The sequence below is a fragment of the Niastella vici genome, assembly GCF_002077945.1.
GTDB classification, from domain to species: Bacteria; Bacteroidota; Bacteroidia; order Chitinophagales; family Chitinophagaceae; genus Niastella; species Niastella vici.
On sequence record NZ_LVYD01000057.1, the window covers coordinates 1 to 115343 of the forward strand.

General features: G+C 45.3%; 98 protein-coding genes, 1 tRNA gene, 1 other RNA gene and 1 riboswitch (1 of these 101 running past the window's edge). Of the genes, 34 read left to right on the top strand and 66 right to left on the bottom strand.

All coding sequences use genetic code 11. The annotated features are described in order from the left end of the window. Positions 1-84: 84 nt before the first annotated feature. A complete protein-coding gene (locus tag A3860_RS23580; RefSeq protein ID WP_081150816.1) occupies positions 85-1137 on the bottom strand; it encodes a hypothetical protein in 1053 nt (350 codons plus the stop codon). A 308-nt stretch (positions 1138-1445) separates the two neighbouring features. Here A3860_RS23580 and A3860_RS23585 point away from each other — a divergent pair, with 308 nt between their 5' ends. Then, positions 1446-1877 (top strand): DoxX family protein, encoded by a 432-nt coding sequence (locus A3860_RS23585; RefSeq protein ID WP_081150610.1) that lies wholly within the window; start codon positions 1446-1448, stop codon positions 1875-1877. Positions 1878-1990: 113 nt separating this feature from the next. Here the strand turns inward: A3860_RS23585 and queD are convergent, their stop codons facing one another. Further along, on the bottom strand, positions 1991-2347 hold the full coding sequence (gene queD / locus A3860_RS23590; RefSeq protein WP_081150612.1) for a 6-carboxytetrahydropterin synthase QueD: 357 nt from the start codon (positions 2345-2347) through the stop codon (positions 1991-1993). A 542-nt stretch (positions 2348-2889) separates the two neighbouring features. Further along, entirely contained in the window at positions 2890-3747 is an 858-nt protein-coding gene (locus A3860_RS23600; RefSeq protein WP_081150616.1) for a DUF4382 domain-containing protein, read from the bottom strand. A gap of 396 nt (positions 3748-4143) precedes the next feature. On the opposite strand from A3860_RS23600, the gene A3860_RS23605 reads away from it, so the two are divergent. The 4 genes from A3860_RS23605 (at position 4144) to A3860_RS23620 (ending at position 6019) form a co-directional block, all read left to right on the top strand. Then, a complete protein-coding gene (locus A3860_RS23605) occupies positions 4144-4467 on the top strand; it encodes a carboxypeptidase-like regulatory domain-containing protein (RefSeq protein ID WP_081150618.1) in 324 nt (107 codons plus the stop codon). A gap of 30 nt (positions 4468-4497) precedes the next feature. Then, positions 4498-5721: a sterol desaturase family protein gene (locus A3860_RS23610; RefSeq protein ID WP_081150620.1), complete on the top strand. Its 1224-nt coding sequence runs from the start codon at positions 4498-4500 to the stop codon at positions 5719-5721. Between the two features lie 12 nt (positions 5722-5733). Beyond that, positions 5734-5804: transfer RNA gene (locus A3860_RS23615), tRNA-Cys, on the top strand. An 11-nt stretch (positions 5805-5815) separates the two neighbouring features. Next, complete coding sequence (locus tag A3860_RS23620; RefSeq protein ID WP_081150622.1) at positions 5816-6019, top strand: hypothetical protein; 204 nt, start codon at positions 5816-5818, stop codon at positions 6017-6019. Between the two features lie 665 nt (positions 6020-6684). Here the strand turns inward: A3860_RS23620 and A3860_RS23625 are convergent. Together A3860_RS23625 and clpB are read right to left on the bottom strand one after the other, a co-directional pair. Next, positions 6685-7242, bottom strand: a complete 558-nt coding sequence (locus tag A3860_RS23625; RefSeq protein WP_081150624.1) for a DsbA family protein — start codon at positions 7240-7242, stop codon at positions 6685-6687. A 306-nt stretch (positions 7243-7548) separates the two neighbouring features. Beyond that, positions 7549-10161: an ATP-dependent chaperone ClpB gene (gene clpB, locus A3860_RS23630; protein WP_081150626.1), complete on the bottom strand. Its 2613-nt coding sequence runs from the start codon at positions 10159-10161 to the stop codon at positions 7549-7551. A gap of 176 nt (positions 10162-10337) precedes the next feature. On the opposite strand from clpB, the gene A3860_RS23635 reads away from it, so the two are divergent. The 3 genes from A3860_RS23635 to A3860_RS23645 all read left to right on the top strand — a co-directional run bounded on the left by A3860_RS23635 (position 10338) and on the right by A3860_RS23645 (position 12951). Next, complete coding sequence (locus A3860_RS23635) at positions 10338-11390, top strand: serine hydrolase domain-containing protein (protein WP_081150628.1); 1053 nt, start codon at positions 10338-10340, stop codon at positions 11388-11390. Positions 11391-11827: 437 nt separating this feature from the next. Then, complete coding sequence (locus tag A3860_RS23640; protein WP_081150630.1) at positions 11828-12121, top strand: hypothetical protein; 294 nt, start codon at positions 11828-11830, stop codon at positions 12119-12121. A 248-nt stretch (positions 12122-12369) separates the two neighbouring features. After that, entirely contained in the window at positions 12370-12951 is a 582-nt protein-coding gene (locus tag A3860_RS23645) for a CAP domain-containing protein (protein WP_081150632.1), read from the top strand. A 62-nt stretch (positions 12952-13013) separates the two neighbouring features. On the opposite strand, the gene A3860_RS23650 is transcribed toward A3860_RS23645, so the two are convergent. From A3860_RS23650 to A3860_RS23660, 3 genes are all read right to left on the bottom strand, one after another. Further along, positions 13014-14639 (bottom strand): sodium:solute symporter, encoded by a 1626-nt coding sequence (locus A3860_RS23650; RefSeq protein ID WP_081150634.1) that lies wholly within the window; start codon positions 14637-14639, stop codon positions 13014-13016. 292 nt (positions 14640-14931) lie between these two features. After that, positions 14932-16260 (bottom strand): xylose isomerase, encoded by a 1329-nt coding sequence (gene xylA / locus A3860_RS23655; protein ID WP_081150636.1) that lies wholly within the window; start codon positions 16258-16260, stop codon positions 14932-14934. A 33-nt stretch (positions 16261-16293) separates the two neighbouring features. Continuing rightward, complete coding sequence (locus tag A3860_RS23660) at positions 16294-17775, bottom strand: xylulokinase (protein ID WP_081150638.1); 1482 nt, start codon at positions 17773-17775, stop codon at positions 16294-16296. Positions 17776-18033: 258 nt separating this feature from the next. On the opposite strand from A3860_RS23660, the gene A3860_RS23665 reads away from it, so the two are divergent. The 3 genes from A3860_RS23665 to queG are packed head-to-tail and all read left to right on the top strand — an operon-like array spanning position 18034 to position 20246. Next, on the top strand, positions 18034-18927 hold the full coding sequence (locus A3860_RS23665) for an AraC family transcriptional regulator (RefSeq protein ID WP_081150640.1): 894 nt from the start codon (positions 18034-18036) through the stop codon (positions 18925-18927). A 14-nt stretch (positions 18928-18941) separates the two neighbouring features. Then, the gene (locus A3860_RS23670) at positions 18942-19286 is read left to right on the top strand and encodes a hypothetical protein (protein ID WP_081150642.1); all 345 of its coding nucleotides are present in this window, start codon (positions 18942-18944) and stop codon (positions 19284-19286) included. A 27-nt stretch (positions 19287-19313) separates the two neighbouring features. Beyond that, positions 19314-20246, top strand: coding sequence for a tRNA epoxyqueuosine(34) reductase QueG (gene queG / locus A3860_RS23675; protein ID WP_081150644.1), 933 nt, complete (start codon positions 19314-19316; stop codon positions 20244-20246). A 1-nt stretch (position 20247) separates the two neighbouring features. Here queG and A3860_RS23680 read toward each other — a convergent pair whose 3' ends face one another. The 4 genes from A3860_RS23680 to A3860_RS23695 all read right to left on the bottom strand — a co-directional run bounded on the left by A3860_RS23680 (position 20248) and on the right by A3860_RS23695 (position 24402). Further along, a complete protein-coding gene (locus tag A3860_RS23680) occupies positions 20248-20841 on the bottom strand; it encodes a hypothetical protein (RefSeq protein ID WP_143774237.1) in 594 nt (197 codons plus the stop codon). A gap of 9 nt (positions 20842-20850) precedes the next feature. Next, the gene (locus A3860_RS23685; protein ID WP_081150648.1) at positions 20851-22116 is read right to left on the bottom strand and encodes an LVIVD repeat-containing protein; all 1266 of its coding nucleotides are present in this window, start codon (positions 22114-22116) and stop codon (positions 20851-20853) included. Between the two features lie 74 nt (positions 22117-22190). Beyond that, complete coding sequence (locus tag A3860_RS23690) at positions 22191-23855, bottom strand: outer membrane beta-barrel protein (protein WP_081150650.1); 1665 nt, start codon at positions 23853-23855, stop codon at positions 22191-22193. Continuing rightward, entirely contained in the window at positions 23842-24402 is a 561-nt protein-coding gene (locus A3860_RS23695) for an RNA polymerase sigma factor (protein WP_081150653.1), read from the bottom strand. The genes A3860_RS23690 and A3860_RS23695 overlap by 14 nt, the downstream gene beginning before the upstream one ends. Before the next feature lie 285 nt (positions 24403-24687). Between A3860_RS23695 and bioA the strand changes: the two genes are divergently transcribed. Next, positions 24688-25959: an adenosylmethionine--8-amino-7-oxononanoate transaminase gene (bioA, locus tag A3860_RS23700; protein WP_081150656.1), complete on the top strand. Its 1272-nt coding sequence runs from the start codon at positions 24688-24690 to the stop codon at positions 25957-25959. A gap of 25 nt (positions 25960-25984) precedes the next feature. Here bioA and A3860_RS23705 read toward each other — a convergent pair whose 3' ends face one another. The 9 genes from A3860_RS23705 to sppA all read right to left on the bottom strand — a co-directional run bounded on the left by A3860_RS23705 (position 25985) and on the right by sppA (position 37689). Beyond that, on the bottom strand, positions 25985-27346 hold the full coding sequence (locus A3860_RS23705; RefSeq protein WP_081150658.1) for a voltage-gated chloride channel family protein: 1362 nt from the start codon (positions 27344-27346) through the stop codon (positions 25985-25987). Positions 27347-27384: 38 nt separating this feature from the next. Then, positions 27385-27458: riboswitch (Fluoride riboswitch) on the bottom strand. Between the two features lie 77 nt (positions 27459-27535). Beyond that, positions 27536-27970, bottom strand: coding sequence for a GNAT family N-acetyltransferase (locus A3860_RS23710; RefSeq protein WP_081150660.1), 435 nt, complete (start codon positions 27968-27970; stop codon positions 27536-27538). Between the two features lie 9 nt (positions 27971-27979). Then, a complete protein-coding gene (locus A3860_RS23715) occupies positions 27980-28252 on the bottom strand; it encodes a SemiSWEET family sugar transporter (protein WP_245843604.1) in 273 nt (90 codons plus the stop codon). Between the two features lie 124 nt (positions 28253-28376). Beyond that, positions 28377-29684, bottom strand: a complete 1308-nt coding sequence (locus A3860_RS23720; RefSeq protein ID WP_081150662.1) for a RagB/SusD family nutrient uptake outer membrane protein — start codon at positions 29682-29684, stop codon at positions 28377-28379. A gap of 18 nt (positions 29685-29702) precedes the next feature. Continuing rightward, positions 29703-32837, bottom strand: a complete 3135-nt coding sequence (locus A3860_RS23725; protein WP_081150664.1) for a SusC/RagA family TonB-linked outer membrane protein — start codon at positions 32835-32837, stop codon at positions 29703-29705. 662 nt (positions 32838-33499) lie between these two features. After that, the gene (locus A3860_RS23730; RefSeq protein WP_081150666.1) at positions 33500-34009 is read right to left on the bottom strand and encodes a DUF2911 domain-containing protein; all 510 of its coding nucleotides are present in this window, start codon (positions 34007-34009) and stop codon (positions 33500-33502) included. Between the two features lie 33 nt (positions 34010-34042). After that, complete coding sequence (locus A3860_RS23735) at positions 34043-34537, bottom strand: SRPBCC family protein (RefSeq protein WP_081150668.1); 495 nt, start codon at positions 34535-34537, stop codon at positions 34043-34045. 107 nt (positions 34538-34644) lie between these two features. Then, complete coding sequence (locus A3860_RS23740) at positions 34645-35739, bottom strand: ABC transporter permease (RefSeq protein ID WP_081150670.1); 1095 nt, start codon at positions 35737-35739, stop codon at positions 34645-34647. Positions 35740-35934: 195 nt separating this feature from the next. After that, positions 35935-37689: a signal peptide peptidase SppA gene (sppA, locus tag A3860_RS23745; protein ID WP_081150672.1), complete on the bottom strand. Its 1755-nt coding sequence runs from the start codon at positions 37687-37689 to the stop codon at positions 35935-35937. Positions 37690-37748: 59 nt separating this feature from the next. Here sppA and folK point away from each other — a divergent pair, with 59 nt between their 5' ends. After that, positions 37749-38237: a 2-amino-4-hydroxy-6-hydroxymethyldihydropteridine diphosphokinase gene (gene folK, locus A3860_RS23750; RefSeq protein ID WP_245843605.1), complete on the top strand. Its 489-nt coding sequence runs from the start codon at positions 37749-37751 to the stop codon at positions 38235-38237. 36 nt (positions 38238-38273) lie between these two features. Next, positions 38274-38918, top strand: coding sequence for a deoxynucleoside kinase (locus A3860_RS23755; RefSeq protein WP_245843606.1), 645 nt, complete (start codon positions 38274-38276; stop codon positions 38916-38918). A gap of 3 nt (positions 38919-38921) precedes the next feature. Here the strand turns inward: A3860_RS23755 and A3860_RS23760 are convergent, their stop codons facing one another. Beyond that, positions 38922-39551 (bottom strand): hypothetical protein, encoded by a 630-nt coding sequence (locus tag A3860_RS23760; RefSeq protein ID WP_081150676.1) that lies wholly within the window; start codon positions 39549-39551, stop codon positions 38922-38924. 108 nt (positions 39552-39659) lie between these two features. Next, positions 39660-40532: a cysteine synthase CysM gene (gene cysM / locus A3860_RS23765; RefSeq protein ID WP_081150678.1), complete on the bottom strand. Its 873-nt coding sequence runs from the start codon at positions 40530-40532 to the stop codon at positions 39660-39662. Positions 40533-40867: 335 nt separating this feature from the next. On the opposite strand from cysM, the gene A3860_RS23770 reads away from it, so the two are divergent. Next, positions 40868-42124 (top strand): MFS transporter, encoded by a 1257-nt coding sequence (locus tag A3860_RS23770; RefSeq protein WP_081150680.1) that lies wholly within the window; start codon positions 40868-40870, stop codon positions 42122-42124. Positions 42125-42294: 170 nt separating this feature from the next. Here A3860_RS23770 and A3860_RS23775 read toward each other — a convergent pair whose 3' ends face one another. The 3 genes from A3860_RS23775 to A3860_RS23785 all read right to left on the bottom strand — a co-directional run bounded on the left by A3860_RS23775 (position 42295) and on the right by A3860_RS23785 (position 45458). Beyond that, on the bottom strand, positions 42295-42576 hold the full coding sequence (locus A3860_RS23775) for a DUF4242 domain-containing protein (protein WP_081150682.1): 282 nt from the start codon (positions 42574-42576) through the stop codon (positions 42295-42297). A gap of 67 nt (positions 42577-42643) precedes the next feature. Then, positions 42644-44875 (bottom strand): cation:proton antiporter domain-containing protein, encoded by a 2232-nt coding sequence (locus A3860_RS23780; protein ID WP_081150685.1) that lies wholly within the window; start codon positions 44873-44875, stop codon positions 42644-42646. Positions 44876-44942: 67 nt separating this feature from the next. Beyond that, complete coding sequence (locus A3860_RS23785; protein ID WP_081150687.1) at positions 44943-45458, bottom strand: YkgJ family cysteine cluster protein; 516 nt, start codon at positions 45456-45458, stop codon at positions 44943-44945. Between the two features lie 77 nt (positions 45459-45535). Between A3860_RS23785 and A3860_RS23790 the strand changes: the two genes are divergently transcribed. From A3860_RS23790 to gcvP, 3 genes are all read left to right on the top strand, one after another. Next, entirely contained in the window at positions 45536-46465 is a 930-nt protein-coding gene (locus tag A3860_RS23790) for a sterol desaturase family protein (protein WP_081150689.1), read from the top strand. A 65-nt stretch (positions 46466-46530) separates the two neighbouring features. After that, entirely contained in the window at positions 46531-47469 is a 939-nt protein-coding gene (locus A3860_RS23795; protein ID WP_081150691.1) for a sterol desaturase family protein, read from the top strand. Between the two features lie 269 nt (positions 47470-47738). Continuing rightward, entirely contained in the window at positions 47739-50654 is a 2916-nt protein-coding gene (gene gcvP / locus A3860_RS23800; protein ID WP_081150693.1) for an aminomethyl-transferring glycine dehydrogenase, read from the top strand. Positions 50655-50737: 83 nt separating this feature from the next. Here the strand turns inward: gcvP and A3860_RS23805 are convergent, their stop codons facing one another. Next, a complete protein-coding gene (locus A3860_RS23805) occupies positions 50738-51196 on the bottom strand; it encodes a hypothetical protein (protein ID WP_081150695.1) in 459 nt (152 codons plus the stop codon). 357 nt (positions 51197-51553) lie between these two features. Continuing rightward, positions 51554-52189 (bottom strand): fasciclin domain-containing protein, encoded by a 636-nt coding sequence (locus A3860_RS23810; RefSeq protein ID WP_081150697.1) that lies wholly within the window; start codon positions 52187-52189, stop codon positions 51554-51556. A gap of 267 nt (positions 52190-52456) precedes the next feature. Between A3860_RS23810 and A3860_RS23820 the strand changes: the two genes are divergently transcribed. Continuing rightward, complete coding sequence (locus A3860_RS23820; protein WP_143774238.1) at positions 52457-53011, top strand: nuclear transport factor 2 family protein; 555 nt, start codon at positions 52457-52459, stop codon at positions 53009-53011. A 142-nt stretch (positions 53012-53153) separates the two neighbouring features. Here A3860_RS23820 and A3860_RS23825 read toward each other — a convergent pair whose 3' ends face one another. After that, entirely contained in the window at positions 53154-53576 is a 423-nt protein-coding gene (locus A3860_RS23825) for a hypothetical protein (RefSeq protein WP_081150703.1), read from the bottom strand. A gap of 204 nt (positions 53577-53780) precedes the next feature. Between A3860_RS23825 and A3860_RS23830 the strand changes: the two genes are divergently transcribed. Continuing rightward, positions 53781-54164 carry a hypothetical protein gene (locus A3860_RS23830; RefSeq protein ID WP_081150705.1) on the top strand — a complete coding sequence of 128 codons (384 nt, stop codon included), beginning with the start codon at positions 53781-53783 and terminating at the stop codon, positions 54162-54164. Between the two features lie 266 nt (positions 54165-54430). Here A3860_RS23830 and A3860_RS23835 read toward each other — a convergent pair whose 3' ends face one another. The 3 genes from A3860_RS23835 to A3860_RS23845 form a co-directional block, all read right to left on the bottom strand. Continuing rightward, positions 54431-55399: a dihydrodipicolinate synthase family protein gene (locus A3860_RS23835; RefSeq protein ID WP_081150707.1), complete on the bottom strand. Its 969-nt coding sequence runs from the start codon at positions 55397-55399 to the stop codon at positions 54431-54433. A 212-nt stretch (positions 55400-55611) separates the two neighbouring features. After that, positions 55612-57138, bottom strand: a complete 1527-nt coding sequence (locus A3860_RS23840) for a sodium:solute symporter (protein WP_081150709.1) — start codon at positions 57136-57138, stop codon at positions 55612-55614. A 122-nt stretch (positions 57139-57260) separates the two neighbouring features. After that, positions 57261-59183 carry a class I SAM-dependent methyltransferase gene (locus tag A3860_RS23845; protein WP_081150711.1) on the bottom strand — a complete coding sequence of 641 codons (1923 nt, stop codon included), beginning with the start codon at positions 59181-59183 and terminating at the stop codon, positions 57261-57263. 303 nt (positions 59184-59486) lie between these two features. On the opposite strand from A3860_RS23845, the gene A3860_RS23850 reads away from it, so the two are divergent. Continuing rightward, entirely contained in the window at positions 59487-59927 is a 441-nt protein-coding gene (locus A3860_RS23850; protein ID WP_081150713.1) for a hypothetical protein, read from the top strand. A 330-nt stretch (positions 59928-60257) separates the two neighbouring features. Continuing rightward, on the top strand, positions 60258-60851 hold the full coding sequence (locus tag A3860_RS23855; protein WP_158085338.1) for a porin family protein: 594 nt from the start codon (positions 60258-60260) through the stop codon (positions 60849-60851). Between the two features lie 204 nt (positions 60852-61055). On the opposite strand, the gene A3860_RS23860 is transcribed toward A3860_RS23855, so the two are convergent. The 13 genes from A3860_RS23860 to A3860_RS23920 all read right to left on the bottom strand — a co-directional run bounded on the left by A3860_RS23860 (position 61056) and on the right by A3860_RS23920 (position 73620). Further along, complete coding sequence (locus tag A3860_RS23860; RefSeq protein WP_081150717.1) at positions 61056-61466, bottom strand: OB-fold protein; 411 nt, start codon at positions 61464-61466, stop codon at positions 61056-61058. Between the two features lie 337 nt (positions 61467-61803). Further along, positions 61804-62241, bottom strand: an RNA gene (rnpB, locus tag A3860_RS23865) — RNase P RNA component class A. 89 nt (positions 62242-62330) lie between these two features. Continuing rightward, positions 62331-63362, bottom strand: coding sequence for a Smr/MutS family protein (locus A3860_RS23870; protein ID WP_081150719.1), 1032 nt, complete (start codon positions 63360-63362; stop codon positions 62331-62333). A gap of 251 nt (positions 63363-63613) precedes the next feature. Beyond that, positions 63614-64252 carry an HD domain-containing protein gene (locus tag A3860_RS23875; RefSeq protein ID WP_081150721.1) on the bottom strand — a complete coding sequence of 213 codons (639 nt, stop codon included), beginning with the start codon at positions 64250-64252 and terminating at the stop codon, positions 63614-63616. After that, a complete protein-coding gene (locus A3860_RS23880; protein ID WP_081150723.1) occupies positions 64236-66014 on the bottom strand; it encodes an APC family permease in 1779 nt (592 codons plus the stop codon). The genes A3860_RS23875 and A3860_RS23880 overlap by 17 nt, the downstream gene beginning before the upstream one ends. 190 nt (positions 66015-66204) lie before the next feature. After that, positions 66205-67170, bottom strand: coding sequence for a polyprenyl synthetase family protein (locus A3860_RS23885; protein WP_081150725.1), 966 nt, complete (start codon positions 67168-67170; stop codon positions 66205-66207). 57 nt (positions 67171-67227) lie between these two features. Beyond that, positions 67228-67581, bottom strand: a complete 354-nt coding sequence (locus A3860_RS23890; protein ID WP_216823497.1) for a four helix bundle protein — start codon at positions 67579-67581, stop codon at positions 67228-67230. A gap of 136 nt (positions 67582-67717) precedes the next feature. Continuing rightward, entirely contained in the window at positions 67718-69778 is a 2061-nt protein-coding gene (rnr, locus tag A3860_RS23895) for a ribonuclease R (RefSeq protein ID WP_081150729.1), read from the bottom strand. Positions 69779-69787: 9 nt separating this feature from the next. After that, a complete protein-coding gene (gene lpxK, locus A3860_RS23900; RefSeq protein ID WP_081150731.1) occupies positions 69788-70864 on the bottom strand; it encodes a tetraacyldisaccharide 4'-kinase in 1077 nt (358 codons plus the stop codon). Then, entirely contained in the window at positions 70854-71423 is a 570-nt protein-coding gene (locus tag A3860_RS23905) for a 5-formyltetrahydrofolate cyclo-ligase (RefSeq protein ID WP_081150733.1), read from the bottom strand. The genes lpxK and A3860_RS23905 overlap by 11 nt, the downstream gene beginning before the upstream one ends. After that, the gene (bioD, locus tag A3860_RS23910; RefSeq protein WP_081150735.1) at positions 71420-72049 is read right to left on the bottom strand and encodes a dethiobiotin synthase; all 630 of its coding nucleotides are present in this window, start codon (positions 72047-72049) and stop codon (positions 71420-71422) included. Before bioD ends, A3860_RS23905 begins: the two co-directional genes overlap by 4 nt. A 174-nt stretch (positions 72050-72223) precedes the next feature. After that, the gene (locus tag A3860_RS23915; protein ID WP_081150737.1) at positions 72224-72778 is read right to left on the bottom strand and encodes an RsmD family RNA methyltransferase; all 555 of its coding nucleotides are present in this window, start codon (positions 72776-72778) and stop codon (positions 72224-72226) included. Next, entirely contained in the window at positions 72769-73620 is an 852-nt protein-coding gene (locus A3860_RS23920) for a DUF3822 family protein (protein WP_081150739.1), read from the bottom strand. The genes A3860_RS23915 and A3860_RS23920 overlap by 10 nt, the downstream gene beginning before the upstream one ends. A gap of 132 nt (positions 73621-73752) precedes the next feature. Here A3860_RS23920 and A3860_RS23925 point away from each other — a divergent pair, with 132 nt between their 5' ends. Continuing rightward, the gene (locus tag A3860_RS23925) at positions 73753-75144 is read left to right on the top strand and encodes an MATE family efflux transporter (protein WP_081150741.1); all 1392 of its coding nucleotides are present in this window, start codon (positions 73753-73755) and stop codon (positions 75142-75144) included. Here A3860_RS23925 and A3860_RS23930 read toward each other — a convergent pair whose 3' ends face one another. The 5 genes from A3860_RS23930 to A3860_RS23950 all read right to left on the bottom strand — a co-directional run bounded on the left by A3860_RS23930 (position 75145) and on the right by A3860_RS23950 (position 79344). Next, positions 75145-75879, bottom strand: a complete 735-nt coding sequence (locus A3860_RS23930) for a hypothetical protein (RefSeq protein ID WP_143774239.1) — start codon at positions 75877-75879, stop codon at positions 75145-75147. It lies immediately after the preceding gene. Positions 75880-75901: 22 nt separating this feature from the next. Beyond that, positions 75902-76261, bottom strand: a complete 360-nt coding sequence (locus A3860_RS23935) for a dihydroneopterin aldolase (RefSeq protein ID WP_158085339.1) — start codon at positions 76259-76261, stop codon at positions 75902-75904. A gap of 140 nt (positions 76262-76401) precedes the next feature. Beyond that, positions 76402-77340 carry a thioredoxin-disulfide reductase gene (gene trxB, locus A3860_RS23940; RefSeq protein WP_081150747.1) on the bottom strand — a complete coding sequence of 313 codons (939 nt, stop codon included), beginning with the start codon at positions 77338-77340 and terminating at the stop codon, positions 76402-76404. 128 nt (positions 77341-77468) lie between these two features. Further along, positions 77469-78359, bottom strand: coding sequence for a DUF4249 family protein (locus tag A3860_RS23945; RefSeq protein WP_081150749.1), 891 nt, complete (start codon positions 78357-78359; stop codon positions 77469-77471). A gap of 127 nt (positions 78360-78486) precedes the next feature. Next, complete coding sequence (locus tag A3860_RS23950; protein WP_014217201.1) at positions 78487-79344, bottom strand: sigma-70 family RNA polymerase sigma factor; 858 nt, start codon at positions 79342-79344, stop codon at positions 78487-78489. A gap of 424 nt (positions 79345-79768) precedes the next feature. Between A3860_RS23950 and A3860_RS23955 the strand changes: the two genes are divergently transcribed. From A3860_RS23955 to A3860_RS23965, 3 genes are all read left to right on the top strand, one after another. Beyond that, positions 79769-80140, top strand: coding sequence for a BlaI/MecI/CopY family transcriptional regulator (locus tag A3860_RS23955; protein WP_081150751.1), 372 nt, complete (start codon positions 79769-79771; stop codon positions 80138-80140). Further along, the gene (locus tag A3860_RS23960) at positions 80137-82239 is read left to right on the top strand and encodes an N-acetylmuramoyl-L-alanine amidase (protein ID WP_081150753.1); all 2103 of its coding nucleotides are present in this window, start codon (positions 80137-80139) and stop codon (positions 82237-82239) included. Before A3860_RS23955 ends, A3860_RS23960 begins: the two co-directional genes overlap by 4 nt. A gap of 169 nt (positions 82240-82408) precedes the next feature. Further along, positions 82409-83158 (top strand): DeoR/GlpR family DNA-binding transcription regulator, encoded by a 750-nt coding sequence (locus tag A3860_RS23965; protein WP_081150755.1) that lies wholly within the window; start codon positions 82409-82411, stop codon positions 83156-83158. On the opposite strand, the gene A3860_RS23970 is transcribed toward A3860_RS23965, so the two are convergent. Beyond that, positions 83155-84318: an AIR synthase related protein gene (locus A3860_RS23970; protein ID WP_081150757.1), complete on the bottom strand. Its 1164-nt coding sequence runs from the start codon at positions 84316-84318 to the stop codon at positions 83155-83157. The genes A3860_RS23965 and A3860_RS23970 overlap by 4 nt on opposite strands. Positions 84319-84557: 239 nt before the next feature. Here A3860_RS23970 and A3860_RS23975 point away from each other — a divergent pair, with 239 nt between their 5' ends. After that, positions 84558-85505 (top strand): bifunctional riboflavin kinase/FAD synthetase, encoded by a 948-nt coding sequence (locus tag A3860_RS23975; protein ID WP_081150759.1) that lies wholly within the window; start codon positions 84558-84560, stop codon positions 85503-85505. A 135-nt stretch (positions 85506-85640) separates the two neighbouring features. Here the strand turns inward: A3860_RS23975 and holA are convergent, their stop codons facing one another. After that, positions 85641-86639, bottom strand: coding sequence for a DNA polymerase III subunit delta (holA, locus tag A3860_RS23980; protein WP_081150761.1), 999 nt, complete (start codon positions 86637-86639; stop codon positions 85641-85643). Positions 86640-86889: 250 nt separating this feature from the next. Between holA and A3860_RS23990 the strand changes: the two genes are divergently transcribed. Beyond that, positions 86890-87867 (top strand): coiled-coil domain-containing protein, encoded by a 978-nt coding sequence (locus A3860_RS23990; RefSeq protein WP_081150765.1) that lies wholly within the window; start codon positions 86890-86892, stop codon positions 87865-87867. Between the two features lie 172 nt (positions 87868-88039). Here the strand turns inward: A3860_RS23990 and A3860_RS23995 are convergent, their stop codons facing one another. From A3860_RS23995 to A3860_RS24035, 9 genes are all read right to left on the bottom strand, one after another. Next, a complete protein-coding gene (locus A3860_RS23995) occupies positions 88040-91546 on the bottom strand; it encodes a hypothetical protein (RefSeq protein WP_245843607.1) in 3507 nt (1168 codons plus the stop codon). A gap of 147 nt (positions 91547-91693) precedes the next feature. Then, positions 91694-91894 carry a hypothetical protein gene (locus A3860_RS41690; RefSeq protein ID WP_216823498.1) on the bottom strand — a complete coding sequence of 67 codons (201 nt, stop codon included), beginning with the start codon at positions 91892-91894 and terminating at the stop codon, positions 91694-91696. A 57-nt stretch (positions 91895-91951) separates the two neighbouring features. Then, positions 91952-92668 carry a class I SAM-dependent methyltransferase gene (locus A3860_RS24005; protein ID WP_081150771.1) on the bottom strand — a complete coding sequence of 239 codons (717 nt, stop codon included), beginning with the start codon at positions 92666-92668 and terminating at the stop codon, positions 91952-91954. Positions 92669-92858: 190 nt separating this feature from the next. Then, complete coding sequence (locus A3860_RS24010; protein WP_081150773.1) at positions 92859-94481, bottom strand: ABC-F family ATP-binding cassette domain-containing protein; 1623 nt, start codon at positions 94479-94481, stop codon at positions 92859-92861. 108 nt (positions 94482-94589) lie between these two features. Then, a complete protein-coding gene (locus A3860_RS24015) occupies positions 94590-95999 on the bottom strand; it encodes a hypothetical protein (RefSeq protein ID WP_143774241.1) in 1410 nt (469 codons plus the stop codon). A 254-nt stretch (positions 96000-96253) separates the two neighbouring features. Next, positions 96254-97765, bottom strand: a complete 1512-nt coding sequence (locus A3860_RS24020; protein ID WP_081150777.1) for a glucosyltransferase domain-containing protein — start codon at positions 97763-97765, stop codon at positions 96254-96256. Between the two features lie 162 nt (positions 97766-97927). After that, the gene (locus A3860_RS24025; protein ID WP_081150779.1) at positions 97928-98695 is read right to left on the bottom strand and encodes a succinate dehydrogenase/fumarate reductase iron-sulfur subunit; all 768 of its coding nucleotides are present in this window, start codon (positions 98693-98695) and stop codon (positions 97928-97930) included. Positions 98696-98725: 30 nt separating this feature from the next. After that, positions 98726-100732, bottom strand: coding sequence for a fumarate reductase/succinate dehydrogenase flavoprotein subunit (locus tag A3860_RS24030; protein WP_081150781.1), 2007 nt, complete (start codon positions 100730-100732; stop codon positions 98726-98728). Positions 100733-100785: 53 nt separating this feature from the next. After that, complete coding sequence (locus tag A3860_RS24035) at positions 100786-101514, bottom strand: succinate dehydrogenase cytochrome b subunit (protein ID WP_081150783.1); 729 nt, start codon at positions 101512-101514, stop codon at positions 100786-100788. Positions 101515-101981: 467 nt separating this feature from the next. Between A3860_RS24035 and accD the strand changes: the two genes are divergently transcribed. The 3 genes from accD (at position 101982) to A3860_RS24050 (ending at position 104915) form a co-directional block, all read left to right on the top strand. Next, positions 101982-102893 carry an acetyl-CoA carboxylase, carboxyltransferase subunit beta gene (gene accD / locus A3860_RS24040; RefSeq protein ID WP_081150785.1) on the top strand — a complete coding sequence of 304 codons (912 nt, stop codon included), beginning with the start codon at positions 101982-101984 and terminating at the stop codon, positions 102891-102893. A 103-nt stretch (positions 102894-102996) separates the two neighbouring features. Then, positions 102997-103434, top strand: a complete 438-nt coding sequence (smpB, locus tag A3860_RS24045) for an SsrA-binding protein SmpB (protein WP_081150787.1) — start codon at positions 102997-102999, stop codon at positions 103432-103434. A 497-nt stretch (positions 103435-103931) separates the two neighbouring features. Beyond that, complete coding sequence (locus tag A3860_RS24050; protein WP_081150789.1) at positions 103932-104915, top strand: hypothetical protein; 984 nt, start codon at positions 103932-103934, stop codon at positions 104913-104915. A 75-nt stretch (positions 104916-104990) separates the two neighbouring features. On the opposite strand, the gene A3860_RS24055 is transcribed toward A3860_RS24050, so the two are convergent. From A3860_RS24055 to A3860_RS24070, 4 genes are read right to left on the bottom strand one after another with little or no spacing between them, the layout of a single operon-like run. Further along, complete coding sequence (locus A3860_RS24055; RefSeq protein ID WP_081150791.1) at positions 104991-107516, bottom strand: DNA gyrase/topoisomerase IV subunit A; 2526 nt, start codon at positions 107514-107516, stop codon at positions 104991-104993. 1 nt (position 107517) lies between these two features. Beyond that, positions 107518-107898 (bottom strand): DUF4260 domain-containing protein, encoded by a 381-nt coding sequence (locus A3860_RS24060; protein ID WP_081150794.1) that lies wholly within the window; start codon positions 107896-107898, stop codon positions 107518-107520. A gap of 8 nt (positions 107899-107906) precedes the next feature. Then, on the bottom strand, positions 107907-108752 hold the full coding sequence (locus A3860_RS24065) for a DUF1835 domain-containing protein (protein ID WP_081150797.1): 846 nt from the start codon (positions 108750-108752) through the stop codon (positions 107907-107909). Positions 108753-108781: 29 nt separating this feature from the next. Beyond that, complete coding sequence (locus A3860_RS24070) at positions 108782-110689, bottom strand: DNA topoisomerase IV subunit B (protein WP_081150800.1); 1908 nt, start codon at positions 110687-110689, stop codon at positions 108782-108784. 684 nt (positions 110690-111373) lie between these two features. On the opposite strand from A3860_RS24070, the gene A3860_RS24075 reads away from it, so the two are divergent. Beyond that, positions 111374-112570, top strand: a complete 1197-nt coding sequence (locus tag A3860_RS24075) for an ATP-binding cassette domain-containing protein (protein ID WP_245843608.1) — start codon at positions 111374-111376, stop codon at positions 112568-112570. A 120-nt stretch (positions 112571-112690) separates the two neighbouring features. Here A3860_RS24075 and A3860_RS24080 read toward each other — a convergent pair whose 3' ends face one another. Continuing rightward, a complete protein-coding gene (locus A3860_RS24080; protein WP_143774242.1) occupies positions 112691-114832 on the bottom strand; it encodes a M43 family zinc metalloprotease in 2142 nt (713 codons plus the stop codon). Between the two features lie 111 nt (positions 114833-114943). Between A3860_RS24080 and A3860_RS41230 the strand changes: the two genes are divergently transcribed. Both A3860_RS41230 and A3860_RS24090 read left to right on the top strand, forming a co-directional pair. Continuing rightward, the gene (locus tag A3860_RS41230) at positions 114944-115099 is read left to right on the top strand and encodes a hypothetical protein (protein ID WP_158085340.1); all 156 of its coding nucleotides are present in this window, start codon (positions 114944-114946) and stop codon (positions 115097-115099) included. 135 nt (positions 115100-115234) lie between these two features. Next, a protein-coding gene (locus A3860_RS24090) for a peptidase associated/transthyretin-like domain-containing protein (RefSeq protein ID WP_081150804.1) crosses the window boundary here: on the top strand, positions 115235-115343 show its start. Its footprint extends 209 nt past the window's final position; 109 of the gene's 318 nt are visible here — the first part of the coding sequence; it begins with the start codon at positions 115235-115237; its stop codon lies off the right edge, out of view.

Genomic DNA, 115343 nt, shown 5'->3' on the forward strand with positions numbered 1-115343 from the left:
AGTTTGCGCCCGTGCCGGGCGCACCAAAATAAAAAATGGCCCCCGACTTCAGTTGGGGGCCATTTTTTATTCATAATAACTTTCTTACTGATACTGAATATAGATCGGTTGCGGTTTTAATTTCAGCACTTCAGCCGGCGTTAACACATGGCTTTTTGCTTCGCGCAGATCGTTCTTATAAAACAGTTTGAAACCGGTGAACTGTACCGGCTCTTTGTAAACGAACTGTTTGTAGGTGTTGAATTTACGAGCCTGGTGTCCCCAGCCATCCATATCCATAACGATCTGAACTTCAGGCTGTAATTTGATCTGCTTATAGTTTGTCACCATACCCTGTGTAAAGCGGTGCACCACCAGGATCTTGGGCGGCAGGTTATTGGCCTTTACCAGTTTGGTGAGGTAGTTGGATGTCCAGTTAATGTCGGTGGCATCCATGGTGCCGATCACCGTACCTGGCTTTTTACCCGTTTTCATGGAGAATTCGGGGTCAATACCCAAATGCACATTCGGCATCTTCAGGTATTTTTCCAGCATAGGGATCTCTTCTTCCAGTGTACTTAAAGCAACCTGTACATCAATGAATACCAACGCATTCATTTTTTTGGCCATATTGATGGCCTTGTCGATCTGTGCAGGCCCCATACGCAGGCGGTATTTGCCAGCGTCGCCGGGACTGCCCTGTGCTGTTACTGCGATATAATGAATAGCAGGGATCACTTCCATGGAAGTATCGGCCGCCTGCCATTTTTTTATTTCTCCTTTTAATTTTTCAATGACCACATCCTCGGAATATTCACCCAGTACGCCCATTTTCTTTGAATAGAAATTTCCATAATAGGCTACAATGCGTTTAAATGGCAATAGAGCGCCTGCGTTTGGATAAGCCCCTTTTACCGGCCATTTGCCAGAAGAGTCGCCATTGGCGTTCTGTTGCAGTTTAGCAAGAAATAAAGCGGTATCCAGTGGTGGCAATGAAGGTCTTGTAGCGTCGGTATCATTTTTTGCCGCGATCTTCCCACTATCTCCGGGCAGGCCTGTTTGTCCTTTGGCGACACCAGGTTTACACATACTGAATGATAAAGTGGAAGCGGAGAGTACGAATAATGCGCCTGTCCAGATTAGGGCAGATTTCTTCATGGTTTTTGATTTTTTAACAGAAGGCCTTGGCCGTTTGGGTGAATTCATAAGTTGCACTACGGAAGGGGTAAAGATCGGGTAATTTGCTAACAACGCATTACATGTGAATATATTTTAGCAGCCATGTGATTTAGCAAGTCTTTCACAGTATATAAATTAATGTTATGACCGGCCTGTTATGGTTAAAACAGGTGTAACTTTATAGAACGTTAATAAGCTTAGGCAAAGGCCGGGGCAGTTACTGGGTCAACCAGTTAATAGGTTAACGGTTTACCCATTAGCATTTTTCAAATTTTAAATGTTATGCCATGGGTACGCTTCAACAAATTCAGCAGTGGAGCCTTACACACCATCCCCGTTGGCTCATTGTGTTGCGGGTAGCATTAGGGATCTGTCTCTTTTTTAAAGGCATCTTCTTTTTGGTAAATACGGCTACGTTGGAAGAACTGGTAAAAGGCAGCCTGGTTGCCAACCGCTCCGACTGGCTGGTAATTTTTATAACCTGGTCGCACCTGCTGGGAGGTTTTCTGATGATCATTGGCCTGCTCACCCGGTGGGCCGCATTGCTGAATATTCCCATTTTGATGGGCGCCATTATTTTCATCAATACACAGCGGGATGCTTTTGGTGCTTTTGAGCTGCCATTTGCATTTATCGTATTGCTGTTGCTGATATTTTTCCTGATCGAAGGAGGCGGGCCCATTTCGCTCGACAACTTTTTCAGCAAGCACGAGGCGTGAGGCACGAAGTATGAAGTACGAGGTATGAAGTAAGAAGAACCAGAATATTCCGGCCTTTGTCATACTTCTTACTTCCTATTTCTTACTTCATATTGTTGCGACATCAACACGTTCTATTCACCCTCATAGATGACACCCGAGGTAGGCGTTTCATGCAACTCAATGCGGTGCATGGCGGGCAGCGATGGCTTCAGTTGGTCCCAAATCCATACAGCGATCAGTTCGCAGGTAGGGTTTTGCAAACCGGGCAGATCGTTCATTAATTTATGATCGAGCTGGGTTACCACCGGTTTGATGATCTTTTTAAGTTCTGCGAAATCAATGATCCAACCCAGTTGAGGATCGGGTTTGCCTTTCAGCCAAACGCGCAAACGGTAGGTATGACCATGAATGTTTTTACACTTATGCCCATCTGGCACATTAGGTAAAAAATGGGCTGAATCAAAGGTAAATTCTTTATAAAGCAGCATAAGGCCCGCAAAGTTAGGAAAGAATTGGGAGAAGCCACTGAGGAGGATCAGCCTGCCCGGAATTTGCGGTCAGCCAGGTTCTGCCCCGCCCCTCTGGGCCTACATTTATTATTTGCCCTGGACCTCTTACCTATGGGCCCGCATACACAATTCACCATGGGCCTCTCACTTCTGGGCCAACTTTCATTATTTGCCATGAACCTCTTATCTCTGGGCCCATATTCATTATTCGCCATGAACGTCTTACCTCTGGGCCCGCATTCACCATTCACCATGGGCCGCTCACTTCTGGGCCAACTTTCATTATTTGCCATGAACCTCTTATCTCTGGGCCCATATTCATTATTCGCCATGAACCTCTTACCTCTGGGCCCACATTCACAATTCACCATGGGCCGCTCACATTCATCATTCGCTATGATCTTCCCACTTCTGGGCCCGCATTCATCCTGGACTTCTCGCCTTTGGGGCCCATATTTGCCCATAAAAAAAACCCCGGCAAACAAAGTTGCCAGGGTTTGTATGGGTTTTTCGTGTTTAACTTATTTATGCAGGGTAATTGTGCCAAGATCTGTTTCCTTGCCTACAGTTACCGATACATTGCTGATGGTTGTATCCTTGTAACCATTGCCGGCATTTACGAATACAGAATAAGTGCCTGAATTGAGCCCGCGTACTTTGAACTGGCCATCGCGCCATGGGAAGGCATAAGCCGTATCGGTTGCATTGTAAACAGAGATGATCGGATAGGCATCATTTGGCTTAACGATACCTTTCACCGCACCCGATTCTTTAATAATGAAAGCCTTGATAAACGGCGCCAGGTAGAACGCGCCATCGCGCAGGCGAACAATTGACCGGCCACAATCAAAATCAAGCCACAGCCTGTAGTGACCGCTCTGGAAATTGTCCCACTCATTACCAAACAATCTGATAGTGATGGTAGTTTGGTTATTCAGCAGGTTCAGCGGATAAGAAACGCTATCCTTTACAATTGAGTTGTTGGTTCCAAGCGTAATAACAATTTTTCGGATAGTGCCGTCTGTTACAATACCGCTACCCAGCAGGGTATCGATACCATTACGCAATGACAGCAGATCATATACACCGGGTTTTACCGCCAGTGAATCCCAAACAAAGCATTTCTTGGTGCTGTCCCAATTGTCCTGGCGTCTGCGGCTTCTGTCACAGGTATCAACCAATACCTTTACTGATTTAATATCGATCAGCACTTTGTCGAAAAAATCAGTTGGTCCGTCAGTAAGATAAAGGTTCAAACTTTGCTTACCTGAAGGCACAGATGAATTGTCGGAAGATTTTTCTTTAGAGCAGGCAAAAAAAATGATTGCTCCCACGGCAACAACCATTACATACTTAAACAGGTTTCCCATTGATTTCATACTTGCGTATTTAGTTGTGTTTAATCAAAAACATTTCACGAAAACTTTAACAATTTTCATGCCTGTGTATTGAAAACAAACAACTTTAAATGTTGTTAACGACCCAACGCAATCATCCTATATACGTACACGCAGTTTCACTGATAAAATTCACCCCGTTTCACTAAAAATTAACTACAACCCCATTAAACCTTCTGTAAAACGGGCAGTCTAACCCTTTTGCAATAAGCCCTGTTTTTATACTTTTTTAGTCCACCTTTTTTGTAGACTTAATAATTTGCTGTATCATTGTGATGAATTACACCACCATGCAACTATACTATTCAAAAGCCCGATGTTGATAAGGTATTAGCAGGCAGCTATACCATTTTCTTCAACTATTAAAAATATTGTCGCATGAATCGCACTCATCGCAACAGCTGGCTGATTGCGTTGCCAGCCTTTATTTTGCATACATCAGAAATATATCCTGAACGCCCGCATACAATAACAGGAGCGGTCAGGAACAGCGCCACCGATAAGTATATAGAGAATGTATATATCTATATTACATCGGGCGAAGAAGAAGCGTTATCGAACAATAAAGGGGCTTTTACCATTTCAACCTGGCAGGACCTTCCGGTAACACTTGTAATTGAACATCCAGTATATAAACAAAAGAAGATCCGCATTACCGATGCATCACAATATCAACTTATAAAACTCGACCCAAAACAATAAAGTAATTATCCGCACCAATCTTTACCGGTTATGAAATTGAATCTGCTTGCACTGGCAGTCCCTTTTTTTGTAGTGTTCATGGCGCTTGAATTTTTCATTGCCCGGCAGAAAAAAAAGCCCGTTTTTAATCTGCATCATTCTATTGCAAACATCAGCGTAGGAATTGCAGAGCGGCTGCTGGATGTATGGGTAACGGGGTTGTTCTTTTTCATTTATGACTGGTTGCAGAAAAAGTTCGGGTTATTCACTATTAAACCGGGCATATTGTTGTGGATCGTGTTGCTGCTGTGCACCGATTTTCTCTGGTACTGGTACCACCGGCTGGCGCATGTGATCAACCTGTTCTGGGCCGTGCATGTAGTGCATCACCAAAGTGAAGATTTCAATTATACGGTATCGGCCCGTATCACCGTATTCCAGGCTTTTGTACGCACCGGGTTCTGGGCGGTACTGCCACTACTGGGTTTTCCGGCATCTATGATCACCAGTATTTTGCTGGTGCACGGGCTGTACCCTTTCTTTATACATACCCAGCTGATAGGCAAACTGGGTATTCTGGAATACATGCTGGTAACGCCTTCGCACCATCGCGTTCACCATGCCAGCAACGAAAAGTACCTCGATAAAAATTATGGCGATGTGTTCATTATCTGGGATAAACTGTTCGGTACTTTTCAAAAGGAAGAAGATGGAGTTGCTATAAAATATGGATTAACGCATCCGCTGAAAAGCTATAGTTTTTTATGGCAGCATTTTCACTTCATTGCGGAACTGCTGCTGGCTGCCCGCAAAACACCGGGCTTTGGGAATAAAGTGAAACTGATTTTCGGTAAACCCGATCTGCTTGACCCCCAATTTCGCGAACAGGCCGAAGCAAGGCTGCTGGTACGCAAGAATGATATCCCGGTCAATAAGCCCCTGAACCGTTACGTAATATGGCAGATCGCACTGAGCATTGTATTACTGTTTGTGTTCATTCTATTTGACAGCTATCTGCCCCTGCATCAACAGGTACTGATCACTATTGCCTTATTGCTTACGCTGATCAATTGCGGGGCCATCATGGAACAAAAGCAATGGGTGGTACATCTTGAATTTTTGCGACTGCTGACCGTTACCATCGGGGTTATGATCGCATATTCATCCTGGCGGTATAACCTGTTGCTGATACCGGCGGCAGCTATCCTGTTCACCTGGTATTTTGAAGATATAAGAACCTGGTACCTGCGATGGGTTTATTGGCGCGACAATTAAAATAAGTTCACGAGTTACGTGGCCGAGTGGCGAGGCAGAGGCCGGCAAACCCTCCTACGGTGGTTCGACTCCACCCGTAACTGCTGTTTTTCATATGGCAAGCAATCATTCATTCATTCAGGGCGGTGTTTCTACACTGCCTTCTTTCTTTTTAGGCATAAAAAAAGCTCCCTGGCGGGGGAGCATCTATGAACAGGCAATCGTTATAATTTTAATTGATAACCAAAGTTTCTTTTTTCTATTGAAAATAACAAGCGTTAGCAGGTATAAAGGCGCCAAAGAGGCCTCTCAAACGTAATATTAAAATTAAATACATGTATGTGTTTTAAATAGGCAATCGATTGTTTAAGCCTCAAAACGCCAGTTCGAACAATAAATTATTCACATTATTTATTTTCACCCCTATTATTTCGAAAATTTTATTGCTTTTTAGTAAGGATTCTTAAAATCAAGAACCCTGAAAAAATATTTTAATTTTTTTTTTAAAATTATGCCCCGACATGGCGTTTTTGGGGTCCTTCGGCTCCGTTCAGGGTGCTTAGGGGGTAAAAGGGGATCAGGCTGGGGGTGGGCGCCAGTTACATGCTACATTGATGGAAAGCTGGCGCAGATGGTTGCGTAATGGTAGCCGCATTGTCAGAAACTGGCAGCCTGATGGCCGGGGTACTATACCGGTATTTTCCAGAGAACCTACAGGGACCCTAGTACGCGCCAGACAATACCCAGAGCATATCCCTACCATCTCCAGGCAATAACTCTACAGCCTGTCTACATATATCGCCCATCCGGGTGCATCCAGCACCATTTCTCGCGCACCCTTCGCTCACAAAAAAAGGTGTTGTAAAAACAACACCTCTGTTAGACTTTAAAACCATCGGCCTTTCGGCCCTTCGATCCTTCGACTCCGCTCAGTACCGGCTTCACAAAAGACCGCCAACATAAGAACAATCCCGCTCCCAACACTTAGGCCCTTTTACGTTTTGCACTATGGCACTCTTCCTCAATGGCCTTTGCCAGTTCGGGTTGGCTAAGCCTTCCATGATACTCGCGGTCGTTAATGAACAAGGTAGGTACCGACCGAACGCCTTTGTCAAGCGCTTCCAGCAAATCGGTCCTTACCGTCCAGCCGTACTTACTTTCAACCAGGTCGGGCAAAAAATTCTTGCTGATGACACCAGCTTCCCGGGCATACTCCCGTAAACTAATGCTGCCCAGGCGGCGATTATGCGCATACAACAGGTTATGCATTTCCCAGAACTTGCCTTCCTGGGCGGCGGCAACAGCCGCTTCTGCCGCTTTATGTGCATGCTGGTGTATCTGGGTCATCGGGAAATGACGGAAATTGAACCTGATCTTCTTCCCATGCGATTCGAGCAGCTTTACAATTACCCGGTGCACTTTGGCACATTCATCACTCTCGTAATCGCCATATAAAACCAGGCTCACCGGCGCTCCAGCGTCGCCGGTCCAAATCCCTTTTGTAGAAATGATCTCCTTGTTCTTGTCATTTTTTATTGGCATACGTACTCCTCTTTACTACTGCTTTTTAAAAACTGTAACGAATTGATTAAAAAAGGGCCGCTCTACTGGTAGCAGAGTGGCCCTGGTTCAAAAACTATCTTTAACCAACCTTTTGATCTTTCATATAAAGCCTGTCAGATCTTCCCCAAAATCCAATGCCCCGTAATTTCGATCTGACAGGCTTTTTGCTCACATGTTTTCTCTCACTCACTATTAAATTAATAACATACTACTGTCAATATGGTTTTTGAGCTACCGTAGTTTTCATTCTTTTAACGAATTATTGCATACTTCAACCGGGGTAGCTTATTTCACTTTTTCCGGCGCTTCATTCCTGAACACCACTACCCCATCAAATACGTCGACCATTACCGGCGTTGATCTATCGATATCGGCCGCCAGGATCTTTTTACTCAGCGGATTCACGATCTCCTTCTGGATCAGCCGTTTCAACGGCCGGGCGCCAAACTGTATATCGAATCCCTGCTCGGCCAGGTATTCCAGGGCATAATTGCTGAACCGAAGGTCGATGCCATTGGCTTCCACCTGCTTTTTGAGGTGGTTCAACTGTATTTGCACAATACCCACAATATCCTTTTTCAGCAATGGCTGGAACATGATCACTTCATCGACCCTGTTCAGGAATTCGGGCCTGATGGTTTGCCGCAGCAGGTTCATCACTTCTACTTTAGCCCGCTCAGTAGCCTTCTCCACATCCTGTTCTTTTACATCTTCAAACGCCTCCTGAATAAGATGGCTACCAATATTGCTGGTCATAATGATGATGGTGTTCTTGAAATTCACCACCCGGCCTTTGGCATCGGTGAGGCGGCCATCATCAAGTACCTGCAACAATACATTCCATACATCGGGATGCGCTTTTTCTATTTCATCGAGCAGCACCACACTATATGGTTTACGTCGAACTGCTTCGGTAAGTTGCCCGCCTTCTTCATACCCCACATAACCCGGAGGCGCACCAACCAAACGGCTTACGGTATGCTTTTCCTGGTATTCGCTCATATCAATACGGGTCATCATACTTTCATCATCAAAAAGGTAATCGGCGAGGGCCTTTGCCAGCTCGGTTTTACCCACACCGGTAGTTCCCAGAAAAATAAATGAACCGATCGGCTTTCTGGGATCATGCAATCCCGCCCTGCTTCTGCGAATAGCATCAGCTACGGCTGTGATCGCTTCATCCTGTCCTACCACCCGCTCGTGCAGCTTTTCTTCGAGGTTCAACAATTTCTCCTTATCACTCTGCAACATGCGGCTCACAGGAATACCGGTAGATTTTGCTATTGTTTCGGCAATATCTTCTGCATCCACTTCTTCTTTCATCAACCGTTTGTTCTCACTGATGGCATTCAGCTGCTTTGAATACTCGTTGATCAATTGTTCCTGTTCTTTTATCTTGCCATAGCGTATTTCAGCAACCATGCCATAATCGCCATTCCTTTCTGCCTGTTCGGCCTGTATCTTCAGCTGCTCTACCTTTGCCTTTGCTTCCTGCACTTTATCAACCAGGTCTTTTTCTTCCTGCCATTTTGCTTTCAATGTATCGCGTTCAACACTCAGGTTGGCGATCTCGGTATTCAATGCCCTGAGTTTATCTTCATCATTCTCCCGTTTAATAGCCTCGCGTTCAATCTCCAGCTGACGTATTTGCCGTATCAGATTATCCAGCTCTTCGGGCATTGAATTCATCTCGAGCCGCAATTTTGCCGCAGCCTCATCAATGAGGTCAATGGCTTTATCGGGCAGGAACCGGTCGGTTATATACCGCGACGATAATTCCACCGCCGCAATAATGGCTTCATCTTTAATACGCACATGGTGGTGCGTTTCGTAACGGTCTTTCAAACCACGCAGAATTGATATTGCATCCTCAACCGATGGTTCATCTATCATTACTTTCTGGAACCTGCGTTCAAGGGCTTTATCTTTTTCAAAGAATTTCTGGTATTCATTTAAGGTAGTGGCACCAATGGCCCGCAGCTCACCACGCGCCAGCGCGGGTTTCAGAATGTTCGCGGCATCCATGGCGCCTTCGCCGCCACCGGCCCCTACCAGGGTATGGATCTCATCAATAAATAACACGATCTCGCCATTGCTATCGGTTACTTCCTTCACTACGCCTTTCAGCCTTTCCTCAAACTCCCCTTTATACTTTGCGCCGGCGATCAGTTGTCCCATATCCAGCGCATATATAACTTTTGACTTCAGGTTCTCGGGTACGTCGCCATTTACAATACGGTGCGCAATACCTTCGGCAATAGCCGTTTTACCTACGCCCGGCTCCCCTACCAGTATCGGGTTGTTCTTGGTACGGCGGCTCAAGATGTGCAGCGTTCTGCGGATCTCTTCATCGCGGCCAATTACCGGGTCCAACTTGCCGCGGCGGGCCAGGTCGTTCAGGTTGCGGGCATATTTATTCAGGGCATTGAACTGGGTTTCCTGGGTTTGCGACTGTACGGTTCCACCCTTACGTAACTCCTTAATGGCGGCCACCAGGCCTTTTTCACTTAAACCGGCCTCTTTCAGTAAACGTGCGGTAGAATCATTGCCCTGTACAACGGCCAGCAGCAAGTGTTCGGGGGTAATGAACTCATCACCGAACTCTTTGAGGGTGGCGCCGGCTCTGAGGATCACGTTGTTCGTTTCCCGGCTAACCATTTGCGCCGCATCGCCACTGGTTTTGGGCAGTTTATTAATTGACTCCTGTAATTTGTTCTCCAGGAGATTCAGGGTCACATTATTTTTCTTTAATAAATATTCAACCGGCGAATCTTCCTGGTCGAGCAAAGCCTTTAACACATGCTCCGTTTCAATATTGGGGCTTTGTGAATTAAACGCCAATTGTTGCGCCTGTTGAAACGCCTCCGCTGCCTTAATGGTAAAATTTCCTAAGTTCATATGTTTAATGTGATAATTAGATAATTGAATGCAGTTCCGGTAATTTCGAAGGGGTTTCACCAACCCTTTCTTTTTACTGAACGTACAAAGATCAAACCCGGTTCAACCCGGGGTATCTTTTTCAAATTGTTTTATTTTACCTGCAAATCATAATCCAGGCCAAAATTCATGCATTTATGTCATTAAAAACCAGTCCCTTCTGCCTCAGTTGCAGTTTTTTAACCGTACTCCTGTTATTCTTTCAGTTGTCCTATTCCCAAACCGATTTCAGCCAGTTGGATGCCATGTTGCAGAAAAACCAGAAACTGCTGGGTAACGATGTGGTAGCCCTGGTATATAAAGATGGGAAGATCATTCATTCCAAAGAGTTGGGTGAGTTCAATGCCAAAACCCAGGCGCCCATTGCCAGTTGCAGCAAATGGTTAACAGCCGCGCTGGTAATGATGTTTGTTGATGAAGGTAAACTGAAACTCGATGACCAGATTGGCAAATACCTGCCCATTATGAATAGTTACATGAAGGGTTATGTAACCATTCGCCAATGCCTGGCCCATACCACCGGTATTGAAAATGATAAAGGCAGTTTGCTGAAGATCCTGCAACGCAGCAAATACGCAACACTGGAAGAAGAGGTGAATGCTATTGCCGCTAAAGAGATCTCTAACAATCCGGGTAAGGAATTCCATTACGGCTCCTTTGGCCCCAACATAGTCGGACGGATACTGGAAGTGATCAGTAAAAAATCTTTCGAGCGGTTGATCGTAGAGAAGTTATTCAGACCGCTTAAAATGCGCTCAACCACTTTTGCGAATGATAATGGCAATGGGCCCAACCCTGCAGGCGGAGCCCGCAGTACCGCCAATGACTATATGAACTTTTTATCGATGATCCTTAACAAGGGTATGTTTGAAGGCAAACAGATCCTGAGCGCCAAAGCCATTGAAGAAATGCAAACACCGCAGTTCACCAACCTGCCGGTGAAATACACGCCGAAAGTGGCCGAGGGCCTGCATTATGGTTTGGGAGAATGGATACAGGAAGAAGACGCCAGCGGAAAAAGCACCGTGGTAAGCTGCCCGGGATTGTTTGGCACCTGGCCCTATGTTGACAAGTGCCGCAATTATGCTGCGATCCTGTTTGTGAAGACCTTACTGGGCGAACAAAAAAAGGAGATCATGATGCAGTTCAAGAGCGCCGTTGATGATGTTGTAGGCGGCGGCTGTAAGTAAGCCCAGCCCTGAAAGGGGGAGTTATTACAATAAAAGAAGCTTCAATGAATAAGGAATATCACATTATTCATTGAAGCTTTTGTTATAAAAAAAGGGCATCCCGGAACCCACCGGAACGCCCATGTTCATCATCAGTCCTTATTCGTTATGCAATACCCAGCTCTTTATCGTTGAAGTATCATCTGTTTCTTTATGCTGCCCGAAAAATAATCACAATTAGTTGCCCCCGGGAGTGAGCTGACATTACAAATATTCCAAATACGCAAAATCACTTAATTCAGGTAGGAATTTATTCGGGCCGGTAAGTAGCTTTCACTTAGGCGCCTGCGTTGACGAACCGTGTCGCCGGTGCGCATACCCACTGACGCACCCGCCGGAAACCATAAACCAACCGGCCCGGTTCTTGCTTATATTTTTTTAACCAAACTTCTATACTTATGAAAACAGGAACCGTACTAACCGTGCTTTCCATTCCACTATTGATCTGCTGCACTACATTAAGCCCTGATCATATAAAAGACCACCAGTGGTTATACGGAGGCGGGTACCGCATTGGCGATAAACTGCAGTTTGATAACAAGACCTTTAGTTTTCACGGTGATACCATTCTGAAAAGCGACCTGCCCGTTGCGGTTGTGGTAATGACCTCGGGCGATCTGTTAGGGAGCAATAATGATATTACCATTCAATCACTTGCCACGGGCGAAGAAGGGTTGTACCATGAGAAATAGTTATTGAGTTTATTAGTTCGTAAGTTCATCAGTTAATCCCTGACAAGCGAACCAATAACTTAATAACATAATAACTCAAGAACCGGTAACCGATTCCAGTTCAATATCCTATCGCTATTAACAACCACTATTGTTAAATCCATGTATCCCCCTGTTCCGGGTATTGCAAAACCGGCCGGATATCCTTATATTTAGTAGAGCAGATATATTCCGTAATTCCGTAATTCCGTAATCAAGACCGTACTCTTATGAAAGTTATTTCCTACATGGTTCCCGTGGTAATGCTTTTATTGTCATTCCTGTACAATAACAACCCATTTATAGTTAAAGAGGAAGCGCAGCAGGCTTTCCTGTTGTTGAATACCATAAGAAGCAATCCCGATCAGTATTATAAGGAGCTACACCTCAACGCCCAATTAAAGATCACCAAAACGCCTTTGCGCTGGAACGATACCCTGGCCAGGGTGGCCGAAGCCAAAGCGCTTGATATGGCCAAACGCAACTACTTTAACCATGTGAGCCCCGAAGGCGTTGGCATCAACTATCTCGTAAACCAAAGCGGTTATACGCTGAATACCGACTGGCTAAAAGATAAAAAGGAGAATTTCTTTGAATCGCTGGGATCGGGTCATGATTCAGGCGTTGAAGCTGTTAAATCATTGATCATCGATAATGGAGATGCAGCCAAAGGCCACCGCGATCATTTACTGGGTATTGGCGAATGGGACGCCTCCCTGGCCGATATCGGCATCGGCTTTGTAAAATGCGATGGCGAAGGCGGTAAATACCAGTCATACACCTGTATCATCATCGCCAAACACAACTGGTAATAAAAAAGCCATCCGCCCGCAGACGAATGGCCTCACACTATGTTTCGTTAAATAAACACAAGTTATTTCGCAATTCCCAATGGCGAGAAGTACATAAAGGCGGCAATAATAAACACCAACACCACGAACGTCAATATCACATCTTTCCGGTTCCAGCTTGCGCGCGAAGCTTTTTTATCCTCGGCCACTGTAGTAGCAAACGTCAACCCTTTTATGTTTGCTTCGTCGGGCTTTTCTGAAGCCAGGCTCACTACGATCATCAGCACTATCGAGAATACGAATAAGGCAATACAGAAATATAAGAAGTTCATGGTGGCAAAATCGTACAATACGCCTGAAAGCTGGCCTTTCAATATTTCAAATGTCAGCTTCAGTATACCAATTATAAAGCCCACTACCATCGCGGTAAAGGCGCCTTTTGCATTGATGCGTTTTGAAAAAACACCCAGCAAAAATGCGGCTGCAATAGGCGGCGCCAGATACGATTGTACGCTTTGCAAATAACCATACAATCCTGCCGAGATATTTTTCATCAACGGAATCCATATCATGCCCAGCAGCACCACAATACCGGTGGCAATACGGCCAACCCGCACCAGTTCGTGGTTACTGGCATGCGGTTTTACTTTCTGGTAAATATCCATGGTGAATAAGGTTGAACAGGCATTATATACAGAAGCCAGCGAGCTCATTAATGCAGCCAGCAAACCACCGGCCAGCAGCCCCCTGAGCCCCACAGGCATGATCTCTTTTACCAGTGTGGGAAATGCCGTATCGGTATCGTTCAACACTAATTTACCCTGCTGATGCAACACGAAGGCAATTAAACCGGGGATCATGAATATAAAGAAAGGAAGCAGCTTTAAATAGGCGGCAAAAATAGTTCCTCTTCTCGCCTCTTTCTCATTGCGGGCAGCCAAACAACGTTGCACAATATGCTGGTCGGTGCACCAGTACCATAACCCCACAATGGGCGAGGCAAACAAGATACCGGCCCAGGGAAAATCAGGGTCAGATAGCGGATGAAACATATTTAATTTTTCCTTGGGCAATGAACTCATCAACGTTCCCCAGCCCCCTACTTTATCGAGGCCAATAAACAACAGCACAGCAGAACCCAATAACAACACGATGGCCTGAATGGCTTCGGTATACATTACCGCATGCAAGCCACCGAAGATCGTATACACGCCGGTGACTACAACCAGGATGATGGCGCCCGTCCAGAAGTCGATACCCAACAGGGAATTAAATACCAGGGCGCCTGCATAAATGGTTACAGCTGCCTTGGCAATAACATAGCTTATAAGCTGAATGATGGATAATAACCATCTTGCTTTTGCATTGAAACGCTTTTCGAGGAACTCGGGCATGGTATACACCATGCTGCGCATATAGAAAGGCACAAATACCCAGCCCAACGTAAGGATGATCCAGGAATGCAATTCATAATGCCCCATCACTACCCCGGTGTTGGCGGCGGTGCCGGCCAAACCCACAATATGTTCAGACCCTACGTTTGAGGCCAGAATGGAGGCGCCGATCACAAACCAGCCCAGGTTACGGTTAGCCAAAAAATAATCAGACGGTGAGTCTTTTGCTTTTTTAATTGACCAGATGGAGACGGCTGCGATCACAGCCATGTACAGGCCTATGAATAGCCAATCGATTGGACCAAGAAAATGCATATGGCAAGTTTTAGTTTAGTGTTTGTAACAATCGTTTTGCAAGGTTTAATCAATGGATGATGGATAAATGGAGTGTCCTTAAAATGAAGTAGGAAGTAAGAAGTAATTTCTGATTTTGAGATTTAGAGATCTTGTGATTTGCTCCGGTTTGAACTTTCCGATAAATCTCAAAATCTCTAAATCCCGAAATCTCTAAATTCTTTACTTCCAACTTCCTACCTCTTACTTCTTACCTCCTGCCTCTTATTCTTTTCTCCTCTATGTTTCATTTATCTCTTAACTCAGCTATCTACTAGATATACTGATTGATAATATTCTCCAGCCACTCCTGCTTACCGCTGGTTTGTTTGGGTTCGCCGTTCGAGAGCGCAAACTCGCGCAGGTCTTCCAGCTTCAATAAACCGGTTTCAAACTCTTTTCCTTTACCGCTGTCGAAAGAAGCATAACGGTCTTTGCGGAATTTCAGGTAAGGCGATTTCTGCATTATTTTATCGGCGATCACCAGTGCACGGGCAAAAGTGTCCATACCGCCGATATGTGCCATAAAGATATCTTCGAGGTCAGTTGAGTTACGGCGTGTTTTGGCATCGAAGTTCACGCCACCACCTGCAAAGCCACCGCCTTCGAGAATGATGAGCATGCTTTCAACCAGCTCATTCAGATCGATGGGGAACTGGTCGGTATCCCAGCCGTTCTGGTCATCACCGCGGTTGGCATCGATGCTGCCCAGCATACCTGCATCGGCAGCCACCTGTAATTCGTGCTGGAAGGTATGTCCGGCCAGTGTAGCGTGGTTTACTTCAATATTCAGTTTAAAGTCTTTATCGAGCCCGTAATGGCGTAAGAAACCGATCACGGTAGCGCTGTCATAATCGTATTGGTGCTTGGTAGGCTCACAGGGTTTGGGTTCAATAAAGAACACGCCTTTAAAGCCTTGTTTGCGGGCATAATCACGGGCCATGGTCAGGAACTGGGCCAGGTGATCGAGCTCGCGTTTCATATTGGTGTTCAGCAGGCTCATATAACCTTCGCGGCCGCCCCAGAACACATAATTTTCACCACCCAGTGCAATGGTAGCATCCAGTGCATTTTTAACCTGCGTGCCGGCATAGGCTACAGCAGCAAAATCGGGGTTGGTAGAGGCGCCGTTCATATAACGGGGGTTCGAGAACACGTTAGCGGTTCCCCACAACAACTTTACACCGCTGGCACTTTGTTTTTGTTTGGCGTAATCAACGATGGTTTGCAGGCGGCTTTCATATTCCTTTAAGTTAGCGCCTTCATCAACCAGGTCAATATCGTGAAAGCAATAGTAAGGAACACCCAGTTTGGTAATGAACTCAAACGCGGCATCCATTTTATCTTTTGCGCGTTGTACGGCATCGCCGGCCGCATCCCAGGCAAAATGTTTTGTACCGGGGCCAAACGGATCGGCGCCGGTGTTGCAGAACGTGTGCCAGTAGCAAACAGCAAAACGTAAATGCTCTTTCATGGTTTTGCCAGCTACTACCTTGTTTTCATCATACCATTTAAAGGCCAGTGGGTTATCGCTCTCCACGCCTTCATACTTAATGGAACCAATACCTTTAAAGAATTCCTTGTCGCCAGTAATGATTTTCATATGCGTTGTTTGTTATTTACTTGAGATTATTTTCTATTTATCCAGCACATTATCCAATAGCTCCTTCCATTCTTCATACACAGCCTTGTACTCTTTCTTCTTCGTGGGCTCAATGACTGTGAGTGGTTTTGCCTGGGTGAATGCTTCTTTCGGTGTTTTATATACGCCTGCGCCAATACCTGCACCAATTGCGGCGCCTACACTGCCATCGCAGTTGTATAATTCAACAGGAACGTGGGTGGTGTTCACAAACGCTTCTATAAACAGCTCGCTGAGGAACAGGTTGGCCTTACCGGCCCTTATCACCTGCGGGTTCATGCCATTCTCACGCATAATATCCAGTCCGTACCGGAATGCGCAGGCAATGCCTTCCTGGGCTGCGCGGAATAAATGCGCCTGAGAATGCAGGTTCAGATCAATATGATGAAAATGCACGCCAATGATCTGGTTATTCAACATGCGCTCGGCGCCATTCCCAAAAGGTAATACCCGTAATCCATCAGCGCCAACAGGCACTTTGGCTGCCTCACTGTTCATTTGCGAATAGCTGATGGCCGGCGTGAAAATATTTTTTACCCAGCGGTTCAATATGCCGGTGCCGTTTATACATAACAGCACGCCCAACCGCTTTTCATCATTGGTATAATTAACATGCGCAAACGTGTTCACGCGTGATTCGGGATCGCAGGTAAGTTCATCGCTTACGCCATAAATAACGCCCGATGTTCCGGCTGTGGCGGCTACTTCGCCCGGTTCCAGCACATTCAGCGATAATGCATTATTAGGCTGGTCGCCTGCTTTATAAGTTACCGGTATGCCAGCGGGTAACGACAGCGCTGTAGCCACGCTTTCTTTCAGGCGGCCATGGTCACTGAATACATCCTGCACAGCGGGGATCAGCTTTTCATCAAAATCAAAATATTCCATCACATCTTTGCTGATGCGGTCTTTTTTGAAATCCCAGAAAATGCCTTCCGACAAAGCTGAGATGCTGGTAGTGATCTCGCCCGTCATTTTCATGGCAATGAAATCACCGGGCAGCATGATCTTTACAGCCTTTTTATAAGTATCAGGCTCTTCATTCTTTACCCACGCCAGTTTCGACGCGGTAAAGTTTCCGGGAGAATTCAACAAATGACCCAAACTGGTCTTTTTGCCAATAGCTTTAAATGCTTTATCGCCAATTTCAACGGCCCGGCTATCGCACCATATAATAGAATTACGTAAAGACTGTTGGTTTGCATCAACCATTACCAATCCGTGCATCTGGTACGAAATACCGATGGCGCCAATATCAGCCGGGTTATAGGCCTTGCTGGCATGGGCCTTTTGAATAGCCTGCTGAACATGTTCCCACCACATTTCGGGCGATTGTTCGGCCCAACCGGGTTGAGGCGATATAATGGGCGACTCTGATTCGGGAAATTGGGCAGAAGCTTTGCACTGTTGTGTTTGGGCGTCTACTACGGATACTTTAATAGAGGACGTGCCTACATCAATTCCAAGAAGTAGCATATGGCAGCTGAATTACAGTATTCTAAGGTTGAGAAATGTGATTTGCAGATTCAGAAAAGGCAGCAAGCTTCGAGATGTCTGATTCTACACCCTACACCTGCTGCCCTGTTAACCAAAAACCTTTATCGAAGACTCGAAATTATCAGAAATTACTAATATAGCCTACCACTTTATTTTCGAAAACCTAAACTATTTTAATATAATCGAGATGTTATATGTTTATTTTTGCTTAATATAGTGTTCTTTTCACCCGCAGTCATGAAACCAATAGTTGAAAAATTACCGCTTTCGCAAAATACTTCTTTTGTGGCGCGTACCTACCGCACGCCGCATTTTGAAGTGCCCTGGCATCAACACATTGAATATGAGCTCATCCTGTTCCTTGAAGGGGAAGGCACCGCCTTTATCGGTAATTATATAGGCGAGTTCAGGACCGACGATGTGTTCTTTTTGGGCAGCAACCTGCCCCATACCTTTCAGAAAGCCCATAAAGACCTGGTCACCGCCGCCGTGGTGGTTCAGTTCACCGATGACTTCTGGGGACCCGGTTTTATGCAATTGCCCGAAAGCAAAAGCATTCTCAAACTGTTTACCGTGGCCATGCAGGGGTTGAATGTACAGGGCGCTGCGCGGCAGCAATTAAAGTCGCTGTTAATTGAGCTGGAACATTTACAGGGATTTGCGCGCATTATAAGGTTGTGCGAATGTTTACAGTTGATAGCCACCACCCATGAATACGAAACGGTGAGTACACAGGAAGTAAAGACCTTTCATGCAAAGAACAAGGACCGCATCGACAGAATATTCCAGTTTACCATTGATAATTTTCAGGAACCCATTGCCCTCAACGATGTTGCTTCAACAGCCGGAATGAGCGTGCCTGCTTTTTGCAGTTATTTTAAAAAATGTACGAAGAAGACCTATGTCGATTTTTTGAATGAAGTGCGTATTGGTCATGCCTGCAAACTGCTCATCGATACGCAAAAAACGGTATTGGAGATCAGCTATGAAAGTGGTTTCAATACCCTGGCAAACTTCAACAAACAGTTCCTGAAACTGAAACAGCTTACCCCATCGGGTTTCCGCAAAAATTTCCGTATACAGGAACAGTCCTCATATTCAACCGATGAATACCGCACACTAAATCAATAATCCTCTTTTTAAAGATGTACGAACACAAAAAACAACCACTGGCGCCCAGGAAAGTGTTCTATCAAAGGATCTTAAAAAATTTGATAGTGGCCCTTTTTATCATGGCTCTTTGTTTGTTGATAGGTGTTGTAGGATTTCACAGTACCTGCGCAAACATTCGCTGGCTCGATGCTTTTCATAACTCAGCCATGCTGTTATCAGGTATGGGCCCGGTATTACCCAATTTATGCGATACAGGCATTTGGTTCTCCTCGTTCTATGCTTTGTTCAGCGGGGTGGTTTTTATTACCAATATAGGCGTGATACTGGCGCCGGCCATTCACCGGTTCTTTCATAAATTGCACCTCGAAGCCAAATAGCCATCAGCATATCAACCATTTTTAAATTTGTCGAACACTTCATACCATACCCAACAAATAAAGAGTTTTGTGCGCGAGCTGGGGTTCGATTTTTGCGGCATAGCCCGGGCACAGCAACTGGATGAGGAAGCCCGGCGCCTTGAGCAATGGCTGAAGAAAGGATTACATGGCAATATGCAGTACATGGAAAATTATTTCGACCTGCGCATCGATCCTTCCAAACTGGTACCCGGCGCAAAATCGGTGATCACCGTATTACTGAATTATTTTCCGCAACAATCTCAGCAGGCGGGCACGCCCAAAATTTCAAAATATGCCTGGGGAAAAGATTACCATGAAGTGATCAAAAAGAAGCTGCATGCCCTGCTGGCCCTCATTAATGAGCATATTGGCGAAGTACAGGGACGCGGTTTCGTTGACTCAGCACCGGTGCTCGAACGCAGCTGGGCGCACCGCAGCGGCCTGGGCTGGATCGGGAAGAACGGCAACCTGATAACCCGGCAACAGGGTTCCTTCTTCTTTATTGCCACCCTCATCGTTGATCTTGAACTGGAATACGATGACCCTATCGCAAAGGATTATTGCGGCAGTTGCCGCCGCTGTATTGAAGCCTGCCCTACCGGCGCCATTTCGGAAGGCAAAGTGATCAACGGCAGCCAGTGCATCTCCTATTATACCATTGAATTAAAAGACCTGTTGCTGCCCGATGATAAAAAGGGACAATTTGCCGACTGGATGTTCGGCTGTGACGTATGCCAGGATGTTTGTCCCTGGAACCGCTTTTCCCAACCCACGCGCGAAGCGGGGTTTGCTCCCATACCCGAGATCCTGAATTTCACTACCAAAGAATGGGAATCACTGACCGAAGAAGCGTTCAAACAAATATTCAGGCATTCCCCGCTGAAGCGGGCTAAATACCAGGGCATACAACGCAACGTAAAATTCCTTCAACACAAATAGCTTAAAACTGAAACCCCAGTTTTACCGTTAGCCGGTGGAAATATTTTTTGTAGTTATAATAAAGTTCACCGCAGGTTGGGCCTGTACAACCACTGCCTGGATTTATGACTTTATAGGATCCCTCTTTATAACTATAACCGGTGCTAAATACCCAGTGCACCTTTGAATGAAAACCAAAAGCATACCCAACGCCCCCATCGCCATAAAAACTATTACTATACTCGTTCTGCGTCCAGGCATTTATTTTTTCGTTTCTTTTAACAGGTAAATGAACGCCTGCATCTACGTACAGGAACAAGGCACCGGGGTTATCTAATATATTCTTTCGAATATCTACAAACAACGGAATGCCCGGCCGGTAATAGAAATCAAGCCCCGCTCCCAGACCGGCAAACCAGGTCTTATATCGTATACCATTAATGATCTGGGCCTGAAAATAACCGCCCCGGCTACCATGCAATATACCACCCTGAATAATAGCGCTGAAAGAACAGGAACAGCCTTTTTTTGCCGGCTGCTCCTGTTTTGCTTCCTGTGCACTGGTTACAATCACACATGAGATAAGAACAACTAAAAGAAGAAGGAATTTTTGCATAAGGGATGATTATTCCAAACCTATTTTGCTGAGTAACCTGATGTCGATCTTTGAATAATCATACTGGTACAGCCCATCTTTCGCCACTACCAACGCCCTCGAGTTTGTAGCGATCACATCATAACTTTCCATACCGGTTATCCGTTTTATCAATTTCGCATTATTTACATCTGCCGCATCATACACTTTAATACCATCTTTGCCATCACAGATAAATAATTTATTTCCATCTTTTCCCAAACCATGCGGGTTGGTCATGCCGTAGCTTTTTATTAAAACTGGTTTTAAAACATTAGAAACATCAATTACATCCAACTGGTTGGTAAACCCATTACAGGTAGTACCGGAACGCAGGGTTACAAAGGCGGTGTTACCATCTGCAATCACAGGATCACAACTGCGCGCATGCGCGAACTGGGCCTGTTGCACCGGGTTGCCGGGGGTTGATACATCATAGATGTACATACCGTTAGTTGACCCAATGAACAATTTATCTTTGAACGGATAGATGGTCTCAATATTCCAGTTACCGATGTTAGCTTGTTTTACCAGGTGAGGGTCCTGTGGAACCGAAATATCAAAGGCATACAGTTCACTGTTAGACACAGTGTACATATAATTGTTCATGAGGGTGAACCGGGCCATGGAACCGCCTGTACCCGTCTTGGTGCTGTTTGATTGTGCGGCATTGGCCACTGCCAGATAATCGAAATACATAGGACCGTTATAACGTTGATCAGGATCATAGTCGATAGTAGATTCGTGCCTCGTCCAGCCTACGACCACTTTTATAGAATCAGTATTGGCCGGCCTGCTGTTACCTCTATAATTGTAATATGGATTTCGATAAGGGAACATGTTATCGAAAAACTTTTTGGCAGTGACTGCCAGGGGGTTACTGATATTTAAAACTACCAGGTCACTGTACGAATCGGCATAAAGGGTATTATCTTTTACCGCCAGGTCAACGTTGCCGGGAACGGGAATAAAGGCGATGTTCTTTGGCGCTGTAGGCGAACTGTTATCAATAATATGGATGCCTTCATTTGTTTCGCTCAGGAAAATGTAATTTCCGAATATGTATATTTTGCCGGGGTTCTTCAAACCCCTGGCTGCACTGCTTACCATTTCGGCCCGCACTTCGGTAAGTGATTTGTAATTGGGCGTATACCAGATATTTGTTTGGGTGGCTTTTTCTTTATCGCAGTTAGTTAAAAGAAAAGACAGCATTACAGTCACCATTAACTGTAGTGTCAATGCAGGATGCTGTTTCATGAGTTTAGCGTTTTGTTAACTGACAAACCAGCTGAAACAAGCGTTGCCTCATCAAGGTAATTTGCAGAAAACTTTTATAACCTGCCCAAAGACATTTTTACGCTGATACCCGTTGACCACAGGTATTGCCCGGTTGATACTTCTTTTTTAACCAGTCCATTGAGTGAATAACGCAGGGTAGGACCAATCCAGATCGGATGTTTGCTTCGTTGTAGTAAGCCAACACTTAACCCGGTTAAAAAATTGAACTGGGTTTTATTGAAAAGATCGTCATTCTGATAGTAAACGCCTTTTATCCCTTCGTAATGCAACGCATTCACTGTAAGCAGGCGCGCATAGGATACACCGCCTTCAAATACAATTGGTGGTAATCTTCTTCCCTTATTCACCTGCCAGTTGACGGTCAGCGGAATTTCTATGTAATGAAAACGATACCTGTAAGTTTGACTGTAAAAGGTGCTTTGGTAGTTACTGCCATTAACGCCTGAACCTTCGTAGCCGGGGATCTTATAATACTGCCGAACCGTATCAACCATAGAAGTACCCATATTCACAACGATGGGCGCATCTACCTTTTGCCCTACCTGGGTATTCACGCTCATATAAGAATACTCAAGGCCAAGCGATAATTTTAGCCGGGGCGATAATGTGCGTTGCACAAAAACACCGGCTGAAAAAGAAAAATCGGCCTGAATGGGTGATGCAGTTTTTTTAGATGCCGCCGCTGAAGTACTGGACCCCTGATAATTGATGAATGCTGAACTGTTGGTGCCGGGAACATCACTTCGGGCCGACAGATCTTCGGCCAGGTATTTATCTTTACCCAGCAATCCCCGCAATTGAAACAGTTTGTTTTCAGAAATGCGCGAATAGCCCGCATCGGTTACCACACCCCAATGCCACAAAGATGGCCGGTTGCGTTGAATGGGCGTGGCAGTAGCGGTGTGGGAGCCTGCTGAATCGGGCGCCAGTAACAACGATTGAGTGTTAAAAGGTGTTACTGCAGCTTTGTTGGTGACAATGGACCTTTCCGCCTCAATTGCCTTTGCAGGCACGGTGGCGGTCAATTCATGTTGCTCCTGTTGAGCAGCCTCAGTGGTTGCCATAAGCGGTTGCTGAACGTTTTCGCTATGGTTAACAGCCACTGGTTGTACTGCATCTCTTTTTCTGTTCCCACTTTTTTTATGGGTATTCACCTTGTTAGGCCTGCTTACAAACGATCCCATTTCAAGATCGTAGGCAGTCTGTGGCTTGTGAACAGCCTTTTTATTATGGAACCCGATTGTTTCTTTCCTGTTAGTGGCGTTTGTTGAGGTAACAGCAATGGCCGGTTGTTGATCAGTTGGTACAGCGGTTACAGAAGCAGCCTTTGTTTCCTGTGTTTGCGGTAATGACCGGGTAGCCGCATTGCCGGAAGCTGGCAGATTGTTTTGGGAAGCAGGTTGTATAGGGGTTGTTGTTTGAGTAGAATTGGTCGATGATTCAGCAATGGTTTGGTTTGATAATACAGGAACAGCCTGAGCAATCGTAGCCGGTTGATTATTGGTATAACGATAGAGAAGATAAGCGCTTGTAGTTAAGAATATAAAGATGCCGGGTATCCACAGCCACAAAAAGCGGCGGCGGCGTTTATCCTGGCGGATATTTTTTTCCACCTCCATCCATACGGTATCAGAAGGCCGCAACTTCAGCTCCTCCAGCTTCTGATGTACCTGTTTCTCAAATTCATGGTCGGACATACGATTCCTTTTTTGTTTCTACGGTCGTTTTTTTTAACCAGCTAATCAATAGTGCTCTCGCACGGGCATATTGTGACCGGGAAGTTCCCTCGTTAATACCAAGCAATTTTCCGATTTCAACATGAGAAAAACCCTCAACGGCGTGCAGGTTAAATACAGTCTGATAACCCGCCGGTAATTGGCGGATCAGTTCAGCCAGGTCCTTGGCCTGCAATGTCACTTCGGGGTTATCATCTGACACGGGGTGCAGGCTCGTTTCAGTAAAGGATAGATCTGTTTGGTACCGGCTGTTCTTTTTAAGATAATTCAATGCTGTATTCACCATTATCCGGCGGATCCATCCGCCCAGCTCGCCTTCGAATTTAAACTGGTGCAGGTTACGAAAAATTTTAATAAATCCTTCCTGCAAAACATCCTCTGCATCGGCAACAGACTTGGTATAACGATAACAAACGCCCAACATACTCTCAGCAAAATGCTCGTAGAGCTGTCGTTGGGCTTCCGGCAGCCCCTTTAAACAATCTTTTACCAGCCTGTTATAATCCATTTCTTGATAGAGGTTGACAGCTACAGCAGGTAAACCGTTGCACAATTTTCAAAAACTATTAAAAAACAGAAAATATGGTGATTTTTAAATATAAGATAGCGAATGGTGAGTGGCCGGTGGTTAGTCGCCAGTTACCGGTTTTCGGTTCCCGGGCCTTTAATTACAGAATGCCCGCCTGAAATCAGCCTGTTATTAATTTGAGCCCGGCATCTGGTACTTGTAACCGGCAACTGATCTAAGAACTTAGAACTAAAAAACCAATGAACACTTACCTTTGCCCCCTTTATGGCAGCATCACTTACAGAAAGAGATAAACAGGTAGTGTGGCATCCCTATACCCCGCAAAAGGCTATGCCCGAACCCATTCCGGTTGTAAAAGGTGAAGGGGTGTATATTATAGATGAGAACGGAAAAACCTATATCGATGCCATCAGCAGCTGGTGGGTAACCATTCATGGCCATGCCAATGCCTATATCGCCGAAAAAATATACGAACAGGCCAAAACACTGGAACAGGTAATTTTCGCCGGGTTCACCCATGAACCGGCTGTTCGCCTGGCCGAACGCCTGCTTGAAATACTGCCCGGCGAATTCAGTAAAATATTCTACTCAGATAATGGTTCCACCGCTGTTGAAGTGGGGGTAAAAATGGCCCTGCAATACTGGTGGAATAAGGGCGATAAAAAAAGGAACAAGATCCTGGCGCTCAACCGTTCTTATCATGGCGATACGTTTGGAACCATGAGCCTCAGCGATCGCAGCGTGTTCACGCTCGCCTTCCAGGACAAACTCTTTGAAGTGATCTTTATTGATCCGCCTGTGCCCGGGGCTCCTTTGTACAACGGTTCCTGGGATGAGTTGGCCTGTATCATTTACGAACCCCTGTTGCAGGGAGCCGGAGGCATGAACATGTACGATGCCGGCGAATTGAACAGCCTTTTGCAACAATGCCATGCCCACGATGTAATTTGTGTGGCCGATGAAGTGATGACGGGTTTTGGCAGAACCGGAAAACTGTTTGCCAGCGAATACATGGAAGAAAAGCCGGATATCATTTGCCTTTCGAAAGGATTAACCGGCGGTACTATGGCGCTCGGCGTTACTGCCTGCACGGCAAAAATACATAGTGCGTTTGTTGATGAGGACCGGAAAAAAACCTTCTTTCACGGACATTCCTTCACCGCCAACCCCCTTGCCTGCACGGCAGCGCTCGCCAGTCTGGACCTGTTGCTGAAAAGGGATTGTCAGTTGCAAATTGACAGCATTGCCCAACAGCATAAACAATTCATTCAACAGTTAGGCGCCGATGCCCGGTTCGCAAAAAATGTAAAGAACCTTCGTTCAATAGGCACTATTATGGCTTTTGAAATTGAATCGGGCCGCGATGGGTATTTGAATAATATCGGTTTGGAATTTACGCGCAAAGCCCTGGAACAGGGTGTATACCTGCGGCCATTGGGTAATACCGTATATATTATGCCGCCATATTGCATAACGAAGGAACAATTGCAACAGGTGTATGCAGCTATTGATCAGGTGCTGGTAGCGGTTATATGAGTAGAACAGTTTACAATAGGGAGGTTCATCTCCATTTTCGTTTGGCAATTCTTTTTTCGCGTATTTGTTTTAGCGTTTCTTCTTTATGGGGTGCATCACCGGTTATTTTGGCAACCATAACCCGTTGTGCCGGATAAATGCCAGAATGACCACTGAAATAGTAAGCGGTAAAACAGGCAATGGCATAATATAGAATATTGCCTCCGCCAAATAATTCAACCCCCATTAATGTACAGGCTACAGGTGTATTGGTAGCCCCGGCAAAAACGGCAATAAAACCCAAACCGGCAAACAGATCAACCGGTGCGCCAAACAGAACGGCCAGCGTATTTCCTAAAGTGGCGCCAATAAAAAAGAGTGGTGTCACTTCTCCGCCTTTGAATCCCATTCCAAGGGTAATAGCCGTAAACAGCATTTTCAACAACCAGCTCCAGGTAGAGGCGCCACCTGAATGAAAAGCAGAAACAATACTTACACTGCCGGCATTTTTTCCATGTACGCCCAACCCTGTATAATCGGTAGTACCGGTTAAATAACAAAGTGCTATGATCAATAAACCACCAATTACCGGTATAAGCCATTTCATCCCGCTGCGCGGGATGAACCGATTGGCGTAATTTTTAATCGTATGCATTAGCCCGGCAAACATATAACTCGCCAAACCAAAACAAAGGCCCGCTATAATAACTTTTACGATCAATAATACATCAACATGCAGAAAAGAAAGCAGGTCGTTGGCAGAACCGGAAAAAAGAATTTGATAGTGAGTATGATGAATACCCCAGGCAGCAGTAGTGATATCGGCAAAAACGGCGGCAATAAGGCAGGGAATAAGTGCACCGTACCGCATTTCTCCGATGGCCAGCACTTCCAGCGCAAAAACAGCGCCGGTAACCGGGGTGCCAAATACAGCTCCAAAACCTGCGGCCACCCCTGTCATTAGCAGTATCCGCAGATCCTGTTCATTTAATTTGAACCATCGCCCAAATAAATTGGCAATGCTGCCACCCATTTGAACCGCTGTACCTTCCCGCCCGGCCGACCCGCCAAATAAATGGGTGACCACCGTAGTAAATAAAACCAATGGGGCCATTCGTGCGGGCACCCCACCGCCAGGCTGATGAATTTCCTCTATAATGAGGTTATTTCCTGCATCGGAATTTTTACCGAGGTATTTGTACAGTAAGTAGATCGGAATACCCGCCAGCGGCAATAAGAATAACAACCATTCATGCTGCCACCTGATTTGGGTCACTTTTTCAAGCAGCCAAAGGAATAAAGCCACGAGTGAACCAACCGTAAGCGAAATGGGAATTACGAGTAATGTCCATTTAACTAAATGAGAAACAATAGATATCTGCTCAAAAGAATAGAAGAATTTTTTCATTGCCTACAAACAATTAATAACTGAATAAATAAACCAGTCTATTTGTAGGCGCCATCAGTCGCGAGTTGAATCGGGACGGTTCAAATAGGAAGACACCATTTCCTTTGCGATGTAAAATAAGAAGGCTTTTTACTAATTGCCAAAAATTATTTTATCCGCATTTGCCGGGAAAAAAGGTGCAGGAGGTTGTTAAACACCCCAATCCTCAGCTGTTAATTCGAACCGCAGTTCGCCATTTGGCTGCACCCCGGCCTCCTTCCAGCCAAACGACCGGTAAAAGGTCGCAGCCCGGGTATCGGGTGCTGTACTTAACCAAATGGTTTCATTGGTATTGCTGTAATACCAGTCGAGCAGTAAAATAAGTAATTCCCGGCCTATGCCCTGCCCTTCGTAGCCAGGCTGCACAAACAGGGCCCATACATTATTTTTTACCAGGTCGCCAATGGCAAAGCCTACCACCTGACCATCGATCTCGCAAACCCAGCCTTTGCCGCGTTCTGATAAAAAATCAACATAATCCTGCTGAGTCACCAGGGCCGGATTGGATAAAACATTTTCTTTCACCGCCAGCCGCACTGCTGACATTTGTGGTATATCGGTTATTAGGGCTTCTCTGAATTGCATGTATTGATTTTATCTACGTCTTCTTTTTCCAAAAGACTTGATCTTTAATGTAAATATTATGCCTGATAAACTGGCTGTTATTCCGTTGGCCAACATCAAAGGCGTATCGTGAATATACAAACCATAAATGAACCAACAGATAGTTCCTGCAAAAAGCATTGAAAAAGTAACAATTGACAGGTCCTTCGTCGATCGTGTTTTAATGGTCTTATATGCCTGTGGAATATAAGCGCCAGTGGTCAACAAAGCTGCAACCATTCCAATAGTGGAAATATTTATCATAGGTGCGCAAAAATATTCATTAATTGCCAGTAAACCCAGCTCATACAGAAACAGAAAAAATAAAAAACCCCGCCGTAAAAACAGCGGGGTTGTTCATCTTAAAACGAAACTGTTGTATGACTAATTAAAAAGTTGGATCAACGGGGGTATTGGTGTTATTATCCCTTTCAATGAACGGATACGGGAAGAAGTTACGCTTACGCTCACCGTTTGGCCGGCTAAACCGGCGCATATCAGCCAGTTTTAAACCCGACAGATACAATTCAATGCAACGATGCCGGTATATTTGGTCGAGTAGCTGGGCCTGTGTATACGGACCAGGATCAGCCGGCAGGTCGGCCCCTACACCAAAGGGATCATTGGCCGGTTTTTTCGTAATGATCTTGTTCAGCTCAACCAGCGCATTCACCAGGTCGGGAGTACTCATACGCGCATAGGCTTCGGCTTTGATCAGCGTCATTTCACCGGGCAAATAAACAGGGAACGATGAATTCAAAGCTGCACCAAAACCATTTATGCGAAACCGCGGTGCAACAGTAGCATTGATTGCGATATAAAAAGGCTCCCGCTTATCGGCCAGGTTGGGTTCAAGTGCAACCGGTAAACCCATGGTAGAATCTATTGGCTGATACACATTGTTGGTAGAAGTAGCCGTTTCAAATATGGGATTCAGGGTAACTGCATCAAAATTAAATGTCGACTTTTTGGTAAGATCAACGGCATTGGCTTCTGACAGCGCCTGCGCATAATTACCTGCGTTCAGGGAATACCGTGCTTTTAATGCATGCAGGGTATTCACGATATCAATACCTGCCGGCACATTTGATACAAATGAAGCGCTGATGGGTGTTGCATTTACAACAGCCAGCGCATTATTCAACACGGCAATGGCCCTGTTGAATCCTTCGGCACTTGTTACAAAGCCAACATTGAGGCCAATTGAGTCAGGAACATTATCCCAATAGGAAGCCATATTGCCCAGCGCCAGTGCTTTAAAAATGCTGGCATAGGCAATTAATCCGCTGGCATAACCCTGATCGGCTAAATTGGGCGCATTTTTAATTACATTATTGGCATCATAAATTATCTTATTGCTGCTTGTCCAGAAACTGGCCAATATGGTATTGGTTCCGTCAACGGAGTTTCCGCCAAGGTATAACTGGTATTCAGCAGTATTACCCTGGTTAATGATATTAAGCAACCTGGTTACAAAGCCATCTGCCGTTACCTGGTTGTATAATGAACCTGCCCGGCCGGCAGTATATACGCGGTGAAGGCCGGTAACCACACCTGTTAATCCCCTGGCAGTCGTCAGCGCTGCATTCTGTGGCACTTTGGTTGGATCTGTATAATCCTTTTTACAGGATGTAGTTTGTATAAGTACTGCTAACAATAAAAAGTATGGTACTCGTTTTATATTGTATAATTTCATAAAATCTGATTTGAGGTGTTAAAATTTGGCGGCTACATTCAAACTGAAAGTGCGCGGAATGGGTACAGCGCCAAAATCAATACCACGTAACACCGTACTTTGCCCCGCGGCATTTACCTCGGGATCGTATCCTTTGTAATTATCCCAGGAGATCAGGTTGCGTCCACTGGCGCTAACCGTTAGATCATTGAAAAATTTCAACTTGCCAAAGTTATAGCTCAAACTCACTTCACGCAGCTTTACAAACGATCCATCGTCTATACGCCATTGCTCAATCTGGTATACACTGTTGATATACCCACGGGGCACCTGGCCCAGGTCTTCCTGTTGGGCTACTTTACCATTGCCAACACCCTGCCTTGTTCTAAAATCGGCATTGAACACATCTACTCCCTGAACAGCATCCAACTGCACACGAAGGCCAAACTTTTTATAGCTCACTTCGTTTACCAGCGAAGCGGTATAATCAGGATTCGGGTTACCAATGATCTTTCTTAATGTAGTACCGGTTGGCAACCCATTGGCATCACGTTGCGTGGTATACTCCATGGGCGATTTCTGGGTTCCCTTTTCAATTTGCGGAAAACCGGCGGGGTTCTTGACCTGGTTACCACTGCCATCAACGGCAAAGAAGGTACCGTAAAATACGCCTATCGGTTGGCCTTCCAGGATGGCCACCGGAGCGCCGGCGTTGGTACTTAATAAAGTGAGGGCCTGCCCTATTTTTACCGCTTTATTCCTGTTATGGTTGAAAATGCCGGTAACATCCCAGCGTATATCCTTATTTTTCACCGGCGTGCCGGTCAGTACAATTTCAAAACCTTTATTTTCCAGCGAACCCAGGTTATTCAGATAGCTGGAGAAGCCATTTGTAGGTGCCGTTACCCGGCTTATCAGCAAATCGCTTACTTTCTTTATATAGTAGTTGAATTGCAGTCCCAGCCTGTTATTCATAAATGCCAGATCGGTACCCAATTCCAGCTCATTTTGCCGTTCGGGTTTTATATCCGGGTTTACCAGCTGGCTGCTTGAATAGATCGCTGTTCTTCCAATAAATGCATTGGTGCTATAGGAATTAAAACGGGCATAAGGTCCTATACCGGTAAGGTTGCCCGATTCACCATAAGCGATACGAAGCTTGGCCAGGTTCCACCATTTTGATAGAGGCTGCTTATTCCAGAACTCCGATTCAGACAATACATAACTTCCACTTGCCTTTACATATACCTGGTTACGTTGATCCTTTCCAAAAACCGATGAACCGTCCATTCGCACTGCACCGGTTACAAACAACTGATTTTTGAATTTAAAATTCTGTTGCAGATATACACCGGAAACCGACAATTCACTTCTGTCATCTACTCCCGGCAAAATGGTGCTGGCGCCATTGGCTGTTTCAACAAACGGAGCCAATCCCCTGCCCTGCAATAATGAATAGCCGTTCTTTTCATATTGTTGCGAAAAACCAGCCTGCGTAGTAGAACCGAGGTCGCCGGTAATATTAAACTGGTAAGTACCATTCACTTCATTGTTTATCTGGAAGAAGTTATTGGTACCCGTACTGGCATATCCATTGAGTGTAGGATCCAAAGAAAGGCCACCACCCCAGAAAGCAGTATTTACGTTATAAGTAAATGGAGGCATTACCGTGGTACCCCGCTGGCTATAGTTATCGATACCCAGGGTATAATCGAAGGTCAACCCTTTAACCGGCTTTAGTTTAAACGAAGTGCTGGCTATAAGCCGGTTGGTTTCCTGGCGTTGTTTAAAATCTTCAATCACTGATACCGGGTTAACACGGCCACGTTCCCCAACAGCCATTAAGTTCCCAATACCATCGCGTTGCCAGATGTTATGAAAATTGCCCAGAATGGTAACGGAGTTCATAGGTGAAAAGAAGGAGTTGCCATCGGGTTTTTCATTGGCGGTGCTATTAACATAGTTGAGCCCAACGCTAAAACTCGCCCATTTGTTAAATTCATGGTCAAGGTTGGTACGGAAACTGAAACGCCTGAAATCGGTATTCTTAATAATTCCCTGATTAAAGAAATAGGAAGCCGAGGTATAATATTTGGTTTTATCTTTTCCACCGGCTACCGATACGTTGTTATCGGTTCCCAAACCTGTATGGAAAATATAATCCTGGTAATCGTAGCGGGTTACAGGCGTTGTATTGGTGGGTAACTGTGGAGGCGTACCAACAGCAGTGATAATATCCTGTGTAAGTGCGCCCGCTCCATCAGGCGGCCCGCCAAATTTTACCGGCGCCTCGTTAACATCGAGCTTTTTACGCAGGTGGCTAACCATAAAGCTGGTTGAAAAGTTAACAACGGGTGCTCCCGTGCTTCCCCGTTTGGTGAATATCTGGATAACGCCAGCATTGGCCCGCGAACCGTAAATGGCTGCAGCGGCCGCCCCATTTAATACTTCAATATGGTCAATGTCGGCGGGGTTTATATCTACCATCCGGCTTTGCCCTACGGTTCCAATAAAATTACTGCCATCGTAGCCACTCTGCGTATTGGTAACCCTGTTAGTAGCATTGTTTACAATAACGCCATCAACGATATATAGGGGGTCTGAACCGCTGTTTATTGAGCTAATGCCACGCAGGCGTACAGAAATTCCACCGGCAGGATCACCCGAATTCTGAATGATTTGCGCACCGGCTGTTTTACCTTGTAATGCGGCCAGCACATTACCCGTTGCACCTTTATTCAACTGATCGGCTTTGATGGTACTGATATAACTACCCAGTTGTTTACGGGTGGTACCCTGTGAAGTACCGGTAACCACCACTTCTTCCAACCCCAGGGCATCTTCGGCCATGGTAATATTTACGGTATAATTTTCGGCACTGCCGATCTGCAGGTTTTGCGTTATCGCTTTAAAACCCACACCCGAGAACTCAAGCTGATAGCTGCCCGGTTTTAACGGGGCAGTAATGGAGAAGTTACCCGATGCATCAGAGGCTGAGCCAAAACTGGTATTCCTGACAGTTGCTGAAATACCGGGCAGCGGCTGGTTGTTCGTCCCGGTTATCTTTCCACTAATATGAACCTGGGCCAGGGTCAGGCTCACCATTAGCTGACAGAACAGCAATAAGCCTATTGCTTTTACTGGCCGGCCATTCAATGATAAAAATTGGGTCATAATCCTTTTTTTCGAATTAATAATTAAATACCATGAAGCGGTTTAAGGACAGGTTTCTGAAATTATTTTTTCGTGTAGTTGTTGCTGTAGGGACCGGATGTTGCAAGGGTTCAATAAACCGGTTGATTGCAATAATGATAATGATTTGGAGAGGCGGCTGGATTAATTAGTTGGTATGTATTTCCGGTAGAAATAACAGGTTGGTTGCTGTTGCCGGAACAGGGATCAATTCGCCATAATTGTATATCCTTTCTAATGTTGTAATGCATGACATAGCAGTTAGTTGACACCAAATTCAGCATAAAAATGCAAAACACCAAAACAAAAAGCAGATACCTGCGGCTTTATGCAGGAATAAAATTAAACTAAATAGTAATACTTCTTCTTCCGGCTAAACCATGCAGAACTAGGAAAGAATTGGGGGGAATCGGGGTAGGTTGCCAGTTACCAGGTACCAGTTACCAGGTCTTAAATTAATTGCAGGTTGATTACAGGCAAACATTCCGCATCGTGGGCCTGGTATCCGGTAACCGGCAACCGGTACCAACAAAAAGAGCCATCCTTCGCTAACGCTCAGGACAGCTCCTTATAAGTTTTTTAGTTTTTAAGTTTGTTAGTTCTTTAGTTGGTTTGAAATTAACTAACAAACTAATTAACCAGGACTATTGTACATTGAAAGCAACCTGTTCATTTCCCCACAACAATGCTACCTTACCACTCTTATCAACGGTGAACGTCATACGTTCAGTGAACTGAGGCGCTTTACCGGGTTTTACCTTTACGCGTAATGCATCATCGGCTTCTGCGTATTTGGTACCCCACTGATTCCAGGTTTTATTGAAGATGATCACCCATTCGTCTTTGCCCGGAATGCTGTACAGGCCATACTTACCTGCAGGCAGCGCCTTTCCATCCACCTTTACATCCTTGCTTACTTCAAAAACGGTGGCTTCGTTGGCGCCTGTTCTCCAAACCTGACCATAAGGGGCAATTTCTTTTCCGATCTCCCGGCCTTTAACGGAAGGCTGGCTATAATCAATGGTGATCACTACACCACTCTTGGTTGTTTCAGTTACCTTGGCGGGCGGACTGGGTCTTTTTGATTTATCACCCTGCGCCTGAACGCCTATTGTTACCAGTGCTATGGCAATTAAAAGCAATACTTTCTTCATACGTTAAATAATTTAGGAATGAAAAATAGGCCATTATGGATTTTTCTCCAGCAACTTTTTCAGATTGCCCAGCGATTTCTCCATAGGCGGCCCCAATTGCTTATCAAAAACTATGCTACCAAATTTTTCCCAGGGATACCAGCGTAATTTTATATCAAAATACCATTGCAGCACCAGTTGGTCATTGACCCCGGTGCAGGTAAACCCACTGTTAAGCACCCGCGCATTCTTTTGCTGCCATTCGGTGAACAGGGTATCGCCCACCTGCCCTTTTCCCGTTATTTTCAGCAGATCACCCGAGATTTGATTTTCGGTGTATTGCTGATTACTACTATCTGAATTATTCACCAGCACATTCCATTGTTTCCATTGCCGCATATCGGCAACAGCCGCCAGTACACTATCCCTGGGGGCAGAAATACTGATCGCCCTTGAAATACGCACCGTAGAGGGTATCATTAAGGAAAAAAGATAAACAATAATAAAAAGAACGACCCCACTGATGAGGGCCAGTTTCACAAAACGCATAATGAAAATTTTTTGATTTTGGGATTTTTGGATTTCGCGATTTGAGATTGCGCTTGAGGCTTATGATTAAATAAATCCCAAAATCTCTAAATCTCGAAATCAGAAATCTATTCCCATTTAAATATCCTTATCAACAGGCTGTACCCCACCAAACACCATACAATAAGAATGGTTATTTCCTTACCCACGCCCAGCAAATGCATGCCTTCGAACGATACTTTACGCATGGCATCATTCAGCGCCGTTAATGGCAGGTAATTGATAATGGCCTGCAAACCTGATGGTAACAGTCCTTTCGGGAAAAAGGTGCCCGATAAAAAATACTGGGGGAACATGAACAGGTTGGCATAAATGGGAATCACATGCTGGTTTTTGGCAACACTGCTGATGATAAAGCCAAACCCCATAAATACAGCAATACCCAGAAAACTCAGCACCAGCAGCTCAAGGAAAGTGACGAACCCATGTGCAAGGGTGAAATGATAAAAGAGGGTGCCGAATAAGATCAATACAATGGAAGTGGTTAACTGGAATGCTACGCGGCCCAAACTTTCGCCCAGCACGATAAACGTTTTACGTACCGGCGTGGCAAACATGCGTTTTAATACCAGCGTTTCGCGTAAACTGAAAAAAACGAATGCAACCCCAAAAACGGCTGAACCGATCAGGGAGAAACCCAGCATACCCGGCAAATAAAAATCGATCATGCGGTAAGGACGGCCTGGAATCACTTCTTCTGAAATAAAAGCCACTTTATTAGACACGGCACCGGCGGTAGCCTCGTTTATAATGCCGTTTAAGATATTTCGTACTGCAGGCAGGTCGCGCTGACTGGCTGAGGTAGATTTTAAATGGATCTCATACTGGCTGGCGGTATTTCCTTTCGCTTGTTTAACGTCGATAATGGCAGTTATGCGGCCTTTCTTTAACCGGTCCATCAATTCCTGCTCATTGGCCTGGTTAATATCCAGCAACGGACTGCTTTTTATGCGCAAATACACTTCGTTCAGGGAATCGCTTTTGGCATCAAAGGCAACATCGTACCCTTTTCCCCCACCGCCGGCCAATGCGCCAAATACCATGATCAGCACAATTGGGAAGAACAGGCTAAAGAAAATGGCCTGGGGGCTTTTAAAAATGGCCCGCACCGTGGCCTTGCTGATAGCCCACATGGCCGTCCATTGGTTATATTGACCAGACATAAGTTGGTTGAGAATTAGGCCGCAAAGGTAATCGGCAATCGGCAAACGGCAATCGGCAAAGTTGCCGGTTACAAATTGCAGGTTACCAGTTTCCGGTTTCCGGTTACCAGGACTTTAATGCGGAATGACCGCCAATAATCAGGCTGTTCTAAATTTGCGCCCCGGCAACTGGTATCTGGCAACCGGTAACTGTTTTTATTCTATCGTCATCTCAAACGGTAACCTCGCCTGCGTTACGCCCATCATTTGTTTCACCCGTTTAATGGTTTGGTAGGTTTTCATGCCATCTTCGCCCAATTCAGCCTTCATAGCCGAATGGGTGGCATCCTTCTCATAACTACCGAAGATCATTTCCAGCACATTGTGTGGTTCGGGGTATTCCCGCAAACGGTAATCGCTTACCTTGGCCATGCGGGCGGCACAGGCAATGGCATCATCCAAACCGCCCAGGCGGTCAACCAGCCCCAGTTCTATGGCGCGGGCACCGGTCCATACCCGTCCCTGCCCAATGCTGTCGATATAGCCTACATTTTTTTTACGGCCTTCCGCCACTCTTTGTTTAAAGGTGAGATAGATGGAATCAACACTGTTTTGCATATAGATCCTTTGCGCCGGCGTTAACGGTTTGGTGGCAGATAACATGTCGGCCTGGGGCGCTGTTTTAACCCCATCGAAGGTGATGCCCAGCTTTTCGTTAAAAAATTTCTGCATATTCGGCAGCATGGTGAAAACCCCGATAGAACCGGTAATGGTATTGGTTTGGGCGAAAATGCTATCGGCATTGCACGAAAGATAATAAGCGCCGGAAGCGGCCACATCACCAAAGCTTACTACTACAGGTTTTGCTTTGCGGGCCAGGGATAGTTCGCGCCAGATGTTCTCACTGGCCAGGGCGCTGCCCCCGCCCGAATTAATGCGCAGCACAATAGCTTTTATTTTGTCGTCGAGGCGGGCTTTACGCACCAGCTCGCGATAAGTGGCGCTGCCAATCCTATCCCTGTCGCCTTTGCCATCGATGATATCGCCCTGGGCATAAATAACGGCGATCTTATCGCGGCCATCGCGTTTATAGTCTACTGCATTAACGTATTTCTGCAGGGTAACAAAATTGATCTTGTCGAGCTTTATGCCGCCGAGCTTTTTGGCGATCTCTTCCTTTACCTCGTCATCATATTTCAGGCCATCTATCAAATTATAGGTTACGGCATCGGCTGCCTGCTGAATGCGGTAGTCATTGGCGTATTGATGCAGCGTGGCCGTATCGATCTTGCGTCTTTCGCCGGTTTGCTGTAACAAACGGCCATACATATCGCTCAGCAGCACCGATAACTGCAGCCGGTTGGCATCGGTCATGGATGTTTCCCTGAAAGGTTCCGTAGCGCTTTTGAATTTACCGGCATAAAAGATCTGCGGTTCTATTTCCAGCTTTTGCAGCAATCCTTTTACATAGGCCATCTGAATGGCAAAACCCCGCCAGTCGACCCCACCCTTGGGATTGCAATATATTTTGTCGGCAACATTCCCTACCGAATAAGCGGTTTGGGTAATTACATCGCCATACGCGTAAATGAACTTGCCTGAGGTCTTGAAGTTTATCAAAGCATTGCGGATCTCCTGGCTGTTGCCCATACCATTGGCATTGCTACTGCACTTGAGGTAAATGCCTTTTATCGCCGTATCGGTTTTGGCATGGTTAATCAGCCGCACTACATCGTATAAGGATGGTATGTCACCATCTTCTTTATTACTCAGCCGGGCTAGCGGGTTCTCCACACCGATCTCGGGATAATCCCGGGCCAAATCGATCACCAATACGGCCGTGCCGCCGGTTTTCACCTTTTTGTCGGCGGTTAAACCGCTCACAATACCCACCAAAACGAAAAAGATGATCAAACAAAACACCACCAATGCCACAAACGAGGCCAGGAATATTTTAAAAAAGCTCTTCATTAACAAATTTATTTTAAACGAAATTCAAAGATATTTGACCCTTCGGGGGAATGCAATATATGAATAAAGTCTTTTTACTGATAGGCGGCAATATGGGGCACCGGTTGCAAAACCTGCACCAGGCAATTGACCTGCTGGCAGCTACCTGCGGCCCTGTTATACAACAATCGGCCGTGTACGAAACGGCTGCCTGGGGAAAAACCGACCAGGCTGCGTTCCTGAACCAGGCGCTTGCCCTTATGACCAACTTAACCCCACAGGAGCTTATAACCACCATTTTGTCGGTTGAAGAGAAAATGGGCCGCCACCGCACCGAAAAATTCGGCCCCCGCGTAATTGATATCGATATTCTGTTTTACAATGATGTAATTATGCAGGAGCCGCACCTCACCATTCCCCATCCGCAGTTGCAAAACCGGCGGTTTGTGCTGGTGCCCATGCAGGAGATTGCGCCCAACTATATGCATCCCGTATTTAAGAAGACTATTGAGCAGTTGTTAACGGAATGTACAGATGAACTGGCAGTAGCCCGTTTTGTTAACCATTGACCACTTGTTCGCCGAAGCACTGGCAAAGGCGGATCCATGATTCACAATATGAAGTATCACTTTATAACAATCGAAGGAAATATCGGGGCAGGAAAAACAACGCTCGCGCACTTGCTGGCCAAACATTTCAATGCCCGTTTGATACTGGAAGAATTTGCCGATAATCCTTTTTTGCCCAAATTTTACGAGAACCCGCAACAATATGCGTTTCCGTTGGAGCTGTTCTTTATGGCAGAACGTTATAAGCAATTGAAAGAGCTCATCCATACCAACGATCTGTTCCAAAGCGTAACCATTACCGATTACCTGTTTACCAAATGCCTGTTATTTGCAAAGATCAACCTGCCCGAAGAAGAATACAGGCTGTATCAAAAACTGTTCGAGATCATTCACCAGCAACTGGTGCAGCCCGATCTGCTTATTTACCTGCATGCACCCGTTAACCGCCTGCAGCAAAATATAAAGAAGCGGAACCGCTCCTACGAACAAAGCATCCCCGATGAATACCTGCTGAATATTCAGCAAACCTATACGCATTACATAAAGCAACACAATATCAAAACGCTGTTCATAGATGCCAGCAATGCCGATTTCCTGAGCAACCCCAAACATTTACAGGTTGTCATCGAAGCACTTGATCAGGATTATGAACAGGGGCAGCATTACTTTACATTACCATAAAGTTCATTGCTTATTACTGCTCACCTTTTCCTCTTTTTTTACTGGTGGAACGGGCGCCTGTACTTTCGGCTTCACTACATTATTATTATTGGCTGGCACAGCATGGTTGTTATTTTTGATAACAGGAACGACAGCATGATGGTTCCTGCCCATTTTAAAGGCCACATACAACAGGGACAGCGTAACAATAAATTGGATGAACGTGAGTGAATTGGAGATAACGTGTATGGCCGGACTGATCGCTTTTTTCATTTGCGATTCACTCATGGCCGACAGCGGTGGAAATACGCCGGAATCACCGAAATAAACTATCTCGGAAATGATCACCTGCTTATTGATAGTAGCAATCAGCAATATAAGAATGGAACCCGCTACAAGCATAATGATGTTCGACGCTCTGCGGCTGAACTGATGTCTTATTTCCTTTACCAGGTAAATAAAAAAAGCGAAGAACACATACAACGGTAAAACAATTTTCCAGGAAGAAATGGTAAAGTAGGTCTCGTGCAGGCGAATGTCGAAATGATTGCTGAGGAAGGTCCAGCCAAAAAGAAATATGGTCACCAGAACGGTTGCGTTCAGAATAAGACCCAACCAGATCAGTTCAATGAGTACCGGCTTAAATTTTTGCATAGGTTAATCAGGCTTGTGTTAAATATAACAAAAATCATGCGATAAAAGCCTGCCATTAACCCCGCGCAAATATTATAAAAAATGAACACACATAATTAACCTGAGTATCTAGCCAAACAGATCACTGCTCAGGTACCTGTCGCCCCGGTCGCAAACGATAAATACGATTACGCCTTTCGTAAGTTCCTTTGCCAGCCTCAGGGCAGCCGAAGCTGCTCCCCCACTGCTCATACCGGCAAAAACACCTTCCACTTTGGCCAGCTGCCGCGTCATAATGGTAGACTCCTGTTGCGATACATCAATGATACGGTCGACCCGGCTGGCATCAAAGATCTTTGGCAAATATTCCTTTGGCCAGCGGCGGATGCCTGGTATGGATGATTCTTCGGTGGGTTGACAACCCACGATCTGAATGGCCGGGTCCTTCTCCTTAAAGAACATGGAACACCCCATTATAGTACCGGTAGTACCCATGGAGCTTACAAAATGGGTGATCGTTTGATTGGTATCGCGCCATATTTCAGGGCCCGTGGTCTTATAATGCGCTTTGTAATTATCAGGGTTTGAAAACTGGTTCAGGATATGAAATTCACCGGTGGCTGCTTTTTCTTCCGCATAATCGCGGCATTTCTCAATACTTTCCAACAATGTTACTTTGGCGCCAAACGCTTCCATCGTCAACGTTCTTTCGCGGGTTGAAGTGGAAGGCATCACCAGTTCTATATCAAGATTGAACAAACGGGCTACCATCGCCAACGCAATGCCGGTGTTGCCGCTTGTTGCTTCAATTAATTTTGAACCTGGTTTAATTTCGCCCCTTTCCAATGCAGACCGTATCATGTTCAATGCAGGCCGGTCCTTCACACTACCACCGGGATTATTCCCTTCCAGCTTTGCATATATAGTGACATTCGGATTGGGATTGAGCTGCTTGATCTCTACCATCGGGGTATTGCCTACCAGGTCTATAATGCTTGCCATTTTGAGTATTTAAACAGATTGTTGAAATTACCACTTTTATAATTTCCATATGTGTTCAACCGGAAACTATTTATTCTATCAGTGTGATAGATTATAGCATTTTGCAGATCTCTCACGGCAGAAAAAACTTATATGTGGGATACAATCTTTACAATTACCGGAACAATTTGGTTCATTCAATGGACCTTAAATTTTCATTAGAATTTAATACGCTGGTTTAAAGCATAGTTACACACAGTTTTATACCGGTTGTACTTTATGCCGCTTTACATATAAGCAATAACCTTTAATTTTGCGATCATTTTCACTTTAGCTGATCATCAAATTGTTATAGCATGTCAACCGATCCTGGTACCAATAATCCTTCGAGCCCCTTTGTTTCATTGAGCGTTAAAGAATTTCGACTGTATATTATTCAACGGTTCTTTTTTATAATGGCCATGCGCATGATTGGCACCGTAACCTGGTGGAAAATGTACCAGATCACTAAAAGTCCGCTGGCATTGGCTTTTATCGGACTTTCAGAAGCCATTCCCGCCATTTCCCTGGCCCTGTATTCGGGCCATGTGGTCGACAAAAGCGACAAACGCACCCTGCTGTTCAGAAGCATCTTATTATATTTTTTGTGCGCGGCTGCCCTCATGTTCGTTACGTTGCAACACACCGAAGTAAGCCTGGGTAAACACTTCGTTCAGTTTGCTATTTACCTGGTAGTTTTTTGCACGGGCATTCTCAGGGCATTTTCGGGCCCGGCCTCCAGTTCCATACTGGCGCAACTGGTGCCCAAAACTATTTTACCCAATGCAGTGACCTGGAGTTCAGGTACCTGGCTGTCAGCTTCTGTACTAGGACATGCTTCTGCCGGTTTCCTCATCGCCTATACCGGTTATACCGGCACTTTTATTTTGATCATGTCATATATGGCCATTGCAGGTATTGCCATGTACCAGGTAGACCGTAAACCTATTGCACATAGCAACAAGGAACAAAACACCTGGGACAGTGTAAAAGATGGGTTGCGCTATGTTTTCAATACAAAAGAATTGCTGGGCGCTTTTTCGGTCGATATGTTTGCCGTATTGTTTGGCGGCGCGGTGGCCATGATCCCATTTTATGCCGGGGAGATCCTGCATGTGGGCGCCATCGGTTTTGGCTGGCTGAACGCGGCAGCCGATATTGGTTCCATCGGTATTATTCTCACCCTTACCTTTTACCCACTACGCAGAAAACAGGGACTTACTCTTATGTATGTGGTGGCTGGTTTTGGTCTCTGTATCATTACATTCGGGTTATCGAAAGTATACTGGATATCGTTCCTGGCATTGATGATGAGCGGTATGCTCGATGGCATCAGCGTAGTGATACGCGGTACCATTCTGCAATTAAAAACACCCGATGAAATGCGCGGCCGCGTATCATCGGTAAACTCCATGTTCATCAATTCCAGTAATGAGATCGGCAACTTTGAAAGTGGCGTTGCCGCTAAATTAATGGGCATCGTGCCGTCCGTGGTTTTCGGCGGCGCCATGACCTTACTGGTGGTAATGGTAATGTGGTTTAAGGCACCTACGTTGAGAAAGTTTGAATACTAATCCCCTGGTCTTCGCGGCAGGGAAGAAACCGAAGTAAGAAGTAGGAAATAAGATGTAAGAAGGGGCTGAATGTCGAAGCTCATAATCAATCGCTATTTGTTACGAGTCTCGAATTTCGCGTACTTCCTACTTCATACCTCCTACTTCATAAACCTATAACAATAAAACATTCACACGGCCACTTCAGCAGTACTGGGATCTATGATCGAATGCACCCGGCTTATTTTATTGGCAGGAAAACCAGATTGTTCCGCATGCTGTTTCACAGTGGCTTCATCAGGCGCCTGATAAATGCAATAAATCTTATTATCGGTTACATAGCTGTGGATCCATTGGATCTGCGGGCCCATATTCATTAAAACGTTGCAGGATGTTTGTGCAGCTTCGTGTAGTTGTTGTTGTGAAAGATTGCCTACTCCCGGCATATCCCTTTCAATAACGAATTTTGGCATGGCAATTAAAATTTACTATAAATTTAATTATAGCCGGCTTGCCAAAAAACTGACCTTGGACAGTATCTTATCTCATTCCGCTGTCTTTCAGCTCTTCTAACTTTTTGCGGTCGCCAACGATCCAAACAATATCATCCCATTCAAACACGGTAGTGGAATCGGGGTTCAGGATGCGTTGGCCATTGCGTTCAATACCCACTACCAGGCCATTGGTGGCCTCCCTGATGCCACTGGCGCGAAGGGTTTTCCCCCGCACAGGAATGTGTTCATCAACGATGAACTTGTTCAGGATGATCTCCTGCTCCCCATTCTTCGACGGCAAAATGGCCGAGTCGAGTATCGTGCGGAATTGCTCCAATTGCACATCGGTGCCTATCACGGCAATTTTATCGAAAGGATACAGCACATCTGACCGGGCCGGGGCAGTAATGGTTATTGAGCCGCGTTCAATATACGCGATATTAATGCCGTATTGCTCACGCCAGGCAAGGTCCTGCAGCGCTTTGCCTACCACCGTTGATTCGGCCGGCATGGTAAAGAACGCCATATGCGCATCCCAGGGCGACAGGTCGCCACTGCCCGATGACTGCATTTGCTCCCGCTGATTAAGATTTGATAAGAACCGTTTTTCGATGCGCGCATAAAAAGAATTCAACCGCCGGGCAAATACGAACAATACAATAACGATCACCGGTAAAATGGCTACCAGGGCAATCATGGTGCTCATCAGCCGGTCAACCATAAACCCAACCAGCACAACCAGCAATAGATTTCGCACTACTTCAAGCATTACCAGCGGACCATGGTTGTATTTTTTATCGAGCCATAAATTTCTATACGATAGGGAGTGTAACCGGCGAATGGCCAGTCCCCAGAAAAACGGAGCGGTTGCAAACAGGGTAATGGCCACGGTTAATATAGCCGGTAGTTGTTCACCGGAGAAATTCGCCTGTAAAACCGGCAATAAATAAGTGGCCGATAACAATATCATGGCAATAATGATCACCGAATTGGAAGCCATCATTAACAAATACTGCCGTAATACAATGCGCCAGTCGCTTTCGGCCTGTATGGTTTGCGCACCGGTACTGTACTGGTTAATAGCCGTTCGCCATTTCATGGGCAGTTTGGGCGCCAGCCAATTGAAAAAAGGTTCAGCCAGCCTTATCATATACGGTGTGGTGAATGTAGTGATCACCGACACGCCCACGGCTATCGGGTATAAATATTCGCTGGTAACCTGTAAACTTAACCCCAGCGTGGCAATAATGAAAGAGAACTCCCCTATTTGCGCCAGGCTCATCCCGGCCTGTAACGATTGCTTTAATGGCTGACCCGATAACAGGGCGCCAATGGTAACATTCAGTGTTTTTCCTCCTATCACCACCAAAGAAATGACGAAAACCGGCCCAATGTATTTCATCAACAGCTCCGGTTCAATCAGCAAACCCACCGATACAAAGAAGATGGCGCCGAATAAGTTCTTCACCGGTTGCACCAGGTGTTCTATTTTTTCGGCCTGTGTTGTTTCGGCCAAAATAGAGCCCATAATGAATGCTCCTAATGGGGCAGAAAAACCGGCATAGGTGGCTACCACCACCATCAGTAAACACAAACCCAGCGCAACCACCAGCATGGTTTCATCACTCATTAATTTGCGGCCCCACCGTAGAAAACCGGGTATCAGAAAAATACCGGAGAGGAACCACAGCACTAAAAAGAACACCAGCTTTAATACAGACTGCAACATCTCCATACCGGCCGACTCACGGCTTACCGCCAGCGTTGACAGCAACACCATCAGCAATACGGCCATCAGGTCTTCAACTACCAGCACACCCAGTACCACACCGGCGAATTGTCGCGTTTTTACGCCCAGCTCATCAAATGCCCTTATGATTATAGTGGTGGAAGAAATAGCAATGATGCCCCCGAGGAATATACAATCCATTTGCGGCCAGCCCATGAGCCGCCCGGTCAAATAGCCTAACCCCACCATACAAATGATCTCGAAGATGCCCGTTACGCCGGCCGTGCCGCCAATTTTTACCAGCTTTTTAAAACTGAATTCAAGGCCCAGACTGAACAACAAAAATATTACCCCTATATCGGCCCATACTTTCACGCCTTCGAGGTCAGAAATGGAAGGCAATAAGGAGAAATTAGGTCCTACCAGCAAACCGGCCAGAATATACCCCAGCACCACAGGTTGTTTCAGCTTTTTAAATAACAGGGTGGTTACGCCGGCAATGGCCAGTATCAATGCGAGGTCCTGTATGAGGGTTGGTAAATGCGACATGCAGGCGTGGTTGGTTAACGTGGTGAATCATGAATTCCTTCGGATGGCTTACGGCCTCTTACTTCCTTTATTTCTCATTCCCCAGCAATCTTTCCATCACATAATATACCGCGGGGCAAAATGTGGAATTCTTCAATGTCAGCTGAGGACGTTTCAGTATCACATCCTCATTGGTATACGGGAACCGTTCGCAATCACTGGGGCGAACTTCATAAATGCTGCAATAGTTATCAGCACCCAGGAACGCACAGGGCGTTTGCTTCACTACATAATCGCCCTCTTCATCTAACCGCAAATAAGTGTCAATAAAAGCACTCTCCTTCATTTTAAGATGCTTGCTGATACGCTTGATATCAGGCGTCTTAAAACGGGGTGAATAGTTTTTACAACAGGCGGCACATTGCAGACAGTCGATCTTTGAAAACGCTTCTTCATGCAGATCGGGCAAATTTTTCAACACTTTATTGCGGTCGGCACGTTTTAACAGATTTTTATACTGCTTCTGGTGCTCGGCACTTTTCTTTGGCCAGTTGCCATCCTCAATACCCGGAACGGGTTCATTTTTATCACGATGTGCTGCCATTTATTTCACTGTATTTCACCTGCAAGTTAACCTATCTGTGAAACATACATGGTTTGGTTTTTGATTTTTTAATACCTATGCACGTACTATATGATCAATTAGTGTTGCTTTTATCGACCCCGTTGTACATTGTAATTATCGGGGCCGAACTATTGATGAGTCACCTCGAAGGTGTTAAAGCCTATACCTGGAAAGATACCTTTCAAAATTTCTGTTTAAGCTTGTTCACAGGTTTAACAGACGTGGCCATGCGGGGCGTAAGTTTACTTGCACTCACCTTCTTTTTCAGCTATAGTTTTTTCAACTGGCAACATGCTGTTGCCTATTGGGTAATACTGCTGCTGTTTACCGATATGATGCATTACTGGTTGCACCGCCTGGGACATCAATGCCGGCTCTTCTGGGCAGTGCATGTAAACCACCACACTTCTACCCATTTTAATTTCACGGTGGGCTTTCGAAGCGGCGTGCTGGAACCATTTTACAGTTTTCTGTTTTTTATTCCCGTGGCGCTGATGGGGTTCCGCCCCGTGGATATCTTCTTTATGTATTCCGTATGCCAGGTATGGGGCATATTGACCCATACTGAAAAAGTTAAAAAGCTGGGCTGGCTCGAATATATTTTCGTGACCCCCTCCCATCACCGGGTACACCACGCCAGCAACCCCAAATACCTCGATAAAAACCTGGGCACCGTATTTATTTTCTGGGATAAACTGTTTGGTACTTTTCAATCCGAATTGCCACCGCAGCAATATGAACCTATTCGTTATGGCATCGTTCACCCGCCCGACAACGACTCTATACCTACACTTATTTTTCACGAATGGGCGGCTATAGTAAAAGATCTGCGGCGCCCCGGCACCAGTTTCCGGCAAAAATTAATGTATCTCTTTGGCCCACCAGGCTGGAGCCACGATAGAAGCCGCATGACGAGTGAAGACCTGCGTAAACAGGATAAGAATTTTCAGGACGTCAAACCATTAAAGAATGTAATATGTAAATGATTTACTAATGGGGGTAACCAAACTATGATATTTCAATTACAAAGTTTATTTTTGCCCCGCTCTACATGAACTCCCTGCGCGAACAAATATTGATTCTTACCAGTACGCCTATTTACGCGATCATTATCGGGTTGGAATTATTATTAAGCAATTACCATCACAAGAAATTATACAGCTGGAAAGATACCGCAGCCAATGTTTACCTGATGTTGCTGAATGCCCTGCTCGATCTGTTGTTTCGCGGGATTTATGTGGTGATCCTCGATTTCCTGTACCGCCACAGTATGTTCTCATTTAGTCATGTGGTGGTATACTGGGTAATGTTGTTATTGCTCGAAGATTTCATGTATTACTGGCTGCACCGCTTCGATCATGAGATCCGCTTTTTCTGGGCCGTGCATGTAACCCACCATTCATCGGAACATCTGAACTTTACAGTTGGCTTCAGGTCGTCGGTATTTCAACCATTATACCGGTTCCTGTACTTCATTCCCCTGGCATTAATGGGCTTCAAGCCAATGGATATTGTGTTCATTTATTCGGCCACACAGATCTGGGGTATTTTTGTACATACCAAACTGATCAATAAAATGGGCTGGCTCGAATACTTTCTGGTAACGCCCTCCCATCACCGGGTGCATCATGCTTCGAACCCCAAATACCTCGATAAGAACATGGGCATGTTCCTGATCATCTGGGACAAAATGTTTGGAACATTTCAACCCGAACTTACAGAGCAGGAATACCAACCTATTAAATTCGGGCTCACCAAACCCATTGAAAAGGAAACACCGCTTACGATCATCTTTCACGAATGGACACAGATGTGGAAAGACGTAGCCCGTAAAGACATTGGCTTTAAAGAAAAATGGAACTATCTGTTCGGTCCGCCAGGCTGGAGCCACGACGGCAGCCGCCAAACCAGCGAGGAAATGCGGGCAGAAGAAAACGGCGGGGTACCCGCTGAGTTACAAGAGGAACGGGTTATAAGTTCAAAGTTCTAAGTTATTAGTTTTTAGCTTGTTAGTTATTGGGTTGCGTTTCATCAGACTCACGAACTTAAAAAGGTACAAACTCAATAACTTATTAACTGCCAGTCATTAATACAATTCTTCACATTCTCTCCCAGTAGCTTTTCAACACTCATTCCACCAATGATCCCAAACAGGTGTTAGTCTGCCGGTTTAGTATTAACTTTGCGGCCTTATACCCTAAAATTCCAACAGGCCAGTAAGTATTAGGAAACATATAAACTACAAACATAAACGGGATTATGAATCTTTTTGAACAACAGAATACTGAATTCATCCGTCGCCACATTGGACCCACTGAATCTGAAACCCGCCAAATGCTTCACGCCATTGGCGAAAACAGCCTCGATGCGCTGATCGATAAAACAGTGCCGGCCGGAATACGCATGAACAGTTCACTAAACATTCCACCTTCTATCAGTGAATATGAATACCTGCAGCTGATAAAAGACATCTCGCTAAAAAATAAAGTATACAGGAACCATATTGGGCAGGGGTATTACGATACCATTACGCCCAGCGTTATTTTGCGCAACGTTTTTGAGAACCCGGGCTGGTATACCCAATACACGCCGTACCAGGCCGAGATCTCCCAGGGCCGGTTAGAAAGCCTACTCAACTTTCAAACCATGGTAAGCGACCTCACCGCCTTACCGCTTACCAACGCTTCGCTGCTCGATGAAGCTACCGCTGCCGCCGAAGCCATGACCATGTTCTTCAATTCGCTGAATAAAGATCATGAGCATATTACCCGCCCGAAATTCTTTGTTGATGTTGACACCTTCCCCCAAACAAAAGATGTGCTGGTAACCCGTGCAGTACCGGTTGGTATTGAAGTAGTGTTTGGCGATTACCGCACCGCTGCCATCGATCAGCAGTACTTCGGGGCGCTGGTGCAATATCCAAACGACAAAGGCGCCATTGAAGACTATCGCGACTTTATCAATAAAGTGCACCAGGCCGGCGCTTATATCGCCATGGCTACCGATCTGCTGGCACTCACGCTGCTGACCCCGCCCGGTGAACTGGGCGCCGATGTAGCCTTCGGTTCGGCCCAACGCTTTGGCGTGCCGCTCGGTTTTGGCGGCCCGCACGCTGCTTTCTTTTCGGCCAAAGATGAATTCAAGCGCAATATTCCCGGCCGTATCATCGGCGTAAGCATCGATGCACAGAACAACCGCGCTTTGCGCATGGCCCTGCAAACCCGCGAACAGCACATCAAACGTGAAAAAGCCACCAGCAATATCTGTACAGCCCAGGCGCTGCTGGCCAACATGGCCGCCATGTACGCCGTTTATCACGGACCTACGGGTTTAAAGAACATTGCCAAACGCATTACGGTGCTTACCAATGCCCTGGCCGAAGAACTGGAAGCAGAAGGCTATGAAGTATTGCATAAGAGCTTCTTCGACACCATCGTATTCAGAGCAACCAATGCCGATACCATTCGCCAGAAAGCAGAAGCAGCCCAATTCAATTTCCGTTATTATGGCAATAACCTCATCGGCATATCGCTCGATGAAACCACCGGCCTCAGTGATGTACTGGATATTCTGTTGCTGCTCGATCAGCCCAATGACCATAACGTAGCCAGCTTCGATGTAAGTGAAGATGCCGTTTTATACAATATTCCCAATACACTCACCCGTACCAGTCATTTCATGACCAACCCGGTGTTCAATACGCACCACAGTGAAACAGAAATGATGCGGTACATAAAAATGCTCGAGAACAAAGACCTGTCGCTGAACACTTCGATGATCTCACTGGGAAGCTGTACCATGAAGCTGAATGCCGCCAGTGAAATGATACCCTTAAGCTGGCAGCACTGGAGCAAAATGCATCCCTTTGCACCCGAAGATCAAACAGAAGGTTATAAGCAGATCACCGATGAACTGAGCCAGTACCTGTGCGACATTACCGCCTTTGACGCCTGCAGCCTGCAGCCAAACAGCGGCGCCCAGGGTGAATATGCCGGTTTGCTCGTGATCCGCGCTTATCATGCCAGCCGCGGCGAATCGCATCGTAATGTAATGCTCATTCCCATTTCAGCACACGGCACCAACCCGGCCAGCGCCGTAATGGCGGGCATGAAAGTGGTTGTGGTAAAAGCGTTGGAGAATGGTTACATTGATGTAGAAGATCTGAAAGCCAAAGCCGCCCAATACAGCAATAACCTGTCGGGCATCATGATCACCTACCCCAGTACCTATGGTGTTTATGAAGAAACAGTAAAAGAGATCACACATATAGTTCACCAACATGGCGGACAGGTTTACATGGATGGTGCCAATATGAATGCGCAGGTTGGTTTAACCGCGCCCGGCCTCATCGGCGCCGATGTTTGTCACCTGAACCTGCACAAGACCTTTGCCATTCCGCACGGCGGTGGCGGTCCCGGCATGGGCCCCATTTGTGTGAAAGCGCACCTGGCTAAATTCTTACCCGGTCACGTATCAATAGGCAATAAGCAAACCGCATTAAGCAATGGAAGCGCTGACGGTATTCAGCATGCGGTAAGCGCGGCGCCTTATGGTTCTGCATCCATCTTGCTTATCAGCTACGCATACATCAGAATGCTGGGCGCCGAAGGCGTTCGCAAAGCCAGTGAATACGCCATTCTGAATGCAAACTATATGCGTTCGCGCCTGGAAGGACAATACGAAATATTGTACACCAACCATAATGGCGAATGCGCCCATGAATTCATCGTTGACCTGCGTCCGTTCAAAAAGAGCGCTGAAATAGAAGCCGAAGACGTAGCCAAACGGTTGATGGATTATGGCTTCCACGCGCCTACCCTCAGCTTCCCGGTACCGGGCACTATTATGATAGAACCTACCGAAAGCGAAGACAAAGCCGAGCTCGACCGCTTCTGCGATGCGCTGTTAAGCATTCGCGAAGAGATCCGCGCTATTGAAGAAGGCAAGGCCGATAAAAAAGACAATGCATTGAAAAATGCACCGCATACGCAACACGCGGTTATCAGCTCGCAATGGGCGCATACCTATACCCGCGAACAGGCAGCCTTCCCGTTACCATACATTCGTGAAAATAAGTTCTGGCCCAGCGTGGCAAGAGTGAACAACACGTTTGGCGACAGGAACCTGATCTGTACCTGTGAGCCGGTGAGCTCGTATGTTGAAGAAGAAGCGTAATCCTTCGACTACTCAGGACTAATATAAAATAAGAAGGAGAGTCATCTGCCGGCAGATGGCTCTCCTTCTTATTAAAAAAGAGTTTAGATCAATTCAATGGTTATCAGCAATCCGGTAGTATCATTATAAAAAGTGCCGTTGGGGCCATACCCTACCGCGAAATAAAGCATCTCCCCTTTTTGCAGGGAAATGGAGTCTTCAAAAGTGGCTGAAGGATGTGCGCCAACAGTGGCATGAAGAACAGGATCGCCGCCATAGCCTTCGATCACCGCATCAAACAAATGCTGGCTATTCAGTAAAACATGTACATCGGTGGTGGATATTCTTACATGCACGCCCTCAAATACCGCCTTAATACGATACTTCCCCATTTTAGGAACTGTAAACCGCAAAACACTGTATTGACCGGTGTTGCTTCCCTCCATGCCTATTTCCCAGGGCCGTAATGCCCAGCTGTTACTTACATCAGTTTTTGTAACGGAATCCCTGTTTTGAGCAATATAGGGGTAATAGCCAGCCGATCCGGGGCCAGGGTGCCACATGTCGACCCCCCTGTGTTTTATCGGCATATTGCATTAGCTGAAATGCAGAAGGATCTAAAGTATTACCGGTAGTATAACCAACTGCCCAATTATTAGCCTCATTTTCTGAAAACGACAAATGATTATTAATTATAGTATCCGGTACAGCAGCGCTTTCATGTGTGCAACTGATCAAACCTGCCGGCAACAGAAATAAGTAACATATTTTCTTAAGGAGCATGGTTATAAAGCTAATGATTTATCGCAAAGAAAAAGCGAATTAAAAAACAGGCAATAAGCTGCTTTTAATTCGCCTTCCTATAAACCTATCCTGTATGGTCAGGTTATAACCAGGTTACATCTCTTACTCTTACATGATCAATCGTTCTGCGCCTGGTCCAATGCACTGCGCATATCTTTAATATCGTCTACAAGCCATTTTCCGTCCTTTTTCGAGATCCAGTACTTCAATCGCCCGGCAGAAGGTAATTCAATGATAATGCTTCCCTCATCGTTGGCAAGCTTCTCGAATTCGACTGTTGATTTTTCGATCTTCGCCAGGTCTTCATCGCAATCTTTCGACATCATTACCAGGTCAAAGTCGAGCCCCTGTAAAGGCGCCTGCGTTTGGGGCGACTTTTTGAGGTCGTCGTTACATTTCCTGAAATACGAACGCCAGCGGTTAATGTATTCGTCAGAAACAAACCCGCTTTTTTGCATAGCCGCCAGGTATTGCTCGGTACCTGTTTCATTGACAACATAATACTGCAAAGAATCAGGGTTGGTTGAATGACTCACCAACTGTATCTTTTTAAGCTGTGGTACATTAGCACGATACCATCTTAAAAAATTGAGGATGGTGCCCGCAGGTTGTTTGTTAAAAGCCTGATCAGAAGGTGGTGTAGCATTAACTGCATAACTGTTACTGATATCCGGCGTGTTGGGTGTGGAGGCTGATGAGCAGGCAGCCATTAAAGCCCATATGCCGACAGCAAGATGATTCTGGAGTTTCATGGGTAGGGAGTTTTAGGTATATGTGAATATAATATTTAAAAAAGGATAATGCAAACAGCTGTTTGTTTTTATTTTAGTATGTTTTGGACGGCATTTTTTGTGACGCAGGTCATAAAACTCTATAATAAAGCAGGTTACAGGACATTATTTTTGATAAACTATTACATTATCCATATATTAGATACACCTTATCTTTTTAATCCGGCGCCATCCCCTCTACAAAAACTTCCCACCCTGCCTTTTTAATAACCCATAAACAATTGAATTATGAGAACAATCCTTTTGGGAACAATTTGCCTTATTATGATTGCATCCTGTAAAAACGAAGCAGAAAAAGCAACACCGGCATCAACGGCAATAGCCAGTGAAACCACTAAAACACCACCACCTGTAGAATTTGCCGATCAGAAGTATGTTGACATGGGAAAGAAATCACTGGCTGCATTTGCCAGCGGTGATATTGACGGCTGGGTCAGTGGATTTGCTGATAATGTTGTACTCAGGTGGTCGTCAGGAGATAGTTTGGCCGGAAAGGAAGCGATCGCTAAATACTGGAAAGATCGCCGGATGAATGTGGTTAAATCCCTTGAAACCAGTAAAGAGATCTGGCTTCCGGTAAAAGTGAATCAGCCGCAGTCGGTAGAAACCCAGGGCACCTGGCTGTTAAGCTGGTACCAGGTAAAGGCTACTTATAAAAACAATGAATCACTAACGTTCTGGGTACATATCGATATGCACTATAACAATGAGATGAAAGTAGATGAAATGATCCAGTATGTTGACCGGGCGCCCATCAATGCGGCTATTGCGAAGAAGAAATGAAATTTAGTCAAACAAAAAGCATCATAAGAAATAATAGGATACAGAAGTAGGAAGTACGAAGTAGGAAGTTCCTGATATTCGGGGCTCAAACAAATAGCGAGGCTCATCATTCAGACTTTTCTTACTTCTTACCTCCTACCTCCTATTTCTTCTTCATGAACCAGCTTCCCACTCCCTTGTAGGCAACTGCCTCACCCTGTGCATCCATCACCGTGGTAACGATCTCCCATTCTCCTTCAAACCGGTCATTTACAAATGTGCCTGAATAATTGATCTGTTGGGAAGGCAATTTTGGCAGGAACCGCGGGCCTTCCATTTCATGTTGCCAGTAATGGGGGTAGCACTTTATAAAACTGATGTATTGGTCGTTTACAGAACCTTCAATAATAGCGGGTTGTTTAAAATGAGCAGTGGCCTCGCCATCGGTGCATTCGCCCATTATAATTCCATTAACAACTGTGATCTCCATTTCAAAAGCAACCGTTTTGCCTTTAACCGGTTCACCATAATCGGCCCCGTAGGAATAGGCCCCTACCCATTTACCGCTTAATTGCTGATCATTCATAACGAATTATATTAAACTGGTAGTTATAAAAATAGCATTAAAGTTGTATCAGGAAAAGGTAAAATACCGCTAATTATTCACGGGCATAACTCATACATCTCCAGCTTTTTAAATATGGTTTTGTTAGTGAAATGTTATCATTGGTTTTTTCAGTTAACCCTAGCGTACTTTTTGAAGTCTTATAAAGGAATAAAAACCAGTAGTATGAAAACAGTATCATTAATAATAATCTTTGCATTGGGTATAACCTTACATGCATCGGCCCAAAAAGTGGTACGGGTGGTTCCTCATTACCCGCGAACCCATGTTGCAGTAGGTGTTGGTTTAGGCTATGGTTACGGCTTCGGTCCATATTACCCATGGTATAGCCCATGGTATGCTTATCCTCCGGGATACTATTATGGTTCACGGCCTACCAAGCTCGACCTGGAAATACAGGATATCCAAAACGATTATAAGGATAAAATATGGTCTGCCAGGCATGATGAAAGCCTTTCCCGCAAGGAAAGACGGCAAAAAGTACATGAGCTGAAACACGAACGCGACAATGACATTCTGCAGGCCAAAAAAGATTATTATAAGCGCTAGTTAATCCAATGACCTATTCAAATGGAAATTTTGTGATCACAGGTTTATGAAGTATGAGGTAAGCTTAGTTCTTACCTGGTTGTTTAGGTTATGTTGACAAGGCCTCCCGATACACCGGGAGGCTTTTGTTATTTTAAAAACTTATGATTTTGATTGGATACTGTGTGAATATAGGGTTGAGAAGTAAGAAATAAGATGTACGAGTAGGAAATACAAAATTCAAACTCTTCTTACCTCCTACATCTTACCTCCTGTTTCATCTCCTACTATATCGCAGGATCAGGTAATATCTGCGGCTCCATTATTCCACGGGTATCTACCGGCGTTATATTCAACCGGCTGCACCATTGGGTAAAGCTGTCATAAATACCTTTAAGCACCTCTTTTTGTGCCGGCGTTAATTCCTGCACATAGGCCCGGCTGATAGTACGCACCGGTAAGCCGCGCAGTTGCAGAAAATATTTGGCGCTCATGGGATATGCCTGGTGTATCAGCGGGTCAACCCGGGTAAGCTCCGATTGCAGCCATTTCACATCTTCCTGCTTTGATGGGTCATTCGCGTTATTACACATCCAGACCAGCACTTCAGGATAAAAATTACCACTTATTGAAGACATGCCACGTGCGCCCATTTGCAGGCTGTACATGGCATTGGGTGTATGCGCATCAAAAAAGTCGAACCCCGGTACATTGGCGATCTGCAGCTTCTCCTTCACTTTGTCAAGATCAATGCTGGTATCCTTATGGTATTTCAACCGGCCCGATGACAATAATGTTTCAAACACCCCGGCCGATAAAATACGTTTGTAAGGCGCAGGGCACTCATAGGTACCCATGGGTATGTTGGGCGTTAAAGAGAACATTTTATCGAACCGCTTCAACAAAATATCATCGCTGTCATCCACATTGGCAAAATGACCGGTGATCAACACTACGGCATCGATACCGGTATCATAGATCTTTTTGCTGAACTCGGCTTTATCTTCAATGGTGAGCCCGAACGAACCCGTAGCCACCACCGGTACCCTGTTATTTACATACCGTACAATATGGGCCGTTAATTCAAGCCGCTCATCTTCACTGATGCTGTACATTTCACTGCTCAGGCAATTTGCAAAAAAACCACTAACACCAGCCGCCAGGTAAAAGTCGATCAACCGTTCCACCATATCAAAATCGATCTTGGCCTTCAGGTTGAACGGTGTTATCATTACCGGAACAAATCTTTTTTCCATCCGATTTATTTTGTGTGTTGTTATTAAGATTTCAGGCGCTTCCGCCTTCTAAAATTAAAAAGTAAATATTGTATTACAGACAATTACCGTATTAAAATCCGTTATTTAATATGCCTTGCCAGGCTATTGAAAATGAAGATATAGTGATTCTGCCGAAGTATCATCCTGATCACACCTGCATTGCCCGCCGAAGCCCTGGCGGAGGTGGGCAATTAGCTGGGCTTGCGCAAACCGGCTAAAACCCTGCCGGTCAAAAATATAGTCAGGGTTCCAATGACGATGGTCATATTGGCGTGCAAATTGATGCGCAGCCATGCGTAATTATCAGGCAACTGCCGCGAAAAAGTGATCCAGATGATCACCAGCACCCCTATAATGACGGCAATAACGGCTTCCATGTTCCGGGCTTTACGGGCCAGCAAACCCAGTAAAAACAACCCTAAAATGCCGCCCGAGAATATGCCTGCCAGCTTCCACCAGGCGTCGAGCAAACTTTTAACCCCGATCATCCCAATACCAAAACTGATGGCCATTACGCCCATAACGGCCGTAGCCAGATACAGCACCCGCATCTGCGCTTTTGACGAAGCGTTGGGGTTAAAATACCGCAGGTAAATATCTTTCAAAAAAACGGTGGCCGAACTGTTCATTCCACTGCTCATAGTGCTCATGGCGGCCGATAAAATAGCGGCGATGATCAAACCCAGCAAGCCGCGGGGCACTTCATTGCGCATAAAATAGGGCAACACCCGGTCGCCATAATCGGCCGGCGTCAGGTTTTGTAAGGCAATATTCTTTTCAACTGAAACCTGTTGCTGCAACGTCAGCATTCGATCAGGATGCTGATGGTAAAAAGCAAACAATGCGGTTCCAATAAAAAAGAACAGCATGCTCACCGGCACATAGAACAATACGCACATCCAGATGCTGCGGCTGGCATCGCGGCTGTTGCGCGCCGTATGATACCGCTGGATATAATTTTGATCGATCCCGAAATTATTGAGGTTGATAAAAAAGCCGTACAGGAAGATGACCCAGAAAGTTGACATCGAAAACCCCGTCAAATTAAAACTGCCCAAACTGAATTTATCATTTGCCTTACCGGTTTCAATGATATAATTAAAACCACCATCGAGTTGCGAAACAATGAGGTAAAGGATCAACAGCGCGCCCAGGGTTTTAATGATGGCCTGAAACACTTCTGTCCAGATGACCGCCTTCATACCACCCATCATGGTATAAACAATAATGCAGATACCGGTGGTGATCATGATGGCCGGCATCGAAAAACCGGTGAGCGCTTTCAGTGTAAGGGCAATGGAATAGAAAATAGTTCCCATGCGGGCCAGCTGTATCAATACAAAACAGATCATGGCATAGGTGCGCGCCCATGGGCCGAACCGTTCTTCCAGGTGCGTATACGCGCTGATAGCGGCACTGTTGCGATAAAAAGGAACGAAGAACCGCGAAGCAATAAATGCGGCAAATGGCATCGACAAACTGAATACAAATGAATTCCAGTTAGCTCCAAATGATTTTCCGGGATCGCCCAAAAATGTAATAGCGCTTAAAAAAGTAGCATAGAACGACATGCCCAAAGCCCAGCCCGGAATGGCGCCGGATGCTACCGTATATTGTTCAGACCCTTTATTTTTTCCGCTCAACACAATTCCCACACCTATCATGGCGGCAAAATACAGGACAATAATTGTTAAATCTACAGTTGGTAAATGATTCATGGTACAAGCAATCTATCCATTCAGGTAAATGTATGGATAAATAGACAACAGGCAATAGACAATTTGATTATTGCCTGTTGCCTGGTGACAGCTTAATACCCCTTTAATATTTTTTTAATCTTTTAAAAAAATGAGTGTAGAAAAGGCAATGTCCTTTTTATTAATTGTTTTACCATTCTTTTGCGGCTGGTTGACAGTGAATGTATTTCATGATACAAACCGGCGATGTGATTTTGTTTTTCGTGTACCTGTACATACAGGTTGTTGATATCGGCCTGTTTATGATCAAGCTCACCTTCCAGGGTTACCAGTTGTCCCTCGAGCGAAGCCAGTTTCATTTGCAGCGACTGAATTTGATTATGCGATTCACTGATCTCGTTTATAACAGGCCGCACCCGCAACCTTGAAACCGCGCCTTTCACTGTTGTAATGGAAACAGGGGTCACGCTACGGGTTAACCTCGCTTCATTTTCATAATAATTATCGAGCAGGGAATCATTCAGTGTAAAGCCCAGGTAAGCAAACAAAGCGTAGAGGATATTCTCCACCTCACTATATTTCATATCTGCCGGCGGTGCAACGCTCGATAATCTCGACAAACCAACATACACGGCCCTGAAAATAATATAACCCAGTTCAACATCTTCGTGCAGGTCGAGTTCCAGATCAATAAACCGGAAGCCATCATCCTGCATAATGAGGTTAATGGGCAATGCATCGAGGTACCGGCTTTTTACTTTCAGCCCAATGCGTGAAAAATCGGCATCCTTAAAACCATATGTGCCGGCCAGTTCCATCTTTAAACAATTGAACCAGGTCAATAACCACTCCCCAGCCTGTTCAATTGTCCAGTGGTTGCGGTTTATTGTTTCAACCAGACCATAATGGTGCAGGATGCCCGAATAAGCAGGTTCTTCCTGATCAAACGAGATCAACCCTTCGGCACGCAACGCATCGGTTAAGTAATTTCTTACCACTTTAACCGTATCGCCCTGCTGCCTGAATAATGTTTGTTTGCAATATTCTTTTTTAAGTTCGGTGCGATAGAAGGCGAAAAGCACCTCTTCATCGATCCTATGCTCAGGAGTATTCTGTGAAAAAATGCAAAAGGAATTGCTGAGATCGTATAACAGGTCATTCTGTGCAATTAGCGGCAATGCTTTGTCGAGTGAGAACAGGGGCATATTCTGCTGCTGGTCCTGGTACGAAATGTTCGACAGAATGCTTTCAATACTTACCTGGCAACGTTCATTTTTTTCGTTGAACCCGGGATAAAATACCAGCGTGGGCATTTTATAATCAGGAAAAGGAAGGAACAGCTCATTTTTTCCAAAGCCTGCCTGTTCAAAAACATTCAGCAGCTTCTTCCTGCCCATGGTAGTGGCTTCGCCGGGTTTGTAGTTATTATTTATGCTATGCATGATAACGCCGGCATGATCTTCCTGAAAGCCGGAGAAGTACTTTAACCCCAACTGGTTTTCTATAGCAGTAATTAAAAAACCATCGGCGGCTAAATATTTTTTCAGGTGAACCAGGAATTGAAAGGTAGCATCAGTTTCCTGCGAATACCGTGTAGCATATTCCAGCACGCCTACCTGTATTATGCCATCAAAAACGCGGTTACTTTGGAAATGAGCGATGTCATCACAGATTATAGTAACATTGTTCAGATCGCGGCAACGCTCTGCAGCGATGCTGGCCCGGCGCAAACTGGGCTCAATGGCATACACCTGTGCGCAGCACTCACCTAAAAAACGGGTTATGGCGCCGCCGCCACAGCCAACCTCAAGTATAGTTTTCCCCTTGAACAGGGCGGTAAAGGGGCGAAGCAGGTTGGCTCTTTTTTTTGAGAAAAAACATAAACTTATCCAGTCATGAATATGTGACTCCAGTTCATCAGACAGCACCGATACGTCACTACATTTTTTTAGCTGCTCATAGATGGCTGTTTCAACAGCTGCACCATCAGAATATTCGATTTGGTTTTCATAGTTTTTTCTGATCCATACTTTGGATTCCGGATCGAAACGATAAAGGCCTTCCATTTAACAATTTTTTTCATTGAATAATTTTGGGGGCCAGCGTTTAATTCAATCAATCAAAACATTGAATAAATTTTAGCGGCAGGGTTTAATTCATTCAATCAAAAAAGTTTGACGTTACTTTTTCTTCGTTCTCTGCGCAACGTTATATAACAATTATAATGGAAGAATATTAAGGGTTTCGTCGAAAAAATAGGGCAGTTCATCGATACTCATTCCATGTTTAAGGAAATATTTCACTTTCATCCCAACCCTTCCTGATTATTTTTCGTAACTTCTTGGTTGTATTTTTAAAATCGCACATTTATGAAAAAGCTTTTAATATGTGGGCTGTCGATCATGATGGCTATGAGTGTTTCGGCGCAATATCATGGCGGTTACTATTATGCAAGGCCAAGGATATCAATAGGGATCGGCGGGTATTTTCCTGTATATCCATACTATGGATATTCTCCATTTTATGGGTATCCTCCATTAGGTTATCCTTATGGATATGGTTATGGCTATCGCTATAACCGGCCTGCGCCTTCCAAACTCGATCTGCAAATACAGGAAATAAATAATGATTACAACCACCAGATCTGGGAGGTAAGGCACGACAAAAGCATAAAACGTAAAGAACGGAAAAAGCAGATCCATGAGCTGGAACATGAAAGGGATAAAGCGATCATTCAGGCTAAAAAGTCTTATTATGAAAAGCCACCGCAGCCGGCGCGCCGCCATAACTTCAACTCAAATAACGACTGAGATTTTTGGGATCAATGGGATGAGTGGGATAATACACTATGCCACTCATCCTATCATCTCATGATCCCAAATCCCGCAATCCCTTCATCTCATCGATCCCCGATCCCAACCATCCCACACATCACACTATCCCAGTAGTTAAACGCTCGTTAACCGGGCATATTATTATTGCTACTATCGTAACAATCTGCTTTTTTGTCTATTATTTACCGGCGTTGATAGATTATAACTTTTAACATGAAAGCCTGGTAAATATTTTTGACCGTCTCACAACATCATTCAAAACACATTCATTACATGACAAGCAAGCCCTTTAACAAATTCCGTATTATGATGAAGTCTTTAATGGTATGCACTGCTTTGTTGGGAACAACCTTTTTGGCAAAGGCGCAAACATGGCATTTTGGTCCCAAGTTCGATGCAAATTATTCTACGATGAAAGGAGAAGGAATAAAGAATAAATTTTCACCCGGCTTTCAAATTGGCGGTTTTGCTGAATATAACATCACTAAACACCTGGCCATTCAACCCGAGTTGTTATACTCCTGGAACTCTTATAAGAAGAGCGATGATTTTTTAACTTATTACGTTAACTCAGGCCGTAGTGCTGCCGGCAATAATGTAAATCTGGGTACAGTGAGCGTGCCGTTGCTGTTGCGTTATAACATAAATAACTTTCTCAGTGTGCTGGCCGGCCCTCAATACAGCTATAAGATATATGATGATGAAGACCTGATAAAAGAAGGTAAGGAAGCTTTTAAAAATTCTGAAGTAAGCGCCAATTTTGGTTTTCAGGTAAATTTGAGTAACGTTGGTTTTTATGCCCGCTTCAATAAAGGCCTTAATAATATAAATGATATTGATGATCGCTACGAGTGGAAATCGAGTCACATACAGGTAGGTATCGCTGTTAGAATAAAATAATAAAGTGTGACCACTAGTTGCCAGGCAAAGGTGGGTCGTCGTAGCCCATGACGCCCACACTTTGCACCGGCGAGAGTACGGAATACACAATGAGATGAGGTGATAATGCTTCAAGGTCGCGCAGTTCCTATAAATGCGATGCGCATGCGTTAGCATTCATTAAATGCGGTATTTCGTTATCACATTATCGAATTATCTTATTATCTAATTGACCAAACAGCTATTGCTAAGAACCACATCACTTAAATACCCGGTACAAATACCTTTAACAGTGATCTTCTCACCAGGTTTTACCGGTTGGGCGCCAGGTTCTACCTGGCTTAATGAGCAGGCTACCCCAAACAGGGGGTCGCCGGTATTCAATATCACTACCGGCCCCGCATACCGTGAATTTTTAATGGTGAGAACCTGACCGCTTACCTGCAGTACTTTATTCAGATAGGCCTGATTGGCCTGTATGTGATCGGAAGAAAATTGTGCATATAATTCAGTAGCAGTGACCGGAATACCGGTTTCTTTGGCCACATTGCGTGAAGGCTTACTATATAAGTGTATGAGAAGGCCGGCAAGAAATGCTACAAAGGTGCATCCAAGGGTGAAACTAATGTTCCTCATAAGGCGAATTTTACGGTTACAAACAGGCCCTACGATAAAGTGTTATTGGGGGGAATATTCATTGGAAATACAGGATAAAAGCACTTGTATATGGCCGGGAAGCGCATGCAGCCATTTGCGATGGATAAGGTAGTAACTGGTTCAACGCGAACGCGCGTTTATCTGTATAGGTAATGGAAGCGATTACAAAAATCCAAAAATGGTGCCTGAAATGGGATTGTTCAACCCATTGATGTGTATAGCAGTAATTATCAATAAGTAAAGCCTTTTCGTTGGGGATAAATCAGGGATCTGTTTCTGATTATACATCACAAAAACCGAAAGCTTCAATAAAAAAATTAACTACAAACCTGTAAGCCGGATTCTGTATCCCGATAATTACCGGGAGGCTATCATTTATCTTGCCCAGCCATTACTGACTGGATCGTTCTGCCTACCCACCCAACGTTCTTCCCGATAAATCGGGAAGGATCGAACGAGCCGCTCTTCAACGCTGGTATACATGGCATTTCAGCATGCAAGGTTTACCCGCCCCGCCGGTCACCCGGCAAAGCCGTGGGCTCTTACCCCACGTTTTCACCATCACTCTCCTCCCGGCTGAGCCGGGAAGACAAACCCCAACCGCAATGGCCGGGATGAAAGCTGTAATTTTCTGTGGCACTGTCTGTTCCTCTCCCCTGCGGAAAAGGACCCGGCTATTCACCGGTACATTGCCCTATGCTGTCCGGACTTTCCTCTTCCCGATAAATCGGGAGGCGATAGCCCGGTTTGTAGTTAATTGTAAAGGTAATTAATTGTTACTGAGTTGCTTCGTAAACATGCAAGCGCAGCGTAACACGCTTACCCCCTTCAGGGAGCTGGGGCTTAATACCCAAAATAGATCTCCGTAGCCCCATACCCATACGCCGGATGATACCGGTTGGTGAAACTCTTAACCTCTTTACGTAACCTCAGCTCTTCATGGATCTCGTCGCGCAGCTTGCCACTTCCCACCCCATGAATAACAATAAGCCATGGAAGCCGGTGCGCTATGGCCAGGTCGAAGTATTTTTCGAAGGTCTTTAACTGTAACGTCAGGATCTCGAGGTTGCTCATCGACTCCCAGTCGGGCGTAAGCTTTTCAATATGCAGATCGACCTCCGATTTTGCCGCCTCCAGGTTCTGCCGCACTTTGCTGGCATCATAGATCTTAAACCCGGCCTTTGACAGGCTCGAGAGATCGAGCCCCGAGGGTTTGTCTTCGTATGGCCGGCCCGGATATTCATCGAACAATTTATAGGAAAACGTAGCCTCCCCTTTCCTGCGCACCTCTTCAATGCGCGTAAAAACCTGTTTGGGCTTTAATTTGAGGGAAGCTTCATAATAGTCAGCCTTGTGCTTGTTGGGTGTAAGCAGGGAGAATTCAAAGTTAAAAACCGGGCTGTCGTTCAGGTTTTCAAAAGGTACATCGTGCAGATAAATATCTTCAAAAGGATGTATCTGCAGGTTCATCAGCTCAAAATTGGTTTCGCCGGCATAGTTCAATTTATAAGTGAACAGGTAGCCATGTTCGGTACGGTTCGCCAGGTGAACCTTTAACTCGGTTACAATGTCGTCCCCAAATTCATCATTGACCATCACCGGAATATATGTGAGCCATACCCCGTCAACCACCCGCTGGGTGATCTTTTTCTTTTCCCGGGGCACGTCATCAATAAATTGCTTTTCCTTTTTTGGCGGAAATAGCTTCTTCTCGGTAAATCGCTTGAAATATGGAAAATCAAGCTGATCTACGTAGGCGGGGAACTTCACACCCCGCACTTCCACCATCACCATTTTTTCGTTAATGATGTCTATTACTTCCCCTTCTTCGTTCGTTTGGTTCACCACAACCTTATCGCCAACCTCAAATTTCATCGGTAATTGTTTGATTGCTAAATCGCAGCCTATCGGTGCTTTCTTTAATTAATAAGCTGCAAAGTTAAGGTGGAGCGGTCGAAGTTGGAAGGAAGCTGTAAGAAGGGAGAAAAAACAGGGTTTAGTATCAAACAAACAAAGCTTAATTACATAGGAGGCCTTATTATCATCTCTGCCTTCTTATCACTAATTTTTTCGATTAAATCATTGTATTTCAACATAATAATATTCTTTTTACATCACATTATTACTTAAAATAATTCTCTTGCTTCCCTTTTAATATTCTCCCTGGCCCTTCCTGCATACAATTCCCTGAAAATTTCTGTTTGAAAAATAGATTCCGATTGTAAACAATGTTCCAGGAATTGCAGGCGGCCGAAATAATACAACTTGTCGGGGTAAATGCGGTATTCGCGGCGCACCTGCTGCGTATAGGCTTCATACTTTGCCCATTCAGCGCCAAGGATCGACATATCAAAATCGAGGAATAATTGCAGGTCAGCAATATGTTTTACGGCATCAGTAACTTTATGCGTTTGGGTAGCCTCAATGTATAGTCTTACCTGTTCCGTTTTTTCGGGTGGAACCGATAAGGCCCGTAACCGTTTTACCGCTACCTGCGCACTCCGCGGCTCGTTGTCTTTTCGAAGTACATTGTAAATGAGATCATGATAAAAGACCGAAAACTCCACCACATCCCGGTCGTGCAACTGCGTAGAATACACTTCGCATAAATGCAATAATGCCTCTAAATGCTGCAGGTTATGATAGTGCCGGCGCGAAGTGGTATACTTCCTTTCTATCTCCTGGTAAAACCGGTCAATCAATGCAGCGTCATGGCAATACTTCGCGGCCAGTTGTTCCCATACGGTTCTAACCCTGTTCTGCATTGGCCAGCCTGCTTTTTTTATAGCCGTAGAAAAAATAGATCACAAGGCCCAACAACAACCAGCCCAGGAACCAGGCCCAGTTGCTTTTTGTCATACCCGTTAAAAGATATAAACAGGTAGCCACACCCATCAGGGGTATCAGCGAATATTTTTTAACAAGGGCAAATATGCTTAGGATAATGCAGGACAACCAGAAAATGATCAGCGAAATTTTCGGTGTGGCCAGGTCCATAAAGCTCACTTTATTGGCTGCATAATCTGCATTCGCCGAAAAATTAAAATTGAGTATGTCTGAAAAATAACCGGGCGCCCACACAGCCAGAATAATAATAGCTGCCAGTATCAACAACGGAAAAATAAACTGTGCATTGATATAGGGCATATTGAACCGACCTGCTTCTTTTTCTTTCCGCGGTATCAGCAATACGCCACCACAAACCAGTACAAACGCAAACAGCGTGGCAATACTGGTAAAATCCAGTACAAAAGTTTTATCGGTGAACAGGATCGGTAAACCAACCACCACGCCGGTAAGTATGGTTGCAAAGGAGGGCGTTTTATATTTCTTATGAATGCGCTGAAATACGGGTGGTAACAATCCGTCGCGGCTCATGCTCATCCAAATACGGGGCTGCCCCATTTGAAAAACCAGTAACACACTTGTCATGGCGATCACTGCACAAACCGAAACCAGTAATTGCATCCAGCCTACATTCTTTACTTCAAAGATCTTTGCCAGCGGATCGCCTACGTTTTCAAATTGCTTATAGTTCACCACACCGGTTAATACCAATGCCAGCAGAATGTATACAACCGTACAGATCACCAGCGAATAGGTCATGCCCCGGGGAAGATCGCGCTGGGGATTTTTACTTTCTTCGGCCAGCACGCTCACCGCATCAAAACCAATGTACGCAAAGAAAACGCCTGACACGGCTGCCATCACCCCGCCAAAACCATTGGGCATAAAGTTTTTTACACCCGCATCATTTACCGGAAACCAATTGTCGGGATTAATGTAATAAGCACCCACAATAATTACCAGCGCCACCACGGCCAGCTTCAGTATCACCATGGCATTACTGAAATTGCGCGATTCTTTTATTCCTATATACACCAGGGTGGTGATAAGCACATTGATGACCAGCGCCGGCAGATCGAAGATCATTTTCAGCGAACCCGCTACCGGACAATTATTCCAGGCATTTATTAATTCTGCATTGGCCTGGTTCTTCAAAAACTCCAATTGTTCAGGGGAAGTAAGTTCTCTATAATTCAGAAATGCCTTTTTTGCTTCCTGGTAACTACAGGTTAGGTAATCGGGCATATGCACATTCACTTTGTGCAGAAAGGAGGTGAAATAATCGCTCCATGAAAAAGCCACGTAAATATTTCCAATGGAATATTCCATGATAAGCGCCCAGCCAATGATCCAGGCAAACAGTTCGCCGAAGGAAGCATAAGCGTAGGTATAAGCGCTGCCGGCAACCGGAATACGGCTCGCAAATTCTGAATAACAAAATGCAGTGAAAGCACAGGCAATACCGCAGATAATAAATAATACCACTACGCCCGGACCGCCTTTAAAACAGGCATCGCCCAAACTGCTGAAGCTGCCCGCCCCAATGATCGCTGCAATTCCGAAAAAGGTAAGATCGCGTACATTCAACACCCGCTTTAACCCGGTAGCTCCATGCCCGTCGTCGCTTCCTTCCTTTAAAATAGATTCAATTTTTTTGGTGCGAAACAAAGAGTTTGGCATGTTGGCAGTAAGTTTTAAGCGGGCAAAATACTAAAAAATACGAATGAATGTTAGTATAATGATTGATTATAATGGAAGGCCCAACGTGCAATTTCTGATTTTGAGATGTAGGGATTTTTAGATTTCAACTAGGTTTAGCCTTCTGATAAATCTCAAAATCCAGAAATCCCAAAATCGCTCATTTTTGAACCTAATGCTCTCTTTGCACCAGGAAGTGTGCTAACTCACGTAGTGGTTCCTTCCGTACCGAAACCACGGCCATTTCTTCGAGGTGTTCAAATGCTTCGGCAATATATTTTTCCTTGAGGTTGGCGGCCCATTTATTAACCCCACAATCATCAAAAACCGATAATACGCGGGCAACTTTGTCTTCGGGATTTTCCTGCATCAGCCGTTTTAATTCTTTCAACTGGGCCGCGTTGGCCGACTCCAGGGCCTTGATCATTAAAAAGGTTTTCTTATTGGCCATGATATCGCCACCGGGCTGTTTTCCAAACTTTGCAGGATCGCCATAAGCGTCGAGGTAATCATCCTGTATCTGGAATGCGATACCCAGGTTGCGGCCAAAATCGTAAATATGTTCCTGGTTGGCTTGTCCGGCCCCGCCTAAAACGGCCCCCAGCTGCAAACTGGCGGCCAGCAAAACCGAGGTTTTCAGTTCTATCATCCTGATGTATTCATCCAGCTGAACCGTTTCCTGTTTCTCGAAATCCATATCCAGTTGCTGGCCTTCGCACACTTCCTTGGCGGTTCTGTTAAACAGCCTGATCACCTGATGCAGGTAACCGGTGCTTACTTTATTAAGGTAATCATACGCAACAATGAGCATCACATCGCCCGAAAGCAAGGCTGTGCTCTCGCCGTATTTTGCATGTACGGTAGGCTGGTTGCGGCGCAATGGCGCCTTATCCATTATGTCGTCGTGAATGAGGGTAAAATTGTGAAACAGCTCTATCGCTGCAGCCACAGGCCAGGCATCGGGATTTATATCATCGAACAGTTCATTGCCCATCAGGCACATGACTGGTCGCACCCGCTTGCCACCCAGGTTTAAAAAATATTCATCGGCATCGTATAAGCTGGCTGGTTCTGTAGGAAAATGTCGAACGTTGAAATATTTAGAAAATTGATTTGATAAATCTTCGAAGCTATTCATATTTATTGTTAGAATACGGGTTTAACTTAAAGAAGTAAGAAGTATGAGGTACGATTACTAGGTATTGAAATCTTTCCAGTTATCGTATAACCGACGAAGTTTTGAACCTAATACTTCAGCTTCAGCAAATAACTGATTGTATATATCAATGGCTATATAATTACAGTCTTTGGCAAAAAGCAACCACGATTTCGATTCTTCTAATGAGCCCATCCCATCTACCAAATGACGTTTAAAATTACCAACATATAGCCGTTTTCCCCATCCTTCCGCTGTATTAACCGCAATTGACCGGGAAGAACGCCTGATCTGATCTGTCAATGAATATTTCTCTTCAGGAGGAAAACGATGCGTTATCTCAAATATCTTCATCGCAAATTTATGCGCCAACTGGTATACTTCTAAATCCAAGAAAGTATTTATTGACATAGATAGCATTTTATAATGTAATAAATATGCTATTTAATCAGAGTCTTCTTACTTCTTACCTCTTACTTCTTATTTCCTACTTCCTACTTCCTACTTCTTACTTCTTACTTCCTGCCTCCTATTTCTTCTTCCTCGGATTTCTGCTTTTGGGATCGGGATGCGGCTTCGGATGCTGTTTCGGTTTTGGCGTTTTCTTCGCGTCGCCATGCTCATCCTTCATACTTGCCGCAATCACCCACTCATAATCGAGCTGGCGCTTGGTTAAATTGGCTGCCACCACTTTTATGCGCACTTTATCGCCCATGCCGAATTTACGGCCACTGCGCAACCCTACCAGGCTGTAATCACTTTCCACATGCCGGAAATCGTCGTAGTCGAGCAGACTGTTTATGCTCACCAGGCCTTCGCATTTGTGTTCAATGGTCTCAACCCAAAAACCAAATGCGGCCACCCCGCTGATGACGCCTTCAAATTCTTCGCCGAGGAATTCTTTCATGTATTCCACCTGCTTGTATTTATTGGCAGCCCGCTCTGATTCCATAGCGCTGCGCTCTTTTTCACTGCAGTGTTTACATTTCGCTTCCAGTTTTTTTTCGGGTTCCACACTTCCTTTCAGCACATCGTGCAAAATGCGATGCACCAGCACATCGGGGTAACGGCGTATGGGTGAAGTAAAGTGGCAATAATGTTTAAAGCCCAATCCATAGTGGCCAATGTTCTCCGTTGTATAAATGGCCTTGGCCATGGTGCGTATGCCCAGTTGTTCCAGTACATGCTGTTCGGGTTTGCCCTGCACATCCTGCAACATCTGGTTAAACGAGGCCGCAATGCCTTCGGGTGTTTTGGTATCGAATGTATGCCCGTACTTTTTGGCAAACTCTACAAAAGGCATCAGTTTCATTTCATCGGGCGTATCATGCACGCGGTATGGGAACGGCAGGTCTTTTTTATTGACCTTTACCCGGCCTACATTTTCGGCCACAATGCGGTTGGCCAGCAGCATAAACTCTTCAATAAGCTGATGCGCTTCCTTGCTCTCCTTAACAATAATGCCTATTGGCTTACCGGTTTCGTCGAGTTTGAAGCGTACTTCCTGCGACGAAAAATTGATGGCGCCTTTACTGAAACGCTGGGCGCGGAATTTTTGGGCAAGCCGGTTCAATAACAAGATCTCATCCTGGTACAGTCCTTCGCCTTTCTCAATGATCTCCTGCACTTCTTCATAGGTGAAGCGGTGGTTTGAATGGATCACCGTTTTACCCAGCCAGTATTGTTTTATGTCACCTGTATCGGTCATCTGGAAAATGGCGGAGAAGGTGAGTTTGTCTTCACGCGGCCGCAATGAACACAGTTCATTCGAAATGCGTTCGGGCAGCATCGGCGCTACGCGATCGGGCAGGTACACTGATGTGGCGCGGTCATACGCTTCTTTATCAAGCGCTGTATCGGGCTCCACATAATGACTTACGTCGGCAATGTGTACGCCTATTTCGTATTGACCATTCTTAAGCAGCCTGATGCTTAAGGCATCGTCAAAGTCCCGGGCATCAACCGGGTCAATGGTGAACGTAAGTATGTCGCGGCAATCTTTTCTAAGATTGATCTCATCGGGCGAAATGGTATCGGGTATTCTTTCTGCTTCTTCAAGCACATTTTCGGGGAAGAACAGGGGAAATCCGTTTTCCATCAGGATCTCCTTCATGGCCATATCGCCTTCGTTACCCGGTTCCATTACCTGTATTACGGCGCCCACGGGCTTTTTCTGTTTTTCCCATTCTGTAATACGCACAATGACGCGATCGCCATCTTTTGCACCATTCAATGCCTCGCCGGGAACCAGAATATCGGGCATTGGTTTTTCGGTATCTGCGATAAAAAAGGCGGCGCTTTTGCCAATCTCTATTTTGCCCAGGAACTCGGTTTGTTTTCGCTGCAATACGTCAACGATGGCCCCCTGCTGACGGCCGCTTTTTTTAGCGGCGCCACCAAATACTGTTACGCGAACCGTATCGCCATGCAGGGCGGTATTGAAATCGTTGGGCCGTACGAGTATATCATTGGGAAGATTCTCCACTATTACATAACCGATGCCTGACCGGGTAATATCCAGAACGCCTTTAAGCGCGTGTTGCGAAGCAGCTCCTTTTTTCTTTTTCTTCTTTGCTTGTTTTCTGCTCATTCAATCATTTTAATTCGTGATACTGAATTCAGTAATGAATTTACTGATAATATCAGTAAACTGATGCCCCTCATTGAAAAGGAATTGAATTTCAATGGGTATTACAAAAACGGGGTAATCCTGGAGGGTTTGTCCAAATTTGATCAGCCGAACGGCATCTTTTTCAGTAGTAAGTATAATTTTATTTTGGGTGGGGATGTTCTTGAAGCGGTTCACCATATCCTTCCAGTCGTCAATGGAGAAAATGTGGTGGTCGCTGTACAGTATTTCATAGTAGGTTTTTGCCGCTTCCTGCAAATATTTCTTCAACGGCAGGGGATTGGCAATACCGCTTACCAGCAATACTTCGGTTGACGTATTCAGCGTCATTTCTTTTTTGCTGATAATGTGGTAAGGCAATCCGTAGCGAATGGTGGTAAAGAACACCTGCTGATGCGGCAGTGGCTTTATTTCCTGCTTTATCGCCAGCTTTTCTTCAACCGGTAACATGGCCGGGCATTTGGTCACCACCATCACATTGGCCCGTTTGTACGACCGCCGTTCATCGCGCAGATCGCCTGAAGGCAGCACCCAGTCGCGGGTGAACAGGTTATCATAATTGGTAAGTACGATATTCAATCCGGCTTTTATGGCCCGGTGTTGAAAAGCATCGTCGAGAACGATCACTTTTGTTTGGGGCCGGTCGTGCAACAATTGCGGTATGGCCACAATCCTTTCCTCGCCTACTGCTATGCTAACATCGGGAAATTTGTTATGGAATTGCATTGGTTCATCCCCAATATCCAATGCAGTGGTTTTTTCGCCGGCGAGCGCATATCCTTTGGTGCGGCGTTTATAGCCCCGGCTCAACACAGCCACCTTCATATCGTTGTGCAGGTATTTTACCAGAAATTCTACCATGGGCGATTTTCCGGTTCCGCCCACCGACAAATTGCCGACACAGATAATTGGCAGGTTAAACCCGGTTGACCTAAATATTCCTTTGTCGTACAATCGGTTACGTATCCATATCGCTGCGCCATATAACAGGGAAAAAGGGAACAACAATATGCGGAAGGGCCGCAGCAACGGAGCATTAAAATTCATATTTACGATGCGGTGTAATGCAAAAGTTTAAAGGTACATCAAATTCGTCGATGTCCTCAATGTATTCTACCGCATCGAAAAACGAGAAACCTACCTTGATGGTATCGGGCCGGCATTGGGCCAGGTACCGGTCGTAATAACCTTTTCCATAGCCAACCCGGTAGCCGCGCTGGTCAAATGCGATCAGGGGAACAAAGATGATATCAAGGCTTGCGGGCGGCACAATGGCGCCGCCAATAGGCTCCAGTATGTTGAATTTGTTCTTGATAAAAAGTCCGTCTTTTTCAACCTGCACGGCTTCCATATCGCGCAGGTCAAGGTGTATGCGGGGCCATGCCACCCGCATTACGAAGTTCTGTTCTTTCAAAATGTCTTCACAGATGGAAACGTCAAACTCGTGCCGGCTTGCCAGCGGGTTATACGATAACAGGTAATTTACGGGGGGAAGTTGCAGGTTCCGGAAGTTGGCCGCTATCAATGCGGTTTGTTGTTGCAGATCTTCTTCCTGAATGCTCATCCTGCGTTGCAAAAACTCTTTTCGAACGGTATTTTTTATCATAAGAATTCTTTCAGTTGCTTTCTGATAGCAGCTGCCTGTGCATTGATAAATGTCCCGTTTATATTTTCAGAATAGGGTATGGATGCTATTCTGGGAAAGTTGCTCCATTGAACTATCTCCTCCTCATAATCGAGATACTGGTCATTAAATATCCAGCCGATGACCGGAAGTTGCATGTCGCGGCAAACCCGCGCCGTTAATAAAGAATGATTTATGCTTCCCAGGTAGTTGCGGCTAACCAATATTACTTTTGCGCCTAATTCTTTGATGAGGTCAGCCACAAATGCTGAATTATTCAAAGGCACCAATAATCCCCCTGCACCTTCTATTAGTAAGGTACGATTTATATCCGGAATTTGTTGGCAAATCTTTTTTACATCGATGGTTACGCCCTCCTCGCGGGCAGCAATATGTGGGGAAGCAGGTTTTACCAGCCGGTATACTTCGGGATGCACAACCGAACCGGTATCTTTTAGCCAGTTGCCCACCCATTCGCTGTCGGTTCCATCCTCAAACCCGGCCTGTACCGGTTTCCAGTAATCTGCCTCCAGGGCTTTGGCGAGAATGGCCGAGATGAATGTTTTTCCGATTCCTGTTCCTATACCGGTGATGAAGATTCTTTCCATTTTTTTTAGTTTCCGAAGTAGGAAGTATGAAGTATGATCATACCCTTATTTCTTAGCTCAAAATTATCCTCGGATACAAGTTCAAAGAAAAATTACGAGGCAAAATTTCGGACTCTTCTTACTTCTTACATCCTACTTCTTACTTCAGCTTCTTCTTTCTTCGAAGTCCCACTTTTAACTTTCACTCTCTTCTTTATTAACAAAGATGCTAAAAATAGTGGTGCCATAATTACGGCTGGTAACAAACAAAGGATACTTTTCATAATTGTTCCGGGGCGTATGTTCCAGCACAAACCAGCCGCCGGGTTGCAGCAATTGTTTTTCGGCGATCAGCTTCGGCAGGTCATCAATGGTTCCCAGCGCGTATGGCGGCCCGGCAAAAATAAAATTGAATTTGCTGGTGCACTGGTTTATAAATTTGAACACATCCATTTTCACTACTGTGAAATTTTCGAGTTGCAGGGCGGTAGATGTTTTTTTGATGAACTCATACATCGCAGTATCCTTCTCCACAATAGTACAGGCTGCGGCTCCCCGTGAGGAAAGCTCATAACTGATGCTGCCCGTGCCACCAAACAGATCGAGAGTATGTAAGGCAGTTATATCCAGATTATTCTCAATGATATTGAAAAGTCCTTCCTTGGCAATATCGGTGGTTGGCCGGGTATGCGGCATTTTACCGGGCGGGTTTATCTTTCTTCCCCCTAACTCCCCTCCTATTATACGCATAATGCCATTTTCAAAAGCGGTGAAAAGTAATGAACCGGAAATTCACGGAAGGCCGCATCCAGCTTAACGGTATCTGGCAGGCGGTCCCATTGTACATTCAGGAAATATTTCAGCAGCTCCTGGTACAGTCTCGATTGCTCATCGAGCAAACCGGAAACGATCAGGTTCACTTTATCCTGGCTTATATTAAAGCGGGTACAAATAGCCAGCAGGTAGTACGACACATCATCGGGTGTTTGATACGTGTACGACTGCACCAGCTGAATTTTTTCGCCATTGAAAACTGCCACCAGGAACTGATCGGCCCGCATAACCATTTTGATCACCTGCTCATTTGCCGCGGGCTGCGTTTGGCTGTCGTTCAGCAACAGCGTGTAATAATGCCAGTAGTTGCCCGAGGCAAACTTCCGCTGTAACAGGGCGTGTATTTCGCGGGGAACGCGGTAAATATTATACATTTTAAAGCCGATCACCTTCTCACTTAACAGCAAACCCTTTTTGGCATTTCCGTAAATGATCTCGGTAGCAGGCTGGTTCAGCTCAATATGAAAAACCTTTTCGGGCAAAAAGTTACTGTCGGTATAATTGTAAATAACAAATGCTTCTTTGAAGGGAACCTGCAACAGCTCGTCGTTCGTGATAATTTCAAGCAGGTTCTCGAGCATGGTTTTGCCAGGCGTAAAATCGAGATTGTACTGCCGCAACCCCAAAAAACGGCGTTGCTCTTTGTGATAGATCACATAGCTGAACATTTTTTCACCTACCTCGATCAGTAACTGACTGTTTCGAAGTTCTTCTGAATCCCTCGTTTCAGGAACAATATCAAAGTTGGCCTTAAGCATAGTTATCAAAAGCTGCAATGTTACGGAAAAAGTTTCAGGTTACAGGTTTCAGGTTGCAGGTTTCAGGGTCCGCAAATCGGGAACTCCGCAGTTATTTTAACTGCTCGCTATTTGAGCCCTGCAACTTGTAACATGGAACCTGTAACCTACCTTTGCCACCCTTTTATGAGCGCCTTATCTAAAAATACAGCATTCCAGGTACAACTTTCAACCCGGCAGATCATTAAAATGGCAGCTCCCATAAGCCTTGCCATTTTAATACCACAAATCAATTTTGTTACCAATAATATTTTTTTGGGGCATTACAGCAAACAGGCGCTGGCAGTGGCGGGGCTTACGGGCGTGTATTACCTCATATTTTCAGCTGTAGGCTATGGGTTAAACAATGGTTTGCAGGCATTGATCGCCCGCCGGGCGGGCGAAAACCGGCCCGAAGAGATCGGCAAGCTGTTCAGCCAGTCGGTATTTATCGGTCTTTCCATCTCTTTGCTGGGCATCCTGCTCACCTATACGGTCACCCCTCACATGTTCGGGTATTTTATTACCGATACCGAACGCTTAAAACAGGCCATCACTTTTTGCCAGATCCGGATTTGGGGATTACCCTTCCTGTACGTTTATCAAATGCGCAATGCATTACTGGTTGGAACCAATCAAAGCCGGTACCTGGCCGGCGGCGCACTGGCCGAGGCTGCCACCAATATTTTGCTCGATTACCTGCTGATCTTCGGCCATGGCGGGTTTCCGCAAATGGGGTTGAACGGCGCCGCGGTTTCTTCCATCATTGCCGAGGTCACCGGACTGCTGGTGGTTTACCTCATCATCTGGCAAAAAGGCATCAGCCGGCAATTGCACCTGTTCAAAAATTTCAAATGGGACGGTTATAATGCCCGGCTCATCTTTACCCTCAGCGCCCCGCTTATATTTCAGCATGGCATGAGCCTGCTGAGCTGGGAATATTTTTTTCTGCTCATTGATGCACATGGCGAAATTGCCCTTGCCGTTTCCAATACCATGCGCAACATACTTGGTTTGGCGGGTATTGTTATTTGGGCCTTTGGTTCAACCACCAATGCCATGGTAAGTAATCTCATAGGCCAGGGAAAGCAGAACCGGGTGTGGTTGCTGATCAGGAAGATAATGGGTTTAAGCTTTGGCTCGGCAGTGGTGATAGCTATTTTACTGAACCTGTTCCCGCAATGGTTACTCGCAGCGTACGGCCAGTCGGGCGAATTTGTAGCCCAGGCTATTCCCTGTTTGCGGGTGCTTTCCGTCGCCATTCTCACCATGTCGATCTCGGTAGTATTCCTCAATTCCGTTGTAGGTTCGGGCAACAGCCGGGTTTCAATGCTCATCGAAATGCTTGCGCTGGTTTTGTACTGTGTGTATATTTATCTCACATTAGATAAATTCTATTTATCTATAACCTATGGCTGGATGAGCGAATGGTTATACTGGCTGGGGCTGTTCGTGCCTTCGTTTTTGTATATGCGGAGCGGTAAATGGAAGAATAAAGTAATTTAATTATTTGTACTCGTCTAACAACTTCTTCCCCTTGGCTTTGATGTTAGCGTCCTCGCCCATTTTATTAGGCATTTTGAGCATGGTATCAAGCAGCTCGCGGGCTTTTTTATCGTTCTCCTTCCGGTGCCAGGCTTTGGCCAGTTCGAGGTAGTTGAGTAAGAAAGAAGGATTGAGCTGACGGCTTTTTTCAAAATATTTTATGGCGTCATCGAGGCTGGCCTTGGGCAACGCTTCATAGGCCACTTTCACCAGCCATTTCTCCACCGAGTTCAGGTCGCTTACTTCATAGTGCCATTTGGCCAGTACATGATAGCCTTTAAAATTATTGGGATCGAGCTGTACGCTTTTTTCTGAATAGGTTTTTACATCTTTGATCGCTTTGATCTTTTCATCGCCCGAAGAAATGAGCGCCATACGGCCCATGGCCAGGGCCATGGCCACATTGGCATCGGAACTATTGGCATTCACCTGCAGCGCCTTTTGAGCATATGCCCGGGCGTTACGGTAGTAATCTTTCTGTTTATCTTTTGTACCCTGGTGTTTGCCTAAAATGCTGTATAACTCGCTTACTTTAATGAGGGCGGTGAGGTTAGTGGGTTGAACCTTTAATACATCGAGGTATTTCTGCAGCGCTTCGGGTTCTTTAAATGCACTTTCGAGCTGTTGCGCATCCTTCAACAGCGGGTTGATATCCTGTGCATTGTTTTCGAATGGCAGGATTAACAAAAAAAGCATAAGCCCTATTGTACTTCCTATTTTACCCATCAAACTTCTTATGCAATGTAACGCCTATTTTCCCCTCAAAATTTTCTACAGGCGCATCTAATTTATAAATTGTAAGACTGACCTCATTGGTGAACGGATACTGTCGCCTGATCTCCTTTATAATTCCATCTGCCACCTTTTCAAGAAGACCTGTTGAATTGCGCATTCGTTGCTTTACTATTTCCAGTATTTCAACGTAATTGATCGTATTTTTTAAATCGTCAAATGTGGTATCGCCCTCTTCATAAGCTACCCGTACATTTATCTCATAGGTGCTGCCGGTGTATTTTTCCCCTTCATATACGCCGTGAAAAGCATGCAGCTTAACCTGGTTTAGTTCAATAACAACCATACATACAATTTGTTTTGCTAAAACAGTGCCATAAAACCGGAAAAATGCTAAACGCTGAACACCTAACGCATTAGCTCCCATACGGAAAGCATACGGCATTAAATATTCAGCGTTCTGCAATTCAATATAAAAAAAGCGCCTTAAACAAGCCCTTTGGCCGATAAATAACGCTCTGCATCCAAAGCTGCCATACAACCGCTGCCGGCTGCAGTAACCGCCTGGCGGTATATTTTATCCTGCACATCACCGGCGGCAAAAACCCCTTCAATATTGGTTTTTGAGGTACCGGGAATTGTTTTCAGGTAACCGGCTTCATCCATATCGAGCCAGCCTTTGAAAATATCTGAATTGGGCTGGTGACCAATGGCTACAAAAAAGCCGCTGATGGGAATGGTTTGCAGCTCACCGGTTTTGGTGTTCTTGAGGCGAACCGATTCTACCTTGTTTTCACCCACTATTTCATCGGTAGTGGTATTCCAGTACACCTTTATGTTGGGCGTACGCTGTACCCTTTCCTGCATCACTTTGGAAGCCCGCATTTCGCCACGGCGAATGATCATATGTACTGTCGTACATAATTTAGATAAATAAAGGGCTTCTTCGGCAGCAGTATCACCTGCCCCTACGATGGCCACTTCTTTCTGGCGGAAAAAGAAACCGTCGCACACGGCACAGGCGCTAACACCAAAACCGTTCAGGCGTTGCTCGCTTTCGAGCCCCAGCCATTTGGCCGATGCACCGGTAGCAATGATCACTGAATCGGCTTCCACCAGTTTTTCTTCATCGATCCAAACCTTGAAAGGCGGTGCTGAAAAATCAACCTTTGTAGCCAGGCCAAAACGAATATCGGCACCCATGCGAGCGGCCTGTTTTTCAAAATGTACCATCATTTCGGGCCCCTGTACGCCATCGGGGTAACCGGGATAGTTCTCCACCTCGGTGGTAATGGTTAACTGACCACCAGGTTGAATACCCTGGTACAATACCGGTTTCATATTTGCTCTCGCTGCATACACAGCGGCGGTATATCCTGCAGGCCCGCTTCCAATGATCAGGCAATGTATTTTTTCGATTTCCATAATGCTTTGTTCTAAAGAAAAGTTGACAAATTTAGCTGAAATTGAGTTACGAAAATGGTAAAGGCGCAGCAACCTGAATTAGGTGTGAATAACGAGGGACGGGGCCGTAATTTTTACGGCCGCTTCGCTTATTTTGGAATGATGATCGAAATATATTGGGCTGCATAGCCGCCAAAATAGCCTAATCCACCGCCCTTTATATTACTGAGCACTTTATTGGGGGAAGCAAACGGATTGCCGATGTTGGTATAGCCGTATTCCATCGTTCGCCAGAAGTCGTACGTAGCTTTATCGATATTACAATATTTTACCACCACCGAATCGCCTCTATTGAAAAAAGGATATTCCTCGAGGTTAAAACTGTTATTGCGGTCGACCCCTTTTTCGATCTGGAAATTATAGGTGGTGCCGTCTGTCAGCTGATCATCATACACCGAATTGAAGCCGGGGAAAAATTTCCAGCCATCTACCTGGGTGTAATACCGGGTATAGTTCCCAAGGCCGGGCGGGTCAACAAAACGGCCCATCAGGATCACTTTATCGGGATTGGGATTATTAGGCGCAGGTTGCCACCAAACAGAATCGATCTTTTTGGCCAGCAGGGGAATAGTTGTAGTGGCCGTGTATTCCCGTTCATTCACTTTTATGGAAATGGAATATCCTTTGTTGAACTCGCCCACAATACCGGCGCTCAAATTGGCCGAATCGGTAGTATAATAATAAATGAAATACCCGCGGGCTATGCGCTGGCGGTACTCCTTTAACTTTTGGGTTTTGGTACCGTTCGAAATGGTGATATCGGCATTGCGGACGAAGGAACTGGCAAGTAGTTCGGGCGTGATCTCGCTGAAATAATTAAGGCTTTGCGACAAAATAACCACGGGGGCCTGGCCATTTTCAATAGAAGCTTCCACAACAACGACAGGCTCCGAATCGTTGGGCCTGAACGAAATTGTTTTCTCGCAGGAAGAATAAATCAACCCCATTATGACTACTACTAACCCTATGCGACTGATCATTACTTACTAACAGCTTTCAAATAACGAACCAGATATATATAAAGTTTGCGTATTTCAATCACAAACTAATAAAAAAACCCCGGAAGGTGTGGGAGCCGACCGGGGTTATTTCTTTATAGTACTTAAACTAACCTAAATAAGCTTTTAAAGCATTGCTGTAGCGGGCTTTTTGCAAACGCTTGATCGCTCTTTCCTTGATCTGGCGAATACGCTCTTTGGTAAGATCGTACTTTTGGCCAATTTGCTCAATGGTTACACCATTTTCGCCATCGAGGCCAAAATAAGCATTTACAATTTCAGCTTCACGTGGACTGAGAGATTTCAATACACGGCGGATCTCGTTGCGTAATGAATCTTTCATTACGTCGTCATCCGTATCGTCACCACCTTCCAACAGATCACCCATAGCTACGTCTTCGGCTTCGTGTACCGGAGCATCGAGCGAAGTATGACGGGTATTGCTCTGGAAAATGTTGTTGATCTCAGTTTCACTCATTTCAAGCAACTCGGCCAGTTCTTCGGTACTAGGCTCCCGCTCATGTTCCTGTTCAAAAGCCATGTACGCTTTATTAGCCTTGTTATAGGTGCCAATTTTGTTTTGAGGCAGGCGGACTAATCTACCCTGCTCTGCCAACGCCTGTAAAATAGACTGGCGGATCCACCATACGGCGTATGAAATGAATTTAAAACCCTTGGTTTCATCGAAACGCTGGGCCGCTTTTATCAAACCGAGGTTGCCCTCGTTGATCAGATCGCTAAGAGAAAGACCCTGGTGTTGGTACTGCTTAGCAACAGATACCACAAATCGCAAGTTTGCCTGCACTAACTTATCCAATGCCTTCTGATCACCCATCTTGATCCGCTGGGCCAGTACTGTCTCCTCTTCGGGAGTGATCATCGGAATCTTTGAAATTTCCTGAAGATACTTTTCTACTGCCTGCGAATCTCGATTCGTAATCTGGGTTGCAATTTTGAGCTGTCTCATATCTACTTTATAAAAATGACTTTAATCGTCGATAATAAATCGCCTTTCTATTTGTTAAGGGTACTATACTAACAGTTGCAAGACTAACTATGTTCGGGGGAGGTTGCAATACAGGTGCTAATAACCTGTTAATCCATCCGGTACTGTCTGCAAAAATAACACTCAATCTTCAAACCTCATAGCTTTTGTGGATAATTTCGAAGCTATAATAGACAATAATTGATTAAGAATTAGTCACAGATACATATTTATTCTTATTGTTCTCCCCTGAAACGCCCGCCCACACTGCTCATTACCACATATTAGTGCCATTTTTAGGCCCGGCGTAACCCACTCCCAAAAAAAATTGTAAAAAATCAAGTCAAATATTTTGCAACTAAAGAATTAGTTATACATTTGATCAACAACTAAAAGATTAGTTATAATGAAATCCCTTACAAAAGCCGAAGAACAGGTAATGCAGATCCTGTGGCAATTAAAACATGGTTTTCTGAAAGATATCATGGATCTGATGCCCGAGCCCAAACCTCATTCAAATACCATCGCTACCATTCTTAAAATATTGATTGAGAAAGGATTTGTGAATTTTGAAGTACAGGGCAGGAATAATCTGTATAAACCCGCCGTAAGCAAGGCCGAATACGGGAAGAAAAGCATCAACCAGCTGGTGAAAGGGTATTTTGAAGGTTCGGCCGCCAACCTGCTTTCGCATTTCGTGAACGAAAACAAACTCAGCCAGCAAGACCTGGAGGCTTTGTTAGAACAGATCAAAAACGCCAAAAACAATAACCAATGACCTTTTTGCTGTACCTGGGAAAAGTAATGCTGTGCTCCGGCATTCTGCTGGGCTATTACTGGCTCTTTTTACGCAACCGGCGGTTTCACCATTATAACAGGTTCTACCTGCAGGCCACCCTGCTGCTGTCGGTGGTATTGCCTTTCGTAAGGATTCCGGTGCTGAATACGCCGCATAGCCGGATGAGCCATGCAGTTTATCAAACGTTGGAAGTGCTTACCGTAAATTATGGTGAAGAAGAGACCGGGAAGGCAGGCCCCGGCGCCCTGGAAAGGCTGCTCACGCTGGAAAATGCCCTGTATCTTTTCTATATTATAGGTATTGTGATCCTGCTGGGGCTGCTCATACGATCATTATTATATATTAAACGCATTTCGAAACAATACCCGTTTGAACGCATCGGGGGGTTGAAGTTCTTTTCCACCCGCGAACCGGGTACGCCTTTTTCGTTCTTCCGGTCAATTTTCTGGAATAACGACCTGGCCTTTAACAGCCGCGACGGGCAGCAGATCTTTCGCCACGAACTGTTTCATGTTGAACAAAAACACTCTACCGATATTATACTCACCGAGATCGTAACTGCCTTTTTCTGGTTCAATCCGTTCTTTAATCTCCTTAAAAAGGAATTGAAGGCCATTCATGAATTCCTGGCCGATCAATATGCCATTTCAGACAATGACCGCTACGCTTATGCCGAACTGCTGGTTCTGCAAACGCTGAAAGCCAATCATATTTCCATTACCAATTATTTTTTCCAAAACCATATCAAAAGACGTATAGCCATGATCACAAACAACCAAAGAACGCGGTACAGCTACCGCAGCCGTTTAATGGCCCTGCCCGTATTTGCATTGGTATTTTGCAGCATTGCATTGTATGCACAACGGTCAGCCAATTCTGTTACAAAGATCTTTCGTCCCGGTTACGCCGAAAAACCAATTACAGTGGTTATCGATGCAGGCCACGGCGGCATTGATCCCGGCGCTGCCAGCCTCGATGGAAAAGTGAAAGAAAAAGACCTTGCGCTGGACATATGCAAGAAAATTCAGCAGTTGGCCGCTTCTTACAATGTAAACGTTGTAATGACCCGCACCGACGATAATTTACCGGGTGGCACTACTGTTATACATGATGGATTAAGGGCCCGTACAGAAATTACAGAAAAGGCAAAAGCAGATCTGTTTATAGCTATTCACGTTTCCAGTACCGACCCTAAAAATCCAGACCCTACCAGAAGCGGTATTGAAGTTTATATTCCCAATAAAGAAAGCGACCGCACCAATCAATCAAAACAACTGGGTTCTGTTCTTGTACAGGAGTTAAGCACATTGTACGCGACCGACCCAACCTTAAAACAACGGCCACAGAATATTTGGGTGCTGGAACAAACGCCCTGCCCCGCCCTGCTCATCGAATGCGGATTCATCACCAACGATAAAGACCTTGCCTTTATCAGCAACAGCGGCAACCAGGAAGCCGTTGCCAAAAAGATACTGGAAGGCATTGTGAACTTTAAAAACAAACCGGCAGCAGCAGCTAATGCAATAACCACCGGCCAACCTGTTGTTAAAACCACACCGGTTGAAAAACCAAAACCAGCCACTGTCACGGCCGCCCCTGCTGTTCAGGTAATACCTGCCAGTATGGAGTTACCGGTTGCTCAAACCCAACCGGCTGAACCCACAGCTTCACTAATAGAATCTGCCATTGCAATTGCCCAGATACCCGACCCGGTGATCGCAAAAATTTCAAGACATTTCAACCGCAATACACGGTATCCCCAAAAATTGATGGAAAGTAATGCAGAAGCTGTTGTATATTTTTCAGTAAGTGTCGATAAGAATGGGGACTTCAGCAATCTTCAATTCTATAATGAGGCACCAGCCAAGGCTTCTCCCTTAAGCAAATTGACAGTCGTTGGCTATGGACCAGCACCTACCGGGCAACTTTCAGCCGAAGAAAGTCAAAACCTGTTCCGGGAAGAAGTGAAAAGGGTTTTTGAAAGGAAAGCCGATCTGTCGAACAGCGTTCCTCAGGCTGAACAATACTTCTTCAGGGCAGCATGGGTACTGGAGAAAGATATACCGAAAACAGTTTAAATATAATATTCAGTAACAGATCTGGGCCATCCCGCTTTGCGGGATGGCCTTTTTTAATTCCACTTCACCACGGTTGCCGGGCTGCTGAAAGTTTTCAGCCAAATTTTTACATTTTTTATACAGGATTTTCTATAGCTTTCACCCACAAAGCATTATACCCTCGATCATCATGTTAAAAAAAGAACGACAAGCCTACATATTGCATCAGGTGAACCTGCATAACAAAGTGATGTCATCAAACCTCAGCAGGGATATGAATGTATCGGAAGATACCATCCGGCGCGACCTGCAGGAACTGGCCGATGAGGGAAAGATCATAAAAGTGCATGGTGGTGCTTTGTCGCATTCCTTTAGCCAGGTGCATTACTCCAGCTCGCATGTATACTCGCAGGATCATAAAAAAACGATCGCCCGCAAGGCTGCATCGCTTATTCATGACGGCATGTTTGTACTTACCACGGGCGGTACAACCATCATTGAGCTGGCCAGGGCCTTACCTCCCCGGTTAAAAGCCACGTTCGTTTCGGGCAGCATACCGGCTATTCTTGAATATATGCAGCACCCCTCGGTTGAGGTGATCGCCATTGGCGATAAAGTTTCTAAAAATTCCAAGATAACTACCGGCGGCGAAGCCATTACGCAAATAAAAAGAATACGGGCCGATCTGTGTTTTTTGGGTGTTAATGCCATCAGCCTGAAAGACGGTATTACCGATAGCGACTGGGATGTGGTGCAGCTAAAAAAAGCGATGATTGAATCATCGCAAAAGGTGGTTTGCCTCAGCATCGCCGAAAAGATCAACAGCCTGCAACCGATACACATCTGCGACATCAGCAAAATACACATGCTGATCACCGAATTGCAGCCTGATGATCCTTTATTGAAACCCTACAGGGATGCAGGGATAGAAGTTATTTAAAATATAATTTCCTCTCCTTCTACCTTTAATATCAGTTCCTTTTTGTCACTGGCCTCTACCCGGCCTACGATCTGCGCATCGATGCCGAGTTTTTTACCCGCCTCGATGAACAAACCGGCCGAAGCGGCATCGGTAAACAACTCAAGGCGATGGCCCATGTTGAACACCTGGTACATTTCGCGGTTGTTTGAACCGGAAGCTTTTTGAATGAGCTGGAAGATGATGGGCGGCTCAAGTAAATTATCCTTTATAACTCTGAAATTGCCCGGCAGGTATTTCATGCATTTCGTTTGTCCGCCCCCGCTGCAGTGAATAAGGCCATGAATGGCTTCAAAATAATTTTCGAACAACACATTCAGCAACGGCGCATAAGTACGGGTGGGCGACAACAGCAGTTTGCCTACCTGGTGTTTTTCGGGACCAACCGTATCTGTCATGCGGTAAGGACCGATATACACTACTTCACTGGCCAAACTGTTCTCGTATGATTCTTTAAATTTTTCAGCGTAAAACTTGCTTAATACATCGTGGCGGGCGCTGGTTAATCCGTTGCTGCCAATACCACTGTTGTATTCCGTTTCATAAACGGTTTGCCCAAAACTGCTGAAACCGACAATTACGTCGCCAGCCTGTATTTTTTCATTGGTGATAAGCCTGTTTTTTGGCCAGCGGGCGGTCATGGTGCCATTAACGGCAATGGTTCGTACCACATCGCCTACATCGGCGGTTTCGCCGCCCAGGTAATGGATGTTTACGTTGAACTGTTTCAGCGAATCGAATAATTCCTGGGTACCGTTGATCACGGTTTCAAGTACTTCGCCGGTAACCAGTTTTTTATTGCGGTCGATGGTTGAAGAAAACAACAGGTTATCAGTTATACCCACACACAGCAGGTCGTCGAGGTTCATTACCACGGCATCCTGGGCAATCCCCTTCCAAACCGAAATATCGCCGGTTTCCTGCCAGTACAGGTAAGCCAGGATGCTTTTGGTGCCGGCGCCATCGGCATGCATTACATTCACCCAATCGGCGTTGCCGGTAAGGTAATCGGGGTATATTTTGCAGAAGGCATGGGGATACAGGCCTTTATCCAGCTTTTCAGTAGCCTTGTGAACTTCTTCTTTCTGGGCCGAAACACCCCGTTGTGAATATAAACTCATTTTATTATTTGAAGCGGCAAAGGTAATAAAAAGAGGCAGGAAGTAAGAAGTAGGAAGTAAGAAGTAAGAAGAGTCTTAATTTCGAAAAACCCGACTATAAGCAAGCCGCCACCCATTTGACCGGAACTTCGTACCTCCTACCTCCTACCTCTTACTTCAGATTTTTCTGGCCCCGGAGTCCGACTTCAGACAACGAACTTCCTACTTCGAACTTCCTACCGTATTTTCGCACCGCATTTATGAAAGTTTACTTTTCAACAGATACTATTCCGGCCTTTCAAAAGGCTGTTGTTACCATCGGCACGTTCGATGGGGTGCATACCGGCCACAAAAGCATTCTGGCGCAATTGAAACAGGAGGCTGCCCGTATTGGTGGCGAAACCGTTATTATCACCTTTCACCCGCACCCGCGCAAAGTGATCGTTAGCGGCCAGCCCGGTATTCAACTGATCAATACGATCGACGAAAAAATTGAGCTGCTCCATAAAAATGGCATCGATCACCTGGTGGTGGTGCCCTTTACCGATGAATTTGCCAGTCAAAGCCCGGAAGCCTATATTGAACAATTCCTGGTTGAGAAATTCCATCCACATACCGTTATCATCGGGTACGACCATCGCTTTGGTAAAAACCGCCAGGGTGATTATAAACTGCTGGAAGATTACAGCGCCCGGCTTGGTTTTAACCTGATGGAAATTCCTGCCCATGTTATCAACGACAACACCGTAAGTTCAACCCGCATTCGCGAAGCCGTTTTAATGGGCAACACCGATGCAGCCAATACTTTGCTGGGGTATGATTTCTTTTTTGAAGGTACCGTAGTCGATGGTAATAAGCTCGGCCGCACACTTGGGTATCCTACAGCCAACCTCCGCATTGAAAATGAAGAAAAGCTGATACCCGGAAATGGGATCTATGCCGTTGAAGTGGAGGTCAGAAACAAAAAGAATGAAATTTCTACCCGCCTGAAAGGCATGATGAGTATTGGAATTCGTCCAACCATTGGTGGTACCGACCGCGTTATTGAAGTAAATATCTTTGATTTCAATGCAGATATTTATGGCACTACCCTGCGGGTATACGTCAAAAAATACCTGCGGCCCGAGGTCAAGTTTAATGGATTGGAGGCATTGGTTGAACAACTGGCGAAAGACAAAGAGGATACCTTGAAGGTGTTGGGGGAATAAAATGATAATAAAATACAGTAACAGGTTACAAAAGAAATAGCTGCCTGGGCCTTCCTGAAACTTGTACCCTGAACCCTAACCGGCTCCCGGTAACTGGAAACCGGCAACTTTCACCATTGACCATTCACCATTCACCTAATTCACCATCTTCGCCACCATCTCCTTTAACAACGAAGCATCAGACGAGCCTGTATCATTCACCCCTACGCTGCGCAGGTTGTAATGATGCAATAACAGCAAGGCTTTTTCAACACCGTTATAACCATAGTTGCGCGCAACCAGTAAATAGTCTTTAACGAACCAGGCATTCACCCCAATATTGGCGGCAATGGTTTTATCATCTTTGCTGCTTTGCCCAAAGATCATATATGTTTTACTGAACAGATTGTATAGTGTTGGTAATACCAATTGAATGGGCGCCGCTTTGGGATTGGCTTCAAAATACTGAATAATGCGCATGGCTTTCGACAGGTCTTTCGCAGCCATGGCCGACTGCAGCTCGAAGGGATTATATTCCTTGCTTACCCCAACATATTTTTCTATATCGTCTTCGGTGATGTTTGTTCTGGTACCAAGGTTCACCAGCATTTTATCAACTTCATTATCGATGCGGCTGAGATCATTCCCGATATGATCAACCAGTAACAATACCGCCTTCTGTGATATAGTGTAGCCTTTACCTTTTACCAATTCATTAGTCCAGTCAGGCAGTGCGTTATCGTACATTTTCTTCGTAGTAAACACCTCGGCCTTCGTTTTAAGCAATTTGGCCAGCTGTGTACGGCCATCAACTTTCTTTTCTTTGTATGCTACAACAAAAATCGTTGACGATAACGGTTGCGAAATATACGATTCAAGCTTGTCAATATCCCGCATATGCTGGGCTTCCTTTAGTAAAACTACCTGCCGTTCGGCAAACATGGGGTATCTTTTGCAGGCATTGATCACCTGTGTCCAGTCGGCATCCCTGCCATAAAACACCGTCAAATTAAAACCGGCCTCAGACTCCGTTAAAATGTTATGCTCGGCATAATGCACAATTTTGTCGATAAAATAATCTTCTTCCCCTTCGAGCCAGTAAACAGGTTTAAAGAGCTTTTTCTTCCAGTCGGATATAATTTTTTCTGCAGACATGAATAAAAACGTGGTTTAAACTTTGCAATATTACCATAAAAAAAGCCATGACATATAATGAATTATGAACAACTGTAACACAATACTAACCCACCTTTCAGCGTTTTTCCCCGGCCTGTGGAACGGATATTTGCCAAATTCTGGCATGGTTTTGGTCAAACCCATATGCGAAACCCAATAAGTACGAACCCAATAATACTCGAATACTGAACCCGATTTCATAACCTTTCAAAATAAACATACACTTATTATGAGTACAACCAATTATCCATCCGCAAGTCCACAAGGTACGCCTCCAAAACGTGATTCAAAGAACCTGATCATCGGTTTATTAGCCGTTGGTATTTTGGGAACATGGGGATACTTTTTATGGGACAAAAACAAGTCTGATCAAAAGATCACTCAACTGCAAACTCAATACGTGGCAGTAGATTCATCAAAGAATGAATTACAAAAAAGTTTTGACGCTGCTTTAACCCGTTTGGATTCTTTAACCGGTTATAACAATGAACTGGAAGGAAAAGTGAACGACAAAACCAGCGAGATCTCAAAACTGAAAGGACAAATCGGTGGCATTCTGAAAAAACAACGTTTGTCTGAAGCTGAAAAGAAGAAAGCTCAGTCTTTGATCGGCGAACTGAACGACAAGATCGCTAACCTGGAAGCTGAAGTAGCTCGTTTGACTCAGGAGAACCAACAGCTGACTACTGAAAAAACACAGTTAACAGCTGACAAAGAAAAGCTCACTACTGACCTTACAACTACTACTCAACAAAAAGAGGAGTTAGCTGCAAAAGTAGATGTAGCTTCTACTTTGAATGCCTCTAACATCTCAGTAACACCAGTTAATGAAAAGAAAAATGGTAAAGAATCAGAAACAACCTCTGCAAAGAAAGTTGACAAACTGGTAATTGCCATGGATGTTAGCAACCGCATCGCTACAACCGGTTCTACCGATGTATACGTTTGCATCACTGGTCCTGATGGCCAACCTGTAGCTGTTGAAGCTTTAGGTTCTGGTAAATTCACTACCCGTGAAGAAGGTGAAAAACTGTTCACTGCAAAAGTTCCTGTTGAGTTTGAACAAGGCAAACAAAAACACGTTGAATTTGCCTGGAAACAAAACAGCCCTTTCAAACAAGGTAACTACAAGATCGAAGTATACCACAATGGTTTCAAGATTGGTGAAGCTACCCGTTCTTTGAAGAAAGGCGGCATCTTCGGATAATCTTCCACTGTTGTGATTGCTTTCACAATATTAAAAACATCCCTCCCGGTTATACCGGGAGGGATGTTTTTTTATACGATACTTAAGAAATGATCATCATCAATTTCGCAATAGGTATACAGGCTTTTCATTCCCCCTCGTTGAAATTTACGAAGCCATCATTGCCGGTTAATTAAAGTATTGCCCGTATCGAAGCTCTACCGATATGCACTATCCGTGAAGTCCCCGGTTTACGTCCTTCATACTCCATACTAAATTCCAGGTTATTCGAAAGCCTTTTGGTAAAATCTAGCGTCCATAAATAGTTTTTACCAGGCTGCAGGCCCTCCAGTATTATGTAGGAAGCGGAAGAGTTTACATTGGGCACCGCATCCAACGAAGTGAAACTTATATCTGCATAAGTGAATTTAGCCATTACAGAAGTGCTCTGCAAAATATTATACTTTATATCGGTATTCAAAGAATTCGATTTTGACCGCTCCTGGCTGCCCTGCTCATTGTTCTTATCACCGAATTTATAACCAACCCCCATCCTGAAATTGGAGCCTTTCGTAAGGGTTACCCGAGGTTCTGCCGAATATTGATTGACCTTGTAATTGCGGTTATCGAATTTGGCACTGGAGGTTATAAGCTGATTGATGCCAGTGTGGCCGGTAAACTCAATGGCAAATATTCTCGTAATATTCCAGCGGGTGCGCAACGACCAGTCATTGAGTTGATGGCTTTCATAACCGTATGTAAGCAATGATTTGGTATCGTTGCGGGAACTGGTTACATCAAAGCCCCATTTCGGACTAAACCGGTTAAACGAAAATGTATTTATAAAATTTTTAGTAAGGGTTATTAACGAAGTATCGTTCAACGGTGCTTTGAACGGGTTAAACTGTACAATATTATCGGCTATTTCTTTTTTACTGATCTGTAAAGAAGATTGCAGGTTGATCCTTGATACAAATTTGCGCAGCTTATTTGCCTTTGTTAAATTAATGGCTGCGCGCGGGTTTACATTAAGGCTATAGTTGAATGTATTGTAGTTGGCTTTTACATACACATTGGTGGGGGTAAATATACGAATGAACTTTGCCTGGTCCTGGAAAAGGGCTACTTCAAATTCATTCAATTGCTGAATGCCATCATTGTTATAATCGATCCAGGTATACTGCCCCTGACCAGCAGGTACTTCCAGGTAAGAATAATCTCTTTTTTGTTCCTGGCCCGCTCCTACTTCATACAACAGGTTTCCGTTCAGCAGGCCCTTCATTATATTTACCTGGTATTCGCCCCTGCCCAGCAGGCTTTCTTCGGGCAACTGGCTGTTGAGCGTTCCATTCAGGATCTGCAATTTGCGGTAGGTAGTGGTAAACCTGAACTGGTGACGGGGATCTTTTAATAATTCACTATTGAAGGTTACGTTCTGGCTTCTGTCGGCCTTTACCAGATCAGTTCCCAATGGATAGGAATTGGTACGGGTAAACCAGTTTATGCCCCAGCGATTGAGCTTTGCCTGGTCCGATTTAAGAAATGCCGATACGGTGGTAAAAGAGAAGCTTTGGGTGGCCATGGTATCGGTAAACTTGTTACGGATAGCATTGTGTTCTACCGAATAAGCACCTCCAATAGTATAGTGCTTCAATTTTGGGAACATCCGCGAAATATTTATGGTTGGCCGCCAGAAATAACCTTTGTTATCGGTGCCATCAATATTTGAAAGGGTGAACTGGTTATTCAGTATCCACCCATGAATGTTCTGCATTTGGGTTATACTGTGACGCAAACCGGTGAAAGTAGTGCCCCTGTTGTATTCTGTAAACTGGTAACGGAGCGAATTCATTTTATTGTCAGATAACTGCACACCGCCGGTTACAATGTTCTCATGCTCGGCAGTAGTTGTTACCAGGGGCAGCCCCCAATCGCGGGTAAACTCAATATTACGCAAACGCTCCAGTGGTTTGAACCGTGCATCCACATACTCGTACCCCAGATCGGTTGTTAGCCGTATTCCCCTTTTTGAATCTTTAAAGGGTAAGGTATTTTTAAAATCTATCTTGGTGGCATATCCCCGGTCGTTCTTCTTATCAATATCAGAGAAGGTATTTATATCATAATTGCTGGTGGCCACTTCGGTATTCAATACGGTATTTTTCGAGATATTATATTCCACCCCCAAATTGGCCACCTGTTGCTTTTTGGGTGTTACCAAAAATACGGCCGGCTCATAATTGCCCTGCTTCACGCCATTAACGGGTTGTACCCAACGGTAAACCTTTCCATTGGCCCCGTTGAGGTCGGGGATATAATTCCCGTTGTTGCTGCCTACTTCCAAAAACGACAGGATATATCGCGAACTGTCGGCGTTGGTGGAGTATACAAAGATGGAATCGTGGGTTTGGCCATTATAAACCGTATCAATTTTTTTGTACATGATGCGGCCGGTTGAAAAAGTATCTACGGTTGAATACGGATAATAAGCCTGGTTAATGCTATCGCCCAGGTTCTTCAAAAATAATTTTTGATCGGCATCGAGAGTTTGGTTAATGGGTGAGCTTTTGGCGTCGGCATTACTGAAATAACCCAGCCGCACTTTTACTTTCTTGTTGAAATCGGTTTCGTTGGTGAGGTAAATATTCGAGTTCAGGTAATTGCGGTCGGCATATTCAAATTCAACAACAAGCCGTTTGTCTTTGGTGACCATTTGTTTTGGCGTGAAGGTTATTTCGGCCGTATTGTAATTGATCACGTAATCCCTGTCTTCGCCACGTTGCATCAGTACCCCATCAATATACACCCGCTCGGTATTGGCCAGCACAACGAAGTAAAACTCGTTATTGGCGCCCTGTAGCCGGTAGGGTCCCTGGTTGCCTTCCTGCGGTTCAAGCACATTACGGGTAAACTTACCCTTGGCAATAGAACCGCTGATCATGCTTTTATTCGATATTTTATCGGTAATGGCAGTGGTTGTTTCAAAAGCTACCCCCTGCAGGCGTTTGTAAAAATTGAGGAAATATCCCTGCTGCTGGCGAATGTCAATATCGCCGAGGCTTAACTGCCAGGTCTTTTTCCGGAACTGTAAAAAAATACGGTCAAACTCGTTCAATTGCTGCGTGGTACCATCTGGTTGAATGGGAATATTGTTATCGGTAATGGCGGCAACGATCTCGATACTATCGGCCAGGTAACCACTTAACTGCAGGTTCAGGTTACTGGTAAAAACGGCGTCCTGGCTGTTACCAAAGGAAATGCCGCGGCCAAAGCTACCGTTGTAGGTGATGTTCCCGAAGTTGAAGAAACCTTCGCCCGGGCCCACTCCCACATAATCGGGGATAAAAGGCTGCCCCGCAAAATTATTCATGATGCTGTCGTACTGCATGCGGTTGATGGCGGCATTCAGGCGGGTCCTGAAAACCCGGTATCGTACAACTATACTATCCAGTGGGGGTAATTGCTTCCAGGTAAGGCGGGCATTTACAAAATCAATATCGAACAAACTATCGGGTATTCCGAGAATGGAAACGGTGCCGGGAACAATGCTCATACTATCGAGCACGATGGAATGTTGTTTGGCTGAAACCGTTTTTTTACGCAGGTTCGAACCCGGCGTAACCGGACGTGGGGTTTGGGCAGCGGCCAGCAGCCAGCCTACAGAAAAACAAAAGCACAGTATCAGGTTCTTCCCGATCAACAACCTTTAGTTTGATTTTAAGGCATCTTTTCAAAAGAGGGTATTCGGTATCTGTTGAAAAGACATTGGTTTTGAGGCTATTGTTTAATAGCGATTAAAGTTAGCATTTATTGCATGAAGATGGCTTTTTATCGACAGACGCCTGTTTTATCCCGGCTGCTGCAACGGGTTCACTACAATATCTGTCAATATTACAACGTTGACTGGCGGCTCATAACCCTGGCCGGTAGCACTATTACTATTTACCCACAACAACCAAATGAAAAAATGTACCTGTTCCTGGTGGCTGCCTGTTTGTATCGTATTGTTTAACCAGGTAACCGGCTTTTCGCAGATCAATTTTGGCACATACTCAATGAGCTTTCAATTAGGCCTCAACTACCGGTTGCATAGGCAATAATAAGGTTATTGTTTGGGGCTCAACACATAATTGCAACGTGTTTTTTGAATGGTTAACCCGTTTACCTTTTCGTAGGTTAAACTATTATTGACAGCAATATCGCGGATAGCCTGTTCTGGTATCAGTAACAAAGGCATTTTACCCGATACTTTGCGGTAATTTGAAAACAGCAGGTACAACATGAACCGTACAAATGTGGGAACCCTTCCTATTTTTATATAATGAAACAGCAACGAAAGCGCGTCTTTCAAGGAAGAGGTGTTGCCATCAATAATATCGGCCAGCACCAGCTTTCCGCCTGCCTTTAAATAGGTCAGCAACATTTTCACCACTGCTTCCAGCTCGGCTGCATTCTTCATATACTGTGCTACACTCACTACGATAATATAATCGAAGCGTTTGTTATTTAACGCCGCCGACAGTATTTGTTCATTAGCGGTAACTTCGGTTGTAATGTGAATGAACGACGCGGCGGGATGGTTCTTACGGCATTGTTCCAGGTAGAATTCGTTGATGTCGGCCCCGGTGATGGAGATATTATTTTTAGCCAGTGCGTCGGCCACAAAGCCCGGGCCACAGCCATAGTCAAAAATAGTATCGGTTTGTTTTATCTGAAACCGCTTTTGAAACTGCCCCGCAAAATAACCAGTGGCAATTTGCATGGCATGCCAAAAGCTTTGCCGTTGATCTTTCCAGAAATTATCCCAGCCGGTTGAACTCATAATGGAGCATTGGTTAGTAAAATGCCTGATCGTATCGCAGGTGATAGTTAGCAAGATAATTATAAATCATTACTGCTGATCCAAAATCATTTGGACCTTCGTCCCGATAGCTATCGGGATCTGGACAAAACCAAAGTGGCTCCCCGATGCATCGGGGAGCCACACTTAATAAATATTAACAATATCCTGATTATGCCAATTGCAATTTATTGGCTTGTTTTTTCTCGATGAATTCATCAAAGCTCATCAGCTTATCGATAGCGCCATTGGGTGTAAGCTCAATGATACGGTTGGCAACGGTTTGCATAAAGGTATGGTCATGCGAAGACAGCATTACAATACCGGTGAAATTCGTCATGCTTTCGTTGAACGACTGAATAGATTCCAGGTCGAGGTGGTTGGTAGGTTCATCAAGGATCACCATATTGGGATCCTGCAACATCATACGGCTGAGCATACAACGAACCTTTTCTCCTCCACTGAGCACGCCTGTTTTTTTCATGATCTCATCGCCGCTGAACAACATTTTACCCAGGAAACCGCGCAGGAAGGGCTCATCCACATCGGTAACATGCGGTGGTACATACTGACGCAACCAATCCATCAGGTTCAGGTTACCCTGTTCAGCAAAGTATTTCGAGTTGTCGTTCGGCAAATAAGCTTTTGTTACGGTTCCACCCCATTCGTATTTACCGCCATCGGCCGCAGCCTCGCCATTGATAATTTCAAAGAAAGCAGTGATGGCCATTTGATCATCGGCTACAATGGCGATCTTATCACCTTTATTTACGGTAAAGCTAACGTTGCTGAAAAGCGTTTTACCTTCTACTGATTTCGACAATTTTTCGATATTCAATATCTGGTTACCCACTTCACGCTGCTGTTTGAAAATGATACCGGGGTATTTTCTGTTTGAAGGCGTAATGTCTTCAATAACCAGTTTTTCCAGGGCTTTCTTACGAGAGGTAGCCTGTTTCGATTTGGAGGCATTGGCGCTGAACCGGGCAATAAACTCCATAAGGTCCTTGCGCTTATCTTCCATCTTCTTGTTCTTGTCGCTCAACTGGCGGGCAGCCAGCTGGCTACTTTCGTACCAGAAGGTATAGTTACCGGTGTAGATCTTGATCTTCTGACGGTCAACATCGGCCACGTGGGTACACACGGCATCGAGGAAGTGACGGTCGTGCGATACAACGATCACGATGTTCTCATATTCGGCCAGGAAGTTCTCTAACCAGGAAATGGTTACCACGTCGAGGTTGTTGGTAGGCTCATCGAGGATCAGGATGTCGGGGTTACCGAACAATGCCTGTGCCAGCAGCACCCGTACTTTCATGGTACCGCTGATATCTTTCATCAATAAGGGATGTACATCGTCTTTAACGCCCAACTCGCTGAGCAGAGTGGCGGCGTCGCTTTCCGCAGTATAACCACCCATTTCGCCAAACTCCCCTTCGAGCTCACCGGCGCGAATACCGTCTTCTTCGGTAAAATCGGCCTTTGCATAAATGGCATCCCGCTCGTGCATTACATCCCATAACTTTTTATGCCCCATCATCACCGTGTTCAACACAGTGCATTCGTCAAATTCAAAATGGTTCTGCTTTAACACCGCCATACGTTCGCCAGGTGTTATATCAACAGTACCCTTATTGGGTTCTATTTCACCCGATAAAATCTTCAAAAAAGTAGATTTTCCCGCGCCATTGGCGCCAATTACACCGTAGCAATTGCCTTTACTGAAGGAAAGGTTTACCTCATCGAATAATACCCGTTTTCCGAACGATAGGGTCACATTATTCACTGTTATCATACGTGCGCAAAAATTTTGAAGCGGCAAAGGTACAACAAACAACGGGGAATTTTGAATTAAGAGAAAGTTAGTTTAGGCACGTTTCCCCCGTCGATCCGGCTCAGGACATCAGGGCTTAACCTGGTTTAGAATAGCCGGCACATCAACCAGTAAGGTATTGTTATTCAATGATTCCCCCGAGCTAAGGTAAGCGGCTTTGCCGGCCCACTGCTTTACCTGCACCCCTGCAGCCTGCTCCCGGTTGCCGGTGGCCTCATAAATGAACTGTTTGGTCAACGATTCCGGCACCCAGTCCCAACAACTCGACGATACCCCGAATTCATCCATTGACCGGTTAACCCGGTATTTTTCGGCCATAAAATCTTCTGAGGGCCTTATAAAATGAACGGTGGTAATGCCCGGGTGGTAATGTTGTTTGAAATAATTTTTCAGTACGGCGGTTTCCTGTTGCACGGGCCGCAGAAATACATATTGAAAGTTGTAGCGGGCGCATACAACAAAGAACAGGGTCATGGCAACACCTGCTATTTGCAGCAACCGCCGGTCCTTTATGAAAAACAACACCATTTCCAGACAAACAATGAACACAAACAGGTCTAAAGCCATCAACGTTCGGTTAGAGGCAAAGCTTTCCTGGATCAACAGCGCGGGTAAATAAGACATTATGAAAATGCCACCCACCCCGGCCAGGTATTTTACCGCATTCCTCCACTTCGCTTTTCCAAACCTGATAAAGGTCAGCACCGAAAAACCCAGCAACATCAACGGATACAATACCTGGGAAATGGGACTGTCTTCATGGGTTAATAAAGTGAACCGGAAACTTCTTTCGAGCGGGCGGGCCAGAAAAAACTTCAGTTTCTCCCAGGGATGTATGTACAATGAATTGCGGGGATCGGGCGGAATATCGAGGAGGCTGAAACTTAATTTATACAAAACGAAGTAAACAGCATATACAAACAGGTAGAAGGCCAATCCCATTAGCAGCACTGTATCTTTCTTATATTTAAATGGGTTGATAAAATTGAGCAGGAAGGGAAGCAGGAAACAGGCAAATGCCCCCTGGTAAAAAAACAACGATACAACCCCCAGGAACAGGGCCGGCAGGGCGGTCCGGGCCGAAAAACGCCACCAATTTGCTTTGAAATGTATTCCCTGTAAAACAAGCGCACCCGATAACAAAGCGGCAGTGTCGGCAATAAAGAATTGCATACAGGTTGCCCATTGTACTGATACGATAAAGGGCAAACTGGTTATCAGGTACAGGCACGAAAAAAATGGCAGGTATTTATACCCCGATACTTTGGCGACCAGCCGTTTGATCACCATATACCAAACCGGTAAGCAGGCGAGCCAGCCAAAGAGGGAAACCAATCGGATGTAAGTAACGTCATGAACCCTATCAGTCATTCTGAACAACCAACCTTCCAGCACCTCTGTCAACCATCTTCCTTCATCAATAAGCATATAAAACCCCGGGATCGATTTGTATCCCCAGATCTGTAATGCCTCATCCATAAAAATATAATCGCTGTAAAAAAGCGGAAGAAAGATAAATAGCATTGCTCCCCACAAAATCCCCAGTAAGTAAAAATCTTTACGATGCATATATAGCAAGCCTTATGTAGTACACGCTACCTGCAACTGATCACACGATCTGCCGTTGCCTTTCTGGTTAAAAATAATAGTTGCTTATATAAAACGCGCAAACGGTTGCCACCCCTACTCTATTCAGGAATTTCTTGGAAATCTAATGTTGTTCTAATTTGTTTCTAACGAGCGGGTTTTGCAGCATTAATGATCTCAGGCATATTTACCAGCAAAACACTATCGGTTCTCGTTTCACCTGATTTGGAATACGTTTCCCAGTCATCCCATTGTTTTATTTCCAGTTGCTCTCCGGTTTGCCGGTTGCCGGTCATTTCAAACACCAATTGTTTGGGCAGAAAGTCCATTGTCCAGTAAGGGGCTGTTGATGGAACGCCATACTCATCCATACTCTGGCGAATGTTATACTTTTTTTCAAATGCATCTATAGGTGATTTAATAACATGCAGAGTTTTTACGCCGGGATGATAATGTTCTTTGAAAAATTTATTTAACGCTGCATATTCATCTGTAATGGGTCGTAAAAACTGGTACCGCAAATTATACCAGGCTGTTATTACCAGCGTACAGGCCACCGTTATGGCCCCTATTGTCAGCAGCATTTTTTTCTTTATGAAGTACAATAGCATTTCAATACAAACCAGCCAAACACAAAGGTCCAGTGCCATCATGGTTCTGTTGGAGGCATAGTTTTCTTTCACGATCAAACCTGGCAAATATGATAACAGGAAAACGCCCAGCATAACAACAATGTATTTGACCGCCTTCCAGTATTCCCTTCCATAGCGCACAAACGCAAACACCATCAGGCCTATCAGCATTATCTTGTAAAGCGCTCTTCCCACGCTGCTGAATTCATAAATATTGGCATTGAACCAGAAACTTCTTTTAAGCGGATGTGAAAAAAAGAAGGTGAGCTTATTTAAAAGATCAATGTGTATTTCTGTGCGGTCATTGTGCCCCACATTGCCAATCACCAGACTCAGCTTATACAAACCGAAATAAATAACATACATCAAAAAATAACCGATAACCCCCAATACAATTACCTTGTCTTTATTGGCATCCTTACGGCTTATATAATGAAACAGGAAAGGGATCAGGAAACAACCTGCAGAAGTTTGGTAGGTAAATAAGGAAATTATACCGAACGCAATGCCAATAATGGCCGGCACCCAGGCAATCCGGAATTTATTATCCGTAAAAAGGATGGCCTTATAAAATGCAAAACCAGCTACCAGTCCACTTGTTCCTGCAAGGAATAGCTCAAGACAGGAAGCCCACTGTATGGAGATACCAAATGGTAAACTGGTAACCAAATATAAACAGGTAAAAAAAGGCAGGTATTGATAAGCCGGGTCTTTGGCCATTAAACTTTTCAAAACAGCATACCATACAGGTAAACAAACCAGCCAGCCAACCAGCGAGAATATTCTGATATAAGTGACCCCGGCAACGGTTTTAACGGCGCCAAACAGCCAGATGAACAACCATTCGGTCACCAGGCGTCCCTGATCAATAAACATTCTGAAACCAGAACCCGGTCTGTATGCCCACAACTGAATAGATTCATCAGTATACAGATAGCTGGCTGTAAAGATGGGATAAAAGATCACCAGGGTTACCAGGAACAAAATGCTCAATAAATTAAGGTCTTTCCGTTGCAGGCCGGCCATAAGGTTAAATTATTTTTAAGAGCTGAATCAGTAGTAATGGTTAAAATTCAAATTAAGATACAAAAAATAAGGTTGATAAGTATCTGCGTCATAAACGCATCAACTTGTCAACCCTATCACGCCCGGTTTCATCGGGACTAACGCAATCAACTAAAAACTATATTATCCTTTATCTTCCGTTAAACCGGCAACAAGATATTCCTTGTTGAGGCGGGAGATATTTGTTACAGAGATCTCTTTGGGGCAAACTGCTTCACAGGCTTCGGTGAAGGTACAGGCGCCAAATCCTTCCTTATCCATTTGCTGAACCATTTTCAACACGCGTGATTTGCGCTCAGGCTCACCCTGTGGCAGCAGGGCCAGGTGCGATACCTTGGCCGAAAGGAACAACATAGCCGAACTGTTCTTACAGGCGGCCACGCAGGCGCCGCAACCAATACAGGCAGCAGCAGCGAATGCAGCATCTGCTTTATCCTTTTCAATGGGCATGGCGTTGGCATCAACCGCGTTACCGGTATTTACCGAAATAAATCCACCAGCCTGTACAATATTATCGAATGCCCGGCGGTCAACTACCAGGTCTTTGATAACCGGGAACGCATTGGCGCGCCAGGGCTCTACTACGATGGTATCGCCGTCTTTGTAAGCACGCATGTGCAGCTGGCAGGTTGTATTGGCTTGCCAGGGACCATGCGGGCGGCCGTTGATGTACATGGAGCACATACCGCAAATACCTTCGCGGCAATCGTGGTCAAACGCAATTGGTTCCTTTCCTTCTTTGATCAGTCGCTCATTAAGCACATCGAACATTTCCAAAAAAGACATTTCAGACGAAATATCACTTACCTGGTAAGTCTCAAATTTACCTTTATCGCTGCTGTTCTTTTGTCTCCAGACCTTCAAGGTAAGATTCATTGTATAGTGCTCCATTATATAACGTGTTAATTGAGATTAGAAAAATTATTTATAGCTCCGCTGAGTTGGTTTTGCAACTTCGAAATTCAACTCTTCCTTGTGTAACTGCCAGTCGCTTTCGCCTTTGAATTCCCAGGCGCTTACGTACTGGAAATGCGCGTCATCGCGTTTTGCTTCGCCATCTTCATCCTGCGATTCTTCGCGGAAGTGGCCACCGCAACTTTCGCTGCGGTTCAAAGCGTCTTTACACATCAGCTCGCCCAGCTCAATGAAATCGGCAACCCGGTTGGCCTTGTCGAGCTCAGGGTTCATTTCATTGATACCGCCGGGAATGCGTACATCGCTCCAGAACTCTTTTTTCAGTTGTTGTATTTCTACAATTGCTTCCTTCAACCCTTTTTCATTACGGGCCATGCCGCATTTTTCCCACATGATCTTGCCGAGGCGTTTATGCAAACTTTCAACAGATTGTGTTCCTTTAATGCTCATCAGCTTCTCAATACGGTCGCTTACTGCTTTTTCTGCTGCCACGAAAGCAGGATCATCTAACGAAATAGCTTTGGTGGCTATTTCATCGGCCAGGTAGTTACCAATAGTGTAAGGAATTACAAAGTATCCATCGGCCAAACCCTGCATCAGGGCCGATGCGCCAAGGCGGTTGGCGCCGTGGTCGCTGAAGTTGGCTTCACCCAGGGCGTATAAACCGGGCACCGTGGTCATCAGTTCATAATCAACCCACAAACCACCCATGGTATAGTGCACAGCGGGGTAAATACGCATGGGCACTTCGTATGGGTTTTCGCCGGTGATCTTTTCGTACATATCGAACAAGTTACCGTATTTCTCTTTCACCACATCAACACCATGTTTGCGGATCACTTCAGCTGAAGGGTTGTTGATACCCAGCTTGCCGCATTCAATTTTACCATACCGCACAATGGCAGCTGCAAAATCGAGGTAAACGGCCTGTTTGCTGCTACCTACGCCATAACCTGCATCGCAACGCTCTTTGGCAGCCCGGCTGGCCACGTCGCGTGGTACCAGGTTACCGAAAGCGCGATATCTTCTTTCGAGATAATAATCTCTTTCTTCTTCAGGAATTTCGTTGGGCTTGCGGTTGTCATTCTGCTTTTGGGGAACCCAGATGCGGCCGTCGTTACGCAGCGACTCAGACATCAACGTCAGTTTCGACTGGTGGTCGCCGCTCACCGGAATACAGGTGGGGTGAATTTGGGTATAGCAGGGGTTGCCAAAATAGGCGCCTTTGCGGTGTGCTTTCCAGGCAGCGGTTACGTTGCTACCCATGGCATTCGTACTTAAATAGAATACGTTGCCATAACCACCTGAACATAACAATACGGCATGTCCGAAGTGGCGTTCCAGTTCACCGGTGATGAGGTTGCGCACAATGATACCACGGCACTTGGGTTCACCGATCTCATTACCGTTCTTGTCTTTATCCCTGATCAACACCACGTCGAGCATTTCGTGACGGGTATACTGGGTCACATTACCGAGGGCAACCTGGCGTTCCAGGGCCTGGTAAGCGCCTATCAATAATTGCTGACCGGTTTGGCCGGCAGCATAGAATGTACGTTGTACCTGTGTACCACCAAATGAACGGTTACTGAGCAAACCACCATATTCACGGGCAAAGGGAACACCCTGTGCCACGCACTGGTCAATAATACTGGCGCTCACTTCGGCCAGGCGGTGTACGTTGGCCTCACGTGCACGGTAGTCACCGCCTTTAATAGTATCATAGAACAAACGGAAAGTTGAGTCACCGTCGTTTTGATAATTCTTTGCAGCATTGATACCACCCTGTGCAGCGATGGAGTGCGCACGGCGGGGAGAATCCTGAAAACAAAATGCTTTTACTTTATATCCCAGTTCGCCCAATGAAGCCGCAGCAGAAGCACCGGCCAGTCCGGTTCCTATGATGATCACTTCCAGTTTGCGTTTATTGGCGGGGTTTACGAGTTTACAATGTCCCTTATAATCAGTCCACTTCAGATCTAACGGCCCTGCGGGTATTTTTGAATTAAGCATATCCTAAGTTTCTTGTTTTAAATTTCATTAATGAGGTGATGATGAGTGGAGTACTAGTTATTAGTGACCCAACCAAAATAAATACTAACCGGCATCAATGCAAAAATCAGTGGCACAATGATCGAAAAAGCAACGCCAAGCCCTTTTACCACACCTACCCATTTTTTATTGTGCACGCCCAGCGTTCTGAAAGAACTTTGGAAACCATGCAGCAGGTGCCATGCCAATGAGAAACAACCGAGGATGTATAATATTACCCATACAAGGCCCCAGGTAGGGCTTTTAAATACCTCTACCATCTTGCTGAACACATCGTGCATGGGCTTACCATTATAGTAAGATACCTCGCTTAAAGTTTCAGCATATGTTATACGTGAAGGGACCCAGAAGTGGGAAATGTGAATGATGAGGAAGAGTAAGATCAGGGTACCCAGCAAACCCATTGATTTTTTGTACCAGGCGCTTCCCTGGCTGCCCATGCTTACTGCATAGCCCTGTTTGCGGCGGGCGCGGTTTTGGAATTCCAGCATATACCCCTGAACAATGTGGGCGATGATGCCAACGAAGAGGCCGATTTCCATTATACGGATCAAATACGAGGATCCCATAAAATGAGCGGCTTTGTTAAACATTTCACCGTTGTCGGTGTCATCGACCAGGTCAGCGAAAATACAGGCATTGATCCCTACGTGTACGATCAAAAAGGAGATCAGGAACAATCCGGTAAATGCCATTACGAACTTTTTACCTACCGAAGACGTGAAGAACTCAGACCATTTCATGCGAAAATGAATTAATTGCGCAAATAGAGATCACACTGTTGACCTGCCAGCAAACAGTGATCCAGTCCTTGGTAAAATTTCATTGCCCTTTCTCAATAATGAAATTTCTCTCCAGGGACATTCATCTGAAAAAATGTTTAGGGCACAGGTATTAATTATACTTTTTTGAATGGAGTATAACCGTACACCTGCATCAATAAGATAGGTTGTAGAACAAAGAACTTCCAAAATTCAACGGGGTAACCGCCATTAAATTTGGCGCAAATTTAGCGCAGCAAGGTTAAAAATCAACATCCTGTTAAAATTTTCCTGCAAAAGCCCGGAAGTTAACCCGCCAATTGACCAGAATAATGATTTTCAAATCACATAAAATACTTAGCTACTTTGTACGTTCTGTGGTGTAATCAATTGAGTTTGGGACTCATTTTTGTTAAAATCCCTATCTTTAGCCCCTTTAAAACTACTTAATGAAACAGGAAGAGGATTTTGAAGCCAACTTAACAGGCGAAGATGGTCAGAGTGAAGAGGCCAAAAGAAGCTGGTTCAAACGCATTAAGAAAGGCATCCTTACCAGTACTGCTGAAAAAAAAGAAACACCGGAAGGATTATGGAGCAAATGCCCCGAGTGCGGTTATATATGTACTATGACCGAGCTTAGGGAAAATTTATTTGTTTGCCCCAAATGCACGCACCATCACCGTATTGGCAGCGCCGAATACTTTGAAATTATTTTTGACGATAACAAATACGACGTATTGTTCGAGAACATACGCTCGAAAGATTTTCTGAAATTCACCGATCTGAAGTCGTACGGAAAACGGCTCGATGAGATCTGGTCAAAAACAGATATCACCGACTCTATCCGCATTGGGAAAGGCACGGTAAAAGGGCTGAACCTGATGGTGGGTTGTATGGATTTCGAATTCATCGGCGGTTCGCTGGGCAGTGTAATGGGCGAACGCATAGCCCGTGCCATTGATGTGTGCCTCGAAGAAAAAATTCCCCTGATGATCATTTGTAAATCAGGCGGAGCCCGTATGATGGAAAGCGCCTTTTCACTGATGCAGCTGGCCAAGGTAAGCGGCAAATTATCGCAGTTAACAGATGCAAAAATTCCTTATATCTCATTGCAAACCGATCCATCATTCGGTGGTATTTCGGCGTCGTTTGGTATGCTTGGCGATCTGAACATTGCCGAACCAGGCGCCCTCATCGGTTTTGCCGGTCCGCGTGTAATTAAGGAAACCATCAAAAAAGACCTGCCCGAAGGTTTTCAGCGCAGCGAATTCCTGCTCGAACATGGATTTCTCGATTTCATTGTTCCGCGAAAGGAGCTGAAAGAAAAGCTGGCTACCGTATTGTCTTTGTTTAAAAACTAATATACTCATTGCTGATTTAGAGATTTCGAGATTTAGAGATTTTGGAATAATAATTCCCGGCAAATCGCAAAATCTCTAAATCCCTAAATCAGAAATTACAATCATGGCTGATATCAAGAACCGCTCGGCTTACCACGATTATTTCATCGATGATAAATACGATGCGGGCATGGTATTGACCGGAACCGAAGTAAAATCCCTGCGCGACGGACGCGCCAGCTTCAACGACAGCTATTGCTTTTTTAACAAGGGCGAACTCTGGATCAAAAGCCTCCATATTGCAGAATATTCCCATGGTACAGTGAATAACCACGACCCGGTGCGGGAACGAAAATTGCTGCTTAAAAAGAGGGAATTGCAAAAACTGGAAGCCAAGATCAAAGAAAAAGGATATTCCATTATTCCCTTGCGCATTTTCTTTAATGAGCGGGGATTTGTGAAAATGGAGATCGGTTTGGGAAAAGGTAAGAAGCAATACGACAAACGCGAAACAATAAAACAAAGGGATACTGACCGGGAGCTGAAACGGTACCTGAAGTAATGATATTGCCCGATTTCTGAATTTCGGGATTTTGAGATTTACTTATTATGCTAAACCCGAAGAAATCTCAAAATCGCTAAATCAGAAATGAAACCGTATAATTACGAACTGCGTACTGATTTTTACCAGTTTACCACGCCTCTTATCCAGCATAAAAATTTATTTTCCACAGAGCTATGCAATTACTCTGAGATATGAAAACTGCGATATATTTTTGTGCCGGCCCGTACCGCACGGTACGTTCGGGCGGGCATAAGCACCAGAATGCTTGTTTTTCCCGCCTTCGCTAAAGCTACGGGCGGGCAGGTAGAACACCCTTAATCTGTATCCTCCCGGTAAATATCCGTTTGAAAAACACCCACCCAGGAACAAGCCATAGGCCGTACAGAAAATCGTTAAGTACTCAACTGCACCAGTTGTAAGTTTAACGGGATCAACTCGTATTTAGGAATTTTGCAATTTATTGCATGGCTTGATTTTTCTACTTAAATTAACATATGCTACGCATTATTTTAGTTCTCTCTTTTTTAATAACCGGAAGGTTTGTTTTCTCCCAATCTATATCGGGTTCCTGGTATGGCAAGGCCGACGTTGTAGTACAGGGCGTTTACAATAACTATCTTACCGAATTGGTCTTAAAACAAAGAGGCGGCGAAATAGAAGGCGTTTTTGGCTATTACTTTAAAGATGCCTACCAGAGCTTTTTTGTTCGCGGCACCTACAATAAGGAAACCAGGGCCGTAAGCATTAAGAATTTACCCATGCTGTTCTACCAGTCGAGAAGTACCCAAACCGGGGCCGAATGCCTGATGGATTTTGAAGGCACATTACGGGTAAGCCAGGTGAAAAGCTCCATGAACGGTTCATTCTATACCATCGATAAATACAAATATACCTGTCCCGAAATGCGGGTAAGCTTTACCATGGACGTAGCCACCAAAAACCTCGACAGTATGCTCAGCGGCAGCATCGTTGGCAAAAGGTTCTGGATGCCGCAACGGGAAGATGTGGTGGTTAAGGCCAGCCAGCCTGTCGTGAACAGCAGCCCCGCTCCAACGAATATTGGTCCGAAAATAATTACCGATAGCGCTATCAATTACAATGAACGGAACCTGGTAGCGCAATTCTCACGCAGAACGATCATTTATACCAAAGACCTGGAGATCGGCAGCGACTCGGTGCGGGTTAGCCTGTACGATAACGGCGAAATAGACGGCGATACCGTAACCGTTTTCCTGAACGGTAAACCGGTGCTCACCCACCAGGAGCTTACAGCCCGCGCCATCAACATCTATTTAACGCTCGATAACAGTAAAGACGTGAATGAAGTGAGCCTGTTTGCAGAAAACCTGGGCCGTATTCCGCCCAATACGGCGTTGATGGTAGTCACCGACGGAATATCGAGGTTTGAGGTGTTCCTGAGCAGCAGCTACACGCAGAATGCGACGGTGCGAATCAAAAAACGAATATCGCGACATTAGCGATCACACTATATTTTATCAGAAACAACAAGGCCCCGATGATCGATCATCGGGGCCTTGTTGTTTATATCAGTTCTAGAACAATTCCGGCTGTTCCGGGTCTTCTTTCTGTTCTTTCATTACCCATTCAAATTCAGTGCTCTTGCTGAAATCGGCCAGCTTGGTTCCAACCGCTTTCCAACCCATTACTTCTACCATGTCGGCGATCTTGATCTTCGAGGTGCGGGCCTGGGCACCACGGCCTGCCTTAATTTGAATGATTGGTTCGGGATGCGTGGTCACCGCTTCCAGGTAATTGCCATCACCCTCTTTTATCATCATGAACTTACTGCGCAAGGTAGTGGTCTCTATCTTGAACCGTTTTGCGTTGAACTGTTGTTTATCGTTATCCAGGTAAATAGCAGTCAGGATCTTTTCAGGATCAAACTTTTCAATTTCGATCACTTTTTCAATATCAAACTTTTGCGTTAATTCCTGGTCGGTGATCATGTAATTGCCGTCGTTGTACACTACCAGTATCTTGTCGTCGGGCTGAAAACTACCGAGGTACTCCCCTTTCGATTCAGTGTTCAACCGGCCGAACTGATCATCGAACCATAGCTTTACACCGCCGAGGGTCGATTTACCGGCTTCTTTGAATTTAACCGATTTAACCCTGAACTTGGTTACCTGGTTACCCAAACTTTGGCGGGCTTTGATCTCCAGCTCTTCAAAATAGAAATCAAACTCCTTTTTTCGGGCCGTGCTGTTGGGGTCTAAGCTAACCTTTACTACTTCCGCTTCCCCATTGGGGTTGGCGCTGAAGTAATGCACCTTGGCTTTCTCGGCGCCTTTATTGGTAAGATCGTACTCTTTATCACGGGTAATACCGGTTACATTAAAGCGTTTAGCGTAGGTAATGCCGGTTTTTGCATCCACATACATCATATTGTAGGTGGTACGTTCATCGTTCTTCTGGAAAACGGCAACGTGTATGATGTCTTTACCTATGAAAGCCTTTTCAGATACTTTTACGATCTTCATTTTACCCGAACGGGTAAATGCAATGATATCGTCGAGCGAAGAACAATCAACCACAAACTCATCCTTCTTGAGGCCGCTGCCAATAAAGCCGTCGGCCCGGTTCACATACAGTTTGGTGTTGGCGATGGCCACCGATTTGGCCTGAATGGCTTCAAACAGTTTGATCTCGGTTTTACGCTCGCGACCTTTTCCGTATTTCTGCAATAAATTTTCGTAATAAGCAACGGCAAAATCAACCAGGTTATTCAGATCATGTTTTACCTGTTTGATCTCTTTATCAAGCCCCTTGATCTGGTTATCAAGCTCTTCAATATCCAGCTTGTAAATACGGCGCACCGGTTTTTCGGTGAGCTTCACAATATCTTCGCGGGTAATATCGCGGCGCAATTGTTTTCGGTATGGTTTGAAGGCTTCGCCAATGGCTTCCAGCACTTTCTCCCAGGTAGCATACCGTTTTTCCAGCTCTTTATAGATCTTTTCTTCGAAGAAGATCTTTTCGAGCGAGGTGTAATGCCATTTTTCCTGCAGTTCGGCCAGTTTGATCTCCAGCTCGCGTTTCAGCAGTTCCTTCGTTTTTTCAGCGGAAATGCGCAACAACTCATGTATGCTGATGAAGGTGGGCTTTTTATCAACGATCACGCAGGCATTGGGTGAAATGCTTACTTCGCAATCGGTGAACGCATACAGTGCATCGATGGTGATATCGGGCGAAATACCAGGCGCCAGGTCAATCAACACTTCTACATCGGCCGCGGTATTATCGGTTACTTTTTTGATCTTGATCTTACCCTGCTCGTTGGCTTTTACAATGGAGTCCATGAGGGCTGTAGTGGTAACGCCATAAGGCACGTCGCGAATGGCCAGTGTTTTTTTGTCAACCTCTTCAATACGTGCGCGTACCCGCACTTTACCGCCGCGTTTACCTTCATTGTAATTGGTAACATCGATCATCCCGGCGGTCTGGAAGTCGGGATACAATTCGAACTTTTTACCCCGCAGGTATTTTATAGCAGCTTCTATGATCTCACAGAAGTTGTGTGGTAATATTTTGGTGGCCAATCCTACTGCAATACCTTCAGCGCCATGCGCCAGCAGTAACGGGAATTTCATGGGCAGCGTCACCGGCTCGTTCTTACGGCCATCATAGCTCACAGCCCATTCGGTGGTTTTGGCATTGAAAGCTACATCCAGCGCAAAACGGCTCAGCCGGGCTTCAATATAACGTGGGGCGGCCGCTTCGTCGCCCGTACGTACATCGCCCCAGTTACCCTGTGTTTCAATGAGCAGGTCTTTTTGCCCCATGTTCACCAGGGCATCGCCAATACTGGCGTCGCCATGCGGGTGGTATTGCATACTTTGCCCAATGATGTTGGCCACTTTGTTAAAACGGCCATCATCCATTTCCTTCATGGCGTAGAGGATACGGCGTTGCACGGGTTTTAAACCGTCTTCAACAGCTGGTACCGCTCTTTCAAGGATCACATAAGAAGCATAATCGAGGAACCAGGTTTTATACTGGCCGGTAACACCTGTATCGTTGTGTTGCTGTAAAAAACTATTTTCTTTGCTTTTTGCCATCTTATAGTTTCTCGTTTCTTGTTTTTTGTTTTTGGTTGCCGATCAATCCCAGGTGGGTATTTTGAAAACTGTCAGGATATTTCAATCCATAACCCAACATTCTATCCATACAGGAATGACCAAATAAAATAACCCCGGTCAATTGCACCACCTCATTATTCAAATAAAACCCGGCAATATAAACTACGATCGCTACCGCTTTGTGATGAAAAAAATTGTACACGATAGCGCCGGTGCGTGTATTTGCCAGATACCCCAACATGCTCAAATCGGGTGTTAATATCAACAAAGCGTACCACCACCACGCAAAACTCAATTTACCAAAAAGGAAAATACTTAACCCAAACATCGCCATCTCTTCCAGTGCAATTGTTCTTTTCATAGTATTTCTTATTGCGGCGCCTCTTCGGTTACGGTGGCGGCCTGGGCCGATTTGGCCTTTACTTCAAAATCTTTTGGTCCCTTCAACTCGCCCTGCACATCGTAACCACCACTGGCCATCAATCCCTTCAAACGCCATAAGATGTACGCATCGCCGGTAGTTTGTTTACTCTTGTTCAGGAAATTATTAATGATCTTACTGGCTTTTTGCCAGTCGCTGGTAATGTATTTCTTCAGCTCATCATCATAAAAATCATAATCCTTTTGTCCCAGCTTTTTTCCACCTTCCAGCAGGCGAACGCCTTTGTCTTCGTTCTGCAGGCGCGTCCATTCATCGGGGTCCACTTCAAATTCACTCAGCGTAATGGGACGGGCCAGCTTTTTGGCCTTTAAGAATTCCCGGGGTGGTATCTGGCTCAACCATTCGGGATAAAAGATCAATCCTTTTTCGTTGATGAAGGGCAGGTTGTTCAAATAAAGAATGTACAGCCTTCCCTGAAAATCCTTTAGCTGGCTCATGAGCCAGTAATATCCGCTTACATCATGTTTATTTTGGGCAGCCCAAATGTACACGAGCTCATCGGCGGTACGCGCCAGGCGTACTATTAAATCAACCACGGTGGCCATATCATCCACCTCTGCGGTTTCTACCTTGCCTTCATTTTCGCTACCGGCCAGCACCTCGCGCCACCATTGTTTACGGGCCTCAATGCCTTCGTTGGTGTATATTTCTTTTATAGGACCAACCGCATAATCGTCTTTTATCAGGATCACATCGCCCTGTAATGTTTCATCGAGCTCAATGGCCTTTTTTAAAACATCTACATCGGCTTCGTTAAAAACAATATGGATCATTTGTTATCTGTTACAAGTGTGTTCATTCCTTATTTCGCAGGCTCTTCCTGTTCATCAACCAGGTCAAGCTCTACGCGCAGGTTATCGATGATAAACTCCTGGCGCTCCTGGGTGTTCTTACCCATGTAATATTCCAGCAATTGCTGAACGTGTTCACCCTGTTCAATGATAACCGGCTGCTTGCGCATTTCGGGTCCAATGAAGCGGGCAAACTCTTCGGGCGAAATTTCACCCAATCCTTTAAAACGGGTGATCTCGGGTTTACCGCCCAGCTTTTTAATGGCCGCCTGTTTTTCTGCTTCATCGTAGCAATAGAAAGTTTGCTTTTTATCGCGTACGCGGAACAACGGCGTTTCCAGAATATATACGTGACCGTTCTTTACCAGGTCGGGGAAGAACTGTAAAAAGAAGGTCATCATCAACAAACGAATGTGCATGCCATCCACATCGGCATCGGTAGCGATAACGATGTTGTTATAGCGCAGGCCTTCGTAACCTTCTTCAATATTCAACGCGTGTTGCAGCAGGTTGAACTCTTCATTTTCATACACCACTTTTTTGGTGAGCGAAAAACAGTTCAACGGTTTACCACGCAAGCTGAATACCGCCTGGGTTTCCACGTTGCGCGATTTGGTAATGGAACCGCTCGCAGAATCACCCTCGGTAATGAAGATGGTGCTTTCCTTGCCTTTCTCCAGGATAGCATCCTTATCGCGGCCTGTTGGCTCATCATTATGGTGATAGCGGCAATCGCGCAATTTGCGGTTGTGCAGGTTTGCTTTTTTGGCCCGTTCGTTAGCCAGCTTTTTAATACCGGCCAGTTCCTTGCGTTCGCGCTCGCTTTGTTCAATCCGTTTCTTTAATGAATCGGCTACCGTGGGGTTCCGGTGCAGGTAATTATCCAGCTCTTTGCTAAGGAAATCGCCTACGAAGTTGCGCATGGAGGGGCCGCCTTCATACACTACCTGCGAACCCAGCTTGGTTTTTGTTTGCGATTCAAACACCGGTTCCTGTACGCGTACCGATACCGCTGCGCATATACTGGCGCGAATGTCGGCCGCATCATAATCTTTTTTATAGAAATCGCGCAGGGTTTTCACCACGCCCTCGCGGAAAGCCGCCAGGTGGGTACCGCCCTGTGTAGTATACTGTCCGTTTACGAATGAGTAGTATTCTTCACCATACTGGTTTTCGTGTGTGAGGGCCACTTCAATATCCTCGCCCTTGAGGTGAATGATGGGATAGCGCAGCTCATCTTCGTTTGTTTTGCGCTGTAACAGATCGAGCAGGCCGTTCTTACTAACGTACTTCTTGCCATTGAAGTTCATGACCAGGCCGGCATTGAGGTAACAGTAGTTCCACAGCTGGCTGTCGAGGTACTCATGAATATAGTGGAAGTTCTTGAATACCGTATCGTCAGGAATGAAGGTAACGAGGGTACCGTTACTTTCTGCTGTTTTATTCTCTTTGTGCTCTTTGGTAAGCACGCCGCGTTCGAACTCGGCCGTTTTTTCCTTGCCTTCGCGAAAGGCGGTCACTTTAAAATAGGTGCTCAGGGCGTTCACCGCTTTGGTTCCTACCCCGTTCAATCCCACGCTTTTCTGGAATGCCTTGCTGTCGTATTTGGCGCCGGTATTGATCTTGCTCACCACTTCAACCACCTTACCCAACGGAATACCACGGCCGTAGTCGCGTACGGTTACTGATTTTTCGTTTATGGTAATGTCTACCTGCTTACCATGACCCATGGTATACTCGTCGATACAGTTATCGATCACTTCCTTGATCAACACGTAAATACCGTCGTCGGGACTGGAACCATCGCCCAGCTTACCGATATACATACCCGGACGCAGGCGAATGTGCTCGCGCCAATCGAGCGATCGTATCGAGTCTTCGGTATAATCAAACAAGTCGTTTTTTTCTGTCTTTGCCATGTTTATACGGATTCTTCTATGTTCTGAGTTTTGAGTCTTGCTGAGTTTTACAACTCAAATGTCATTTTTCTATAATATTGCCAGCTAAAGTACTACTATCACGGCCTTTTGTGCCTGTCCCCGTACTTTAGCCGGGATCACTTACTTGTACGTTCAGTTCACTATTCGGCACATTTGCCCCGCCCAGGAGTCAGCTATACAATTCATTTACAATCCATTACACTAAAATAAGCCGGAAATTTGAGGGCAGCCGCACCCTGTGTGCAAAACGTACACCAAAAACGCCTGAACGGGCAAATATAGCCAAATGACGGCAACCGATTTTTTAGAGAGTTATTAACGTTATGTGGAAAATTTAAAAAGACGAGTATTTCACGGTTCAAAATTCACGGTTCCCGGTTCACAATTCTTAGTTTAGAGTTTTCAGTTCCCAGTTCAAAGTTTACAGGAAACGCAGGGCTCCCCACCCCCGGCCAGGCTCACCGTTCAATTTCAGCGGGCGCAAGGTTCAAAATATAAGGATTCAATTACAGTTGTCAAGGGCAAAAGCGTACAAAGTTTCATTAATAATTAGCACAAGGTCAGGAGATTACAGTTTTGGTTTATAAATAAACAGGAATTTTTCCAGAGATATTCCGGCTCTTATAAGAGGTAGCTTATCTGCAGAACATTTGCGGGATATAGGTGGGATATCACCGGGATATCTCTACTTTACCTATTATTTATAATTCATCCGATTCTGAAGACACCATCACCGTGCAGGAAGAGCTGGCGCCGCTGATGGCCGCCGCGCCAAACAGCAATTGGGTAGAGCAACTGCACCTGACCCATGTACTGGACGAACCCCTGATACAGCTCTCGAACGGGGAAAATAAACGCCTGCAACTGGCCAAAGCCCTGTTCCTTGACCCGGCCGTGCTCATTATGGATAATCCCTTTGTTGGGCTCGATGTGGAAGGCCGCCAAACCCTGCACCGCATCCTCGATTCCATTGTTGCCAGCGGTATTGCCATCATCCTCATTACCCCGCCACAGGAATTACCCAATTGCATTACCCATGTGGCCCTGCTCGAAAACGGCAGCCTCGTGAAGGTCGGCAAAAAAGAGGAGATCCGCGCAGCTGCTCCGGTTCCAACCAATGCCCTGCCTGCCGGCATCATCAGCCAGCTAAAAGCATCGGGGAATAACAACCATTTTACCACAGCAGTAAAAATGGTGAACGTGACCATTCAATACGGTGAAAAAGTAATTCTGAACAACATAAACTGGGAAGTAAAAAAAGGCGAATGCTGGAGCATTTCGGGGCCCAATGGGGCTGGCAAAAGCACCCTGCTGAGCCTGGTAACGGCCGATAACCCGCAGGCCTATGCCAATGAACTGTACCTGTTCGATCAGCGGCGGGGCAGCGGCGAAAGCATTTGGGACATCAAACGCCGCATAGGTTTTGTTTCGCCCGAACTGCACCTGTACTTCGACCGCGGCACATCGTGTTTTGATGTGATTGCCTCGGGGTTGTTCGATACAATCGGCTTGTTCAGGCAAATATCAACCCAGCAACAGGAACAGGTACAGGCCTGGATAGAACTGTTGCAGTTACAGGCCCTGCAACGCCGGCCGCTTTTTCAATTGTCGCTGGGACAACAACGTATGGTGCTGCTGGCCCGGGCGCTGGTGAAAAATCCGCCCCTGCTTATTCTCGATGAACCCTGTCAGGGCCTGGATGAAGAACAGATCAGCTATTTTAAACTGCTTATTGACCAGTTGTGTGAAACGTTTAATACCACGCTGCTGTATGTAAGCCATTATAGTAAGGACCTGCCGGAATGTATTACACATGCGGCATCGATAGAAAATGGAAGCCTTACTGCTACTAAGTTATAAGGTGAATGTTGCAGTTACCAGTTACCGGGTTCCGGTTACCAGGCAAAAATTCGGAGAACCCGATTACAGGCAGAATGCTCGCAATTCGAGACCTGGAAACTGGTAACTGGCAACTGGTAACTACCGCTTAATCACTTTCTGCGTAATCACCTTATCGCCCAGCACTACCTGCACCACATATACGCCGCTGGCATAGGCGGAGAGGTCGAACCCATAATAGCTGCTGCCGGCCGCGTTTATAATGCGCGAAGCAACCCTTTCTCCTGTGCTGCTAAAGATGTTGATCCCTTTTACATAACCCGCATTGGGGTAGAACTGCACTGCAATTTTACCATTTGTGGGGTTAGGCGTTATCATAAATCCTTTTGCCTTCAGGTTGGTATTTATGCTTACGCTGTATACATTAATATCGTCGAGATAAATATTGTTCTCGTGTTGATTGGTGTTCATAAATGCCACCAGTATTTGACCGGCGCCAATGTACGGCGTCAGGTTCACCGAATCTTTACGCCATTCAGTAGAAGCAGGCGTAAAGGAGGTAACGGTGGCAGCGCTGCGTGTAATGAGGTCGGCCCCACCCTTGTGGTACAAACTGGTAAATGTAGCTCCGCAATCCTTGCTTACCAATACATCGAGCGTATCGAACGCAGCACTTGTTTTAGGATCGGTAACTACCGCCGCTGCAACCTGGAAGGTCATGAATGCCGAATCGGCATTGGTGATATTCATCAACGGTAACCGCAGGTAATCTTTTTGACCATTGGCTGAATAATCATAATTGCGCAGTACAACCGATGCGTTACCGGTCTTTGCCGCTGTAGCCGTTCTTTCCCAGGTAACTCCCAGGTCAGGATTTACTATATCCCAGGCAATTGGCGGGTAGGTAGTGCTTTCAAAGCTTTCGGTAATTGGCGGTGAGTATGGCAGATAATACAGGAATGTAATGTTGATGGCATCGTTGCTGGTATTATCATCGGTAGTACCATTGGCCGATGAAATATCCACATTCAGCACATGGATTCCTTCGACTGTAACGGTCATGCTATTCAATGTTACATTGGTTTCAGTCAATGAAGCCAGCGAGCCTGTCCAATTGGTGGTGATGGCAGTACCATTATCAATACTTGCCTTAATGGTAACCGCTGTCAATGTTTGTGCGCCGCGGTTCCGCAAGGTTATAACCGGCTGGAAGGTGGCGCTGCAAATGCGTTGCAACGGTGTATTGATGCTTTTGGCAGCTGCATCGAGGTTAAAGGATACAACAGGATCGGCGCCATTGGAAGTAATCAACGAAGCGCGGTACACATTTAAAGCACTCTCCATGCGGGCCTTTTGATCGAGGGTGAACATGACCATACAGGCATCGTCGGTATAATCCATATAGTTTTCATACATGATGCCCGGCGACGTTGTAGTACAGGCATCTGTGCGTGGTCCCCCGCTGGAAGTGGGGCAGCCGGAGGTATAGGTACCCTGGTTGGGGGTATCATCAATTTCATCGGTTCCCGAACAGCCGTTTTCATCGCCCCAGATATGGATCAGGGAAAAGAAATGGCCTGATTCATGCACCAGGGTGCGGCCTTTATTATAAGGCGCAGTGCCACCCGGTAATGAGGTGTATTTGATGACCACTCCATCTTCGGCGGCCGGACCGCTGTTTGGGAAGGTAGCATAACCCAGATACCCTTGCGACAGATCGGTGATCCATACGTTAAAGTATTTGGTATGGTCCCAGGCATTGGCGCCACCTGATGAGGTGTACTTTACGCTGGGATCGGTAATAGCAAACGAACTTTTGGAGGTAGTAATACGTTCAATACCCGTTGACGGATTATCATCGGGCGTGCGCTGCGCCAGTTTAAACTGGATACTTGTTTTGGCAAATAAGGGTTTGAACCATGACGGAATAAGGGTTGAATCTGGGTTCACCCCCCCATAGTCCCTGTTCAGCTGGTCAACCTGGGCCTGTACCATGGCATCGGTAACCAGGTTCGGATTGGTTAACACGATATGGAAAACAATGGGAATATAATAGGTTGTACCTTCGATCCTGAGCTGTTGGCTCAGGGCTTTTCTTTGCAGGGCAGCAATCCGGATGTTCTGATTCTGCAATTCGTATTGCGATCTCAGGGTTGGATTCCGTTTAAAGTTATTCTCCAACACAGGCATCGATCCGCATCTGTCCTGGGCCTTTACGGCAACCATACTTCCCAACACACTTACAACACAGGCTACAAGACATTGTAAATTTTTTCTCATCATATTGGTTGATTCATACGTAATACCTACGTAATATCCTTAAAAAATGTTGGTTTTCATACTGAAAAATAGATGTGTGCCCAAGTTTTGTCGGTGAATGCCCAAATAGTTGCCATGGATAAAAATAAGCCATTTGTTAATTACGGGCTGCCAGCCTGCATAACGCCTGTTGAAGAAATTCTACAGGCATCAGAAAAAATAATATATGCCACCCCCACCCTAAAAAATGTTAAAATAATTTCTTATAACTACAGCCTTGTTCTGGCATAGTCCTTGTCAACCATACACTATCTTAGTTGATCAATATCAATTCTACCCTTAATATAACCATCGAGTTATAGGCCTGATGAGCGATGATAAATGATGTGTGTAACTATTTTGTTTAACCTATAATTTGTTTGAGTTATGAAAAATGCCAAGATGAGCATGGCAGCTATAGCATTTGCGGCCGCCGGATTATTTGCTTTTAACGCTGTAAAAAACGGTTCCGTAAAGGGAACAGTGAATCCGGCTG

Excerpts from the sequence above, each read along its gene's own strand:
- A3860_RS23580 (WP_081150816.1), bottom strand. The coding sequence starts at position 1,137 with ATGAAGAAATCTGCCCTAATCTGGACAGGCGCATTATTCGTACTCTCC.
- A3860_RS23585 (WP_081150610.1), top strand. The coding sequence starts at position 1,446 with ATGGGTACGCTTCAACAAATTCAGCAGTGGAGCCTTACACACCATCCC.
- queD (WP_081150612.1), bottom strand. The coding sequence starts at position 2,347 with ATGCTGCTTTATAAAGAATTTACCTTTGATTCAGCCCATTTTTTACCT.
- A3860_RS23600 (WP_081150616.1), bottom strand. The coding sequence starts at position 3,747 with ATGAAATCAATGGGAAACCTGTTTAAGTATGTAATGGTTGTTGCCGTG.
- A3860_RS23605 (WP_081150618.1), top strand. The coding sequence starts at position 4,144 with ATGAATCGCACTCATCGCAACAGCTGGCTGATTGCGTTGCCAGCCTTT.
- A3860_RS23610 (WP_081150620.1), top strand. The coding sequence starts at position 4,498 with ATGAAATTGAATCTGCTTGCACTGGCAGTCCCTTTTTTTGTAGTGTTC.
- A3860_RS23620 (WP_081150622.1), top strand. The coding sequence starts at position 5,816 with ATGGCAAGCAATCATTCATTCATTCAGGGCGGTGTTTCTACACTGCCT.
- A3860_RS23625 (WP_081150624.1), bottom strand. The coding sequence starts at position 7,242 with ATGCCAATAAAAAATGACAAGAACAAGGAGATCATTTCTACAAAAGGG.
- clpB (WP_081150626.1), bottom strand. The coding sequence starts at position 10,161 with ATGAACTTAGGAAATTTTACCATTAAGGCAGCGGAGGCGTTTCAACAG.
- A3860_RS23635 (WP_081150628.1), top strand. The coding sequence starts at position 10,338 with ATGTCATTAAAAACCAGTCCCTTCTGCCTCAGTTGCAGTTTTTTAACC.
- A3860_RS23640 (WP_081150630.1), top strand. The coding sequence starts at position 11,828 with ATGAAAACAGGAACCGTACTAACCGTGCTTTCCATTCCACTATTGATC.
- A3860_RS23645 (WP_081150632.1), top strand. The coding sequence starts at position 12,370 with ATGAAAGTTATTTCCTACATGGTTCCCGTGGTAATGCTTTTATTGTCA.
- A3860_RS23650 (WP_081150634.1), bottom strand. The coding sequence starts at position 14,639 with ATGCATTTTCTTGGTCCAATCGATTGGCTATTCATAGGCCTGTACATG.
- xylA (WP_081150636.1), bottom strand. The coding sequence starts at position 16,260 with ATGAAAATCATTACTGGCGACAAGGAATTCTTTAAAGGTATTGGTTCC.
- A3860_RS23660 (WP_081150638.1), bottom strand. The coding sequence starts at position 17,775 with ATGCTACTTCTTGGAATTGATGTAGGCACGTCCTCTATTAAAGTATCC.
- A3860_RS23665 (WP_081150640.1), top strand. The coding sequence starts at position 18,034 with ATGAAACCAATAGTTGAAAAATTACCGCTTTCGCAAAATACTTCTTTT.
- A3860_RS23670 (WP_081150642.1), top strand. The coding sequence starts at position 18,942 with ATGTACGAACACAAAAAACAACCACTGGCGCCCAGGAAAGTGTTCTAT.
- A3860_RS23680 (WP_143774237.1), bottom strand. The coding sequence starts at position 20,841 with ATGCAAAAATTCCTTCTTCTTTTAGTTGTTCTTATCTCATGTGTGATT.
- A3860_RS23685 (WP_081150648.1), bottom strand. The coding sequence starts at position 22,116 with ATGAAACAGCATCCTGCATTGACACTACAGTTAATGGTGACTGTAATG.
- A3860_RS23690 (WP_081150650.1), bottom strand. The coding sequence starts at position 23,855 with ATGTCCGACCATGAATTTGAGAAACAGGTACATCAGAAGCTGGAGGAG.
- A3860_RS23695 (WP_081150653.1), bottom strand. The coding sequence starts at position 24,402 with ATGGATTATAACAGGCTGGTAAAAGATTGTTTAAAGGGGCTGCCGGAA.
- bioA (WP_081150656.1), top strand. The coding sequence starts at position 24,688 with ATGGCAGCATCACTTACAGAAAGAGATAAACAGGTAGTGTGGCATCCC.
- A3860_RS23705 (WP_081150658.1), bottom strand. The coding sequence starts at position 27,346 with ATGAAAAAATTCTTCTATTCTTTTGAGCAGATATCTATTGTTTCTCAT.
- A3860_RS23710 (WP_081150660.1), bottom strand. The coding sequence starts at position 27,970 with ATGCAATTCAGAGAAGCCCTAATAACCGATATACCACAAATGTCAGCA.
- A3860_RS23715 (WP_245843604.1), bottom strand. The coding sequence starts at position 28,252 with ATGATAAATATTTCCACTATTGGAATGGTTGCAGCTTTGTTGACCACT.
- A3860_RS23720 (WP_081150662.1), bottom strand. The coding sequence starts at position 29,684 with ATGAAATTATACAATATAAAACGAGTACCATACTTTTTATTGTTAGCA.
- A3860_RS23725 (WP_081150664.1), bottom strand. The coding sequence starts at position 32,837 with ATGACCCAATTTTTATCATTGAATGGCCGGCCAGTAAAAGCAATAGGC.
- A3860_RS23730 (WP_081150666.1), bottom strand. The coding sequence starts at position 34,009 with ATGAAGAAAGTATTGCTTTTAATTGCCATAGCACTGGTAACAATAGGC.
- A3860_RS23735 (WP_081150668.1), bottom strand. The coding sequence starts at position 34,537 with ATGCGTTTTGTGAAACTGGCCCTCATCAGTGGGGTCGTTCTTTTTATT.
- A3860_RS23740 (WP_081150670.1), bottom strand. The coding sequence starts at position 35,739 with ATGTCTGGTCAATATAACCAATGGACGGCCATGTGGGCTATCAGCAAG.
- sppA (WP_081150672.1), bottom strand. The coding sequence starts at position 37,689 with ATGAAGAGCTTTTTTAAAATATTCCTGGCCTCGTTTGTGGCATTGGTG.
- folK (WP_245843605.1), top strand. The coding sequence starts at position 37,749 with ATGAATAAAGTCTTTTTACTGATAGGCGGCAATATGGGGCACCGGTTG.
- A3860_RS23755 (WP_245843606.1), top strand. The coding sequence starts at position 38,274 with ATGATTCACAATATGAAGTATCACTTTATAACAATCGAAGGAAATATC.
- A3860_RS23760 (WP_081150676.1), bottom strand. The coding sequence starts at position 39,551 with ATGCAAAAATTTAAGCCGGTACTCATTGAACTGATCTGGTTGGGTCTT.
- cysM (WP_081150678.1), bottom strand. The coding sequence starts at position 40,532 with ATGGCAAGCATTATAGACCTGGTAGGCAATACCCCGATGGTAGAGATC.
- A3860_RS23770 (WP_081150680.1), top strand. The coding sequence starts at position 40,868 with ATGTCAACCGATCCTGGTACCAATAATCCTTCGAGCCCCTTTGTTTCA.
- A3860_RS23775 (WP_081150682.1), bottom strand. The coding sequence starts at position 42,576 with ATGCCAAAATTCGTTATTGAAAGGGATATGCCGGGAGTAGGCAATCTT.
- A3860_RS23780 (WP_081150685.1), bottom strand. The coding sequence starts at position 44,875 with ATGTCGCATTTACCAACCCTCATACAGGACCTCGCATTGATACTGGCC.
- A3860_RS23785 (WP_081150687.1), bottom strand. The coding sequence starts at position 45,458 with ATGGCAGCACATCGTGATAAAAATGAACCCGTTCCGGGTATTGAGGAT.
- A3860_RS23790 (WP_081150689.1), top strand. The coding sequence starts at position 45,536 with ATGCACGTACTATATGATCAATTAGTGTTGCTTTTATCGACCCCGTTG.
- A3860_RS23795 (WP_081150691.1), top strand. The coding sequence starts at position 46,531 with ATGAACTCCCTGCGCGAACAAATATTGATTCTTACCAGTACGCCTATT.
- gcvP (WP_081150693.1), top strand. The coding sequence starts at position 47,739 with ATGAATCTTTTTGAACAACAGAATACTGAATTCATCCGTCGCCACATT.
- A3860_RS23805 (WP_081150695.1), bottom strand. The coding sequence starts at position 51,196 with ATGTGGCACCCTGGCCCCGGATCGGCTGGCTATTACCCCTATATTGCT.
- A3860_RS23810 (WP_081150697.1), bottom strand. The coding sequence starts at position 52,189 with ATGAAACTCCAGAATCATCTTGCTGTCGGCATATGGGCTTTAATGGCT.
- A3860_RS23820 (WP_143774238.1), top strand. The coding sequence starts at position 52,457 with ATGAGAACAATCCTTTTGGGAACAATTTGCCTTATTATGATTGCATCC.
- A3860_RS23825 (WP_081150703.1), bottom strand. The coding sequence starts at position 53,576 with ATGAATGATCAGCAATTAAGCGGTAAATGGGTAGGGGCCTATTCCTAC.
- A3860_RS23830 (WP_081150705.1), top strand. The coding sequence starts at position 53,781 with ATGAAAACAGTATCATTAATAATAATCTTTGCATTGGGTATAACCTTA.
- A3860_RS23835 (WP_081150707.1), bottom strand. The coding sequence starts at position 55,399 with ATGGAAAAAAGATTTGTTCCGGTAATGATAACACCGTTCAACCTGAAG.
- A3860_RS23840 (WP_081150709.1), bottom strand. The coding sequence starts at position 57,138 with ATGAATCATTTACCAACTGTAGATTTAACAATTATTGTCCTGTATTTT.
- A3860_RS23845 (WP_081150711.1), bottom strand. The coding sequence starts at position 59,183 with ATGGAAGGCCTTTATCGTTTCGATCCGGAATCCAAAGTATGGATCAGA.
- A3860_RS23850 (WP_081150713.1), top strand. The coding sequence starts at position 59,487 with ATGAAAAAGCTTTTAATATGTGGGCTGTCGATCATGATGGCTATGAGT.
- A3860_RS23855 (WP_158085338.1), top strand. The coding sequence starts at position 60,258 with ATGATGAAGTCTTTAATGGTATGCACTGCTTTGTTGGGAACAACCTTT.
- A3860_RS23860 (WP_081150717.1), bottom strand. The coding sequence starts at position 61,466 with ATGAGGAACATTAGTTTCACCCTTGGATGCACCTTTGTAGCATTTCTT.
- A3860_RS23870 (WP_081150719.1), bottom strand. The coding sequence starts at position 63,362 with ATGAAATTTGAGGTTGGCGATAAGGTTGTGGTGAACCAAACGAACGAA.
- A3860_RS23875 (WP_081150721.1), bottom strand. The coding sequence starts at position 64,252 with ATGCAGAACAGGGTTAGAACCGTATGGGAACAACTGGCCGCGAAGTAT.
- A3860_RS23880 (WP_081150723.1), bottom strand. The coding sequence starts at position 66,014 with ATGCCAAACTCTTTGTTTCGCACCAAAAAAATTGAATCTATTTTAAAG.
- A3860_RS23885 (WP_081150725.1), bottom strand. The coding sequence starts at position 67,170 with ATGAATAGCTTCGAAGATTTATCAAATCAATTTTCTAAATATTTCAAC.
- rnr (WP_081150729.1), bottom strand. The coding sequence starts at position 69,778 with ATGAGCAGAAAACAAGCAAAGAAGAAAAAGAAAAAAGGAGCTGCTTCG.
- lpxK (WP_081150731.1), bottom strand. The coding sequence starts at position 70,864 with ATGAATTTTAATGCTCCGTTGCTGCGGCCCTTCCGCATATTGTTGTTC.
- A3860_RS23905 (WP_081150733.1), bottom strand. The coding sequence starts at position 71,423 with ATGATAAAAAATACCGTTCGAAAAGAGTTTTTGCAACGCAGGATGAGC.
- bioD (WP_081150735.1), bottom strand. The coding sequence starts at position 72,049 with ATGGAAAGAATCTTCATCACCGGTATAGGAACAGGAATCGGAAAAACA.
- A3860_RS23915 (WP_081150737.1), bottom strand. The coding sequence starts at position 72,778 with ATGCGTATAATAGGAGGGGAGTTAGGGGGAAGAAAGATAAACCCGCCC.
- A3860_RS23920 (WP_081150739.1), bottom strand. The coding sequence starts at position 73,620 with ATGCTTAAGGCCAACTTTGATATTGTTCCTGAAACGAGGGATTCAGAA.
- A3860_RS23925 (WP_081150741.1), top strand. The coding sequence starts at position 73,753 with ATGGAACCTGTAACCTACCTTTGCCACCCTTTTATGAGCGCCTTATCT.
- A3860_RS23930 (WP_143774239.1), bottom strand. The coding sequence starts at position 75,879 with ATGCTTTTTTTGTTAATCCTGCCATTCGAAAACAATGCACAGGATATC.
- A3860_RS23935 (WP_158085339.1), bottom strand. The coding sequence starts at position 76,261 with ATGGTTGTTATTGAACTAAACCAGGTTAAGCTGCATGCTTTTCACGGC.
- trxB (WP_081150747.1), bottom strand. The coding sequence starts at position 77,340 with ATGGAAATCGAAAAAATACATTGCCTGATCATTGGAAGCGGGCCTGCA.
- A3860_RS23945 (WP_081150749.1), bottom strand. The coding sequence starts at position 78,359 with ATGATCAGTCGCATAGGGTTAGTAGTAGTCATAATGGGGTTGATTTAT.
- A3860_RS23950 (WP_014217201.1), bottom strand. The coding sequence starts at position 79,344 with ATGAGACAGCTCAAAATTGCAACCCAGATTACGAATCGAGATTCGCAG.
- A3860_RS23955 (WP_081150751.1), top strand. The coding sequence starts at position 79,769 with ATGAAATCCCTTACAAAAGCCGAAGAACAGGTAATGCAGATCCTGTGG.
- A3860_RS23960 (WP_081150753.1), top strand. The coding sequence starts at position 80,137 with ATGACCTTTTTGCTGTACCTGGGAAAAGTAATGCTGTGCTCCGGCATT.
- A3860_RS23965 (WP_081150755.1), top strand. The coding sequence starts at position 82,409 with ATGTTAAAAAAAGAACGACAAGCCTACATATTGCATCAGGTGAACCTG.
- A3860_RS23970 (WP_081150757.1), bottom strand. The coding sequence starts at position 84,318 with ATGAGTTTATATTCACAACGGGGTGTTTCGGCCCAGAAAGAAGAAGTT.
- A3860_RS23975 (WP_081150759.1), top strand. The coding sequence starts at position 84,558 with ATGAAAGTTTACTTTTCAACAGATACTATTCCGGCCTTTCAAAAGGCT.
- holA (WP_081150761.1), bottom strand. The coding sequence starts at position 86,639 with ATGTCTGCAGAAAAAATTATATCCGACTGGAAGAAAAAGCTCTTTAAA.
- A3860_RS23990 (WP_081150765.1), top strand. The coding sequence starts at position 86,890 with ATGAGTACAACCAATTATCCATCCGCAAGTCCACAAGGTACGCCTCCA.
- A3860_RS24005 (WP_081150771.1), bottom strand. The coding sequence starts at position 92,668 with ATGAGTTCAACCGGCTGGGATAATTTCTGGAAAGATCAACGGCAAAGC.
- A3860_RS24010 (WP_081150773.1), bottom strand. The coding sequence starts at position 94,481 with ATGATAACAGTGAATAATGTGACCCTATCGTTCGGAAAACGGGTATTA.
- A3860_RS24015 (WP_143774241.1), bottom strand. The coding sequence starts at position 95,999 with ATGGATGAGGCATTACAGATCTGGGGATACAAATCGATCCCGGGGTTT.
- A3860_RS24020 (WP_081150777.1), bottom strand. The coding sequence starts at position 97,765 with ATGGCCGGCCTGCAACGGAAAGACCTTAATTTATTGAGCATTTTGTTC.
- A3860_RS24025 (WP_081150779.1), bottom strand. The coding sequence starts at position 98,695 with ATGGAGCACTATACAATGAATCTTACCTTGAAGGTCTGGAGACAAAAG.
- A3860_RS24030 (WP_081150781.1), bottom strand. The coding sequence starts at position 100,732 with ATGCTTAATTCAAAAATACCCGCAGGGCCGTTAGATCTGAAGTGGACT.
- A3860_RS24035 (WP_081150783.1), bottom strand. The coding sequence starts at position 101,514 with ATGAAATGGTCTGAGTTCTTCACGTCTTCGGTAGGTAAAAAGTTCGTA.
- accD (WP_081150785.1), top strand. The coding sequence starts at position 101,982 with ATGAAACAGGAAGAGGATTTTGAAGCCAACTTAACAGGCGAAGATGGT.
- smpB (WP_081150787.1), top strand. The coding sequence starts at position 102,997 with ATGGCTGATATCAAGAACCGCTCGGCTTACCACGATTATTTCATCGAT.
- A3860_RS24050 (WP_081150789.1), top strand. The coding sequence starts at position 103,932 with ATGCTACGCATTATTTTAGTTCTCTCTTTTTTAATAACCGGAAGGTTT.
- A3860_RS24055 (WP_081150791.1), bottom strand. The coding sequence starts at position 107,516 with ATGGCAAAAAGCAAAGAAAATAGTTTTTTACAGCAACACAACGATACA.
- A3860_RS24060 (WP_081150794.1), bottom strand. The coding sequence starts at position 107,898 with ATGAAAAGAACAATTGCACTGGAAGAGATGGCGATGTTTGGGTTAAGT.
- A3860_RS24065 (WP_081150797.1), bottom strand. The coding sequence starts at position 108,752 with ATGATCCATATTGTTTTTAACGAAGCCGATGTAGATGTTTTAAAAAAG.
- A3860_RS24070 (WP_081150800.1), bottom strand. The coding sequence starts at position 110,689 with ATGGCAAAGACAGAAAAAAACGACTTGTTTGATTATACCGAAGACTCG.
- A3860_RS24080 (WP_143774242.1), bottom strand. The coding sequence starts at position 114,832 with ATGATGAGAAAAAATTTACAATGTCTTGTAGCCTGTGTTGTAAGTGTG.
- A3860_RS41230 (WP_158085340.1), top strand. The coding sequence starts at position 114,944 with ATGGATAAAAATAAGCCATTTGTTAATTACGGGCTGCCAGCCTGCATA.